The following is a 113,351-nucleotide window of genomic DNA, read 5'->3' as shown; positions in this document are numbered from 1 at the left end:
GCAATGAGCACCAGCAGCGTAACCCTGCCAGTCTGACGAAATTAATGACCGGCTATGTGGTCGATCGTGCCATCGACAGCCACCGTATCACCTTTGACGATATCGTCACCGTCGGCCGCGATGCCTGGGCTAAAGGCAACCCGGTATTTGACGGCTCATCGCTGATGTTCCTGAAGCAAGGTGATCGGGTCAGCGTGCGCGATTTAAGTCGTGGACTTATTGTCGATTCCGGTAACGACGCCTGCGTGGCTCTGGCGGATTATGTGGCCGGCGGCCAGCCACAATTCGTCGCCTTGATGAACAGCTATGTTGAAAAGCTGCATCTGCAGGATACTCATTTTGAAACCGTGCATGGTCTTGATGCGCCGGGTCAGCACAGTTCCGCATACGATCTGGCGGTACTGTCACGGGCGATCATTCACGGCGAACCTGACGTCTACCATATGTACAGTCAAAAAAGCCTGACATGGAATGGCATCACCCAGCAGAACCGTAACGGGCTGCTGTGGGATAAAACGATGAATGTCGATGGCCTGAAAACCGGGCACACCTCTGGCGCCGGCTTTAACCTGATTGCCTCTGCGGTCGACGGTCAGCGTCGTCTTATTGCCGTGGTGATGGGCGCCGACAGCCCGAAAGGGCGCGAGCAGCAGGCGGCAAAACTGCTGCACTGGGGTCAGCAAAATTTCGATACCGTCCAGGTGCTGCAAAAGGGCAAAAAAGTCGGCAGCGAGCAGATCTGGTACGGCGATAAAGATCACATTGAGCTGGGTACCGATCAGGATTTCTGGTTAGCGCTGCCGAAGTCGGAAGTGTCACGCATCAAAGCGAAATATGTGCTGGATAAGAAAGATCTCGAAGCACCGATTGCCGCCAATCAGCGGGTGGGGGAGATTTCACTGTACGATGGTGACAAAGTGGTAGCCCACTGGCCGTTGGTCACCCTGGAAAGCGTCGGCAAGGGCGGATTCTTCTCGCGATTGAGTGATTATCTGCACCACGGCTTGTAATCTTTATGCCCCGTTCGGGGCATTTTTTTTGGATAATATTACGGCAACTCTGCGAATCAACTCACATACTGATCTTCATCGCCTGGTTACAATTCATGTATATTTATACAGTTGTTATCAATAATGGAGGCAGCATGGAATATCACGTTAAGTCCGTCAACAAGCGTAACATCGCCGGTTTTCATCTGGTGGGGCCCTGGGAGCAGACCGTTAAACAGGGTTTCGAACAGCTGATGGCGTGGGTTACAAACCATCAGGTGCCAGCGCAGGAGTGGGTGGCCGTTTATTACGATAACCCAGACCAGGTGCCGCCCGAGAAACTGCGCTGCGATACGGTCGTTACCGTAGCGGAAAATTATATTATCCCGCCCGGCAGCGAAGGGGTAATTCTCACTCAGATAGCCGGCGGAGAGTATGCTTTCGCCCGTGCACGGGTGGAAAATCATGACTTCTCCACGCCGTGGCTGGCCTTCTTCAACAGCCTGATGCAGGACAAGGCGTATCATATTGCGGCAAAGCCGTGCTTCGAGCTTTATCTGAACGATGGCAATCAGGACGGCTACTGGGACATTGAGATGTATGTCGCGGTGACGCCGGTCGGGAAGTAACCTGATAATCCCCCGGTGAAAAGGTTTTTTTGAGCGGCGTGCTGCTTATAGTGAAAAAGCAGTTACAATTGGCCTTTGCTACCTGCTTTCTTGCTGGAGAGCGTTGTGCGCGCTGATAAGTCACTCAAGCCTTTTGAAATTCGTCTGTATCGCCATTATCGCGTGGTGCATGGTATTCGAATTGCCCTGGCCTTTGTCCTCACTTTTTTGCTGGTCCGTCTGCTGAATGTACCGGAAGGTACCTGGCCGCTGATTACCCTGGTGGTAGTGATGGGGCCGATTTCTTTCTGGGGCAACGTGGTACCGCGTGCTTTTGAACGTATCGGCGGCACCATTTTAGGCTCGGCACTGGGGCTGGTGGCGCTCAAGCTTGAACTGATCTCCTTACCTATTATGGTGTTGTGGTGTGGTCTGGCGATGTTCCTTTGCGGCTGGCTGGCGCTGGGCAAAAAGCCCTATCAGGCGCTGCTTATCGGCATTACGCTGTCGGTGGTGGTTGGGGCGCCACCCGGCGATATGCATACCGCGCTCTGGCGAAGCGGCGATGTTATCTTTGGCTCTTTGCTGGCGATGTTGTTCACCGGCATCTGGCCACAGCGGGCGTTTCTGCACTGGCGCATCCAAATGGCCAACTATGTCACCGCCTTCAACCGTCTTTATCAGGCTGGTTTTTCCCCCAACCTGGTGGAACGACCGCGTCTGGAGAAGCACTTGCAGAAGGTGCTGAACGATGTGGTCAAGATGCGCGGCCTGATCACCCCTGCCAGCAAAGAGACCCATATCCAGAAAGCCATTTTCGAGGCGATTCAGACCGTCAGCCGTAATCTGGTTTGCATGCTTGAACTGCAGGTCAACGCCTACTGGATTTCCCGTCCCGGCCACTTTGTGATGCTCAACGCCCATACGCTGCGCGAAACCCAACAGATGACCCAGCAAACCCTGCTGACCATTGCGCATGCCTTGTATGAGGGTAATCCGCAGCCCATTCGCGCCAACACTGAAAAACTCAACGAGGTTGTGGCTGAACTGCGCCAGCTGATGAACGAGCATCAGGGGGAAAACCTGTCGGAAACCCCCATCCATGGCTACGTCTGGCTGAGCATCGAACTGGCGCGTCAGCTTGAGCTGCTGTCGAATTTAATCTGTCGGGCGCTGCGTAAATAAAAGCCAGATGCACGCAATTTGCCCACAGGTTGCTTCGATTCAGCTGCATTTAGGGTTATGATAAACGTAAAGGAAAAAACATTGTCATCAGCGTCTGCTAACAGTTATGTTAGCCCTATATAGCAGTCGCTTTACGAATCCGAATCTCAAATATTAGGGGTGTAAAAATGGAAACAACTAAGCCTTCTTTCCAGGACGTACTGGAGTTTGTTCGCCTGTATCGTCGTAAGAACAAATTGCAGCGTGAAATTCAGGACGTTGAGAAAAAGATCCGTGACAACCAGAAGCGCGTACTGCTGCTGGACAACCTCAGTGACTACATCAAGCCAGGCATGAGCGTTGAAGCCATTCAGGGCATCATTGCCAGCATGAAAAGCGATTACGAAGATCGTGTTGATGACTACATCATCAAAAATGCCGAGCTGTCCAAAGAACGCCGCGACATTTCCAAAAAGCTGAAAGTGATTGGCGAAGCGAAAGTCGAAGAGTAAGCACGCTGTACCTGCCCGGTGGCGGCCCTCGTCGCCGGGAATTTCCCCCTCTGATTTATCTCCTTTCCCCTATGGTGAACGGTCTTGTCACGTGTATTTCTGCGCGCCACGGTGTTCACAATGGGCTTTGACACAGCATTTGACAGTGCGACGAGGAACATAATGGACAATCTTTCGGCTTTCATTGCCGCCATTGCACCGCCGGATCGGGCGGCAATGGCGCAGGCGCAACAGCATCTGGACGGGCTATTAAAACCGCCGGGTAGCCTGGGGCGGCTGGAGTCGCTGGCCGTACAGCTAGCCGGCATGCCGGGGTTGCGCGGCGAGCTACAGTTGATGGAGAAAGCCATTGTCGTGATGTGCGCCGATCATGGCGTCTGGCATGAAGGGGTTGCGATTTCACCTCAGGTGGTGACGGCGATTCAGGCAACAAACATGACCCGGAAAAATACCGGCGTCTGCGTGCTGGCGGCGCAGGCCGGAGCCCAGGTACATGTGATTGATGCCGGTATCGACGCGGAGCCGATTCCCGGCCTGGTGAATATGAAAGTCGCGCGCGGCAGCGCTAACATTGCCCACACGGCAGCCATGAGCCGCGAACAGGCGACAGCGCTGCTGGAGGCCAGTATTCGCTATACCCGCGAGCTGGCGGCCCAAGGGGTGAAGGTATTTGGCGTTGGTGAACTGGGTATGGCCAACACCACCCCCGCGGCGGCAGTCGTCAGCGTACTGACCGGCAATGATGCTCATGAGGTGGTCGGCATTGGCGCTAACCTGCCGGTGTCTCAACTGGCGCACAAAGCCGATGTCGTGCGTCAGGCAATTACGGTCAATCAACCGCAGGCGGACGATGGCCTGGACGTACTGGCGAAAGTCGGCGGATTTGATCTGGTCGGTATGGCCGGTGTGATGCTGGGGGCTGCATCTTGTGGGTTGCCGGTGGTGCTGGACGGTTTTCTGTCTTATGCCTCGGCGCTGGCGGCCTGTCGTCTGGCACCTGGGGTTCACCCGTATCTGATCCCGTCACATTTGTCGGCGGAAAAAGGGGCGCGTATCGCACTGGAACATCTACAGCTGGAACCCTATCTGAACATGGGGATGCGTCTGGGTGAAGGGAGCGGGGCGGCGCTGGCGATGCATCTGGTGCAGGCGGCCTGCACGGTTTACAACGAAATGGGGACGCTGGCTGAAAGTAATATTGTACTGCCGGAAAGCCACTAACCAGCAATCAGGGCGACAGCCGTCGCCCTGATATCCACACGGATTTAGAGCGTCTGTTGCCATACGCTTTGCGGCAGCAGATAGACCTCCGCCGACGCCTGCATTCCGTCGGTTACGATATGCTTGATACCGCTGGCCATCACGGCCAGAGTGACGTCAAAGGCGTTCAGGCTGTCGCCAAATCCTGCGGTCAGGTTCAGCATCGAACCGTTGGCCATCAGATACACGGTTTTATTCTCCATCCGGTAGGCGTTGATGAACGGCATGACCTCCTCATGGCTAAACTGACGCAGGTAACCACAGTCGATCTCTTCGGCAACGTGACCCACGTTGAGGATAAATACCCCATCTTTCGCCTTGTCCAGGGCCTGGCTGTTGACCACTTTTTTGCCGCCGGTTGCCGTGGCGACAACATCCGCAGAGGTGATGGCATCCTGTAAGTCGACAACATGCCAGCCATCATAGGCCGCTTGCAGGCGACGAGCGGGATCGATTTCGGCCACCATGACCTGTCCGCCAAAGGCTTTCGCCGAGGCGGCAACGCCTTGCCCCACCAGGCCATAGCCGATCACCAGCACTTTTTTCTCATGTAGGGTCAGGTGTGTGGTCTGGAAAAAGGTGTGCCACGCGGTGAGGCCAACCATGTGGCGGTTATGCAAACCCTCTTTCACCGGCAGGTCGTCCCAGTTAAAAATAGGGTAGCCGGGACGGATATCGCCCAGGCGGCTGACGCCGGAGCCGGTGGCTTCCAGCCCTGCGACGATGTTACCAAACTCACCGCGCTGGTGGAGCAGAGTGGTAATATCCGCCCCCATTTCGCACAAATGCGTCGGTTCCCAGGCAATGGCCTGTTCCCAGGATTGCTGCCAATCGGCATCGCTCATGTCGCGCCATGCGCAGGCCTCAGCGCCGCGTTCCACCAGCCAGGCAACCACATCATCCTGAACGGTGGTCGGGTTGCAGGTGGTCAGAAAGACTTTTGCCCCTTTCTCGAGGATCCCTTGCACCAGTGGGATCATTTTCATATCCAGATGCATGCAGCAGGCCAGTCGCACCTGGCTCAGGTCTGGAAGCGCGGCAACCTGGCGCAGCGTCCGCGGCATATTCTGGCGGGCCCATGCCACGTCTTTCGTAAAGTTTGTCTTATTATTCACGGTATTGTGACCTTCAGTGCGTAGAGCGGGTTAATCCCCGATGGAAAAATGGATTCTAGCGTAAGGCGCAGGAATCCGGTAACGATGGCAAATCACGATTGTCTGTCGTCGCTATCTGAGTGTGTCTAAGCTGGCGAGTGCAGTTGTTCCGCCAGCGCCTGGCGAAAACGATCCAGCAGATTGGCTTCACCGGGCAGCAGCTGTGACAGCGAGACGGTTTTATCGGCCCGATAGACCCGCCCGCTGTTGAGCCGGGCTTCAAACGCATTCGCCGCCTGGTGTGCGGCGGAGAGATCGGCTGCCACTAAGATCACCGCATGGGCGAGGACGATATGCCCTTCTCCTTGCGCCAGTGGCCGCCAGTACTGGGCGGTTCCGGCAATTTTACGTACATCATCCCCCGCGCCGCAGGCCAGGTTGTAGCGCCCGTCACAGAACGAACCGGTAACGGACTGAAAATGGCTGGTGACGCCGAACGTCGCCAGCGTGCGCTGCAGTAGCCCGCAGAGCAGGAGGTAGATCGGCTCTGCTGCTTCTCCCAGCGGTTGCGATACCGGCCAGGCGAGACTGAGATTAACGATCCCCGGGCCTTGCGGCACCAGCCCGCCGCCGGAGCGGCGTATCCATACCGGCCAGCCGCGGTGGCTGAAAAGCGTATTCACGTGGTCGAGTTCACTAAATTTGCGATAACTTCCCGGCACGACAAACCCCTGTGGCGCCTGCCAGAGCTGGGCCACCGCCAGGCCATTACGCGCCTGCTCAATCAGTGGTTGCTCGGCAAGGGTCGGGTCGGGACAGAACCGCAGCGGGAGTTCCTGATGATGAAACTGCGCGGGCCAGCAGGCGGGGCGGTTCTCCTGGATCATGATATCTCCTTATGGACGGCGGTTTCTCCACCGTCCGCATGCTATCAGGGGTGAGGTTTCTGTTTCATCAGCATCGCCGTGAGGGCAGAAAGCAGGCAGCCGACGGTTAAGTAAATCGCCACGCTGTGCCATGATCCCCCGGAGAAGGTGACTAATGCAGCGGCGATAAACGGCGTAAAGCCGCCGCCAACCACGCTGGCCACCTGATAGCCGACACCGGCACCGCTGTAGCGGTAGCTGGCACCGAACATCTCAGTGAACATCGGTTGCTGAACGCAGACCACCATATCATGGGCGATATTGGCCAGCATCAGGGCGAAAAACAGGATCCAGAAGTAGGACTGACTCTCCAGGGCCATAAAGAACGGGAAGGCGCTCAGGGTGCCGATCAATGCACCGGTTATATAGATGCGTCGCCGGCCAAAGCGGTCAGCCAGCCAGGCGAAGCAGGGAATCGTCAGACAGCTGATGGCGCCGACCAGCAGGCCAATATTCAGGAACAGTTCACGCGGTAGCCCGAGATTCTGGGTGGAGTAATTCAGAGCGAAGGCGGTCACGATATACATCGTTAACAGTTCACACAGGCGCAGGGCGATGATCAGCAGAAACGCGCCGGGATGGCGGAGCAGGGCTTCGATAACCGGCAGACGTTGTTTCTCGGACGGTTGCGGTTTCTGTTGCTGCTGATTCTCAAATTCTGCTGATTCGGCCATGCCGTTGCGGATCCACAAAGCTATCAATACCAGCACGACGCTGAACAAGAAGGGCAGTCGCCAGCCCCAGCTCAGGAACTGCTCGTCGGTGGTATTGGCGCTAATCAGCGAGACCAGGCCGGTGGAGAGCAGCAGGCCGACGCCATAACCTACCTGCACTCCGCTGCTGTAAAAGGCTTTTTTGTGTTTGGGAGCGCTTTCCACGGCTAACAGCGCCGCGCCACCCCATTCTCCGCCAACGGCGAAGCCCTGAATGGCTCGCAGGGTAACCAGCATAACCGGTGCCCACCAACCGATTTGGTTAAAGGAGGGAAGCAGGCCGATGCAGGCAGTGGCAATGCCCATCATCCAGACAGTCATCATCAGCATACGTTTACGCCCGAGACGATCGCCGAAATGACCAAAAATAATGCCGCCTAACGGGCGAAACAGGAAACCGACGCCGAAAGTGGCGAAGGCCGCCAGGGTCCCCATGGCGGGGCTAACCTGAGGGAAAAACTCCCGGTTAAACACCAGCGCGGCGGTGATGCCGTACAACAAAAAGTCATACCAGTCGACCACCGCACCGGCAAAGCTGCCCCAGGCCGCTCTTCTGGCGCGATTCAGTGAACAAACCTCCTTGCCGGGGGGATGAGAAATAAGCGTTGAGTCCATACTAGTCCTGTCTGTTGTCATATTTGTCATTATTGGAATGAGACGCAGTCTTAGCTGCGTCTTTACAGAGACTACCTCGCAGTCCGGGCAGAGAAAAGATTTTTACCGGAGACGTTGCATAAATGGCAAAAAACGTTCTTTTTATCACCAGGTGTAAACATAAGTTCGGAGGGCTCTGAAATGCGGAAATATTTTTAATCCAGAACCTCACAACCCGGGGCTGACATCTTTTAAGAATTGACCCTAATGGTTTACAATTAACAAAACTCCAATTACGGAATGGTGAGCAAAATGCGTCTACTTTTCGCAGTGTTATTTTGTGTTATGGCTATGCCAAATGCGTTTGCAGAAAAACTGCCTGCCCCCACTGGCAAGCCCGTTTTAACCATTTCCGGCCTGATTGGGAATACGAATGCTGGCGATACTGCGGTGTTTGACCGGGATATGCTGGAAAAACTAGGGATGGAGACGATTGTTACCACTACGCCATGGTACTCGGGTAAGGTGCGTTTCGACGGTATTTCCCTTAAGAAATTGATGGATTTAGTGGGCGCCAAAGGTGATACCGCAAAGGTCATTGCCCTCAATGACTATACCACCACCGTTCCGCTTGAAGACTTCCGCAAGTTCCCGACGATACTGGCGCTGAAAATGAACGGCGAATATATGCAGATCCGTGATAAAGGCCCGTTATTTATTGTTTACCCTTACGATAGCCAGCCTGAGCTACAGAATCAGATTTATTATTCTCGTTCGGCATGGCAAGTTTCAAAAATTATCATTGAGTAAGGGTTTGATCTTGAATCGAATACTTACCGCCATTATTTTGTCGCTTTTCATCATCACCGGGTACATCACCTACCTGGTGCATGAGCGGCAAGGTGAGTTACAGAAATTAACCCGCTATACGGACTCCTGGTCAGTATCCCAGATGGTTTCCGAATATATGCGGCTGGAGGCGAGTTTGGGCGCGTATGCGCTCGGTGTTGATAGCGTAGACCACGATAAGGTCCGCCTGCGTCTGGATATCATGCTGAGCCAGATTGAACTGCTGGAGCAGGGCGATTTGGGCAACTTTATTCGTAAGGACGCCGGGCGTAAGGCCACCGTGGCGAGTTTGATTCATATTTTACGTCAGCTTGATGGGGAACTCGATACGATGACCCCGGCACAGATCAAGCTCGTATTACACGACATGACCGAGCTTGACGGGCCGATGACGTCGATTGCCTCTACCTCGCTGGTGCAGGGGATCGACGTGGTTAATGAGACCCATGACAAGATACAGAATCTGTATTTTATCTACTCTATTATCTCCGTTCTGTTGATTACCACCTGTATTACCCTGGGCTTGTTGATGCTGCGTCAGAATAACAATCTGCGCCGTGCCCATGTCAGAATGAAACTGTTGGCCGACGATCTGCAGTCATCGAAAGAGAAGTTGCAGGTGCAGAACCGTCGGCTGCAGTACGATGCCTATCATGACTCATTAACCGGAATGCCGAACCGGCTTTCTTTCTGGCAAAAATTGCAGGAAGTCGTTAACCAGGTCAGGCCTTACAACGGCTCGGCGGTGATCATGTTATTCGACCTCGATAATTTTAAAGATGTGAACGATACGCTGGGGCACGATTCCGGTGATAAGCTGCTGCAGGAACTGGCCAGTCGGCTCTCTTTTTTCCGTAAAACTTCTGAAACACTCTATCGCCTGGGAGGGGATGAGTTTGCGCTGGTCTCCAGCGATCTCAGTGAAGAAATGGCACTGGATCGCGCGCAGGTCATTCGTGAAAAAATTACCCAGCCTTATCAAATCTATGATTCGCTGATAAATATTGATGCCTGTATCGGCGTCGTACTTTCTGACCGGGAAACCCGTACCGATTATCTGTATAAGTGTGCCGATCTTGCGTTGTATGAAGCAAAGAAAGAGGGGGCCGGTACGATAAAAATCTTCCGCCCTGACATGCTGCAACGTCTCCAGGAGAATAAGTCCTTTGAGGATGATCTGCTGCAGGCTCTTGATAATGGTGAATTCCGGGTCTATTACCAGCCGATAGCCGATACGGTGAATGGCGATATTTATGGTTACGAGGCGTTGGTGCGCTGGTTCCATCCTGTGCGTGGCGTGGTGCCGCCCACGACCTTTATCCCGATCGCCGAGAAGACCGGCATGATCAATGCGCTTGGTGAGTGGGTGTTGAGCACCGCCTGTGAGGAAGCCGCGAAATGGTCATCTCCGATGAAGGTCTCCGTTAACGTGTCGCCCATTCAGTTAATTAACAGCTCGTTGACCGAGGTCGTTATCTCCGTCCTCAAGCGGACAGGGCTGGACCCGCATCGCCTGGATCTGGAAATTACCGAGTCGGATATTTTCAATGAAAATACCCGTTCTTTAGAGATCCTCAGCCAGCTGCGCGAGTTGGGCATTCAGATTTCTATTGATGATTTTGGTACCGGTTACTCGTCATTATCGCGGTTGAGCTATTTCCCGTTTGATAAGATTAAAATTGACCGCTCATTTGTGGTGAATATTCCGATGCAGAAAGATGACCTGGATATTGTCCGGTTAATTATCAGCATGGGGAAAAGCCTACACATGCGCATCGTCGCCGAAGGTGTCGAAACGGAAGAGCAGTTACGTTCATTGCAGCAACTTGGTTGCGACCTGGTTCAGGGTTATCTGATTGGTAAGCCTGGCCCACTGAATACCCCAGCAAAATAAATTCTCCTTTCTCCTTTCTTATTACGGATCTGACAAACCAGATCCGGACATTCTTATTTTTAAATAAAACTAACTCTTATTGGGTATATAAAGGGGTAGGGCTTAGCCGGTTAAAAAAATAATCCCCTTAGTGATTAAAAGGGGTATATCATATGCAACAAATTTCACCGTTCCCAACCGCACTTAACGGTCTGGAAAGCGAGGCAGAATCATGCAGCGAATTATTATTCCCACCCATTATGTACATACCCGGACCACACCGCTGTGGACCCGCGAGACGGCGCCGGCATCTATCTGGCAGCGGCATCTTGATGCCGGAACGCGGCAGGGCGTATATCCACGTCTGGCGGTGATGCAGGGGGCAATACGCTATTACGGCTATACCGATGAGACGAGCCCGGAACCCGTAGAAACGCTGACGATTGAAGCCGGGCAGTTTGGGGTTTTTCCGCCGGAGAAATGGCATCGAATTGAAGCATTGACCGAGGATACCGTCTTCAATGTGGATTTCTATGTCGATCCCCGCATTCTGATAGAGGGATAAGGACGAACGTATGAACAGTGATAACAGAGGTTATTCATTGGCCGTTGTTAACGGCAACAACAATGACAGGCAAGAGAAAGTCTATCTGAAGCCGATGGCGCTCTACATTCCTGCCATGGCCGAGCAGGCGCTGGCGGAGCTTGTGGCGCCGCTCTCTTCTGACAATGTGCAGAGGAAGGGCTTTATTGTGTCGGTGACCAATAATAATAATGGCGTATCGGTGGATAAAGAGTTTGCCTCTTTGGACGAGCTGCAGGTGCCGGGAGCGGCTGCGGATGCGGTAAAAGATCTGATTAATATCGTGCGTGGCTATGAATCGGATGAAGAGACGAACGTGTGCGGCTGGTAGGCCAGAAGAGATAAATAGTCGGTGCTAGCAGAGCCGCTTTATCGGGGCTTTCGTCGCATACACAAACAAAAAGCCCGCTCGGTTTCCCTGAGCGGGCTTCTCTAAATATGGCTCCTCTGACTGGACTCGAACCAGTGACATACGGATTAACAGTCCGCCGTTCTACCGACTGAACTACAGAGGAATCGGTGTGGAGTCGTATCTTAGCGGCGAAAAAAATTTTGTCAAACATCTAATTGCCCCCTAAGAACTAACTGGCGGTTCCATCAACAATTTGTTGCTATTACAGACGATTAATAAGGAAAAATGTTTTGCAGGATCGGCCATTCTCCATCATCATTTGAAATGTAGTTTCAACTTTTCTCACTAAGGTCTCCCTTGAACGCCACCTCCGTAGTGCGCCAGGTCTTTGAACGAACAACCTGGTTCAAAAAACGTAAGAGTTACCGTGTGCTGTACTGGCGCGAAATCAGCCCCCTCGCGGTGCCTATTTTCCTCGAAAACACCTGTGTTTTACTGATGGGCGTGCTGAGCACATTCCTGGTTAGCTGGCTGGGAAAAGAGGCGATGGCTGGCGTCGGTCTGGCTGATAGCTTCAATATGGTGATCATGTCTTTCTTTGCCGCCATTGACCTTGGGACCACGGTGGTGGTTGCCTTTAGCCTGGGTAAACGTGACCGTCGACGGGCCAGAGCCGCAGCCCGGCAGTCACTGGCGATCATGACGCTGTTCTCGATCCTGCTGGCGATAGTGATCCATGCCTTTGGTAAAGAGATCATCGATGTGGTTGCCGGAGAGGCCTCGGAAGAGGTGAAGGCGATGGCGTTGACCTACCTTGAGTTGACGGTGCTGAGCTACCCGGCAGCGGCCATCGCACTGATCGGCAGCGGGGCGCTGCGAGGGGCGGGCAACACGAAAATTCCGCTTCTGATTAATGGTGGGATGAACATTCTCAACATCATTATCAGCAGTATCCTGATTTACGGTATTTTTTCCTGGCCGGGTTTGGGGTTTGTTGGCGCAGGCCTGGGGCTGACGATTGCCCGCTATATTGGTGCGGTGGCGATTATCTGGGTGCTGGCGATTGGTTTTAACCCGGCATTGCGCATTTCGATAAAAAGTTATTTTCAGCCTTTCAACTTTGCGATTATCTGGGAAGTGATGGGGATTGGTATTCCGGCCAGCATCGAGTCCGTACTCTTCAACAGCGGCAAATTGCTGACACAAATGTTTGTGGCCGGAATGGGCACCAACGTGATCGCCGGTAACTTTATTGCCTTTTCCGTTGCCGCGCTGATTAACCTGCCGGGTAACGCGCTGGGGTCCGCCTCGACCATCATTACCGGTAAGCGCCTGGGTAAAGGACAAATAGGGCAGGCGGAGCGCCAGGCGTGGCACGTATTCTGGCTATCGACGGTGGTGCTCACGGTTATTGCGTGGGGCACGGCGCCGTTTGCTAATCTGATCGCCTCGTTCTATACCAGCGAAGAAGATGTCAAAGTCGTGGTTAAAGAACTGCTATGGCTGAACGCCTTCTTTATGCCTATCTGGGCGACATCGTGGATTTTACCTTGTGCATTTAAAGGTGCGCGCGATGTGCGCTACACCATGTGGGTATCGATGCTGGGGATGTGGGGCTGTCGTGTGGTGGCTGGCTATACCCTGGGGATTGTATTGGGTATGGGGGTCATCGGGGTCTGGCTGGGCATGGTGCTCGACTGGGCAGTGCGCGGCGTGCTGTTCTATGGCCGCATGGTGAGCGGGCGTTGGCTGTGGAAATATCCACGCGTCAAAACTCAAGTGGACGAAACATAACCACTTTTCAGTGAATGCGGTAAATTTTGCACAAAGTGGAGAATAAATCGGCAAACGGTGTGAATTATGAAAACAGCCTTTGACAAGGGCATCCACCGCCGTTAATATTCGCCCCGTTCACACGATTCCTCTGTAGTTCAGTCGGTAGAACGGCGGACTGTTAATCCGTATGTCACTGGTTCGAGTCCAGTCAGAGGAGCCATATTTAAGAAACCCGCTTAAGGAAACTTAAGTGGGTTTTTTGCTTTCTTGCTTCCAGAGTTTTCCCGTTCCCTGCACGAGCTTTGCGCAGGGAACGGGATATGACGTTAGCGGAAAGGGGGTTCGTTGAAGGTGCGCAGCTTACGGGAGTGCATGTGGTCGCCCTCCGCGCGCAGTAAATCAATGGCCTTGATACCGATTTGCAAATGTTCGGAAATTGCCCCTTCATAGAAACGGTTAGCCTGGCCTGGCAGCTTAATCTCACCGTGCAGCGGTTTGTCTGACACGCACAATAATGTGCCGTACGGCACGCGGAAGCGGTAGCCCTGGGCGGCAATGGTGGCGCTTTCCATATCGATGGCGACGGCACGGCTGAGGTTAAAGCGCAGCGCTGAGGCGGAATAGCGCAGCTCCCAGTTCCGGTCATCCGTGGTCACGACCGTCCCGGTACGCAGTCGCTGTTTGACCTCTTCTCCCGGCATGCCGCTAATCTGCTTGGTGGCGTCGTAAAGAGCGCGCTGCACTTCGGCAATGCTGGGGATCGGGATGTCGGGCGGCAGCACCGCATCCAGCACGTGGTCATCGCGCAGGTAGGCATGCGCCAGCACGTAGTCCCCAATGGTCTGGCTCTCACGCAGCCCGCCGCAGTGACCAATCATTAACCAGACGTCCGGACGCAGAACCGCCAGGTGATCGCAGATGTTTTTGGCGTTTGCCGGCCCGACGCCGATATTAATCAAGGTTATTCCCTGACCATCTTTGGTGATCAGGTGCCAGGCAGGCATCTGATGCTTTTTCCACGCCAGATCGGAAACGGCCTGCTCCGGCGCTTCGGTATCGGCGGTGATCCAGATGCCGCCGGCGCAGGAGAGGGCGATATAGGGGCTGTCGGGGTCAAGAATCTGGCTGCACCCCCAACTGACGAACTCATCGACGTAACGTGTGTAGTTGGTAAACAGGACGTACGGCTGGAAGTGATCGACCGGCGTGCCGGTGTAATGACGCAGGCGCGCGAGTGAGAAATCCACGCGACGGGCATCAAAATGGGAAAGCGGATGGTGCTCGGTAGGGTGGAACAACCCGTCCGCGGTCTCATCGCCGATTTGCGACAGCTCGGTGGTCGGGAAATGGCGGGTCAGGCCAGCACTCATTGAACGATCGAGCGTTAAAGCTGAACCATCGATGACATACGGATACGGGATTTCATGCTGCGACAGCCCGACGCTGATATGCGCGCCATAATCCTGATACAGCGAAGTGAGCTGCTCTAGCAGATAGGCGCGAAAAAGTTTGGGATTGGTAATGGTGGTGGTGTAGCAACCGGCATGAGTGAAGCGGCCCCATGCCCGGGTTTTTAGCGCTTTATGGTCGGCGCCATCCCACGATACGGACAGCTGCGGATAGACAAACAGTCCGTTCGCACGCTCTGCTTCATCAGGAAGTACGCTGTGGTTGATATACTCGCCGATGGCTTTACGTAATGCATTGACCGAACGTTCATACTGCGCTTCAAGCTGGCTCAGCGCTTGCTCCGGGGTCAGACTGGCGGCCTTCTGGTTCATCTTCGCTCCTTATTTCAGGTCTGCTGACATGCCCGATAGTATGTCACAGACGGAAAAGTACGAAGGGGAATTTCAGCGGCTTAGCGGCGAAAGTGATTGAATTCGATATTGTTGATGATGTTTTATGCAGGCGTGACGGCTTCAGCCCAGTATTCGGTACTGTAGGGGCGCGCTTTGATGACTTTAATGGTGGTTGCCAGGTCGCCATTAACGCAATAGCGGGCGTTTGCCAGTGGCGTAAGCTTATCACCGCACTGCAGGAGGCTGTGGCAGGAATCAATCGTGGCGATTATCGCTAACTGGCCACTTTGCAAAACGACACAATACTGACCTGTCTCGTTGGCTGACTGCATTTTTTTGACCCACCATTCCATCCGGCTTTCTCTACGTTATGATTTCCCCAGGCGATAATTGCCCGTTCCCACATTTCTTACAATCATAATAGCCCATTGGTTTAGTCTGTGTTTAACCGGCAATGATTCAGAATATCGCCACATGGATGATCGTCCGCACCAGAATGCCGACAATGGCGCCAGGGGCGGCAAAACGGAACAGGCGAACAAAGCGCGAGCTGATCCCCAGATAGATGCCAATACCCGGTAGGTCAAACGACTGGACCAGTAGCCCGGCGGAGGCATTGAGCTGGCTGACGGTGACTTTCCCTTGCTGAATTAATTCAGAAACGACCCCGAAATAGGCGGTGCCGCCGGCGACGCATTTCACCAGGGTTGGCAGGACGAAATTCACTGGAATGTTTAACCACAGCAGGAGCGGCATCAGCAGCTGCTGCAGCAGTTCGATGAGGCCAGCCGCCTTCATGATGCCGACGATGGTTAGCGACAGGATCAGCATGGGGACGGCGCCAAGCGCAAGGCGAATAGCGTCGGAACCGGCGTTGTTAATCACCGCGAGCATCCCCTGGCTGTTCTGCTCGCTATTCGGCAGCGCTTCAGCACGTGGATTCTCGGCGATAGACAGCCGACGACCGGTGATATACCAGGTGGCCGCTGCCGCGCACAGGCCGCCGACCATCGAGATGGCAATCGAGGCGGTCCAGTGCAGGCCAAAAGGGGTCAAAGGATAAAAGACGTTACCCTGTCCCATGGCAAACACCATCGCGAGAGTCGCGGCCATTTGCCGGTCTGAGACGCCGCGTTTATCCATGATCGACAACGTGGCCAGCGGGGCGGCAAAGCTCACGAAATTCATCTGAATCAGTGCGAAAGCGCTCATACCGCTGAGGCCGAAAGGCTTGAGTAACGGCGCGACCCAGCGGACGATAACATCGAGCACGCCGCGCACTTCGAGGTATTTCATGATCATCAGCATCACGACCATGATGGGTAAGAGCGTATAAAGTGCGACATCAACGGAAGATTTACCCGCCGACATAATGATGCTTATTACATCCATTTATTCTCAATCACCGCATTGCGCAAAGATAATGCGGTTCATCATAATCCGCACAGCAAGGAAATGATAGGTGCTTAACGGTATGCCACATTCCCTACTGGGGTATTATTGCCGTTAAATAAGAAAATCATATTTTAATCATTTTTATTAAATTAAAACTTATCGCTGCTGAGCGTATTATTCGACGGTTACCGTCAGGATAATTCCCATATTATCTTCAGATATCAGCATGCAAGGTGTTTAATTGCTGAATGATGGCGGTGGCAAGACGTTCCGCCGCGCCGGGGGCAAACGGGGAGCTTCTGGCTTCATAAGTGAAACGCTCATAGCTTTTCGCATCCGGCATATATTTAGCCGCGCCATCGACCATGGTGGAGATAAGCGTGTGGCGAAAAGGCGAATGTTTGCGGATGTAGGCTGCAGTGATGGCTGAAAGTTCCGGTTGCAATCCTATCCAGATACTCTCTCCCATCTGCACCAGCGTGACCGGAACCTGGGTATTTCCCGCTGGTTGGTAATGAAACGTTGTTACCGGTCCCTTCGGTGCGTTCTCAGGGGTGAAATGAAGAGCCGGAACCGTTATATGCTGGCGCATTATTTGTAATCTGGCTGGTGTTGATGGGACGATCGTTGCCATAACTTTCACGACTTCTTCCCCAAGACGGGCACCGAGCTGATGCAACATTTTATAGGCATCAATATGTTGAGCGTTATGCGACACGCTGCCGTTGTCATTCACGACGGTTTGAATAGCCTGAAAGATCGGCGCCTGATCGCCTGCGGCGCCCACCAGGAAGAGCGCTACCGGGTTAGCGGGAGTATGCTCCTCGATATAACGCGCGGCCGAGCCTGCCAGGTCGGCAGAAATAAGTTTACCCTGTGACGATGGTTGAAAACCCTCTGTGACAGAGGACTGTACGGCATAATTAAACAGCACAGCCAGCGGTTGGCCATGTCGGTCATCAATTCTGATGACGCCCACAAAGGGATCGGTGAAGCCATCACTATTCCTGCCAGTCCACCAACCGTTTTTACCGGGCTGGTCGCGGTTGATATTGACCTTACAGACTCCGGAACCACAGCCGAGACGAGCCGGCTGCATACGTGTCATCGCCTGCTCAGTAGCCGTTAATAGCGCCGTTTTAAAGCGGTTAACCATTTCCTGATTCTGCGCGATGCTGGTACCCGGTGGGATATGCGCTTGTGGGAAAATGTGCGGAACAGAAAAGGTATGGCTGGCACAAATGACAATGTTGTCCGCCGGGACGTGGGTTGTCTCCTGAATAACAGCCTTCATCTTGGCGATCATCTCTTCCGATAGGGAAGTCAGTTCGACGACGACGATGCATAATCGGCTTGGGGCTCGTTCCAACAACAGCACACGTACTCCAGGCAGGTCATGCTGGCCGGAAAAACCGTCGACCGGCCAGTTCATACCGTCAAAGGTGACCCACGCTTTGCCTGATCCGGCATGGAATTCAGGCATAATGCGACTGCCTGGGCTCGTCTGAGCCAAGAAAACTGCCGCCGTTGCGCCCAGCGCAGAGAATAAAAATGCCCGTCGAGTCTGCATACGAATTACCTGATTTTTACTGCCAGCTCAGTTCCGCGCTTAATTGGCAGCGTGATTGAAATAAAGCCGTTCTGCGGGTCACGGATCCAGGCGAGGAAATCGGGTTCGGCGTTGTCATTCAGGACGTAGCCGCCGATGCGTAACTGCGGGGCAACGACCTCTATCACCTGGCGCGCCAGCGTTGGTCCATCTGCCAGCGGCCATCCATCAATCAGTACGAAATCAACCGGCCCGCCAACATCCTTCAGCGTCTCCCGTGCATCACCGATGCGGATATCGACATAGTCGGCTAGCCCGGCATCGGTCAGATTGCGGCGTGCGGTTTGTGCCTTGGCGGCAACCAGCTCAGCGCCAATCACCTGGCCGCCGCCGTTGTCCCGCATGGCGGCGGCAAAATAGATGGCTGACATCCCAATTGACGTGGCAAAATCGACGACTCGCGTGGCGTTCATTGCACGGCACAGCAGATAAATCAGGTCGCCCTGTTCTGGATGAATGGAAAAACCGTAATCGGCAAATTTTTCAGGATCATGAGAAAAGGGGCCGCTAAACGCTTCGGCTGAAGGGCGTTTACGTTCCGCATTCATCCGCTCAAGTACCTTGAGTATCTGCGGGTCGCGAACAGGAGAGGGCGCGGTAGTTGGTTGGGTCATGATTATCCTTGCGGCGGTCCGCATTGAGTGGAATCGGCATCACGCGGTTACCGGCGTGGTACTCGGAATACGCGAATCATCTTTATCTATAATATGGTACCAGTCAAGTACCTTAAAGTTATCCATTGTGACGCTTAAAAAGGAGGCCTGATGAGCAAAGCAGACAATACCCTGACCGCCAGGCGGGGGAGGCCACGGGTCGTCGAGTATGAAGACCGGCGAAAGGCAATTGTTCAGGGAGCTTATAGCGCCTTTCTTGAGCTGGGATTCTCGAAGACCACCACGGCCGAAGTGGCCTCTCGTGCCAGAGTATCCAAGCGTGCGATCTATGAAGTTTTCACAAACAAGATGGCGCTTTTTGCCACGGTTATCAAAGAACATCGCTACCTTTTCATGGATCTCCCTCGTCCGGAAGATGAAGATGTGTCGCTTGAGGAAACGTTGTTTCGCATTTTCCGCCTTGATATCAGCGAGGATGAAGCGCTGGAAAGAGAGGCTATTCTTAAACTGATGACGCGGGAATCGGTTTTTTTTCCTGAACTGTCTGATTATCTCTATGAAAGCAAAGCAATACACTCACGTGAATTGTTGATGGAATGGCTGGAGTTGCAGCATGAAAAAGGCCGACTCACTGTGGAAGATAGCGGTGTTTGTGCGGGTATGCTGATGGATATCGTGTTTGGCGCCATGATTCCACGCCGGTGGGTATCAGAAACGGAAGGTCAGTCGACACTGGATAGCCAAGGGCGGAAGTATCAGTTGGAGATGATTAAAAAAAGGATTGGCTTGGTTTTGCGTGGTATCAATCCGGCCGCCTAATCAGCAGGCTCAGACAGAAAGCCTGAGCCTGTAACCTCACGACATACCGTGAGCACCGAGTGATACTTTGCACTATCGATGTTGCTGGAATAGCCATTCTCGTATCGGTTCAATGGTGTACGCGATACGCCAGGTATTGCGGTGGCCGCTGGCACCTTGCGTTGATTGACCGGGTGGGATCACGGTGCCTTTGCGGAAAGTGACGTAGTTGATTGGATTGCCTTCGGCCACAATCCGGTCAAAGGCAGCACGGAATGCTTGAGCAGACCAGGTGCCGTCCCAGGTTGCCCGGCTGATTTTAGCCCCCTCTTTTTCCAGCGTGGCGGTGATGGCATTTTGCCCGGGCCACGCTTTGTCATCATCCTGTGACACCAGAATCCACAGTTTTTGCTGGGCCAGTGGTTTCACCAGCGTTGGATCCCACTGTCCGGCAACCAAAAAAGAGGCGGCGAAAAGGTCAGGATATTTGATATTCATAGCGATCGACATCATGCAACCGCCGGACTGTCCGGTAGCATACAAACGTTTCTGATCAATATTATACTGCGCCGAAATCGCGTGGATAAGATCGATCGTGGTGTCCAGCATACTGGAAGTACGGGAATGGTCATCAGCAATAATTTCGTCATATTGCGGTGCCAGAACCAAGCAGGGACGGCTGGCTTGATCTTGCGGGCTGGCCCAAACCACCGCCCCTAATCCTTGATACAGCGTGGTGTGCGTGACATCACTGGTCGCGCCAGCATCATGCATAAACAGCACCAGCGGCCAGGATTGGTTTTTGTCATAACCTTTCGGTACGAACAGGTTATAGCGCAATGTTTTCCCTGTTTTAGGGTCATGAAACACCAGCGGCGTAAAATCATCAACAATGGGGTTCAGGACCGCGGTGGTCTTCAGCGCTGACTGGCTGGCTGGAAGGGTATGCCCATCGCTTGTCAGCAAGGCACCAGATTGCACTATGCTGGCATCCGGGCGGCGGTATCGCGTGTCATAGGGCGGGACATCACCGGCATTACCTGGGCCACCGCCTGTAGAAGGTTGTGTTTGTTTCGCGTTTGCCGGCTGCACTTTTTCAGCCAGTAAGGCGTCAGGGTCCGTTGGTGAGAGTGTGACAATAACAAAACGGCCCATTGCTGACTTATCTGTGGGGTTCGCCGATGTGCTGGTAAAAGCGCCAATCACGGTCCGGCCGCTAACGCGAAAGCTGCTGGCATTAAGTCGATCGCTCTGTAGTTGCGTATCGTATTCCACGGCAACGGCGGCCAGGCGGATGCCCTCCCCGGAAACCTCGGTGACGGCGATGGCGTTTTTGGCGTGGGGGATCGCGGCTTTTGCGAAACCGGGGACGCTGATAGCCAAAAGCGACCCTGCGCTGATGATCAAAAACTCCCGACGTGACGGCATATTATTTTCCTCGCTATTTCGAATAGTTTTCTGCTCTGTAAGTGTCATGTGCCTCAGACGGGTGCTTTCGACACCGTTATGTCAGGCATCAACGCGATGCGCTCTACATCAGGTGATTTTTACATATGGTACTATTAAAGTACCGTATTTTGCCTGAGAGAGGATGTCAATCGCAAGAGGCTTTTATGCCGAGAAAACCAGCCGGCAAGTGCTCAAATTCAGTTCAGGGTTTCAGCGGGGGCAGAAGGAATTTTAAGACGTAGAAAAGCAAAAAGCCTGCTTAAGTTTCCTTAAGCAGGCTTCTCAAATATGGCTCCTCTGACTGGACTCGAACCAGTGACATACGGATTAACAGTCCGCCGTTCTACCGACTGAACTACAGAGGAATCGTGTGAACGGGGCGCATATTAACGGCGACGGATGGCCTTGTCAAAGTCTGATTCATCAAAATGTGTTTGATTGCTGACAATTTCAGCGACTGGTCGCTTTTACGCTTTTTATCGACATTGTGCACCATGGTAGTGCACATATACCCCCAATGGGGCATAGCCTAAACTGCTTACCGGGCAAAAAATTCGTCCGTTGCTATCAGAATCGCTTATTACGCCGCGAATAGCGGCCTTTGCATCGATTTGTAAAAACTGGCAAGCAAATTGCAAAACCTTCTGTATCTCAATAGCCAGCGTTGGTACTGGCTTTCCTTACAGGAGGCAAAATGAACTTAAGACGACTGAAGTATTTTGTGAAAATCGTCGATATCGGTAGCCTGACCCAGGCCGCTGAAGTCTTGCATATCGCACAACCGGCGTTGAGCCAGCAAGTGGCGACCCTGGAAGGCGAACTGGACCAGCAACTGCTGATTCGCACAAAACGCGGCGTGACGCCGACCGAAGCCGGGAAGATTCTTTATACCCATGCCCGGACTATCTTGCGCCAGTGCGAGCAGGCCCAACTGGCGGTCAACAATGTTGGCCATACGTTGAGCGGGCAGGTTTCTATTGGCCTGGCGCCGGGCACTGCGGCTTCCGCCATTACGATGCCTCTGCTGCAGACGGTGCGTAACGAGCTCCCTGAAGTGATGGTCTATCTGCAGGAGAGCAGTGGCACCATCCTCAACGATAAATTGCTCGGCGGGCAGCTGGATATGGCGGTGCTGTATGAGCGTTCACCGGTGGCCGGGATCGTCAGCCAGCCTTTGCTGAAAGAAGACTTGTACCTGGTTGGAACCCGTGATTGCCCTGGGCAAAGCGTCGACCTGACCGCAGTAGCAGAGATGAATCTGTTCCTGCCGCGTGATTACAGCGCGGTGCGCGCACGGGTTGCTGAAGCGTTTACCCTGCGCCGACTGTCGGCGAAGATCATTGGTGAAATTGAATCCATCACTACCTTAACGGCGGCGATCGCCAGCGGGATGGGCGTCACCGTTCTGCCGGAATCCGCCGCTCGCTCATTGTGCCAGGCAGCAAATGGTTGGATGGCGCGGATCAGTACACCATCGATGAGCCTGTCGCTGTCCCTGAACATGTCTGCTAAGGGAAGCTTGTCGCCGCAGGCGCAGGCGGTAAAAGAAATCTTACTCTCTCTGGTCAGCCGACCTTCGCTGGAGAACCGTGAATTACTGCTGGTGAGTTAATCTATATTCCGTAATGGAATAAGTTGCTGGTTTTTATTATTTGTTAGCAAGGACAACAGACTTTAACAATAGCGTATACGTTATGTCTGATAGCCCGGAGGAAAGGGTGAATTTCCAGCAGCTTAAAATCATTCGTGAGGCGGCCCGTCAGGATTACAACCTGACGGAAGTCGCAAATATGTTATATACCTCGCAATCGGGCGTCAGTCGCCATATTCGTGAACTGGAAGAAGAGCTCGGAATTGAGATTTTCATCCGGCGCGGTAAGCGTTTACTGGGAATGACCGAGCCGGGTAAAGCCTTATTAACCATTGCGGAGCGTATCCTCAATGAAGCCGGTAACGTCCGTCGGCTCGCCGACCTGTTTACCAATGATGCTTCCGGTGTCTTAACCATTGCCACCACCCACACTCAGGCACGCTACAGCCTGCCTCCGGTCATTAAAGCTTTCCGCGAACTGTTTTCCGATGTCCGACTGGAGCTTATCCAGGGGACGCCTCAGGAAATCGAAGCGTTGTTGCATAACGGCGGCGCTGATATTGGCATTGCCAGTGAGCGTTTGAGTAACGATCCTACGCTGGTGGCTTTTCCGTGGTTCCGCTGGCACCACAGCCTGCTGGTCCCTAAAGAGCATCCACTGATTCAGGTCTCGCCCTTAACGCTGGAGGCCATTTCCCGCTGGCCGCTGATTACCTACCGGCAGGGCATCACCGGGCGTTCACGTATTGATGAAGCCTTCAACCGTAAAGGGTTGATGCCGGATATCGTCCTGAGCGCCCAGGATTCTGATGTGATTAAAACCTATGTCGAGCTGGGGCTGGGGGTCGGGCTGGTGGCGGAGCAATCCGGAGATGCTCGGGAATCGGACACCTTGACCCGCCTCGAAACCCGGCACCTGTTCGATGCCAATACCGTCTGGTTAGGCTTAAAACGCGGGCAGTTACAGCGCAATTATGTCTGGCGCTTTATCGAACTGTGCAACGCCGGCTTGTCGCTGGATGAAATCAAGCGACAGGCGATGGAGCCGGAAGAGGCGGCAATTGATTACCAGATATGATTAATTCATCACCGGGGTAGATAATAGGGGGCGCATCTATCCACGCGGAGAGGATATAAAAGCTATAATTCACGCACAGTTGTCGCTATTGAGGAAAGGGAAATGATGCGGCGTGTGAATTGGTTTTGCTCTCTTTTAGTGTTCCTCTCAAGCCAGAGTGTGCTGGCCGTGAGTTATCCGTTACCGCCGGAAGGAAGCCGTCTGGTCGGTATGCCGCTGACGATTACCGTTCCGGACCATAATACCCAGCCGTTGGAAGCCTTTGCCGCGCAATATGGGCAAGGGCTCAGCAATATGCTGGAAGCCAACCCCGGCGTTGATGTCTATTTACCGAAATCAGGTACGACCCTGGTGGTGCCGCAGCAGCTGATCTTACCAGACACGGTGCGCGAGGGTATTGTGGTAAACGTTGCCGAAATGCGCCTCTATTACTACCCGCCTGAGGGTACCACGGTTGAGGTGTTGCCGATTGGCATCGGCCAGGCGGGGCGTGAAACGCCGCGTAACTGGGTCACTACGGTAGAACGTAAGCAGGAAGCGCCTACCTGGACACCAACCGCGAATACCCGCCGTGAATACGCCAGCCGGGGTGAAACCCTGCCGGCGTTTGTCCCTGCCGGACCGGATAACCCGATGGGGCTGTATGCTATTTATATCGGAAGGCTATATGCCATTCATGGCACCAATGCCAACTTCGGGATCGGCTTGCGCGTCAGTCAGGGATGCATTCGTCTGCGCAACGACGATATCAAATATCTGTTCGACAACGTACCGGTGGGGACCCGCGTCCAGATTATCGATCGGCCTGTGAAATATACCCTCGAACCGGACGGCAGTCGCTGGGTTGAAGTCCATGAACCGCTCTCGCGCAACCGTGCTGAATATGAATCTGACCGCAAAGTTCCTTTGCCGATGACCACGGGGATCCAGTCATTTGTCAAAGGAGAGGGGGTGAATGCCAGCCTGGCCACCCAGGCGCTTGAGCGACGTTCCGGCATGCCTGTTAATATCAGTGGGGCGGGAACGGTTAATCAGTTCGGCAGTTGACCGTCGGTAGTGAGACTTGCCAGCACCGCGTCATGCCGGAAGCCGGGGCATGACGTGGCCTGCTATATTTTGTCTGACCAGATGACTAAGCCAATCCCCGATAAAATAATCAATGTTGAAATGACTATCTGGCGATCCAGCGCCTCATTCATAAACAGAACCCCGCCAAGCGCGGCCAGGCAGGGAACGCTTAACTGAATAGTGCTGGCGGTGGATGACGATAGTTTCGGCAGTAAGGTATACCAGAGCAGATAGGCGCCTGCAGAGGTGATGGCACCGGCGACGATCCCCAGCAGCAGTCCCATCGCATTCAGTTGCAGCGCATGAAAATGCACGGCGACGGCCACTACAGCAATAGGGACGGAGAGGATAAAGTTGCCTGCGGTGGCCGAGGCGGCGCTGGTTGCCGCTCTTCCGGTAATGCAGTATGCCGCCCAGGCAACACCGGACAGGATCATCATGACGGCCGCAAATGCGGGCGGAGGTGTGGCGCCAGGCAGGAGTAAAATGCCTATGCCTGACAGTGCTGCCAGGATACCGATGACTTTCCAGCGGGTGATTTTCTCGCCATGCAACATTCCCCAACCGGTCATAACCAACTGGACCGTACCAAATAAAAGCAGCGCGCCGGTCGCCGCGTTTAACGACACATAGGCGAGAGAAAAGGCGAACACGTAGCCAGACAATAACAGCGCGTTGAGCGGGTTGTATTCAATTTTGTGGTGACCGCGACGAAGGCCAATAAACAGGTACAGAGCCAATGCGCCACCGATCAAGCGGATGCTGCCAAATGAGATCTCGTCGATATAGCCGCCGGTTATTGCCACTCTGCAGATCACCGAATTTGCGGCAAAGGCGATCATCGTCAGCAGGATTTTTAATAACATAGCTCGGTCTCCGGGGCCTGGTATCTGACGACGCGCAATGTGGTGGGGATGATCATTCAACCATTGTGACGGATTGTTATCGCCGACAAAACAGAAAAGGGGAGCCATCGCTCCCCTTATCCGTCAGTCAGGCCTGACGACCGGCCATAACGCCGCCGTCAATATCCCAGATGGCGCCCGTGACCCAGCCGGTATTGTCGGACAGCAGGAACGCCACGGTTTCGGCAATGTCGACCGGCGAGCCAACGCGGCCGATCGGATGGAAACTGTCAAAGCTGTTCATGACCTCTTTAACCTCATCTTTCGGGATAAAACCTTCGTAAATCGGCGTATGAACAACCGCAGGGGCGACGGCATTAACGCGGATGCCTTTCGCACCCAGCTCGATAGCCAGATTTTTGGTCAGCGCATGCAGACCGGCTTTTGCCATCGAATAAGCAGAGGACGGAGTGGCGCCGATCGCCTGATGTGCCCACATTGAGCCGATATTAACAATCGATCCTTTGATCCCTGCCGCGACCATATTACGCACCACGTCACGGGTGATGAAGAACGTTGCACGGTTAATATTCATATACATATCATAGTCAGCCGTCTCGTGTTCGGTAAAGGCTTTCGGGAAGAAGACTCCTGCGGCATTCACCAGCAGGCTGATATCCTGGTGCTCAGCATTGATGATATCGGTAGCATGCTGCATCCCTTGTGCGGTCATCAGGTCGGCAATAATGATGGACACCTGGCCATGGGCAGATAAAACCTGGCACGCTTCTTCTGCTTTATCCTGACGGTTGCCTACCAGCACCGCACTGCCGCCGTTTTTCAGAACGTATTTTGCTGTTTCAAAGCCCATGCCGCTGGTGCCGCCGACCACTAACAATTTTTTACCTGCAAATGATGTTGTCATCATAACCTCTGTACTGGTTTCTCTGTGATGTGAAGGCGGCCGATGGCTCTCCTTTCTGTGGCGGCATATTCACACTTTCATATTCGGCTGGCGAATCAGAAGATATTTAATGGCGAGATAGAAAATCTATTTCATGCTGCTGGTTCTGTGCCAGAATAGAGGAAACCCTTATCGTGGATAACCATCATGCGTTCGCTCAACCGGCTTAAATGGTTACATGCCTTCGAGGCAACGGCACGTCACGGTAGTTTTACCGGGGCAGCTGAAGAGCTGGGCGTCACGCCTGCCGCGGTCGGGCAGCTCGTCAGATCGCTGGAGGAGTGGGTAGGTTATCCGCTGCTTCATCGGCTGCGTAGCGGCAAGGAGAGGCTGACATTGGTCAGTGAGGCGCAGGAAGCCTTAAAGGATATCAGTGAGGGACTGGATAGTCTGGAGCGCGGTCTGAATAAACTGAGAGGAAGAAAATCTCGTTCAGTTATCGTGCTTACTGCTTCCCAGGTACTGATGATGAACTGGTTGATGGAGCGCCTGAATCGCTTTTCAGAACAGCATGAGAACATTGATATCCGGCTTGATGTCACCGAGAAACTCATGGATGTGGTGCATGGCGAAGCCGATATGGGTATTCGTTGTGGCCCGGGAGACTGGGCCGGGTTAAGCAAAACGTGGCTCATGGATGAAGATGTGGTGATGGTCTGCAGCCCGGTGCTGCTGCCTGATATCAAAGACGGCACGCCGGCATGGTTGTCAGAGCAAAAGCTGATCCATGATGATACGCCACATCCGGGCGCCCATTTTCCCGCCTGGGACACCGTGCTGGCAAAGGTCGGTGCGCCGCCAGCCAGTATCAGCGGTCTGCATATTAACTCGACTTCCGCCGTTATACTGTCTGCCCTGAGTGGACGAGGGGTGGCGCTGGTCCGCCGGGCTCTGGTACAGCAGGCGATCGATAACCATCAGTTGCGCGTGCTGTTTAGCGATGTTAGCTGGCCGCTCACCTGGTCCTATTATCTGGTGATGTCTGAACATTCGCAGATGCGACCTGAAGTGAAAATCCTCCACGACTGGTTAATCCACGATGTGAAAGCAGAGCAGTGACCGATGCGCTTTTCACCATGGCTTCCCATCCCTTCGATTGATATGAAGTACTGTTGCAGCCTGCCAGACGCCAAGGCAGCAAACTCAAAACAACAAAAAGCCCGCTTAAGTTTCCTTAAGCGGGCTTCTCTAAATATGGCTCCTCTGACTGGGAGCGCCTTTGCCAGTAACTGGCTGATAATTAAGCTAAGCCTGAATCCACTTTCTGTCAAGACCACCAGAATGACACCAATAAGTTTTGCTAGGAAAATTATATTTTATATTAATGGATTCTTCCCTGTAGAGAATTTAAAGGGTTTTATTCTGTTTTTTTTGTTTAACTTGGAGTTAATTTCTTTTGTCTGGGAGGTTAGTGTTTTTCTGTCAATAATAAAGCTATCTTAACAGTAAGGGGCGCTCCATAGGAAACAGATCAAAGCCTGTAACTCATTCATCAGAATGGAAGCTACTGTGGATACTACTCCATCTACCTTAATTCCAAAAATATCGATTAGAATTGTCCTGAAAAAATGGCTAAGATGGTAGAATTCTGACGTTGAATACCTTCGTTACACTATAGATTGGGTATGCAATGATGATGTTATGGAACCTACGGAATCCTAGCCATGAATGATAACGAAGATTCACTGTTTAAGAATAATAGTCTTTCTCTTCAGCAAAAACTAGAGCGAGCTCGTACAGAGCTTCTTGACTTATCTGCGCGCAATAAACTCCTCAATATTCCTCGCTCTAAAACAACCAAACTCTTAGAAATTATCGATGAGAGGTCTACTGAGATTTATCGTTTACTGGTTAAAGAAGGAAAAGTATTTACTTTTCTACCGGGACGGATGGGCAAGAAGGGGGAGCTAATTGATGATGAGGGTATTGTATCGGAATCGGATGATGCTCTTGTTGATGATCGGCTGCTTGTTTTTGATGATGATGTTGATCCAAAAGCAATCAGTGCTGAGCATCAGGATACAAAACTACAAACAAGGCTAACTCCGCAAGGTTTGCAAAAGAGACTGTTGGATCTTTACCACGATTCTAAAACGTTAGAAGAAGAACAGGGTGTAAACATACTTTATCTGACGCTCGGAACCTTAAAATGGATTGATCCCAATAATAAAGAAAATGTTAGATATGCTCCTTTAATCTTGATCCCCGTGTCTCTTGAACGTGGAACTGCTGGTGAGAGGTTTAAACTACGGGCAAGGCAGGATGAGATTATTGAAAACCTTTCTCTGGAGGCATATCTACAGCGAACACATGAGATTTTATTGCCTAAGATCAACACCGATGAGGAGCTAGATCTTTCTGGGTATATCGATGAAGTTGCTCAGGCTGTGCAGACAAAGCCTGACTGGAGCGCTCAAGAAAACGATATTACTTTGGGGTTCTTTTCCTTCGCTAAGTTCCTCATGTACCGGGATTTAGATCCAGAAAACTGGCCAGAGAATGACAATATCACAGAACAACCTCTTATCCAGTCGCTTATGGTTGATGGGTTTAATGAGAGGGATGAAAGGATTTCAGATGATGCACCTATAGATCCTTTTATTTCGCCGAGGGATATGCTCCATATCATGGATAGCGATACTTCTCAAACACTTGCTATCCATGATGTACGGAAAGGAAAAAACCTTATTATTCAAGGTCCTCCTGGGACAGGGAAATCTCAGACGATTGCAAATGTCATTGCTTCTGCAGTGGCGGATGGCAAAACGGTCTTATTTGTCGCAGAAAAAATGGCTGCTCTTGAAGTGGTGAAACGTCGCCTTGACCATGCGGGTGTGGGCGACGCCTGTTTAGAGTTGCATAGTAATAAGACGAATAAAAGGGTCTTCCTGGAGGAATTGAAAAGGGTCTGGGAGCTGGGATCTCCTAGAGGGGAGTTTCCAGACACACTGGTAGGAGACCTAACGGAGGCGAGGGATAAACTTAACGAGCATCCGGCAAGGCTGCACAAGATATATCATCCTTCAACTTTCTCTCCCTATCAGGTCATGGGGCATCTTGTTCGATTACGTCAGTTAGGCCAGGCTCCGACCGATTTTCATCTCGGAGAATTTGAACATTGGAATGCCAGCGATCTTGAGAAACGTCTTGAGCTTGTGAAAGAGATTGTTGATCGCATCCGAGATATTGGTTTGCCCGCTCAGCATCCGTGGAGTGGTGTTGGTCTTGAGCAGATATTACCTATAGATGTAGAAAAATTACTTCCACGTCTGCAAGAACTTGAAAGAGATGTTGTACGTCTTAAAAAAGTTATTGCAAATCTGTCTGCTGAGCTTTCTGTTACACCCGTACCGGAAACATTCTCTTCAATTTATAAATTAGTTGAGGTTGCAGAATGTATCAATAAAGCACCAGACCTGTCAGCAGAAGCCTTTATTTCTGCAGTTTGGCATGATAATGCGCCTGCAATCAAACGACTTATTGTGGTGGGTAAGCAGTATCAGCAAGCTCGCTTAGATCTTGAGATAGATGTAGTAGCTGAAGAAATTGAAACTCCAGTTACCGAACTAGAAGATGCGCTGGCAAGGCTTCCTCGTGATTTTCAGGTTAATGGTTTTTCCGCAGCTTGTTCTCTGGTGAAACCTTTATCTAAGTTGCGTCTTGATGCTGCTCGTTTACATGAAGAACTCGGTACTCAGGAAGGGTATTACACCGTTCAGGAAATAGAACGTCTCATTACTTTGGGGGAAAGAATTGCTGCTGCCCCTAATGCTAGTCCCGACGCCTTTATTGCATCAGTTTGGGATCATGGTATTGAGAAAGCTGCTGAACTGGTTGAGTCAATTGCCTCCTTCAGAACCGTTAGTGAAGCTCTTGATTCCCAAATTAATGAGATAGCCTGGAATACGGATGTTCAGGAGGCCAGGAATCTTCTGGCTAGCCATACTGGTATTTTCCGATACCTCGATGGAAACTGGCGAAAAGCGAGGGGACTTGTTGGTTCTTTACTGCGAGATCGTTCGTTGCCCGTTGAGCAGCAGATCTTATTGTTGGACAAGTTGATTAAGGCGCAGGCAGAGAGGAAAATAATTCAGGAAGGCAATGATTTTGGTCATTCTGCCTTCGGTAGCGATTGGCGTGGGGAAAGAAGTGACAGCTCTTCTTTAATGGCATTAGTTGAATGGATGAGAACGCTCCGTGGTGTAGGCGCTGAGGCTCGGCTGTTGGCCAGCCGACTTATCGACCGCGAGGGTGTGAAGCTTCGTGCGCAACAACTAAGCCAGTTACTGCAGCAGGTTCGGACCCAGTTAGACATCTTATGGAGCGCGTTCGGTTTTTCACCTGAGGAATATTTTTCCAATCAGGTATCTATCACCCGCGTCTCATTAGTTTTCATTGAAGAGAAAATCCAAAATCTCATAGCGATTGATGAACAATGCTTTCGTGTAATGGTTAACCCTCCTGTTCGTATTGATGAGCGTAGCCAGCTAATCACCCGAATGGTTGAGTTGCAGAAATTGATTGTAGAAATACGTGCAGAAGTCCCGCTTGCAAAAAGCGCTTTTGACGAACAGTGGAAAGAGTTGTCATCTGATTGGGATTATCTGAGTCAGGCTTGTTCTTGGTTAGAGGAAAACAGTGCGTTACGTTTCGTAGCGGCAAAACTGACAGACAGAGCTGAAACTGCCCATATTGCACGAGAAACTCACCTGTTCAGTCAACAGATAGTCAATGAACTGGAAAAAATCGCGACGGAATTAAAAGGAACTATCGGAACCCTTTTGGGTTCATCATCTGATAAATTAATGATAGTGCTTGTGTGCGAGAAACTTCAAACATGGGCTGAGAATTCAGAACAACTCTCTAAATGGGTTGCGTATCAGCATCGTATTACGCAGGCTCGAAAATATGGATTAACTGAGGTAGTAGAAAAACTCGCTAGTGGAGATCTTTCTCTAGATTCTGCTATTTCTGCCGTAGAGCGGACCTATTTTGAGTCGCTACTCAAAATCATGGCTCTCGAAGAACCCGATTTAGTGCGTTTTGATGGTGAGCTTCATTCTCGTCAGGTTGCAGGATTTGCAGAGCTTGACCTTAAACGTATCAAGGCCGCCAGTCTTGAGGTTGTGCGTGCCCATCATAGACAAATCCCTTCCAGGAGCGGCGGTATTGGTCCAGTGGGAGTTCTGCGTTCGGAAATGGTGAAAAAGAGGGGGCATTTACCAATTCGTCAGTTAATGCTAAAGGCTGGAGTGGCGATTCAAGCGCTCAAGCCGGTCATGATGATGAGCCCGTTATCTGTTGCTCAATTCCTCATCCCGGGAAAACAAAAGTTCGATCTTCTGGTCATGGACGAAGCGAGTCAGATACAACCGGTTGATGCGATTGGTGCAATTGCTCGCTGTAAGCAGGTTGTGGTCGTCGGGGATGAACGCCAACTTCCACCTACGCGATTCTTCGCTAAGATGACAGAATCTGCTGCTAATGATGATGGTGATGAAGTATCTCAGGTTGCTGATATAGAGAGTGTATTGGGCCTGTTTGTTGCTAGGGGATTACCTCAACGTATGTTGCGTTGGCACTATCGCAGCCGTCATCAATCTTTGATTGCTGTATCCAATAGTCAGTTCTATGAGAATAAACTCTTCATCGTGCCGAGTCCGTACACTCAGGAAGCAGGCATGGGTCTGCAATTCCACCACATCCCGGATGGTGTGTTCGAATCAGGCGGTAAGGGAACCAATACGATAGAAGCTAAAGCTGTCGCTAAAGCAATCATGGAGCATGCCCGTAAATATCCGGAACAGTCGCTTGGTGTTGCAACATTTTCTGTTTCCCAGCGTAAGGCTATTCAGGACGAGCTCGAGTTACTACGCCGTCTGAATCCCGATTTAGAAGAGTTCTTTAATGCGCATCCGAGCGAGCCTTTCTTCGTTAAAAACCTTGAGAACGTACAAGGTGATGAGCGTGATATAATTATGATCTCCGTCGGCTATGCCAGAAATACGCAAGGATACATGGCGATGCGTTTTGGTCCCCTGGGGTCAGAGGGAGGGGAAAGAAGGTTGAATGTATTAATCAGCCGAGCCAAACGTCGATGTGAAGTTTTCGCTTCGATCACAGACGAAGATATTGATTTGGAAAGAGCAAAAGGAAAAGGTGTATTTGCCTTTAAACTCTTCCTGCAATATGCCCGTACCGGTCGGATATCGTTAGCTCAACGGACTGAAAGAGAAATGGATAGTGTATTTGAAGAGCAGGTTGCTGATGCGCTTCAGAAAGCTGGTTATCAAGTCCATCCTCAGGTAGGTATTGCTGGATTCTTTATAGATTTAGCTATTGCTGATCCTGATATGCCAGGGCGATACTTGATTGGTATTGAGTGCGATGGCTGTGCTTATCATTCATCACGTTCTGCGCGAGAACGCGATCGCTTGCGTCAGGCTGTACTTGAAGATCATGGGTGGATTATCCATCGTATCTGGAGTACGGATTGGTTCCACCGGCCTGAAGAACAGCTGGAACGAACACTTCATGCTATAGAGTCTGCCAAAAAAGAGCTCTCAGAACGGACTGAACAATTGAAGCAAAGGACTCGTGCGGTACCTATTGAAATCGTGACTGTCGATAGAGGACCTGTAGTCGAGATTGGTCTTGTCGATTCGGATATTGCAAAAGAATCTGAGATTGCCTATCTGGAGGCTACTCCATCCGCTAATATGGGATATGAACTGTATGAAACCCCGTTGGGTATTCTCAGCGAAATTATTGAGCAGATAGTTGAGGTTGAATCTCCTGTTCATGTAAGCGAGGTTATCACCAGGTTACGAACTGCCTGGGGATTACAACGTGCAGGGGCCAGAATTGAGGCCGTTGTGAACAGGGCTGTTAATCTGGTCTGCAACAAAGGTGATATCCTTCAGGATGGACAATTTTTAATACATCAGAAATCAAAGATTGTCTTACGAAACCGACAGAATGTTCAGTCGTTGGGACTACGTAAATCCGAAATGTTGCCACCTCAAGAGATTGCTGTCGGAGTTTCTCAGGTAGTAAAAAATAACCTTGGTGCGACAGAAGAAGAGATAGTTATGTCTATCTCTAGATCTCTTGGGTTTAAAGCAACAAGTGGGACCTTACGTAAAGTTATTTCAGAGGTAATTGAACAACTTCTCTTTAAAGGCATTCTTCTAAAAGAAGACTCTCTGATTATTGAGAGTAAAGAAACAGCTACAGAGTGATTTTCAATATTAGAATAAACTCAAAGTATATTCTTTGAGTTTATCTTTTTATTCTTAATAATAATTCATGGCGGATTTGTAAGTATACTGTAATTGTAAGTATCCCAGCAAAACGAACCATTCATTTTTAGAGATCTTCCGACATACTGATTATATCCTCTGAGGAGATCGCCATGCGTAAAGCCCGATTCACCGAACACCAGATCATTGCCATTCTGAAGCCCGTCGAAGCCGGATGTACCGTTAAGGATGTCTGCCGTGAAGCCAACTATTACGACTGGAAAGCAAAGTTTGGCGGTATGGAAGCGTCTGATATCAAGAGATGAAAGACCTGGAGGATGAAAACCGGCGATTAAAACAGATGTTTGCTGATCTCAGCCTTGAATGCCGGGCACTGAAAGACATTATCGAAAAAAAGCTTTAAAACCAGCGATAAAGCGGGAGCTCGTCAGCTATCTGACGGCACAATTTGCTATGAGCATCCGCCAGGCCTGCAGGACATTATCGCTGAGCTGGACGGTCTATGTTTACCAGCCCGATACCCGGCGCGATGAACCGGTGATCCTGCTGCTGACTGAGCTGGCAGAGCGCTACCCGCGATACGGTTTTAAGAAGTTGTTCCAGTTGCTGCGCAGGCAGGGTAACACCTGGAATCATAAACGCGTTCATCGGATTTATTGCCTGCTGAAACTGAATTTTCGCCGCAAGGGAAAGCAGCGTCTGCCGGTACGTAACCCGGCGCCACTGGTGACGCCTGAGGCACTTAATCAGAGCTGGCCCATAGACTTTATGCATGATGCGCTGGTCTGCGGCAGGCGTTTCCGAACCTTCAATGTGGTGGATGACTTTAACCGCGAAGCCCTCGCAATAGAAATTGATCTGAATATCCCGGCGCAGCGGGTGGTCAGAGTGCTGGACAGGATAGTGGCGAACCGGGGGTATCCGCTGAAACTGAGGATGGACAACGGCCCGGAACTGGTCTCGCTGACACTTGCGCAATGGGCTGAAGAGCATGGTGTGATGCTGGAATTTATCAAGCCGGGTAAGCCGACACAGAACGCGTTTATCGAACGTTTTAACAGGACGTACCGAACAGAAATACTGGATTTTTACCTGTTCAGAACGCTGAATGAAGCACGGGAAATCACGGAACGCTGGCTGAATGAATACAACAGCCAGCGTCCCCATGAATCCCTGAATAACCTGACGCCGGAGGAATACCGGCTGATGGCTGAAAAACCGGAACTCTCAAAAAGTGCGTGGAACTAAAGCTGGGATACTTACAGTGAACCGCTTGGATTAACTAAAAGGTGTAGACCGTGAGAGTCGGAGACTTTGAAGGGTTTTACGGATGGTTTTAAGTTGCGGATTTTTGAGTCGTTAAGAGACATTTGGGGGTCACTCCGTCATCGAACCAACATGACCCCAAATCTGACCACCAAATTCTCCCGATGCGGAGGGTAAACTGAAAATGCATCGGGAGGATTTTTCACGCTAACCTATTGAATCTGAATCATATAGGGATTCACAAGGCAGCATGAAAACAAGAATTTGGCTCCTCTGACTGGACTCGAACCAGTGACATACGGATTAACAGTCCGCCGTTCTACCGACTGAACTACAGAGGAATCGTGTGAACGAGGCGCATACTACTGGCCCGCCAATTTTGTGTCAACACTAAAATTAAGCCACTGATTCAAATGGCTAAATTTAAGTCAAACCGTTGTTTTAGTGCACAACCTGGCTATCATCGCCATCCAGCAGGCCATTTTCACGTAATCGCTGTAACGGATCCTGACGATAGAAATGGCAAAAACGCTGCCACAGCGCCGGGAAGCGCGGAGCAAACAGCTCTGGCGCGCTAAAGAAATATTCTGACAGTACCGCAAAGCATTCGGCAGGGTCGGTTGCCGCATAGGCGTCAATACTGGCGGCGCTTTCACCCACCAGGTCGATCTCATCCTGAATATTATTCATCGCAGCGTGGAGGTCATGCTCCCACCCGGCAACTTCGCGTAGAGGGATCAACGGCACCCCGCTGGCGCGATCGCCATTGCGTGTATCCAGCTTATGCGCGACTTCATGCACGATCAGATTAAAGCCGGAGGCGTCGAAGGAGTCCTGAATATCGAGCCAGTTGAGAACAATCGGCCCCTGTTGCCAGCTCTGCCCGGACTGAACTACCCGTTGGTTATGGACGAGGCCAATGTCATCTTCCCATTCATCATCAACAACAAATGGGGCAGGGTAGATCAGCACCTCGTGGAAACCATCAAGCCATTCAATACCTAACTGAAGTACCGGCAGGCAGAACAGCATCGCAATACGGGCGGTGTGGACCGACTCAAGCTCAAGACCTTGCAGGGGGACCAGGCGTTTTTGTTGTAGAAAACGTGCTGCCAGCTGCACCAGTTCCCGCTGCTCTTGCGCGGAAAGATTGGCTAAAACAGGAATGGCAAGCGCTTGTTCCCATGGTATTTTCGCGTTGCCGGACTCTTCATCTACTTTCCAGGGCCATTTAAACATCATATTGCTCGCAAAGTCGTCACTTGAACGGATTTAAAGAGACAGGAACTATTAAAATGCCAAAGAACCTGGCATTATAGCCACCTCAGCGGAGAGATGCCGGAGCGGCTGAACGGACTAGTCTCGAAAACTAGAGTAGGGGCAACTCTACCGGGGGTTCAAATCCCCCTCTCTCCGCCACTTCTTCCCTTACCTTCCTGATTTAAAAAACATTTAACTCTACGCTTTTGTCCTGCATACCATTCTGTATATCAATAAGTAGCGGCGTTTGCCGGACAGGATCGGGCATTTCCCTCATCTGTATAAGTTATCACTTCGCTATCACCCAAGGTAGCGGTTTGCCAGTATCTCCTTCATTCTGTGAACTTAGTCGTGTGAATCCATCCGTGAAGCATTCATTTAAAAATGTGCCATCGACAGCGAATTTGCCGTAGGTGTTCTCTGAATCACCTCGTGCTTGAACGGGGCTTAAGTCTTTCTTGCCCTTCAACGACCACCGGCAGGCACAGTCATACTCGCGGCATACATATCTATATGATGTTGCCGCGATAACACACTGAAAAGACGCCCAATCGATACTATTTAATCGTGCGTAATGTCTCTGCTGGCAAATACTTCACTAAATGTGAAGCTAGTCATGATATTCAACAGATGACCTACCCAAAAAATGGTTTTTCTGAACAAAGTGTCAACCTCTCTGACGTATAAAACCGTGAGAAATATGATAACTAATTGATTTTTATTTCTTTATATTATTGTGAATTATCAGGATATAAGAAATAATTAGTTATTGATTTAGTGAAGTAACCTTTTGCTACACGCTATTTTACCCAGATGTCTTCTGTTGCACTCTTTTTCTCTCAGGGTAATCCGCTCCCGTCGGGGAGCAACAGACAGAGGACACTATGGCGCATCAAATTGATTCGTTTCCGGAAAGGGTAATGGCGGAAGGTGATGATGGGGTTGAGGTAGCTGTCGCTGCGTATCACCTCAGCGATGCGAATACGCTCAGGAATGACGTGGCTGAAGTACAGTTGGCTGCCCAGCAACTGGTGGCGGCTTTTGCACGTAACGATACGCAGGCGTACTTTGCGTCATTTACCGAAGATGCCACCTTTGTTCTTCATAACCTTGAACTGCCATTACGCTCCCGCCATGCCTGGTACACGCAGTGGACTAGCTGGCAGGCGGAAGGGTTCTCCATCCTCGACTGCGTGTCCAGCAACACACACGTGCAGGTTTGTGGCGAGGTAGCGATCTTCTTTCATGATGTCGACACGCGCATACAGGTCGATGGTCAGCAAAGCCTGCTGACGGAACGAGAAACCATTATTTTCCGCCGCACCTCACAAGGCTGGTTAGCCTGCCACGAACATTTGTCACCCCGTCTCTGAAATCACAAGGATGCATCTATGACATCCTCCGAGGTCATCATGTCAGAATCTACAAGCAAGATTGAAATGTTTGGCATTGAGCAAATTCCAGATGCGCGACGTGATGCGACGCCACTGGACCTTTTCCGCCTGACGTTTGGTGGGGCGAATACCTTTGCTACTGCTGTACTGGGGAGTTTCCCGGTCCTCTTTGGTCTCTCTTTCCAGGCGGGTTTGTTGGCGATCGCCGCGGGTGTCGTCATTGGCGGGATCATCCTGGCGCCGATGGGGGTGTTTGGCACCATCAATGGCACCAATAATTCGGTCTCATCCGGTGCGCATTTTGGCGTCCACGGGCGGATTATCGGCTCATTTTTATCTCTCCTGACAGCCGTTGCCTTTTTCTCTCTCTCGGTATGGAGCTCAGGCGACGCTTTGATTGGCGGGACCCATCATCTGCTCGGTATGGCGGAAAATGATGTCACTTTAGGTATGGCTTACGGGCTGTTCGCCGTACTGGTGCTGATTGTTTGTATCTACGGTTTCCGTTTTATGCTGTGGATAAACAAAATCGCCGTTTTTGCGTCCAGCCTCATGTTCCTGCTCGGAGTTTTCGCCTTTTACGGCGTCTTTGACTCGGGTTACAGCGGAAGTCTGCAACTGGGTCAGGCTGGCTTCTGGGGGGCCTTTATTGGGTCAACACTGTTAACCATGAGCAACCCGATCTCTTTTGGTGCTTTCCTCGGTGACTGGTCGCGGTACATTCCGAAAGAGACCTCCCGGCTGCGCATTATGCTGTCGGTATTTGCAGCGCAAATCGCGACCTTGATCCCGTTCATCTTTGGCCTGTGTACCGCGACGATTGTTGCCATTCATGCGCCACAGTACATCGCCAACAATAATTATGTGGGTGGACTGCTGGCGGTAACGCCGGGCTGGTTTTTCCTGCCGGTTTGCGTGATTGCCATCATCGGCGGATTGTCTACCGGTACCACGGCGCTTTATGGCACTGGTCTGGATATGTCGAGCATTTTCCCACGCTTGCTCAGCCGCGCGCAGGCAACGCTACTGATCGGGCTTATCGCCATTGCCTTTATTTTTATTGGCCGGTTCGCTTTCAATCTGGTGCAAAGCGTATCGACTTTTGCGGTGCTGATTGTGACATGCACGTCGCCGTGGATGATCATTATGATTCTCGGCATGATCAAGTGCCGTGGGATCTACCATAGTGACGATCTGCACGTGTTTTCTCGCGGCCAGAAAGGTGGACGGTATTGGTTCCATCATGGCTGGAACTGGCGGGGGCTGGGTGCCTGGATCCCCAGTGCGATCGTCGGATTATGCCTGGTGAATATGCCGGGACAGTTTGTCGGCCCGCTTGGCAACCTTGTCGGCGGCATTGACGTCAGCCTGCCGGTGACACTGGGTATGGCGGCATTACTCTACCTCATGTTGTTACGTGCTTTTCCTGAGCCAACCGTTCAGATCGGCGTATCGGCCTCCACGCACAGGGTGCAGGCTCAAGGCGGTGTTCAGTGAGCGAAGCAATAGTAATGCCGATTCGGCCGGTTTATATCAACGGTCAGTGGGTTCAGGGTAAAGGCAACCCCAGGAAGGTTTTCGAACCAGCGACGGCTCAGCATTTTGCCACCGTATCCATGGCCGCAGCGGCAGATATTGATGCCGCAGTCTCTGCTGCACGGGCGGCCTTTCCCGGTTGGCGCGATACACCACCGGCGGAGCGAGCCAGCATGTTACGGGGTTTTGCTCAGCAGCTGGAATTGCGGCGCGATGCGCTACTGGCGATACAGATCCGCAATAATGGAAAACCGCGCCATGAGGTGGAAGTCGACCTTAATGATGCGATCGCGACATTTTCATATTACGCGGATCTCGCCGATAGTCTGGATGAGCGACAGGGAATGGAGGTCGCTTTACCGGCACCTGGTTTTACAGCACAGATAAGACATGAGGCCATCGGGGTGGTTGCACTGATTGTGCCGTGGAATTTCCCGCTGGTGACCAGCGCCTGGAAAATCGCACCGGCGCTGGCTGCCGGTTGTACCGTGGTCCTCAAAACCTCGGAAATTACGCCGCTTGCCGAACTGGAATACGGCACGATCGCCGAGAGCCTCGGCTTGCCGCCAGGGGTACTTAATATTCTCAGTGGAGAGGCGGAGTGCGGGAGTTTGTTGAGCCAACACCCCGGTATCGACAAGCTCTCCTTTACCGGGAGTACCGCGACCGGCAGCCACGTGATGACCGCGGCGGCGGCAAGGTGCCTGCCGGTGACACTGGAACTCGGCGGCAAATCGCCCGTCATTGTCTTCGATGACAGCGATGTGGCGCGGGCCGTCGAGTGGATTATGGCCGGTATCACATGGAATGCCGGGCAAATGTGCTCCGCGACCTCGCGTTTGCTGGTGCAGGACGGGATTGCTGAGGTCCTGTATGCGCGGTTAGCTTCTGCCATGCAGGCTTTAGTCGTTGGCGACCCCGGGTACGAAACGGTGGAGATGGGGCCGCTGACCAGCGAAGCACAATGGCTCAAAGTTCAGTCGTATTTCGCTGCGGCCCGCGATGAGCAACTCACCTGTCTGGCCGGAGGAGAGCCGTTATCCCGTGAAGGATGGTTTGTCGCACCGACGCTGTATGCCGACGTTCCCTTAACCAGCAGGCTCTGGCGGGAAGAGATATTTGGCCCGGTGCTCTGCGCTCACCGCTTCAGCGATGAGGCCGAAGCTATCCGACTGGCTAACGATTCTGACTATGGATTAGTGGCCACTGTCGTCAGTGGCGACACCGTTCGCGCCCGACGTGTCGCCAGGGCTCTGGATGTTGGCCATGTCTGGATTAATTCCGTGCAGGCTGTTTTTGTCGAAACGTCGTGGGGAGGCACCAAAGGCAGCGGTATTGGCCGGGAGCTGGGGCCGTGGGGATTATCGTCATACCAGTCCGTAAAGCATATCGTCGAGGACGTGAGTACGGTGCATGAGCCCTGAACTGAACAACTGGCTGGTGTCAGAAGGGAAGATAGCCCACAACGAAAAAGCCCGCATATTTGCGGGCTTCAAATAAAACAAACAGTGACATCAGAACTGATAGACGATCCCTACAGCAAACTGATCGTCAGTCGCGGCACCAGTGTAGATGCTGTCTTTGTCGTCAAGCAGGTTAAATTTGTAAGCGGTGTAGACGTTGAAGTTTTTGTTGAAGTAGTACCAGGTACCGAGTTCAACATAGTTCTTCATATCGGCATTTTTACCATGGTAATTCCCGAGGTCTTTACCTTTAGCGTAAACATAACCAAGGGAAGGGCGCAGACCGAAATCGAACTGATACTGAATAACAGCTTCAATATCCTGCGCTTCGTTAGCGAACACGCCATTATCCATTGGCGTCATGTTATGGGATTCAGCATACATCACCGCGGTATAGAGGTTGTTGGCGTCATATTTCGCCGCGATGCTCCAGATTTCTGCCGATTCGCCTTTACGATCCGCAGACTGTTCGTGGGTGCGGTCTGAATTGCCATAAGCGGCGGCAAAGCCAAATCCGTCGATGCTGTAGTCCACAGACAGGCTATAGCCGTCACCGTTAGACTTTAAACGGTCGCGGTTATTGTTTTTACCTTGATACTGCAAGCCGACGTTCAGGCCGTCAACCAGGCCGAAAAAGTCGCTGTTACGGTAGGTTGCGACACCGACAGTACGGCCAGTCATAAAGTTGTCGGTATTAGCCAGACCATCGCCACCCCATTCAACGAACATGTCGGTATAGCCTAAGGCATCGTAAATCAGGCCATAGTTGCGGCCATAATCAAATGAACCATATTCGACGTATTTGAGACCCGCGAAGGCCAGACGGGTTGCAGTTCCCTGGTCGCCTTCTTGTTTATTGGCTTTGAGGTTGTACTCAAACTGACCATAGCCGGTCAGTTCGCTGTTGATCTGGGTTTCACCTTTTACGCCAAAACGCGCGTAAGACGTGTCCTCAGAATTATGATTACCATCATCATTATCGGTATTGGTGATAATATGTTCACCCACCATTTTTCCGTAAAAATCCAGTTTGTTTCCGTTTTTATTATAAATTTCCGCTGCATTAACGGTGCCAGCGATGAATAAAGCGGGTACCAGAATTGCCAGTGCTTTTCTTTTCATTATAAATTCCCTTTGTATTATCATTAACGTGAATAACTAAATGTCATGCAGAAAACAATTTAATACTATCGATAAGGTTCAATTTTATTTAAATCTTAAATGTAAGTAATCTATATCAAATATTGCAAAATGTTTCATTTTGAGTGTTTATATTTTTATTCTATAAATCCTGGTTTAACTATTTTTAATACTTATTGGTTTTATAACAATGCATTATGGTTGTATGGGGTGGTGGGGCGGCAAAGTAATTAAATGCGTTTTGTTTATTGTTTTGGTGTGAATTATTGTTGTTATTTATTTGATGTGCGAAATGTGAATTCATATATGAAATATTTTCTGTATCAGCGATAAACGTGGAGCGGAAATAATACTTTCACTTCTTGCTGCCTGTTTTTCATTGCCCATAATATTGCGATAGAGTCTGTATCCCTTCATAACAAGGTGTCATGTTGTCGCTCATCCCTTGAGAAAAGGCGCGTTCTGGCCGCAGAAGATGCTGTTTCATCAGCTTTTTCACAGTATAATGTGACGCGCGTCACCTTTTTGGCGTGCGCTGATGTTTCGTCTTCACATTCAGTAAAAGGAGAACGGGTAATGGAAGGGAAAGCGAAACGGGGCCCTGGTGGGAAGCTTGCACTGTGGGTTTTTTATGCCTTTTGCGGTTATTTCATCTGGGCAATGCTGCGTTACTGGTGGGTTGTCGGCAGGATCCAAAGTTCGCCCGGCACGGTGATTGATGGTGATCTGGGATCAACCACCGGTAAATGGATCGGGGCTTTGCTTGGATTCCTCGTTCTCGGTCTCGTAGGGGCCGTCCTGGGAGCTATCGCCTGGTATACCCGACCTGGCGCCAGGACCTATGAATATCGTGAATAAAGTTGCTATGCTCAGCGCAGACCTTTTCTCTGAGGAATACGCATGGCATTGCTTGACTGGCAGCAACGATTTGAAAACTGGCTAACCGGACACCATTCGCAGGGCGACTCCGCCCACGATATTTCGCACTTCCGGCGTGCCTGGGGAACCGCGCAACGACTGGCCGAAGCACGCCAGGTTGACCATCTTGTTATTCTGACCGCCTGTTATTTCCATGACATCATCAGTCTGGCGAAAAACCACCCCGAGCGTAGCCGTTCGTCGGTGATGGCGGCAGAAAAAACGCTGGAGATTCTCCAGTCGTCGTTTCCTGACTTTCCGAAGGAACGCTATGCTGCCGTGTACCATGCCATTGAAGCGCACAGTTTCAGCGCCGCGATCCCCACGCGCAGTGAAGAGGCCAAAATTGTCCAGGATGCTGACCGCCTGGAGGCCTTAGGCGCCATTGGGCTGGCCCGTGTCTTCGCCGTCTCTGGGGCATTAAATAACATCTTGTTTGATGCCGATGATCCCTTCGCGGACAGACGTGAACTGAATGACAAAAAATATGCCCTGGACCACTTTCAGTGCAAGCTGCTGCGTCTGCCTGAAACCATGCAAACAGAGAAAGGCAAAGAGATGGCGCGGCACAACGCGCGTTTTCTCGTGCAATTTATGGCTAAACTCAGCGCCGAGCTTCAGGGGGACCCGTTGTCGATGGATGAGGCGGTTTTAAGGCGCTTTGACCCACTGGCCTGAAACTGGCCACGCTATTTGTGGTAATCTCTGCAAAAATGTCCGGGTTGGTTGAGGTTATGCCGCAAAATTTATCTAAGGAAGAGAGCCTCGCTGTGCCTCTCGAACATTCCGCGGAGGCCGCGCAGGCGCTGTTACGCCGGCTGATGGCTGTCTATGATGTCAAAACGCTGGTGGCGCAGCTGCTGGCCGTCGGCGACAGGAACTGGAGCCCGGCAATATTAAAACGCGTTGCGACGGTTGAGCGAGCGGCCAGTCGGATAACCGTGAAAGAGTACGCGCATCTGTCGACGCTGCTGCCGTCGCCGCCGGCTCACCATCCTGACTATGCCTTTCGTTTCGTCGATCTCTTTGCCGGGATTGGCGGCATCCGTAGCGGCTTTGAGTCGATCCGCGGGCAGTGTGTTTTCACCAGTGAGTGGAACAAACATGCGGTACGGACCTACAAAGCCAACTGGTATTGCGATCCGCAGCAGCATCGTTTCAATGACGATATTCGCGATATCACATTGAGCAACCGGCTGGATGTCAGTGATGATGACGCCGCGCAGCACATTCGCGATGTTATTCCGCAACACGATGTCTTACTGGCAGGTTTTCCCTGCCAGCCCTTTTCTCTGGCCGGAGTCTCAAAAAAAAATGCGCTTGGTCGGGCCCACGGATTTGCCTGTGAAACGCAGGGGACGCTGTTTTTTGATGTTGTCAGGATCATTGCTGCCCGCAAACCGCCGATTTTTGTCCTCGAGAACGTCAAAAACCTGAAAAGCCATGATCAAGGGCGGACTTTCCGCATTATCATGCAGACTCTTGATGAGTTGGGCTATGTTGTCTCCGATGCCGGACACAGCGGCCCGGACGATCCGAAAGTGATTGATGGCCGCCATTTCTTACCTCAGCATCGCGAGCGTATTGTGCTGGTCGGTTTTCGCCGTGACCTGCAGCTGCATGAGGGGTTCACCCTTCGCGATATCGCCTCGCTGTATCCTTCCGCACGCCCGACCTTTGGCGAGCTGCTGGAGCCGACGGTCGATGCTAAATTTATCCTGACGCCGGTGCTCTGGAAGTACCTCTATAACTATGCACGCAAGCATCAGGCGCTGGGGAATGGGTTTGGTTACGGGTTAGTTGATCCGCAGAATCCACACAGCGTGGCGCGGACGCTGTCTGCCCGTTACTACAAGGATGGCGCCGAGATCCTGATCGATCGTGGCTGGGACCGTCCGCTGGGTGAAAAGCACTTCGATGATCCGCAAAACCAGCAGCGTCGCCCCCGGCGTTTAACCCCGCGGGAGTGTGCGCGCTTAATGGGGTTTGAAACACCTCAAGGGTATCGCTTCCGTATTCCTGTTTCCGATACCCAGGCCTATCGCCAGTTTGGTAACTCGGTGGTGGTGCCGGTGTTCGCCGCCGTGGCGAAACTGCTGGCGCCGCGCATTGCCCAGGCCGTCGCGCTGCGCAAAGCTGAGGAAGATGACGCTGGACGTTCACGATAAAGCCACACGCAGCAAAAATATGCGTGCCATCGGTCAGCGCGATACGGCGATTGAAAAGCGGCTTGCGGCGCTACTCGCGCAGGCCGGTTTTGCCTTTACCGTGCAGGATGCCGCTTTGCCAGGTCGGCCGGATTTTGTTGTCGAAGCGTATCGTTGCGTGATTTTTACCCACGGCTGTTTCTGGCACCATCATAACTGCTATCTGTTTAAAGTACCGGCAACGCGTACTAAGTTCTGGCTGGATAAAATTGGCAAGAACGTCACACGGGATCAGCGCGACATGGCTCTTTTACAGGCGCAAGGGTGGCGGGTGCTGATCGTGTGGGAGTGCGCATTGCGCGGGCGCGGTAAGCTGAGCAATGAAGCGTTGATTGAACGCCTTGAAGAGTGGATCTGCGGTGGCGGTTGCCACGCGCAGATCGATACTCACGGCATTACCGGACAGGGGCCTACTTTGGCACCTCACAAGGCGTGACTTCACGTCTGGCGGGTAACAGATATTTCCCCAACGTTACCAGCACTACGGCAAAAATAATGATCCCCAGCGCCAGCCACTCGACAGGCGACAGGTTTTCCCCCGCAAAACCGGTTCCCAGCAGGACCGCCACCACCGGATTCACGTAGGCGTAACTGGTAGCCACGGCGGGGGTGACATTGCGAATTAAATACATGTAGGCATTGATGGCGATAAGCGAGCCAAAAATTGCCAGATAGGCCACGGCTAAGATACCGGACCATGATGGCATTTGAGTCAGGGTTTCACCTGACAGCCATGAGGCGACCGCCAGCACCAGCCCGGCGGCAAGCATTTCAATGGCACCAGCCATCATACCCGTCGGCAGCTCAATGCGTGATCCGTAAACGGAACCGAACGCCCAGCTCATTGAGCCAATCAGTATCAGCAGGGCGCCCCAAGGGTTGCCGCTCAGATTGCCGCCGCTATTAAGCAGAATAATCCCTGCCAGACCGATCGCGATCCCCAGCCATTCAATCTTGCGGGTAGCGATACCAAAAAAATGGCTAAAGCAGAGGGTGAAAAGCGGCACGGTCGCGACCATCACCGCGGCGATACCTGAAGGTACGTGCTGATGTTCGGCCAGGGTCACAAAACCATTGCCAACAGCCAGCAGCAGAATGCCGATCGCGGCGGCATTGAGCAACGGTTTGAGCCGGGGGAGCTTATGTCCCGTGACCAGCAGGTAGGCGAGCAGCACCGCACCGGCAGAGAGGAAACGAATGCTGGCCATCATCAGCGGAGGCCAACTGGCGACACCGATAGCAATGGCAAAGTAGGTGGATCCCCAAATAATATAAAGCGCGAACAGCGCCCCGATGAGCGGCAGAAGCTGGCGGGTAGACATACGTCCTCACGGCGGTACTGAGAAAGAAAGGAGGCATATAGTAAACGTGAAAACTATCGTGCTGGCGAGAAGTTTAATTGTAGGTAAGTTGTTAAATTTATATTGACTATTTTGCCCTCTGGGCGAAAAAGCACTTTTCACTCATACTCTATGCTGACAGGGCATCTCATCGTGGCGGCTGTAGATTGAGTGATGGCCAAAGGGATGAAGTTGTTTACCATCAATAAATGAAGGAATGTAATTTTGGCAGGAAGTAGTCTTTTAACGCTGTTGGATGATATTGCCACCTTGCTTGACGATATCTCGGTGATGGGAAAACTCGCGGCGAAGAAAACCGCCGGGGTGCTGGGCGACGATCTTTCCCTCAACGCTCAGCAGGTGAGTGGGGTTCGCGCCAACCGCGAATTACCCGTTGTCTGGGGAGTGGCAAAAGGTTCGTTCCTTAACAAAGTCATTCTGGTGCCGCTGGCATTATTGATCAGCGCTTTTATTCCGTGGGCGATCACGCCGTTGCTGATGTTGGGCGGCGCATTCCTGTGCTACGAAGGGGTCGAAAAAGTGCTGCATAGCCTGCAGTCACGTAAACACAAAGAAGACCCGCAGGCCCGCCAGCAACGTCTGGAGGCTCTGGCTGATCAGGATCCGCAGGCATTTGAACGCGATAAAGTAAAAGGGGCGATACGCACCGACTTTATTCTGTCCGCGGAAATTGTGGCGATTACGCTTGGGATTGTGGCTGATGCACCGTTGTTAAACCAGATTTTGATTCTGTCAGGGATTGCCATTCTGGTGACCGTAGGCGTGTATGGCCTGGTGGGCGTTATCGTGAAGCTGGACGATATGGGTTACTGGCTGGTGGAAAAAAGCAGCACGGCGGCACAGTGGGTCGGCAAAGGCCTGCTGGCGGTTGCTCCGCGACTGATGAAGTTGCTCTCCGTCGTCGGCACGCTGGCGATGTTTCTGGTCGGCGGCGGGATTATTGTGCATGGCATTGCGCCGTTGCATCAGGCCATTGAGCAGTTGGTGCATGGCCAGTCCGGAATCATCGCTTCGCTGTTGCCAACGGGGATCAACCTGGTACTCGGCTTTATCGTCGGCGGGGTGGTGCTGGCTGGCGTGAAGATGTTCGCCGGGCTGCGTAGCGCATCGCAATAACAGCAGGACACCGTTACAAAACAGATCGCGGTAATATCCGCTGGCGATTATGCAAAAACGTCCAGCATCGTCTATGGTGAAACTGTTTCTCCCAGATGACGGACTAAAAAATGGTATTATTGGTCAGTGATGAAGTGCGGCGAAAGAACGGAGGGCCACGGATGGTGGTGACGGGCTTCGCCAATGGAATGGTCGAGTGTCGTTGGTATGACGGCTATGGCGTAAAGCGCGAGGCATTCCGTGAAGATGAGTTAGTGCGCGGGGAAGGCAGGCAGCATCACGTGACCTGAACCGCACATAGCGCCCGGCATACGTCGGGCGTTTTACTGTTTTATTCCTGAAGCAACTGACAAGGAGCGTTGATGACGTTGCTGTCCCTGATTGTACTGCGAGAGAACGATGGATAAACCGCTGTGGGTAAGCAAACTTCTCCGCGTTTCGAACCCGGGACAGGTAGTCAACTATTGTTTTGTCGTCGTGTTGTTCTTCTCTACGCTGTTGATCTGGCGTGAAGTGATGGTGCTGGAAGGGGCCTACGTCACTAATCAGCGCAATAACCTCGAAAATGTCAGCCACGAAATGGACAGCCTGCTGCAGTTCAACATCGATCGGATCGTTTTCTTTCGCAACGGTATGCAATCGGCACTGGAAACGCCGCTAGATTTTGAAATTTTGCGCAACGCTGAGCAAGAGTATATGACTAAACGGCATCTGCCTATCTGGTCTGTGGCGTTGCATAACCGCCGTACGTTGCCAATCTATGGTGTTTCAGACGCCTTTGTCGAAAGTGAAAGTACTTTATCTCGTGATGATACTCAAACCGGCAATGAGATGATGGCTGCCCTGGAACTGGGTTATCTACTGCGGCTGGCCAACACCAACCGCGGCTTTAAAGATCGCATGCTCTATATCTCTCGCAGCGGTTTTTTCACCACCACCGAAGTCCCTAAAAGCCTGGCGCAGGCGCAGGCATGGTACAGTAAGGCGATCGTCGCCCCGTGGTTCACTCGGCAATCGCTGCGCAATAATCCAGGCCGCGGTGTTGTCTGGCAAACCGTACTGGATGAGGATACGAAAACCGACGATCCGGTAGTGACCGCCTCCATTCCCCTTGATTTCGAGCACGACTGGCTCGGCGTGCTGTCGATGGACTTCTCCGTACGCGAAATGAAAGCATTTCTCGTCAGAGCGATCCAAGGCGGTCAGGAAGGGGAATACCAGCTGTATGATGGCAGGATGAACCTGATTGCGTCCTCGGATGAAGGAAATGTACTGGCGCAGCTCTCACCGCGTGAGCAGGCGATGCTGAGCTACGCTTTTTTGCATGATAACCGGGGCGGCATCCGTTTATTAACACGCTATATCAGTTGGCAGAAGCTCAACAATTTTGATGGCGTGCTGCTGCGTATCCACACCCTGCGGGAAGGGGTACGCGGCGATTTCGGCACCATTACCATTGCTCTGACCCTGATGTGGCTGCTTTTCACGTTGATGCTCATCATCTCCTGGCTGGTGATCCTGCGGATGGTGCGCAATATGAGCGTGCTGCAGAAATCACTGGAGTGGCAGGCCTGGCATGACGCCTTAACCCGGTTGTTAAACCGTGGCGCCCTGTTCGACCGGGCAATCGCTGCGGCAAAAACGTGCGAACAGTCGAAACAGGCCATCTCGGTCATCCAACTCGATCTCGATTTCTTCAAGAAGGTGAACGATCTGCACGGGCATCAGGCTGGTGACCGCGTATTGTCGCTGGTGGCCAGCACCATTGCAGGCAACATCCGTGAAGGCGATCTGGCCGGTCGTGTCGGTGGCGAGGAGTTTTGTATCGTTATGCCGGGGACCACGTCGCAGGTCGCGAGGGCCGTCGCTGAGCGCATTCGTCTGCGCATATACAGCCGCGAAATTCTGTTGTGCAACGATACCAGCCTGAGGATCAGCGCGTCGCTGGGAGTCAGCAGCAGTGAAGAAACGGGGGTGTACAATTTTGAAACCCTGCAGTCAGTGGCTGACAATCGATTGTATCTGGCGAAGCAAAATGGGCGTAATCAGGTCTGTTTTGCCGACGGTGGTGGTGAAGACGGTGGGGCAAGCGGATCAAAATAAGGTTATTCTTAAAAAGATTTCGCCGGGCGGTTGGAGGTGAAGACAGCATCACGCTGACAAAGCCTTACGCCATCAGGTCTTGCACCAAAAGATGACAAGGTGATGTCAGTCCTCAATAATTTTCCTCATGAATAGGACTTGTCATGCAAAATAATTGAGGATAATGTTTCCCACGCAACGGATATCCCGGTGTAACGAATTTCAAGTGCTTCTTGCATTAGCAAGTTTCATCCCGACTCCTGCGAGTCGGGATTTTTTTCACCTGTGCCTAGCGGTTGACTTCAGTGATGCTAAAGTCATGAATATCGAGTTCAAATGCTTCCGCTAGTTCGCGCCAGGTGTGATCGCTACGACCGTTAATGCTGACATGATAGGGGTCGTCCCGCGCACGCTGTACTTCACTCTCGCTGATCTCATTAATCGCCGCCAGCAGGGCATCAATATTTACCCCACTACTCCCTGCATACTCGTTATCTTTGGCGGTTTTCATCATGGTTACCTCGCATGGCTGTGATCTTGCCTGTTTAAGTATAGGCATAAAATCCTGTTGTGCTGGATGAGGCGTGAAAGCCTGAAGGGGTTGAGTAGCGGATAAAAACGCCAGTCACCGTGTGAGGCGCTGCGTAGTGGGCCTTTTTGTTCTACACTGGCTCAAAAATAGAGGAGATATGCTATGCAGGTGAACGATCGTGTCACGGTGAAGACCGACGGTGGCCCACGTCGATCGGGCGTTGTTCTGGCAATAGAGTCGTTTAACGAAGGGACCATGTATCTGGTATCGCTGGAAGATTATCCGTTAGGGATCTGGTTTTTCAACGAGATAGGGCATGCAGACGGCATCTTTGTCGAGATGGATGACTAGCCCGGCAAACCATAAGCTGGCGGTAATTGCCGCCAGTTATTGCACTATTCTGGTCTGGCCTTAACATCGGTCCCCACGAGAGGGGGTATAGAGTCCTGTGGTAATGTTTTCTGCCAACCGGACGATGTGATAAATCACTTGTTTATTATGGGTCTGGATTTTCCTCTTAATATTTCCCTTATGTGAGGAGACCGTCTTGGCCTTAATGTTCATCTGCGTCGAAATTTGCTCGGTGCCATAACCGGCCATCCACATTTGCAGCATATTCGATTCAGTAGGACTTAACGATAGTGTGGGTATATTTATCCGCGCAGCGTTGTAATTATCGTATTTCAAACGATTACCCAGAATTTCATCAAGGTCTTTTGGGGTGATTGATTTAGAGCAAACCAGTAAATTTTTGCGCACCAGCAGATAGCGATCAAAGTGAATATTCGCCAGCGACATGAAGATAACAAATAGTGTCCCGGGATGCTCGGTAATGACCTGACGGATAAGCTGGTTGCTCTCCGCTTTATGAATAAAGCAATCCTCATTGAGGAACGCCACCGCTGGCGACGTTTGATCACAGAGTGTTGCCAGTCCAGCTACGCTATGTACTTCAGCAATCTCACGTCGTTTTATTCCCCTGCTTGTCAGATACCCGAATAATCCCAGTCGGGTAAAGCTACACAAATCCATGATAATCGTTGACATGACCCATCCTCATTCAACACGTAACGATAATTTATCCCTCGCCGACAAGCGCGATGAAATCCATTTACCTGGTAATAAATCCGGTTCAGCGTTGGAACCATCAGATAGTCTAAACTATTTCTCAATATCTCTCATAATTTGCCTGGAATATTCTCAAAGTAAAGCCGGCCTGCGGTTATGTGAGGGAATTAACAACAATACTCTCAATTCCAGGTATATCTGTCACACGACGAGTGTTGTATTTTGAGAATTTCCTTATGTTAATTGCGCAAATAATGATCATTATATTGCCGCTATTTCGGCGCTTTGACGTTCTCTGCCTGGTCGATGCAGACCTGCCACAGGGGTGGCGGGCTTAACGCTTTAATGCCACAATACTTTTTTATCGGTTTTTGGGATGAATGATGAAAAAGTTAGTGATTGCTGGTGCGTTGTTGACTCTGGCGGGATGTGTTCAGGTTGATAATTACAGTGACGTGGTCAAAGCGCCAGCGCCTGCCGGGTTGGAAGGTTACTGGCAATCAAAAGGCCCACAGAGTGAAATGATGAGCCCGGATGCCATTGCCAGCCTGATTGTAACTAAAAATGGCGATACCCTTGATTGCCGCCAATGGCAACGTGTGATTGCGACGCCGGGTAAATTAATGCAACGTGACGCTCAGACCTACAACGTTACCTCTGCGCTGGATATCTACCCGATCGAACGTTCGGGGAATACGCTGCAGTACGACCGGATGACCCTGGTTCGCGTCGATCGCCTAACGACCGAGTGCGAACAGGCGTGGAAAAAAGCCACGGCGGCACACACTGCGACTCCGAGTGGGCACTGAGAAACTGGCGGGCTGCGACGCTCCTCAGCCCGCACGCTTATCAGTGCCTATAACACCTCTTCCATCACCCAAACGCTGACGCTGCCGCCGTTACAAATAAACGTGCCGCAGCCGTTTTCGTCGGTTTCAATCACCTCCTGACGGTTACCAAGGAAGTCTTTCCAGCGTTTGTTGCCATAATTTACGCCTAGCTCCAGCGACTTTTCCCCGTCATCACCATTCGATAGCACCACGACGCAACCCGGATCTTCTTCGGTACCGCTGCGGCTAAACGCAATGCAATTCGGGTGATCGAACCACAGTGTCTGTACCCCGTGGGCAAAGCGTTGGCGAGCATCAATCAGCTCATGCAACTGTTCGATAACCGGCATCTCAATGCGATACGTTTGCCCGTCTCCGCCGGTATCTTCATAAATAGCGCCGAACAGATCGGCATAAAAGACCGAGGGCACGCCGTTCTCACGCAGCAGGATCAACGCATAGGCCAGCGGCTTAAACCACGGTTCCACTGGTGCCTCCAGCGCCTGCAGCGGCTGGGTGTCATGATTGGTCACCAGAGTGATGGCATGAAACGGGTCTGCTTCGACCAACGTACCGCTGAAAATCTGGCTCATATCGTAGTCGCGCCCCTGGCGGGAGGCTTCGTGAAACTTCATCTGTAGCGGGGCGTCAAACAGCATCGTTTTGCCGTCGACCATCGTGATGTACTGCTGGAGCTTATCGACTTCGTGCGACCAGTATTCGGCCACGATAAACAGCGGGGTGGTCGCCACTTCCTGGATGTGTTCGATCCACGCTTTGTAAAACCACGCGGGGATATGTTTCACTGCATCAAGGCGGAAACCGTCGCAGCCGGTTTCTGCCATCACCCAGCGGGCCCAGTACTTCAGCTCTTCGGCGACAGCATGGTTACGAAAGTCGATATTCTCGCCCATCAGGTAGTCAAAATTACCCATTTCGTCATCGACCTGGTCGCTCCAGCCGTCGCCGGTATAGTCGTTAACGATTTTAAAAACGCCGTCCTCATCGGGATTTTCAATGTGGTCGACACCACTAAAACAGGTGTAATCCCAAATGAATTGCGAATACTTCCCGGCCCGGACAGGGAAGGTGTAGCGCGTCCAGGCCTCGCATTCGATAACGTCGTCAGCAATCTGCGTGCGATCTTGTTGGTCCACGCGCTGCACGCGAATGTGCTGTTTCTCATCGGCCCCCATTTTGTGGTTGAGCACCACATCCAGCAGTACAGCGATATCATGCTGTCGCAGCGCCGCGATGGCGGCCAGCAACTGCGCTTTATCGCCATATTTGGTCGCCACAGATCCTTTTTGGTCGAATTCGCCCAGATCAAACAGATCGTAACTGTCATAGCCGACGGAGTAGCCGCCGGAGGCGCCTTTGTAGGCCGGCGGCAGCCAAATCATGTTAATACCAATCTCGTTGAGGTTCGGTGCCAGGGCTTCGACCTCGCGCCACAGCTCACCGCCGGTGGGGTAATACCAGTGAAAGCACTGCAATAACGTGGGGTTTTTCATCTTCCGTGCTCCAGACGTCATCAAGCTGACCATTGCAGTATGAGATATCTCCAGCAAATCCGATGAATTTTCGCGAGTTTTCGCTATGTCCTAAATGGTAACGTTTATAATAATTCGGAATAAGATGTAGCGTATAGGTGTTGGTGCGTGCTGCTAAACGCCTTACACTACAGGAAAATATCACTGTTAGGGGTATCTATGAAATTAGCACTTCTGGGTCGTCAGGCGCTGATGGGCGCCATGGCCGTAGTCTTGATGGCAGGCGTCAGTGCCAAAACGTTCGCAGCAGAAAATCTGCTGGGTCAGATTAAAGAGCGCGGTACGCTGCGTGTTGGCCTGGAAGGGACCTATCCGCCGTTCAGCTATCAGGGCGACGACGGTAAACTGACCGGGTTCGAAGTCGAATTTGCCAATGAACTGGCAAAACATCTCGGCGTGAAGGCCGACCTGAAACCGACCAAATGGGACGGTATGCTGGCTTCTCTCGATTCCAAACGTATCGATGTCGTCATCAACCAGGTGACGATTTCTGACCAGCGTAAGAAAAAATATGACTTCTCTACCCCGTATACCGTCTCCGGTATTCAGGCACTGGTGAAAAAAGGCAACGAAGGCATTATCAAAACCGCGGCTGACCTGAAAGGCAAAAAAGTCGGCGTGGGTCTGGGCACGAACTATGAAGAGTGGCTGCGCCAGAACGTACAGGGTGTAGATATTCGTACTTATGATGATGACCCGACAAAATACCAGGATCTGCGCGTAGGACGTATCGATGCGATTCTGGTTGACCGTCTGGCGGCGCTGGATCTGGTTAAGAAAACCGGCAACACGCTCGCGGTTACCGGCGAGGCGTTCTCCCGCCAGGAATCTGGTGTGGCGCTGCGTAAAGGCAATGAAGATCTGCTGAACGCGGTTGATGGTGCGATTGCAGAGATGCAGAAAGATGGCAGCCTGAAAGCGCTGTCGGAAAAATGGTTTGGCGCTGACGTGACACAATAACGGTCGGTGGTGAAAAAAGGCGCTTCTGATAGCGCCTTTTTTTATTTCGTCCGCCAGTACGTGCATAATAAAGATAACTGAGTCTGGAGGTACCATGTCACTGCAAAATTTAACGCGCTTCCCGCGCCTGGAACTGATCGGCGCACCGACGCCACTGGAATATCTGCCGCGCTTGTCAGACCATCTGGGGCGCGAAATTTTTATCAAACGTGACGACGTAACCCCGCTCGCCATGGGGGGCAACAAACTGCGGAAGCTGGAATTTCTGGCGGCTGATGCGCTGCGTGAAGGCGCTGATACATTAATTACCGCCGGTGCGATTCAGTCGAACCACGTTCGACAAACCGCCGCGGTGGCAGCAAAACTGGGCCTACACTGTGTGGTGTTGCTGGAAAACCCGATCGGCACCCGTGCGGAGAACTATCTGACCAACGGTAACCGTCTGCTGCTGGATCTGTTCAACACCCAGGTCGAGATGTGTGATGCGCTAACCGATCCGAATGCGCAACTGGAAGAGTTAGCGACCCGCATCGAAGCACAGGGTTATCGCCCGTATGTGATCCCGGTGGGGGGCTCTAATGCGCTTGGGGCATTGGGGTATGTGGAAAGCGCGCTGGAAATTGCTCAGCAGTGCGAAGGGGCCGTTGAGATCTCGTCCGTGGTCGTTGCCTCCGGTAGCGCGGGGACTCATGCCGGTCTGGCGGTAGGCCTCGAACAACTGATGCCCGACGCCGAGCTGATCGGGGTGACGGTTTCCCGCAAGGTTGCGGACCAGTTGCCGAAAGTGGTCGCGCTGCAGCAAGCGGTTGCTAATAGCCTTGAGCTGCAGGCCAAAGCGGACATTCAGCTGTGGGACGACTATTTTGCCCCTGGTTACGGCACGCCAAATGACGAAGGTATGGAAGCCGTGCGGCTGCTGGCGCAGCTGGAAGGTATTCTGTTGGACCCTGTTTATACCGGTAAAGCGATGGCAGGTCTGATTGATGGTATTAATCAGAAGCGCTTTAAGGATGAAGGGCCCATTTTATTTATTCACACTGGCGGAGCGCCGGCGTTGTTCGCCTATCATCCTCATATCTAAGCAGAACATACAGAATGCAAGAGAGTATCCAACTGGTTATCGATTCCGCGCCATTTCTGTTGAAGGGCGCGGTATTTACTTTACAGCTCAGTATCGGCGGCATGATTTTTGGCTTGATACTCGGCTTTGTCCTCGCGTTAATGCGCATGTCGACGCTGTGGCCGGTGAAATGGCTGGCGAGAATGTACATCTCTATTTTCCGCGGCACACCGTTGATCGCCCAGCTGTTTATGATCTACTACGGTCTGCCGCAGTTTGGTATTGAGCTGGATCCTATCCCGGCCGCCATGATTGGCCTGTCGCTGAATACCGCGGCCTACGCGGCGGAAACGCTGCGTGCGGCAATCGCCTCCATCGACAAAGGACAGTGGGAAGCGGCGGCCAGTATCGGGATGACACCATGGCAAACGTTGCGTCGAGCCATCTTGCCACAGGCCGCGCGCGTTGCGCTGCCGCCGCTCTCCAACAGTTTTATCAGCCTGGTGAAGGATACTTCGCTGGCAGCGACAATTCAGGTGCCTGAGCTATTCCGTCAGGCACAGCTGATTACCTCGCGTACGCTGGAAGTGTTCACCATGTATCTTGCCGCCTCGTTGATTTACTGGGTGATGGCAACGGTATTGTCTTCGCTGCAAAACTATTTTGAAAACCAGCTGAACCGCCAGGAGCGTGATCCAAAATGAGTGCCATTGACGTCAAAAACCTGGTGAAAAAATTCCACGGCCAGACGGTGCTGCACGGTATTAACCTCAATGTGCAGGAAGGGGAAGTGGTAGCCATTATTGGTCCCAGCGGTTCCGGTAAAACGACGCTGCTGCGCAGTATTAACCTGCTGGAACAGCCGGAAAGCGGAACCATTCGCGTGGGGGATGTCACCATTGATACCGCGCGCAGTCTTAGCCAGCAGAAAGGGTTGATTCGCCGCTTGCGCCAGCATGTGGGTTTTGTGTTCCAGAACTTCAATCTGTTTCCTCACCGCACGGTGCTGGAGAACATCATCGAAGGGCCGGTTATCGTCAAGGGTGAGGATAAAAACGAATCGATTGAACGCGCCCGGGGCCTGCTGGCAAAAGTCGGGCTGACGGGGAAAGAAAACAGCTACCCGCGTCGCCTCTCTGGTGGGCAGCAGCAGCGCGTAGCAATCGCCCGTGCGCTGGCGATGCGCCCGGACGTGATCCTCTTTGATGAACCGACTTCCGCGCTGGATCCTGAGCTGGTGGGCGAGGTGTTGAATACTATCCGCCAGCTGGCACAGGAGAAGCGCACGATGGTCATCGTGACCCATGAAATGAGCTTCGCCCGTGATGTGGCCGATCGCGCCATCTTTATGGATCAGGGCCGTATCATCGAGCAGGGCCCGGCAAAAACGCTGTTTGCTGACCCCCAGCAGCCACGCACCCGTCAGTTCCTTGAAAAATTCTTGATGCAGTAATTAGATCCAGCCTGGCGTGGCCGTCCCCAGCGGCGCGGGTGGTCGCGACCATACCACCGGTGTTCCCGGCAGATGCAACGGAAAGCGCAGACGTTGGCCCAGCCCGAAGGCTGACCACTCAAGCGCTGGCTGAAAATCAGGCTGCCGTGGGGCGCAAAAAGCCTCATCCTGTTGCGGTGTTGGCCACTGCATCAAGTCTGCCGCTACCCGGGCTAACGACAGGCGGGCGCGATAACCTTCTCCCAGAACGGCGCGCCGGTGAACACCTTTGAGCACTGCCGCCGCCATCAAGTAGCCAGTGGCGTGATCTAACGCCTGCACGGGCAGAGGCACCGGTTTATCTGCCTGGAGCCAGTCCTGACCGGCCGCAGCAATGCCGCAGGCCATCTGTACCAGGCTGTCGAATCCACGACGGTTGCGCCACGGTCCACTCCATCCCCAGGCATTCAGTGAGACATCGATCAGCCCCGGGCGAATTTTTGCCCGCATCTGGCTATCTAACCCCAGGGCATCCAGCGCGTCGGCACGGTAGCCGTGCACGATGATATCGGCCTGATGCAGCAAATCAATTAAGCATTGCTTACCAATTGGCGATTTTGCATCCACTCTGGCGCAACGTTTTCCAAGGGTAATTTCTTCTTCGAGCGTCGCTTCTTGCCACGCTGGCGGATCGATCCGCAAGACGTCAGCACCGAGCCCGGCCAGCAGACGAGTGGCGACCGGACCAGCAATAATGCGGGTTAAATCGAGAACCCGAAGACCGAGCAGAGGTCTGCCAGGCGGCAGGGCCCAGTCGACGGGAGAAATGGGCGGTAAGTGCTCCTCAAGCAGCAACGGTTCCCTGCAGACTGCTTGTCCTTGCGGGTGTGCCAGCCACTGCCGGGCGCTACGCATTGCGGCGGCACACCCCCCCGCATCGACAACCGCCTGTTCCAGGGTTTCTGCCCGCCACTGACGCACCCGGTATGCCAGCGAATCACGGGTATCATGCTCACCTAAAACAGCCGCCATCGCCCGCCGGTGGTGGGCTGCGTTAGTGTGCAGCCGGATCCAGCCATCCTGAATGGCGTAGTCGCCCGCCAGTGGATCCCAGAGCGATTGAGGCGTCCGGTTGACAGGATAGAGACTACGGTTGAACCAGAACGCCGAGAGACGGCGATCGACACTCGGCGTCTGTGCGGTGTTGATTAGCTGGGTGAGTTGACCGCCAACGACGGCCAGCGAGGCCGAAGCAAAATCGGTAACGGCAAAGCAGGAGGGCAATGCGCCGGAGGCGGTAAATTCGATTTCGGGGGCTGGCTGGTGACTAAAGGCGCGCCAGAGTCGCGAATATATCGTCGGTAGCGAGGGTGGGGGCGACATACTCTTCTCCTGGAATCGCTGGATGATATCACTAACGATCTAATAAGTGCGATGTATACGATATTTTATACATAGAAATAAGATTTATGTGTTAGTTTTCTGTATTTCTAATAATGATTATTACTTAGGGGTTATTTGCTCGGTTATGAGGGACAATGATTTTTTCAGCTGGCGGCGGGAAATGCTGCAACAATTCCAGTCATTCTCGCGCGGAGAAGAGGTTTATAATCTCCTGCAGCAACAAACTCAGGGCCTGGAATATGACTATTTTGCGCTATGCGTACGTCATCCCGTGCCTTTTACACGGCCCAGAATTACGCTGCAATCGACCTACCCGCAGGCGTGGATGTCGCACTACCAGGCTGAGAATTTCTTCGCGATTGATCCGGTCCTGCGAGCTGAGAATTTTCTGCGCGGTCACCTGCCATGGAATGATAGCCTCTTTCGGGATACGCCGGAGTTGTGGAACGGCGCGCGCGATCACGGGCTGTTGAAAGGGGTCACGCAGTGTCTGACCTTGCCGAATCACGCCCAGGGTTTCCTGTCCGTTTCAGGTCAGCAGCGGGGAGCTGGGCCCTATCCTGACGATGAGCAAGAGATGCGCCTGAGGACGCTGATCGAACTCAGTCTGTTGACGCTATTACGTCTGGAAGATGCGATGGTGATGCCGCCGGAAATGAAATTTAGTCGGCGTGAACTGGAAATATTGAAATGGACCGCGGAAGGGAAAACATCCGCAGAAGTGGCGATTATTCTCTCGATCTCGGAAAACACCGTTAATTTTCATCAAAAGAATATGCAGCGCAAATTCAACGCACCAAATAAAACCCAAATCGCCTGCTATGCGGTGGCGACTGGTTTAATTTGAGCCCGTAGGTTGTTCTGCGTGTCAGACGTGGGGGACCGGCTGTCAGAGATACTCACAGCCGGTTTGTTGTTACTGGCGGTAAGCTTGTTTAATTTGCTTAACGGTGCTGGAGAATACGGCAGCCTGAGCCTCGTCTTCCATCTGCGTGATCTGTTTTTCCATTTTAATAATCACACGACCAGCATCGGCCTGGCCCATTGCCTGGAGCATCAGCGTCAGCAGCGTTTTCAGGCAGGTCACTTCCTGTGCCAGTTCTTGATTATTTTCTGCAGTGGAAAAATCTGGAGTGCTCATCGATATCCTCGTTTGCTATCGGCGCTTTTGCGCATTACTAACTGTTAAGGCGGCGCAGTATACCACAAGCGGCGGAAAAAAAATGAGTGAGTAATATCTGTTCTCTCATCAGAGCTGTTGGCTCATTTAATTGACTGAATAATACGTATTCTTTCGCAAAAAAAGCGTTAATTACGACATAAAGCATTTTCAACGATAATTATTGTTACATATTTTACATCCTATTTTTCAGTGGCGTCAGGCGTGACGCAGTCGCCGTTTTGTAGGGCAAATGTTAAAATTGAAGCGTAATACAACTTACTGTTATGTATAAGTTTCCAGACACTGTGCAAACAAATTGACAGAGCGGGTTAAGAAACTTTCTGCCGGGCATTCTTTTGGCTTTTAAAGTGACGATAAAACCCGGTAATATGTATGCGATAAGTTTTCTGTCGCGTTGTCCCTAATTCTGGAGATTATTCCTTTGATCAACGTCCTTCTTGTTGATGACCACGAGCTAGTGCGCGCAGGGATACGACGCATTCTGGAAGATATAAAAGGGATTAAGGTTGTCGGTGAAGCGAGTTGCGGCGAGGATGCCGTAAAATGGTGCCGTGCCAACTCCGTTGATGTTGTCCTGATGGACATGAACATGCCGGGGATCGGTGGTCTCGAAGCCACGCGTAAAATTGCGCGCGCCATCGTGGATACCAAAGTCATTATGCTCACCGTCCATACTGAAAATCCGCTGCCAGCGAAAGTGATGCAGGCTGGTGCTGCAGGCTATCTCAGCAAAGGTGCGGCGCCACAGGAAGTGGTGAATGCCATTCGTTGTGTCGCCTCCGGTCAGCGCTATATCGCTTCTGATATCGCACAGCAAATGGCACTCAGTCAGATTGAGCCGGAAAAAACGGAATCGCCGTTTGCCAGTTTGTCTGAACGTGAATTGCAGATTATGCTGATGATCACTAAAGGTCAGAAGGTGAATGAGATTTCGGAGCAGTTAAATCTGAGTCCTAAAACCGTCAACAGCTACCGTTATCGGATGTTCAGTAAATTAAACATCCATGGTGACGTCGAGCTGACCCACCTGGCAATTCGCCATGGCCTGTGCAATGCGGAGTCGTTAGCAAGCCAGTGAGTGATGTTTTTGACGCAAAAGCTTTCCTGAAGACGGTCACCAGCCAGCCGGGTGTCTACCGCATGTATGATGCTGGCGGCACCGTCATTTATGTTGGCAAAGCAAAAGATCTGAAAAAACGGCTGAGCAGCTATTTTCGGAGCAACCTGGCTTCGCGTAAAACCGAGGCGTTGGTCGCGCTGATCGCGCAAATCGATGTAACCGTAACCCATACGGAAACGGAAGCCCTGCTGCTAGAGCACAACTACATCAAGCTCTATCAGCCGCGCTATAACGTGCTGCTGCGTGATGATAAATCCTATCCTTTTATATTCCTCAGTGGTGATTCTCATCCACGTCTGGCGATGCACCGAGGCGCTAAACACGCCCGGGGTGAATATTTTGGTCCTTTCCCAAATGGCTATGCGGTGCGTGAAACCCTTGCGCTGCTGCAAAAAATTTTCCCCGTCCGCCAGTGTGAGAACAGCGTCTACCGCAACCGGTCGCGTCCCTGTCTGCAGTATCAGATTGGCCGTTGCCTTGGCCCCTGCGTCGCCGGACTGGTTAGTGAAGAAGAGTACGCGCAGCAGGTAGACTATGTGCGGCTGTTCCTCGCAGGTAAAGATGATCAGGTGTTGACGCAGCTGATTGCCCGGATGGAAAAAGCCAGCCAGTCGCTGGCGTTTGAAGAAGCCGCGCGCATTCGCGATCAGATTCAGGCCGTGCGGCGAGTCACCGAGAAACAGTTTGTCTCTAACACCGGTGATGATCTCGACGTTATCGGCGTAGCCTTTGAAGCCGGCATGGCCTGTGTCCACGTGCTGTTTATTCGTCAGGGCAAGGTGCTGGGCAGCCGGAGCTATTTTCCTAAGGTGCCCGGTGGGACCGAGCTTGGTGAAGTCGTTGAGACCTTCGTCGGGCAGTTCTATCTGCAAGGCAGCCAGATGCGAACCTTGCCTGGGGAGATTCTGCTCGACTTTGCGCTTGGCGATAAAACGCTGCTGGCGGATTCCCTCTCTGAACTGGCGGGGCGCCGGGTCAACGTCCAGACCAAACCGCGAGGCGACCGCGCCCGCTATCTGAAGCTGGCACGAACTAACGCCGCCACGGCATTGACCACCAAATTGTCACAGCAGTCGACAATTCATCAACGTCTGCAGGCGCTCGCCAGCGTGCTCAAACTTCCGGCGGTAAAGCGCATGGAGTGTTTCGATATCAGCCACACCATGGGCGAGCAGACGGTGGCCTCTTGTGTGGTGTTCGATAGCAACGGGCCGCTGCGTGCGGAATATCGGCGCTACAATATCACCGGGATCACACCGGGCGATGATTATGCGGCGATGAACCAGGTGCTACGCCGTCGCTATGGTAAGGCGATAGAAGAGGGCAAGATCCCGGATGTTATCCTGATCGATGGCGGCAAAGGTCAGCTCGGACAGGCGAAGAGCGTTTTTGCTGAACTGGAGGTGCCGTGGGATAAGCATCATCCTCTATTGTTAGGTGTGGCAAAAGGTAGCGATCGTAAGGCCGGGCTGGAAACGCTATTCTTCGAACCAGAGGGTGAGGGATTTAGCCTGCCACCTGATTCGCCGGCGTTGCACGTCATTCAACATATTCGTGATGAATCGCACGACCACGCCATTGCGGGACACCGCAAAAAACGGGCAAAAGTGAAAAGCACCAGTTCGCTGGAGACCATCGAAGGTGTGGGGCCAAAACGCCGCCAGATGCTACTGAAGTACATGGGGGGTCTGCAGGGGTTGCAGCAAGCAAGCGTCGAGGAGATTGCTAAAGTACCGGGTATATCTCACGGTCTGGCAGAAAAAATCTTCTACTCGTTGAAACATTAGGGGCTCTGTAGCAACATAGGGCTAATTTTTACTTCTAACAAATAGTTACCCGTTACTATGCAATTTAATATCCCTACATTGCTGACTCTGTTTCGCGTCGTCCTGATTCCGTTCTTCGTGCTGGCGTTTTATCTCCCCTTTGCCTGGGCGCCGTTTGCCTGCGCACTGATCTTTTTCGTTGCGGCGGTGACCGACTGGTTTGACGGTTTTCTGGCGCGTCGTTGGAATCAGAGCACGCGTTTCGGCGCTTTCCTCGACCCGGTTGCCGATAAAGTCATGGTGGCGATTGCGATGGTGCTGGTGGTTGAGCATTACCACACCTGGTGGGTGACCTTGCCGGCGGCTACGATGATCGCGCGAGAGATTATTATTTCTGCACTGCGTGAGTGGATGGCGGAGTTGGGTAAACGCAGCAGCGTGGCCGTGTCCTGGATCGGCAAAGTGAAAACTACCGCGCAGATGACGGCGCTGGTGTGGATGCTGTGGCGGCCGAATATGTGGGTTGAGTGGGCCGGTATTGGGCTGTTTCTCGTGGCGGCGGTGCTAACGCTGTGGTCTATGCTGCAGTATTTGAACGCTGCGCGCGGAGATTTGCTTGATCAGTGATCGTTTCGGCGTAATTTTCAGCAAACGACACAATGATTTAAAAAATATCGTTGACTCATTTCGCCAGGTAAGTAGAATGCATCGCATCGAACGGCAGCACAGCTTGCCAGACGGTAACAAAATCAAGTGATTAGCAAATTAGCTTGATATTGCGGGAATAGCTCAGTTGGTAGAGCACGACCTTGCCAAGGTCGGGGTCGCGAGTTCGAGTCTCGTTTCCCGCTCCAGTTTAAAACATCGGCAATTGCGGGTGTTCAGATTTAAAGGCGCGTTAGCAAAGCGGTTATGTAGCGGATTGCAAATCCGTCTAGTCCGGTTCGACTCCGGAACGCGCCTCCAATTTACATCCCGAGCCCGGATGGTGGAATCGGTAGACACAAGGGATTTAAAATCCCTCGGCCATAGGCTGTACGAGTTCAAGTCTCGTTCCGGGTACCATTGGGATTATAGAATAAAATCAATGATAAGCAGTGTCGTGAAACCACCTACGGGTGGTTTTTTTGTTTTTGTCCCTTTCACGCGCAGCCTCATGATGCTTCGCTCACCCTGTTATAACTGCCAGTAGATACCGCCAGGCACCGCTTGTCGACTCGTCATGCTTGTCAGGATTGTTCCATTTTCTGCAGCTCACATTATTAGCAAACTACGCTAAAATAACGCGCCGGCATGCCGGGCATTATCCTTTGGGAACAGAATGTCAGTACGACAATAAAAACAATTTAAATGAGGGATCTTATGGCTACATTGTTCGAAAGCTACGGTAATTGTTTCCGTAAATATGCCACTTTTCGCGGCCGGTCAGCGCGCCAGGAATATGTGGTTTTCACCGTCGCCAACTTTGTGCTGTCTATCGTTCTGGGGCTGATCCCAATCATTGGTGGGTTATTTGGTCTGCTCATTATTATCCCCGGTATCTCGGTGGCGGTCCGTCGCCTGCATGATCTGAACAAATCCGGATGGTGGCTGCTTTCTCCCTATCTCATCCTGCTGATTGGCTTTATCGGTATCGTGGCTACCGTTGAGGACGGTGAAGCGACTGGCTGGCTTTGGTTCACCGGGCTGGGCGGTATTGCGGTACTGGTAATGTCCATTTGGCTGCTGTTTGCTCGTGGCACCGCTGGCACCAACCGCTATGGCGATGAACAGCAGGACGATGATAACAGTCCGCCTGTTGGCCCGCTGGGTGCCGTACACTCTTCTGCGGAAGGGGTCAGAGAGCGTCTCGCGCAGGCGAAGAAAATGTTTGAAGACGGCACGATTAATGAGAGCGAATACGAAACAATGCGTGCCAGCATCATTAAAGATATCTAATCACCCAGACTGAGCTACCTGCCGGGTAGTTTTCTCCCGGCATTTCCGCTACTGTATGCGCCATTTTCTACCATGACGAGCCTGTTGATGAAAACCGGACCCCTGAACGAAAACGAACTTGAATGGCTGGACGATATCCTGTCGAAATACGCCACCGATGGCGCCATCCTTGATGTCTCAGAGCTTGACGGTCTGTTGACGGCCATTCTCTCCGGCCCGAAAGAGATTGAGCCTGCGCAGTGGCTGCTGGCTATCTGGGGCGGCGCAGATAACGTGCCGCGCTGGGCAAACGACCGCGAGCGCGACCATTTTGTAAACCTCACTCTGCAGCATATGAGCGATATTGCCGAGCGCCTGGAGGAGTATCCTGACCAGTTCGAACCGCTGTTCGGCACCCGTGAAGAAGAAGGGCAGGAGCTGACTATCGTTGAAGAGTGGTGCTTCGGTTATATGCGCGGCGTGGGGCTTAGCGATTGGTCTGCATTGCCGGAAGAGCAGCAGGCGGCGCTGGACAGCATTGCCCTGCACGGCACAGAAGCGCAGTTTACGGCGGTTGAAGGGCTCTCGGTCGATGAGTTTATCGCCAGCGTAGACAACATTACCCCGGCAGCGCTCTCTCTGTATCACTACTGGACAGAACATGCCGAGCCAGAAGCAGTGGCGCAGCCCATCAGAAATGAGGCAAAAATCGGGCGTAACGACCCGTGCCCGTGCGGCAGTGGTAAAAAATATAAGCAGTGTTGCTTAGCCAAATAAAAAAGGGGCCATCTGGCCCCTTTTTTTTATCCCACTGCCGGGAGCAACCCGGCGACGATGCTGAACTGAATCGCAATCACCGCGACACCACACAGCAGCACTAACCACAGCGCCAGCCCGCCTCCGGCGACCCGCCACGCGGCCTGTGGATGCTGCTGACGGCTCTTCATCACCAGCAGCGACGGCAGTATCAGCGCCAGTACCGCCAGCGCGACGCCGGCATAACCTAACGCCATGACAAATCCACGCGGATAGAACAGGGCAAAGGCCAGCGGCGGCAGAAAGGTCAGCGCCCCGCTTTGCAGACGGCCGGCGGGGGTATTTTTGCGCTGGAACAGGTCCGCCAGATAATCAAACAGACCGAGCGCCACGCCGAGGAATGACGTCGCCAGGGCCAGGTCAGCAAACAAATGTACCGCCAGTTCGACGTGTGGTGAAGCGACCACTTCACGCACCGCCTCTAACAGCCCGTTCAGGCCGGCATTCTTCGCCAGTAGCGCTGTAAAGGCGGGGGAATCAATGCTGCCGAGCGTCGCCAGCTGCCAGAAAATATAGGCCACCAGCGGGATAAAACTACCGATGATAAATACCCGGCGCAGCTTACGAATATCACCGTTGAGATAACTGACAATGCTCGGCACGCTACCGTGAAAACCGAAAGAGGTAAAAATCACCGGTATCGCTGACAGCGCAAGGCCTTGCTGGAGCGGCAAGGTCAGCAAATTGATCTGGTGAATATGCGGTAACAGCAGTGCCAGCATAATGGCGAGGAAAATAATTTTGGCGCTGAACAGAAAGCGGTTAAACAGGTCGACCAACGAGGTGCCCAGGCAGACAATCGTGCCGCCCACGGCGGTAAACAGCAATACGCCACCCGCCGGAGGAAGCGTCCAGCCCAGCCATTGGTTAAGGCTGGATGCCAGCAGTTCGCCCGCACCGCTGATATAGGCGGCGGTGAGCGCGTACATCAGGAACAACATGCAAAGACCGGTCATCCACTGTCCGTAACGACCGAGGTAACGTGCGGCCAGCGAACCGAGCCCCATATCTGCCGGCACGTGCTGATAGACTTCCAGCAGCAGCAACGCGGTGTAACACATCAATGCCCACAGTGAGATCAGCAGGCAGAACGTGACCCCAAAACCCACGCCTGCTGAAGCCAGCGGCATCGCCAACATCCCTGCGCCGATGGTGGTGCCGGCGACGATTAAAATACTACCAAGAGTGCGGTTCTTCACGTTTTTCTCTATCCATGAAGGAATAAGCAATAAAATATGCCGCGCAGAGTATGTGAAATCGGCACGTTCGTCAAATGAGGGTTACAGTGCCTGTAATCATAGGTTTACATGATCAAGTGATTGCCTGAAGACTGCGCTGGCGCAACATGTCCAGCGGTTGCTCCGGCTATGCTGTGCGTTTTACAGGAGGGGTTATGTCATCGATTCATGGTCATGAAGTGCTGCAGATGATGCTTGCTTCAGGGGAGCATTACACTACCGACACTCTTGAAGCGGCAATTTGCGCGCGTTTTGGCGCCGATGCTCGTTTTCATACCTGTTCGGCACAAAATTTAAGCGCGGCGGAGCTGGTAGCTTTTCTGCAGAAAAAAGGGAAATTTATTGTTGAAGAGTCGGGCTTTAATACCCGGGAAAGTAAAATTTGCCGTCATTAACAGGGCGGCGAAGCGCTGCCTCGCCGCCGTGATAATTAATTCTGGGTGTCGAGCGTAGCCAGCTCTTTATCAATAAAGTACAGACCTTCGCCGCTTTTACCGGCGAGGGTAAGTTTATCAATAACAGATTTAAATAATTTCTCTTCTTCGTGCTGCTCAGCAACATACCACTGCAGGAAATTAAAGGTCGGATAATCCTGATTGGTCATTGCTGCATGGGCCAGCTCATTAATTTTCTGCGTGATCAGCTGCTCGTGTTCGTAGGTGACACGGAACAGATCGTCCAGCGATGTGTACTCGGCAAACGGTGATGCAATGGTGTTGATGCAAGGCAGGCTGCCGGTGTCGGTCAGGTAATCAAACAGGCGCTGCATGTGGGTCATCTCTTCCTGCGCATGACGGCGGAGGAATGCGGCTGCACCTTCAAAGCTGTGGTAGCTGCACCATGCGCTCATTTGCTGATACAGCAGAGAAGAATAAAGCTCGAGGTTCATCTGCTCATTCAGTTTATCGATCATTTCTGTTTTCAGCATAGCGTGTGCTCCGAATATAAAGGCTAAAGATTATTGTGTGGTTACTATAATTTGTTATTAATTTATTTGCAAAAAGTAAATTAAAAAATGTATTTATTAAAAATGATAATGGGAATAAAACGCATTGGCAATTTAATAATAAATGAGAATGGTTTTGGTTTAATATTTTAATTATCTGCTATTGGCGGTAATACTGTGCAAGTGATAGGCCATTCACGGTCACAGTGTGTGGGTATTCGCTTGTGGATCCTGCAAGCGCTCTCGGGGAAGGGCAGGGCATTAGCGGCAACAGGAAGGCAAAAATGTGAACCACTACGTAATTTATAAAACAACTTTTCATAAAATTTGAAAGTACGTTTGTTAAGTAGTAGAGTCTTTCACAACGCTAACGAACTACTGCGGGAGTACCCGCGCAGCATTCAGGAGAGTAAAGCATGAAAATCGCATTGATGATGGAAAACAGCCAGGCCAGCAAAAACGCCACCATCCTCAACGAGTTAAACGCCGTTGCTGATGAAAAAGGTTTCCCGGTATACAACGTCGGGATGAGCGATGAGCAAGACCATCATCTGACCTATATCCACCTGGGCATCATGGCCAGCATTCTGTTGAACTCTAAAGCGGTGGACTTCGTTGTCACCGGTTGTGGTACCGGACAGGGCGCGCTGATGTCTCTGAACATCCACCCGGGTGTTGTGTGCGGCTACTGTATTGATCCTGCTGATGCCTTCCTGTTTGCTCAGATCAATAACGGTAACGCGCTGTCTCTGCCTTTCGCCAAAGGTTTTGGCTGGGGTGCCGAACTGAACGTACGCTTTATCTTTGAAAAAGCCTTCACCGGCCGTAAAGGTGAAGGCTACCCGCCGGAGCGTAAAGAGCCGCAGGTTCGCAACGCCGGCATTCTGAACACCGTTAAAGCTGCCGTGGTGAAAGAGAACTATCTGGACACCCTGCGCGCTATCGACCCGGAACTGGTCAAAACGGCGGTCTCCGGCCCACGCTTCCAGCAGTGCTTCTTTGAAAACTGTCAGGACAAAGAGATCGAAGCCTTCGTACGTCAGATCGTCGGCTAATCGCGTCTACTTGAGTATAAAGAGGGCCAGCAAATGCTGGCCCTTTCTGTTTTATCTCTTCTGCTTCTTCGAGACACTGCTGCCGGCATCTTTGGTCAGGCGCAGACTATCAACCATTCCCACCAGACAAATCAGCGCGATAAACACGAAAGAGAGGCGGAAGCTCACTCCCGGCACGCTGGTCAGGTTCAACCACTCGCTGGCTTTTTCCCCGATGCGTATCCCGATGGCGCCGAGGGTGATCCCTAAACCGACGGCCAGCTGCGAAGCGGTACTGAACAGGGTGTTGGCGTAGCTCATCTGTGGCGACGGTACATCGGCGAAGGCCAGCGTGCTGACGCCGGTGAACTGGATCGAACGAAATACGCCGCCGAGGTACAGGATCAGGCAAATCAACCATACCGGCGTTTCTGGGGTTAAGAACGCACAGGCCAGCAACGACAGCACGTTTAACGCGCCGTTGATCAACAGCAGACGACGAAAGCCCAGCCAGCGAATCAGCGGCGTAGTGGCCGGTTTGATCGTGAAGTTGCCGACAAACACCGCCAGCACCAGCAGCCCGGAGTGGAAGGGATCCATGCCAAAACCGACCTGAAACAGCAGCGGCAGCAGGAAGGGGACGGCGCTGATTGAGGCGCGGAACAGCGACCCGCCATACATCGTAACCCGGAAGGTCGGGATCTGCAGCGCGTCCAGGCGCACCATCGGCCAGGCCGCGCGGCGGAAATGGCGTAGTGAAAACAGCATGCAGGCGATCCCCAATCCCAGCAGGGCGAGAGTGGCCCAGCCCTGAGGCTGAGTATCGCCGAGCAGCTCCATCGCGCTCACCAGACTGACCATCGCTACCGAGGTCGCCAGGAAACCGGGAAGGTCGAAAGGACGCCGTTCCTCTTCCCGGATGTTCGGGATAATGCGCAGCGACAGCGCGATAGCGATCAATCCGAGGGGGACATTAATAAAGAATATCCAGTGCCAGCTGGCATAGCTGGTGATAAAGCCGCCAAGCGGCGGGCCGATGATCGGGGCAACTAGCGCGGGCCAGGTCAGGGTGGCAATCGCTTTGATCAGCTGATCCTTGGGCGTGGTGCGCAGCACCGCCAGTCGGCCAACCGGAACCATCAGCGCGCCGCCCATGCCCTGAAGAACGCGCATGGCGACAAAGCTGTCAACGTTGGTGGATAAGCCGCAAAAAACCGAGGCCAGGGTAAATATCGCCAGCGCGAGGGTGAAGATTTTTCGGGCGCCAAAGCGATCGGCAATCCAGCCGCTGGCCGGGATCAATACCGCCAGCGTAATCAGGTAGGCGCTGATACCGATATTGAGGTCAACCGCCGCGACGCCAAAATCCTTCGCCATATCCGGTAACGCGGTGGCGATCACCGTACCGTCGAGAAACTCCATGAAAAAGGCCCCGGCGACTAGCAACGCCGGAGCGGAGAAGGCACGGTCTTCCCGGGAAGAGATATCTGTACTCATTGTGTCTGCCATAGCAAGGTGAGGTTAGCCGCGAAGTACGCCCCAGACGCGTTACGCGTACCTTCCTCATTTTGTTTATTTTTTAAATTATACTTGTAATAAAAATGTGATTTGTAGCAAATTTCTATTGATTTATGTGACGCAAGTCATATTATAGCCCTATCGACAGTAACACCTGCATAACAAAATAACGGAGTCACTCCATGAAGTTGCGCAAAATTCTGAAGAGCATGTTCGAACAATATTGCAAAACCTTCAAAGATGTACCGCCTGCCGGTATGTTCTGATAAAAAAACCTGCTGCGGCAGGTTTTTTTATCTCTCGGAATTTAGGTTACTATTACGCTCCTCGAAATAGGAGTAATAAATGTCTCAACACCTCACTGAACAAGACGAACTGGTCTCTGACGTTGTCGCCTGCCAGCTAGTTATCAAACAGATCCTCGACGTCATTGATGTTATCGCCCCTGTTGAAGTGCGCGAGAAGATGACCACGCAACTGAAAGCCATTGATTTCGCCAGCCATCCAGCCTCCGCTGACCCGGTAACGCTGCGCGCGGTGCAAAAAGCCATTGCCCTGATAGAACTGAAGTTTACGCCGCAGGGCGAAGCGCACTAAACGCTGACGCCCCGCCAGAATCCTGGCGGGGCGTGAACTCCGATTAATGAGAAGCAACGGGACTGATCTGGGTAGCTTGCTCATCTCTGAACAGCTTACTGTTACCCCAGCACTCTTCATAACGATGGCCGACTAACCCTTCCACCACGATGCGCACATCGGACGGGATATCGCTAATCTTGCCGCCAGCCTTAATTCGCGCCACTTCCTGCAGCACTATCAGGTGCGCTTTGCGATCCAGCTTCATCTGCTTGCTGAAGACAATCGCCGCCAGCGCCAGCAGAATCACACCGCTACAGAACACTACGGCAATCGCAGTCACCGCGCTTTCAGGCTGCGTATGCGCTTTTGACTGGAACCCGTAGTAACTGAGGATGGCACCCATGGTGAAGACGATAATCGAACGCAAAATTTTACCGGAGAAGGTCATCGCACCGGCATAAATCCCTTCGCGACGACGGCCGGTATAGATCTCATCGACATCGGCTAGGAAGGTATAGACGGTCCACGGAATGTAGTACACGCCGCCGGTACCGAGACCAAACAGCACGGTGATCCCGAACATCAGAATCGTTGCCAGATGAGACGGCAGATGGAAGAACCACAGCGAGGTGTAGAGCAACACGGAGAAAATCACGATGCTCAACGCCAGGATGTAGGGCTTGCTGAACCCTTTTTTCACGCACAGGCCGATGAACAACGCGGTAGAGACCAGCTGCAGGATGGAATTCAGGCTGTTCAGCCCGGCAACCATCGCCGGATCGTGTTGCAGCACAAAGATCACGAAGTAGGTAAAGATTGAGGCAAACAGCCATTCTGCGCCGAAACCACAGAGATACATGCCGAGGTGTTTACGGAATACCCGCAGATAAAAGGTCGAGATCATATCTTTCGCCAGCGTCGACAGCGTCGCCAGCAGGCTTTTTTTCTTGTTAACCGCATGGTCTTCTTCACGCGGACGCTCCCAGCTGCAGAACCACAGGCAGGAGATGGCGATAATCAGAATCAGGCCATAGGTCACCCCGGTAAGGAAGAATGGAGTGGCTGAATCTTTGCCGTACAGAAGGATAAACTGGCCCGGAATAAAGGCCGCCAGGAAGTTGGCCAGTTTACCGAAAATCGCTTTATAACCGGTAAGTTTTGAGCGCAATGCGAAATCATCAGTCATTTCTGTGGCTAATGTTTCGTAAGGCACCATAACTGATGTATAAATGATTTCGAAGATGACGTAAGTACACAGGTAGTACCAGAAGCTGAGGCCTTCAACCCACAGCAGCGGGTAGAACATCATCAGTGGAATACCAATCAACAAGAAGAAACGCCGCCGTCCGAAGCGTTTGCCAAGCCGTGTTTTACCGAAATTATCGGTAAGATAACCCATCAGCGGGTTACTAATCGCGTCAATAATGCTGGCGACGGAAAAGATAAATGCTGCCTCGATCAGCGTCAGGCCGCAGAACGTCGTATAGAAATACAATAGCCAGGCGCCGCTGATTGCCAGTGCGCCACTCCCCAGTAAGTTACCGCCGCCGTAGGCTAGCTGATGGCGTAACAAAATCGGTCTTCCCTGCAACGCTTGTGAGGTTGAAACCGTATCTCTTGCCATTAATATAAACTCCGTGTTTTAAATTTTTGAAACGCTGTTTTTATATTCTTATGGAGAATGTTAAAAAGTGATCGCCGTCACTAATTACCGCCTGCGATATTCGGCCAGGCCGTAATGAGATCTACTTAAAAGTTTTTAATGCTTTTCTGGAATAAAAACGGCGCCGAAGCGCCGAAAATGATGTTTCAGAGAAACAGAGACAGGAAGCGTGAGTGCATGGCGGTTAGCTGCAGCGCTGTGGTGTGACCAGCGAAACCGTTCCCTCAGGAATCCCTTTCGCTGAGGGAACGGTTAATGTGGTGCCCGCCACTACGGACTTAGTTCGGGCGAGGCGTGACCAGGCTTAGCATCTGGCGATCGGTCTGTTGCATACACAGGCCGGCTTTATCAGCATGACGGACTTTTTCCAGCACGCTTTGCAGCAGGATGCCATCCTGGCGCTGTTCTTTCTCTAACTGAGTCAGGAAACGCCAGGTGGTGTCATCGCTGTGGGCTTTGGCCTCTTCGGCTAGCCCGGAGAGCATGTTGCTACGCTGTTGGTGATCGGCAAGCGTAGCGGTAAAAAGCTCTTCGAGAGAATCGCAGTCATGACGATAGCAGCTTTTGCTTTTGACAATCGGCCAGCTGCCGCCAGTTTTCATAAAATCGAATACGCGCATCATCTGCGTTACTCGGGACTGCGCCCGGGAGCGTAAAAAGGTGGCGGTGCCGCTCAGACGCTGCTGTTCACACCATTCACTGAGATGCAGGTATAAATTTGACGCGTGGAACTCAAGGTTCATCTGATGATTGAGTTTTTGAGCCATTCCAGGAACAACCATAAAAATATCCTTATTTAAGCTGGAGGTATCATTCGCACGTCGAGAGCCCTCATCCGTAAGCATCCGCATGCAAGACTCATTGCGTGCCACATTATTAGCAAAAAAATCAATTTGCATTTCCCTGTGCTGTCGATAATTTATTTCCGACTACCGACAAATATAGAATACGCGTAAGAATGCGTTAAGAAAACTCTCAAGCATCGGTATTTACGTTTCGTTACAACATCCCTGCTAAGTGTATTGTTATATGATTTAATCTCATTTTTTATGTTTTCATTTTATTGATTTTATTGCTGTTTTAATTTTTAGGAAAAAGGATGAGTGCTACGATATTTATATTAAATAAGAGTTTAACCTGACGTTAATAATTCGGTCATAACGAATAAATATTGCGAAAAAAATGTCAAAATAAATGGCGCGGATGCGTTGCTGCGCCCCAGGACACCTGGCTGGCAACTTTTTCACGGCTGAAGGCGGCTTCTGGCCCCGCGAGGCCTGTCCGCAATGGCCTGGCAACGGTATGTGGGTCACAAGGATAACTCTGCTGTCAGCATGGACAAATTTGCTATTCATAACGTCAATTGTCTGACAATTGACGTTTTTTTTATGTCTTTTTTCGCTGAATCTATGCACGCAATTACTGTAATTCCGTGATGTGATAATGCTCTCGTATGGAGAATTGATTTCCGGTTATTACTTAATGAACAACGGCAGTATGGGTTGCGGTTTCGTCTAATGCCTTGTTTTACGTCCGATAAAATAATTAAGTCCGATACTTCCCTACAGAAAAGCGAAATAAAGCTGGAGTTTACCATGCACAAATTTACTAAAGCGCTGGCGGCGATCGGTCTCGCTGCGGTTATGTCACAATCAGCTATGGCTGAATCCCTTAAACTCGGTTTTCTGGTGAAACAACCGGAAGAACCCTGGTTTCAAACCGAATGGAAATTTGCCGATAAGGCCGGCAAAGATTTAGGGTTTGAAGTCATTAAAATTGCGGTGCCGGATGGCGAGAAAACCCTCAACGCTATCGATAGCCTGGCGGCCAGCGGCGCCAAAGGCTTTGTTATCTGTACGCCAGACCCAAAACTGGGGGCCGCTATTGTGGCGAAAGCGCGCGGTTACGATATGAAAGTCATCACCGTCGATGACCAGTTTGTCAATGCCAAAGGCAAGCCGATGGACAGCGTACCGCTGGTGATGATGGCCGCCAGTGAAATCGGCGCGCGTCAGGGCCAGGAACTGTACAAAGAGATGCAAAAACGCGGCTGGGACGTCAAGGAAACCGGCGTGATGGCCATTACCGCCGATGAGCTCGATACCGCCCGCCGTCGTACTACCGGCTCGATGGATGCTCTGAAAGCAGCCGGCTTCCCGGAAAAACAGATCTACCGCGTGCCGACCAAATCTAACGATATCCCAGGCGCTTTCGATGCCGGCAACTCAATGCTGGTTCAGCATCCGCAGGTGAAACACTGGCTGATCGTGGGTATGAATGACAACACCGTGCTTGGCGGCGTGCGCGCAACTGAAGGGCAGGGCTTTAAAGCTGCAGACGTGATTGGCATCGGTATTAATGGTGTCGATGCGGTGAACGAATTGTCGAAAGCCCAGGCGACCGGATTCTACGGCTCTCTGCTGCCGAGCCCGGATATCCACGGCTATAAAACCAGTGAGATGCTCTATAACTGGGTGACCAAAGGTGCAGAACCGCCAAAATTCACCGCGGTTACCGATGTGGTGCTGATCACTCGCGACAATTTCAAAGAAGAGCTGGCGAAGAAAGGGCTGTAAGGCCTGGCTTACCACGCCTCCTGCTCCTGCGGGAGGCTGAGTCCAGAAGAGCGGAGTCGTTATGCAACAGTCTACCCCTTATCTCTCATTTCGCGGTATCACCATGACTTTCCCCGGCGTTAAAGCGCTGTCTGATATTAGCTTTGACTGCTATAGCGGACAGATACACGCATTGATGGGAGAAAACGGCGCCGGGAAATCCACGCTGCTGAAAATCCTCAGCGGCAACTATATTCCGACCTCAGGCGATCTGCAGATTAGTGGACAGCCCCGGGTCTTTACCAACACCACCGAAGCGCTCAATGCCGGCGTGGCGATTATTTATCAGGAGCTGCACCTGATCCCGGAAATGACCGTCGCGGAGAATATCTACCTCGGCCAGATCCCGCATAAATACGGGCTGGTGAACCGTTCGCTGCTGAACTACGAAGCTCGTCTGCAGCTTGAACATCTGGGCTTAGATATCGACCCGGAAACGCCGTTGAAATACCTCTCGATTGGCCAGTGGCAGATGGTGGAAATAGCCAAAGCGCTCACCCGTAACGCCAAAGTGATCGCCTTTGATGAACCGACCAGTTCGCTTTCGGCCCGTGAGATTGACAATCTGTTCCGCGTCATCCGCGAACTGCGGCAGGAAGGGCGCGTCATTATTTATGTGTCGCACCGCATGGAGGAGATTTTCGCCCTGAGCGATGCGATCACCGTCTTCAAAGATGGCCGCTATGTCTGCACCTTTGATGATATGGCCACCGTTAACCATGATGCGCTGGTCCAGGCGATGGTGGGGCGCGAGCTGGGTGATGTTTACGGCTGGAAACCGCGTGAATATGGCGAGGAGCGCCTGCGTCTTGAGCAGGTGAAAGCCCCTGGCGTACGTGAACCGGTGAGTTTGTCGGTGCGCAGCGGCGAGATCGTCGGCCTGTTCGGGCTGGTGGGCGCCGGGCGCAGTGAATTAATGAAAGGGCTGTTTGGCGGTACCCGCATTACCGGCGGTCAGGTCTATATCGACGGGCAGGCAATTGATATTCGCAAACCGGCCCACGCAATTGAGGCCGGGATGATGCTGTGCCCGGAGGATCGTAAAGCCGAAGGTATTATTCCGGTTCATTCGGTACGCGACAATATCAATATCAGCGCCCGGCGTCGGCATATCCATGCCGGTTGCATTATCAATAACGGCTGGGAAGCGCAGAACGCCGAGCACCATATCAACGCGCTCAACATTAAAACCCCCGGTGCCGAACAGCTCATTATGAATCTGTCCGGCGGTAATCAACAGAAGGCGATTCTTGGGCGCTGGCTGTCGGAAGAGATGAAAGTGATCCTGCTGGATGAACCTACCCGTGGGATTGACGTGGGGGCGAAACACGAAATTTATAACGTCATCTATGCCCTGGCGGCCTCTGGTGTGGCGGTGGTGTTCGCGTCCAGCGACTTACCGGAAGTGCTCGGTGTGGCCGATCGCATTGTGGTCATGCGCGAAGGCGAAGTGGCGGGTGAACTGCTGCATGAAGATGCCAATGAACAGCAGGCGTTAAGCCTTGCGATGCCAAAAGTGAGCCAGGCGGTCGCCTGAGTAAGGAGTCAAAGATGTCCTCTGTTACTACCCCAAACGCCAGCCGTTCCGCATTCAGCTTTGCCCGAATCTGGGATCAGTTTGGCATGCTCGTGGTCTTTGCCGTGCTGTTTATCGGCTGCGTGATTTTTGTGCCTAACTTTGCCTCGTTCATCAATATGAAAGGGCTGGGGCTGGCGATTTCCATGTCCGGCATGGTGGCCTGTGGGATGTTGTTTTGCCTGGCGTCCGGCGATTTTGACCTGTCGGTTGCGTCGGTTATCGCCTGCGCGGGGGTGACTACCGCGGTGGTGATCAACTTGACGGAAAGTATGTGGATCGGTATTGCCGCCGGTTTGCTGCTGGGAGCGCTGAGCGGGTTGGTTAACGGCTTCGTGATTGCCCGGCTGAAGATCAACGCCCTGATCACCACCCTGGCCACGATGCAGATTGTTCGTGGACTCGCCTATATCATCTCCGATGGTAAAGCGGTCGGTATCGAAGATGAACGCTTCTTTACCTTAGGCTATGCCAACTGGTTTGGTCTGCCGGCGCCGATCTGGCTGACCGTCGCCTGCCTGATTGTTTTCGGCCTGCTGCTGAACAAAACCACCTTTGGTCGCAATACTCTGGCGATTGGCGGCAATGAAGAGGCGGCCCGTCTGGCTGGTGTTCCGGTGGTTCGTACCAAAATCATCATTTTCGTGATTTCCGGTCTGGTGTCAGCCGCGGCGGGGATCATCCTGGCATCGCGCATGACCAGCGGCCAGCCGATGACTTCTATTGGCTATGAGCTGATTGTGATTTCGGCCTGCGTGTTGGGCGGCGTGTCGTTGAAAGGCGGGATCGGCAAGATCTCTTATGTGGTTGCCGGGATCCTGATCCTCGGTACCGTCGAGAACGCCATGAACCTGCTGAATATTTCACCGTTCTCGCAGTATGTGGTGCGTGGCGTGATTCTGTTGGCGGCGGTTATCTTCGATCGCTACAAACAAAAAGCGAAACGTGCAGCGTAACGAGTCCCAACCTTCAAGTTTACTCCTCGATTGACGTCAGCGCCCGCAGCGCTGGCGTCAACAATCAAAAATGGCGATCCCGGTCACACTGTCTATACTTACATGGCTAACAATTCGTTAACAACCAGCATTTCGCTGGCCATGAAAGGAGGAAAACAGGGTGGCTGACCAGATATCTGTACCGCCTGTGCCAACCGGAAATTACGCCTTTTTCTTTGACCTCGACGGTACCCTTGCCGATATCAAACCTCATCCCGATCAGGTTGTTATCCCCGCTAATGCACTGCTGGCGCTGCGACAACTGGTGTTGCAGCATAATGGTGCCGTGGCATTGATTTCAGGGCGCTCAATGGCTGAGCTTGATGAACTTACCCGTCCTTATCGGCTGCCGTTAGCCGGTGTTCACGGGGCTGAGCGCCGCGATATCAATGGTAAAACCCATATCGTCTCCTTGCCTGATGCGCTGCTGAAAGAGCTGGATGAACAGCTGCAGAGCGCACTGGAGAAGATGCCGGGCTGCGAGCTGGAACGTAAAGGGATGGCGTTTGCCCTGCATTATCGCCAGGCACCGGAGTACCACCACGAGGCGCTGTTGCTGGCGCAGCAGCTGGTGAAGCACTATCCGATCCTGGCGCTACAGCCAGGGAAGTGCGTGGTGGAGATCAAGCCGCGCGGCGTCAACAAAGGCGAAGCGATCGCCACTTTTATGCAAGAAGCACCGTTTCAGGGACGCGAGCCGGTGTTTGTGGGGGATGATTTGACGGACGAAGCCGGTTTTAACGTGGTGAACCGGCTGGGCGGGATGTCGGTGAAAGTCGGGAGTGGCGACACCCAGGCACACTGGCATCTGCCGGATGTGGCTGCCGTTCAACATTGGCTACTCAGCATCACCAATAACAGACAACAACCCGATGCGCGAAACGACAGGAGGGATGGCCATGGGACGCTTAATCGTCATATCTAATCGTATTGCGCCGCCGGATGATAAAAAAGCCAGCGCCGGTGGCCTGGCGGTGGGGATCCTCGGGGCGCTGAAGGCCGCAGGGGGATTGTGGTTTGGCTGGAGCGGGGAAATCGGCGACGACCAGAAGCCGCTCACCAGGGTCACGCGTGGCAATATTACCTGGGTGTCGTTTACCCTCAACGAGCAGGACCACGACGAATACTACAACCAGTTTTCCAACGCGGTGCTGTGGCCAGCGTTCCACTATCGCCTGGATTTAGTGGATTATCAGCGCGCTTCCTGGGACGGCTATCTGCGGGTCAATGCGAATCTTGCTGAAAAACTCCTGCCGCTGATTGAGCCCGACGATATTGTGTGGATCCACGATTATCATCTGCTGCCGCTGGCCAGTGAACTGCGCCGGCGCGGGATGACCAACCGCACGGGCTTCTTCCTGCACATTCCTTTCCCGACGCCGGAAATCTTCAACGCGCTGCCGCCGCACGCCGAACTTCTGGAACAACTGTGCGACTACGACCTGCTGGGATTCCAGACCGAAAGCGATCGGCTGGCGTTTCTGGATAGCGTCGCGTTACAGACCCGTCTGGTGACGCGAGGCGGCCGGAATCACGATGCCTGGGGGAAACATTTTCGCACCGAGGTCTACCCAATCGGCATCGACCCCGCCGAGATTGCCCAAAGCGCCAAAGGCCCGCTGCCGCCAAAGCTGGCGCAGCTGAAAAGCGAGCTCAAGAGCGTGCAAAACATTTTTTCCGTCGAGCGACTGGACTACTCCAAAGGGCTGCCGGAGCGCTTTCTCGCCTATGAGGCTTTGCTGGAGAACTATCCTCAACACCACGGGAAGATTCGTTACACCCAGATTGCGCCGACCTCGCGCGGTGAAGTGCAGGCCTATCAGGATATTCGTCATCAGCTGGAGACCGCGAGCGGCAGAATTAACGGCCAGTATGGTCAGTTGGGCTGGACGCCGCTGTACTACCTGAATCAGCATTTTGAGCGCAAGTTGTTGATGAAGATTTACCGCTATTCCGACGTCGGCCTCGTGACGCCGCTGCGTGACGGCATGAACCTCGTCGCGAAGGAGTTTGTTGCCGCCCAGGACCCGCAGAATCCGGGGGTGCTGGTACTGTCGCAGTTTGCCGGTGCGGCAAATGAGCTAACCAGCGCGTTAATCGTCAATCCCTACGATCGCGATGAAGTGGCGGCGGCGCTGGACCGCGGTCTGACCATGCCGCTGGAAGAGCGGATTGCACGCCACTCGCAGATGATGGCGGTGATCAAGGACAACGATATCCACCACTGGCAAGCGCGGTTTATTAGCGATCTCCAGCAGATTAAACCACGGGGTGAGAATAGCCCCTTAGCGCAGAAGGTCTCCGCGTTACCTAAACCTGCCTGATCACCCTGCAGGCTGACGCCGTCGGCGTTAGCCTTTTTCCAGCGACACTAACAACACGTCGACGCCGCTGCTGCCGATGATGCTTTTTGCCGAGCAGGTCGCACGGGAAAACAGGCTGTGGTTGTGATTGCCGCAAATCACCAGGTCCACCTGATACTGCTGGCAAAAATCGTTGATGTGATGGCACAGCTCGCCGCTGGCGATCGTCACTTTTTCGATAGGGTAGTCGGCCTCTTTTGCCAGTTCAGAGAGGAAATCCCGGGTCTCTTCCTGCATTAAATCTCGCAGGTTTTCCAGCATCGGGGCGGCGAACTGATTATAGAGTTCCGGGTCGGTGGCGAGGGTAATCAGGCTGACTTTGGCGTCAAGCGGGCGGGCAATCGACACCGCTTTGTTGATCAACACGCGGCTTTCCGGTGTGGGGGCGACGGCAACTAACAGGTGTGAGTACGGCATCAGGCCTCCTTGAGATACGCGAAACAACCATTAACACTTTCTTTACTCCCATTTTCACCCTCCCGCAAGGGCTACTCGTCACAGCCCGGTCACACAATTTCTTGTCGTGGGAAATCACGTTTCTGCGCTTCAGCTTTTCTTAATGGTCTTTGATTTTGCTATAAAAGAAATGGTGTTTTATAAATCGGTGATGCGTGTTCGCTGACTCTTTGTGTTTTTGCCATGGATGGGAGTGGGCTGGCAATAAGGGAAAGGTAACCCTTTGTCGCTGCTTTTACTGTAGCCATGTATCCACTCCTTTATTGGCAGCGCCAAAAAGAGGATCGAAGTTCTCTAATAAAAAGACACAGGATTTGCGGCGATGAAAACACGTAAAATCGGTTTGGCTAACTATCTTGCCTATGGCTCGGGTGATTTCCTTGGGGCTGGGACCACCGCCCTGACGGCGGCCTGGCTACTCTACTTTTATACGACGTTCTGCGGTCTCTCACCCATTGAAGCGACATTGATCTTCGCGACGGCGAGGGTGCTGGATGCGGTTATCAGTCCGCTGATGGGCTTTTTGACCGATAACTTTGGCACCACGTGGCTCGGTAAACGCTTTGGGCGACGCAAGTTCTTTATTTTACTCGGCATTCCCTGTGTGTTCAGCTACTCCATCATGTGGGTGGGTGACATGGGCTTCTGGTACTACCTGCTCACCTATCTGCTGTTTGATATTGTCTACACCATGATTCTGGTGCCGTACGAAACGCTGGTACCGGAAATGACGGATGACTTTAAACAAAAGACCAAATTCTCCGGCGCGCGCATTTCGATGGCGCAGATGTCCGCCATTCTGGCGTCGTTCCTGCCCGGTATTCTGCTGACCCATTTTGGTAAGGACAACGCGGTCTCCTTTTTCTATGCCAGCCTGGTGTTCTCGGTGCTTTGCGCGCTGATGCTCACCTTCGTCTGGTTCTTTACCTGGGAACGACCGCGGGAAGAGTGGTCTGAAGCGGCGCTAAGAGCGGAAGAAGAAAAGCGCAATTTGTCGCTGGCCCAGAGCCTTAATCGCCTGTTTATTGAGCTCAGCTCGACGCTGCGGATCAAGATTTTCCGTCAGCATTTAGGCATGTACCTCGGCGGCTATATCGCCCAGGACGTCTTCAACGCCGTGTTTACCTACTATGTGGTCTTTGTGCTGATGCAGGAGGCCGCAATGGCATCCAACCTGCTGGGCACGATGGCTATCTTCCAGTTTATCGCGGTGATTGCCATGATCCCGCTGTGCATCCGCTTTGGCCCGGCACCGTCCTATCGGATGGTGGTGGTGCTGTTCGGCCTGAGCTCGCTGTCATATGCGCTGCTCTACTACGCCGGTCTGAGCGATGTTTACTCTCTGCTGCTGTTAGTGTCTGCCGTCGCTGGACTGGGTCGTGGTGGGATCAACTATGTACCGTGGAATACCTATACCTATATCGCAGATGTCGATGAGGTGATCACCGGGCAGCGCCGCGAAGGGATCTTCGCCGGCATTATGACCCTGACCCGCAAAGCCTCTCAGGCAGGGGCGGTAATGCTGGTGGGTATCATCATGCAGCTTTCCGGCTTTGTCTCCGGGCAGAAAGTTCAGCCTGAAGAAGTCAGCCATACCATTTTATTGATTCTGAGCGTGGGGACGTTGCTGGTGCTGGCCTGCGGTTTCCTTGTCTCATTGCGCTTTAAGCTCAATCTGGCGACACACAGCGTGCTGCGGGCGGAAACGCTCAAAATGCGCCAGTCAGGACGCGCCCAGCCGGAGTTGGCGACGGCGGAAGACCGGGCGGTGGTGGAGATGCTCGCCGGGATGCCGTACGACTCGCTGTGGGGAAATAACAATATTGGTTATCTGAATCGCAATAACCCTGCTGCGCCATCACTTAAGCAGGGTACAGAAATGAATTCGACATATAACAGAGGTTAACGATATGAAGGTTTGGCCTGTCAAACATAGCCCGTTACTGCGTCAGCCGGAGCATTTTATCGCCCGGAATGAACTGCAGGCGCTGATCCAGAAAGTGACGCACAATCTGGTCAATATTCGCGACGACGCCGGGACCTTTCTGCTGCGCCTGGATGACGGTCGGGTGATTGACACCAAAGGGTGGGCCGGTTGGGAATGGACGCACGGGGTCGGACTGTACGGGATCCATCAGTACTATCAGCAGACCGGGGACAGCGCGATGTGCGAGATTATCGACAGCTGGTTTGCCGAGCGCTTTGCCGAAGGGGCAACCACCAAAAACGTCAATACTATGGCGCCGTTTCTGACGCTGGCCTATCGCTACGAGGAGACTGGTAAACCGGAGTATCTGCCGTGGCTCGACAGCTGGGCGGAGTGGGCGATGCATGAGATGCCGCGCACCGAACACGGCGGGATGCAGCACATTACCCTGGCGGAGGAGAACCATCAGCAGATGTGGGACGACACGCTGATGATGACCGTCCTGCCGCTGGCGAAAATTGGCAAACTGCTCGATCGCCCGCAGTACGTGGAAGAGGCGGTGTATCAGTTTTTACTGCATGTGCAAAATCTGATGGACCGCGACACCGGGCTGTGGTTCCACGGCTGGAACTACGACGGTCAGCATAACTTTGCCCGGGCCCGCTGGGCACGGGGCAACAGCTGGCTGACGATGGTGATCCCGGATTTCCTGGAGCTGGTGGATTTACCTGAACACAGCGCGGTCAGACGTTACCTCGTGCAGGTCCTGAACGCACAAATAGCCGCGCTGGCTACGTGTCAGCACGAGAGTGGCCTGTGGCATACCCTGCTGGACGACCCGGATTCTTATCTGGAATCTTCGGCCACCGCCGGGTTTGCCTACGGCATTCTCAAAGCGGTGCGCAAACGCTACGTCAGTCAGGAGTACGCCGCCGTGGCGGAGCGGGCCATTCGCGGAGTCGTCAAACATATCTCCCCGGAAGGCGAGCTGCTGCAAACGTCGTTTGGTACCGGAATGGGGTCGAATCTCGATTTTTACCGCGAGATCCCGCTGACTTCAATGCCCTATGGCCAGGCGATGGCGATCCTGTGCCTGACGGAGTATCTGCGCAAATATTTCTGATGCATGGCGGAAGGGACGGCCTGGGGGCAACGCCTGTCGGGCCGACAAAAAGAAAACCCGGCATTGGCCGGGTTTTTTTGCTTTTTACCGCGTTTACATCCGCTCGACGGTTTCGATACCCAGCGTATCCAGACCCTGCTTCAGGGTTCTGGCGGTCAGCTGCGCCAGTTTCAGGCGGCTGTTACGCGTGGTTTCGTTTTCGGCGGCGAGGATCGGGCAGTGCTCGTAGAAGCCGGAGAACAGACCAGCCAGATCGTAGAGATACGCGCACATCACGTGCGGGGTGCCTTCACGAGCCACGACGGTCAGGGTTTCTTCGAACTGCAGCAGGCGGGCTGCCAGCTGTGCTTCACGATCTTCAGTCAGGATCACCGGTGCCGCGGCCAGGGCCTGCTCGTCAATGTCCGCTTTACGGAACACGGAGAGCACGCGAGTGTAGGCATACTGCATATAAGGCGCGGTATTGCCTTCAAAGGCCAGCATATTGTCCCAGTCGAACACGTAGTCGGTGGTACGGTTTTTTGACAGGTCGGCGTATTTCACCGCGCCGATACCCACCGCATTGGCCAGTTTTTCCAGCTCATCGGCCGGCATATCCGGGTTCTTCTCTGCCACCAGGCGGCGGGCACGTTCCAGTGCTTCGTCCAGCAGGTCGGCAAGTTTGACGGTACCGCCCGCACGGGTTTTGAAGGGCTTGCCATCTTTACCCAGCATCATGCCAAACATGTGGTGTTCCAGCGGAACGGAATCCGGCACGTAACCGGCTTTACGCACGATGGTCCAGGCCTGCATCAGGTGCTGATGCTGACGGGAGTCGATGTAGTAGAGCACGCGGTCGGCGTGCAGGGTTTCGTAACGGTATTTCGCACAGGCGATATCGGTGGTGGTGTAGAGGTAGCCGCCATCCTTTTTCTGGATGATGACGCCCATCGGTTCGCCTTCCTTGTTTTTGTACTCATCAAGGAACACCACGGTCGCGCCTTCGCTTTCGCAGGCGAGGCCTTTGGCTTTCAGATCGGCCACGATACCCGGCAGCATTGGGTTGTACAGGCTTTCACCCATAACGTCATCGCGGGTAAGGGTGACGTTCAGGCGATCGTAGGTAATCTGGTTTTGCGACATGGTGATGTCGACCAGCTGGCGCCACATCTGACGGAAATACTCGTCGCCGCCCTGTAGTTTCACCACGTAGCTACGGGCGCGCTCGGCGAAGACCTCATCTTCGTCATAATGTTTTTTAGCGTCACGATAGAAGCCTTCGAGGTCGGACAGTGCCATCTCCCCGGCGTTTTCCTGCTGCTGTTTTTCCAGCCAGGCGATCAGCATACCGAACTGCGTACCCCAGTCGCCGACGTGGTTCGCGCGGATCACTTTGTGACCCAGGAATTCGAGGGTACGAACCGCCGCGTCACCGATAATTGTTGAGCGCAGGTGGCCGACGTGCATCTCTTTGGCCACGTTTGGCGCTGAGTAATCGACGACGATCGTCTGCGCCTGCGGCTGGGCAACGCCCAGGCGATCTGAAGCCAGCGCGTTGTTGACGTTTTCCGCTAAAAAGGCCGGGTCGAGGAAAATATTGATAAAGCCAGGTCCGGCGATTTCAACCTTGTTCGCAATGCCGTTGAGGTCGAGATGAGTCAGGACCTGCTCAGCGAGTTGTCGCGGCGCCATTCCCAGTTTTTTCGCGACTGCCATCACGCCGTTGGCCTGATAATCACCGAACTGGATTTTTGCTGACTGGCGGACCTGAGGTTCGCAATCGGCAGGGGCACCTGCTGCGACCAGGGCCTGGCTGACTTTTTCTGAGAGAAGAGCCTGAATATTCACCGGAATACCTTACTTTTAAGGCGCGATAACCCTTACGGGGCGGCGCCGGAATGTGGACAAATTAGGGCAGGAGTATACTGCATTTGCGCCCATGCGTCAGCACCGGGCGCGCGTGGCCGGGCGGCGTGCTTATTCCATAACCACTCGGTGACGGCCCGGCCGTATTCCCGGTTGGTCGCCGCCGGGAAACGCGATAAATTACCCTCTCTTTAGCGTGGATTGAGGTTAAAAATGGCGAACTGGCAGCAAATTGATGAACTCGACGATATTTCCGCGGATCTGCCGCGCTTTAGCGATGCGTTAAGCGCCCTGGCTGAGCGACTGGGGCTGGATATCACGCCGCTGGATGCCGACCACATTTCGTTGCGTTGTCATCAAAACGCCACCGCAGAACGCTGGCGTCGTGGTTTTGAACAGTGCGGCACGCTGCTGTCAGAAAACATCATCAACGGTCGCCCGATCTGCCTGTTCAAACTTGATGAGCCGGTCAGCGTCGCCCACTGGCGTTTCCACGTTGTCGAACTGCCGTGGCCGGGCGAAAAGCGTTATCCCCATGAAGGCTGGGAGCACATTGAGATCGTGCTGCCAGGGGAGCCGCAAACTCTGAATGCCCGGGCGCTGGCGCTGCTCAGCGACGAAGGGCTGGCGCAGCCGGGGATTTTTGTCAAAACCAGCTCACCGAAAGGAGAGCGCGAACGACTGCCGAACCCGACGCTGGCGGTGACCGACGGTACGGTGACCATCAAATTTCACCCGTGGTCGATTGAGCAAATTGTAGCCAGTGAACAATCTGATGCGTGACAGTGTGAAGCGACGCGGTTTTTGAACCGATAAATCATGACATGCTGTGTTGCCTGCAGCGTGCAAGGAGAGGGGAATGACGTTACTGGAAGTCTGCTGCTACAGCATGGAGTGCGCGCAAGAGGCGCAGCGCCAGGGAGCCGATCGCATTGAGCTGTGCGCGGCGCCGCAGGAAGGGGGCTTAACGCCTTCACTGGGCGTGTTGAAAACGGTTCGTCAGACGGTGACGATCCCGGTGCATCCGATTATTCGCCCGCGAGGCGGCGATTTTTGTTACACCGACGGCGAATTTGCCGCGATGCTTGATGACGTCGCCACGGTCAGGGAAATCGGTTTTCCCGGCCTGGTGATCGGCGTGTTAGATCCTGATGGGCGGGTTGATATCCCGCGGATGAAAAAAATAATGGCGGCGGCGGGACCGCTGGCCGTGACCTTTCATCGGGCCTTCGATATGTGCGTCAACCCGCATGAAGCCTGGCATGCACTGGCCGATCTCGGCGTCGCTCGCATCCTGACATCGGGACAACAATCCAGCGCTGAAAAAGGTCTTTCATTAATTACGGAACTTATTGCCCTGGGCGATACTCCAACCATTATGGCTGGTGCAGGTGTTCGAGCGGCCAACCTGGAAAAGTTCCTCCAGGCGGGGGTCAAAGAGGTGCACAGTTCGGCCGGGCAGTGGGTGCCTTCGCCAATGCGCTTTCGTAATCCCGGGTTGTCGATGTCGACCGATGCCGACGCAGATGAATATTCGCGCTATGCCGTTAATGGCATAGCGGTGGCAGAAATGAAGCACATCATTTCTGCCCAGAGAGGTTAAACCGTTTTTTGCTGCACATCATGTCGCCCAATATGATGATTGCCCGTACCAGGCCCCTGCAATTTCAACAGGGGTCTTTTTTTGGCCTTTATTTACGCCCGGACGATTTTTTCGCCAACGATTGCTGGGTTTCTGGTTTGGTCGCGACGATCACCGCGCGCAGCGGAGCCGGGTAGCCCTCAAGGGTTTTGCTGCTGTCGTTGGGGTCAAGGAAGTCGGCCAACGATTCGGTGGTCATCCACTCGGTGCGGCGCTGCTCGTCGGTGGTGGTGACGCAGGCATCGACGATGCGAACATCGACAAAACCGCATTTCTCCAGCCACATTTTCAACGCCGCAGCAGACGGGATAAAATAGACATTACGCATCTGCGCGTAGCGGTCTCCCGGCACCAGAACGGTGTTTTCATCACCCTCAATCACCAGCGTTTCCAGCACCAGCTCGCCCCCTTCGACCAGCTGATCTTTGAGCTGCCACAAATGGTCAAGCGGTGAACGGCGGTGGTACAGCACGCCCATGGAAAAGACGGTATCGAAGGCGTTTAGCGCCGGCAGCTGCTCAATGCCCAGCGGCAGCAGGTGAGCGCGCTGATCGTTGCCCAGCAGCTTACGCACCGCTTCAAACTGACATAAAAACAGCTGCGTCGGATCAATACCAACTGCCAGATGCGCGCCGGCACCGATCATCCGCCACATGTGATAGCCGCTGCCGCAGCCGACGTCGAGAATGGTGCGTCCGGTCAGGTCGGAGAGATGCGGTAACACTCGCTCCCATTTCCAGTCGGAGCGCCACTCGGTGTCAATATTGACGCCGTACAGCGAGTAGGGGCCTTTGCGCCACGGCATCAGGTTCTTGAGCAGATTTTCAATGCGCAGACGGTGACCTTCGCCTAGCGGCGTTTCGCTTTCGGCGGTCACGCTGTGCAGCAAGTCCAGACGATAGGGGGCAAACTCAGGCAAAAACTCGACGGCCCGCTCCCACTCCCGGAACTTGCCATGCAGCGCTTCGCGTTGCCAGGCGGCGACCTGCGCGGGCAACGTCTCCAGCCAGTGAGATAACGGGCTTTTCGCGATTTGCTGATAGAAATTACTGAAATCGATCATGCTTTTTCCCCGGACTTCACCGCAACCAGTGAACCAAAGTTAAAGCACTGGAACCACAATTCGGCATGTTCAAAACCAGCTTTACGCAGGCGTGCTTTGTGCGTCTCTACAGAGTCGGTCAGCATGACGTTCTCCAGCATGCTGCGCTTCTGGCTGATTTCCAGCTCGCTATAGCCATTGGCGCGTTTGAAGTCGTGGTGCATATTGAACAGCAGCTCACCGACATGGCTATCTTCAAAACTGAATTTTTCTGACAGCACCAGCGCACCACCAGGGTTCAGCCCACGGTAGACTTTGTCCAGAATCGCCTGGCGTTCATCGGGCGCAAGAAACTGAATGGTGAAGTTCAGTACCACCATTGAGGCGTTCTCAATCGTTATATCGCGAATATCGCCTTCTACCACCTCGACGGGCGTTGGCGCTTTATAGGCGTCAATATGACGGCGGCAGCGTTCTACCATGGCCGAGGAGTTATCCACCGCCACAATCTTGCAGCCCGCATGAGCGATGTTACGCCGGATCGAAAGTGTCGCCGCGCCAAGCGAACAGCCGAGGTCGTAAACCTGAGTATCGGGCTGGACGAAGCGTTCAGCAAGCATGCCGATCATCGAAATAATGTTGGAATAGCCGGGGACCGAGCGCTGGATCATATCCGGGAAGACTTCAGCAACCCGTTCATCAAAGGTCCAGTCGCCGAGACTGGCAATCGGCGCGGAAAAAAGCGTATCGCGGTGAGACATAACGTTAAACCCGAAAAATCGAAAACGGCGTATTGTGCGCTAATGTAAGGAGAAAACCAACTCCCAGGGCATATACCACAAATTCGCCAGCACCATCAGCACCAGCGAGCACCAGGTCGCGCTCATTCCTGAACGGCGCCAGCTGTACAAGCGGTGGTGAAAACCATAAGAATGCATCAGCCGTCCGGCAATCAACAAAATGCCGCACACGTGAACCATCCAGTTCTGCGCACCGTTCATCTCCATAAACAGCAACATGATGAGGCCAATGGGAACATACTCAACGGCGTTACCGTGCACGCGGATAGCGACCTGCAGCTCGCTAAATCCCCCGTCACCATACCCGACGTGATATTGCGTGCGCAGACGAACCACATCAAAAGAAAATTTAATGAGCAATAACGCACCCAAAACCGCGTAAAGCGCGCTGACCATACCAAAAACTCCCTTTTATTCTTTTATACCCTTGATCCTTCAAGTTGCCTGGGTGTTGGCGGCAAAGCAACTCGAATCATTTTGGGCATCGATGTTTCCGATTAGCATAGCAGGATATCAGAAAAGAGAGGTTTGCTGCGGAATTGACGGTGCATCGCCTACCTCGGGCAACGTCCGGCGTAAATCTCCCCACAGCGTATTAACCAACTCCGGCGCCTGGGCGATGTCTGGCGTATGGAGAAACAAGAAGGGCGTTGTCGTCTGGCTCCATTTGGCCAGCGTTGGTAGCCAGGATTCAAACAAGCGCTGACTTTGCGTCATGTCGTCGCTGGCAATAAAGCGCACCAGCGGATTGCCGCCGGTCACCACGGCATGAACCGGTAATTTGGGCTTTTTACGTTGCGCATCGACCATTGCCGGGTTACGCGCGATGGCGCTATGAACCGGACGACTGTCGAGGATCGCGCGATTGACATTGCGCTGATGCAGGCCGCGATTGAGCGCCTGCTCGGCCTCGCCTTTGGCGAAGAATTGCGGATGTCGGACCTCGACGCCGTAGGTAAATTGTTCCGGTAAGGTATCGAGGAACTGCCACAGCGCAGGCAGGTCTGTGGGACCAAAGCTGGCGGGCAGCTGTAGCCAGAACTGGCCAATGCGCGACGCCAGCGGCGCCAGGCGTGAAAAAAACTCGAGGGTTAAATCATCACAATGCCGCAGGGCCGCCTGATGTGAAATCGTCGCGGGGAACTTGAAGCAGAAGCGAAAATTATCGCTGGTTTGATCGTACCAGCGGCTGACAATGTCGGCTTTGGGCAGAGCATACAGCGTAGTATTGCCTTCGACGCAGTTGAAATGGCGAGCGTAGTCTTCAAGACTGGTGATGCCCAGCCGCACCCATTTCGGGTGCGACCATTGCGGGAGCCCAATATAGATCATAAGGCGGCGAGGACATCCTCAGTGCTGCGCACCCGGGCAATACGCGGGAAGATATTCGTCATGCTGCCCTGATGTTGCTCCGTAGACGGTGCGCTACAGGCATTTTCAACGATAACCAGGTTGAAGCCCAGCTCCCAGGCATTACGGGCGGTGGATTCCACGCCAATATTGGTGGCGATACCGCAGAGAATAATGGTGTCGATGCCGCGACGGCGCAGCTGCAGCTCCAGATCGGTGCCATAAAAGGCGCCCCACTGGCGTTTGGTGACCTCAATATCGCTTTCCTGTTTACCTAAGGCTGCCGGCCAGCTCCACCAGTTCTCCGGCAGCGCGTGCGCGCCTGTCTGAGCGTCAACCGGCTGCTTCAGCGCTTCGGCGAAATCATTGGACCAGCCAACGCGCACCAGAATTACCGGCGATCCCAGCTCACGACATTTTTGCGCCAGGCTGGCTGAACGCGTCACGACGTCCTCAGCGCGGTGTGGCCCACCGGCAAAAGGCAGAATGCCTTCCTGCAGGTCGATGGCAACGAGAGCGGTTTTTTTCGCATTGAGTTCTAACATGGTAACCCCGTATCTTGTTATGTCGTTTGCCCGTTACAATACCGTTGCCGAACGCGCTTTTGGCTAACAATTATTGTTAATTTTTGTGAGCACGGACAATAAGCGTACAGCAAAGCAGCGTACAAACTGCGTCGGGCTTATCGTGCGGCGGAAATTCCATTATAATGACCGCCTTTTTTCATTCAGTTGTGACATTCAGCTAAAGCTGCGACTCCGTCGCCTGCGAGGCAGGCAACAATCCGCCTGCGGCTAAGTTAAGGGATATCTCATGCGTACAGAATATTGCGGGCAGCTGCGTCAGTCCCACGTTGGGCAGCAGGTGACTCTGTGTGGTTGGGTCAACCGCCGTCGTGACCTCGGCAGCCTTATCTTCATCGATATGCGTGACCGCGAAGGCATCGTGCAGGTGTTCTTCGATCCGGACACGGCCGAAGCCTTGAAGCTGGCTTCCGAACTGCGTAATGAGTTTTGCATTAAAGTCACCGGCACCGTGCGTGCGCGTGATGCGAAAAACGTCAACGCCGATATGGCGACCGGCGAAATCGAAGTGCTGGCATCTGACCTGGTTATCATCAACCGTTCAGAATCACTGCCGCTGGATTCCAACCACGTAAACACCGAAGAAGCGCGTCTGAAGTACCGCTATCTCGACCTGCGTCGTCCGGAAATGGCTAATCGCCTGAAGACGCGCGCCAAAATCACCAGCTTCGTTCGTCGCTTTATGGACGATCACGGCTTCCTCGACATCGAAACCCCGATGCTGACCAAAGCCACGCCGGAAGGTGCGCGTGATTACCTGGTGCCGTCCCGCGTCCACAAAGGCAAATTCTACGCGCTACCGCAGTCTCCGCAGCTGTTCAAACAGCTGCTGATGATGTCCGGTTTTGACCGCTACTATCAGATCGTAAAATGCTTCCGTGACGAAGACCTGCGTGCTGACCGCCAGCCGGAATTTACCCAGATCGACGTCGAGACTTCCTTTATGACCGCGCCGCAGGTGCGTGAAGTAATGGAAGCGCTGGTGCACCAGCTGTGGCTGGATGTCAAAGGTGTCGATCTGGGCGCGTTCCCGATCATGACCTTTGCCGAAGCCGAGCGCCGTTACGGTTCTGATAAACCGGATCTGCGTAACCCGATGGAGCTGGTCGATATTGCCGATCTGGTGAAAGCGGTTGAGTTTGCGGTCTTCTCCGGCCCGGCGAACGACGCCAAAGGCCGCGTTGCCGCGCTGCGCGTTCCGGGTGGGGCTGCACTGACTCGTAAGCAGATTGATGAATACGGCAAGTTCGTGCAGATCTACGGCGCCAAAGGCCTGGCCTACATGAAAGTCAACGAGCGCGCGAAAGGCCTCGAAGGCATCAACAGCCCGGTGGCGAAATTCCTCAACGCTGAGATCGTTGAAGCAATCCTTGAGCGTACCGCGGCTCAGGATGGCGACATGATTTTCTTCGGCGCCGACAACAAGAAAGTCGTGGCCGATGCGCTGGGTGCGCTGCGTCTGAAGCTGGGTAAAGACCTGAGCATCACCGACGAAGCCAAATGGGCACCGCTGTGGGTTATCGACTTCCCGATGTTCGAAGACGATGGTGAAGGCGGCCTGACCGCGATGCATCACCCGTTCACCTCGCCGAAAGACATGACCGCGGACGAACTGAAAGCCGCACCGGAAACCGCAATCGCGAACGCTTACGATATGGTTATCAACGGCTATGAAGTCGGCGGTGGTTCTGTGCGTATTCACAGCGGCGACATGCAGCAGACCGTGTTCGGCATTCTTGGCATCAATGAACAAGAACAGCGTGAAAAATTCGGCTTCCTGCTGGATGCGCTGAAATACGGCACACCGCCGCACGCCGGCCTGGCCTTCGGTCTGGACCGTCTGACCATGCTGCTGACCGGTACCGATAACATCCGTGACGTTATCGCCTTCCCGAAAACCACGGCAGCGGCCTGTCTGATGACGGAAGCCCCGAGCTTTGCGAATCCTGCGTCTCTGGGTGAGTTAGGTATCCAGGTTGTGGCGAAAGAGACAAAAGAGTCTCCGGAGAATAAGTAAGATGTCATTCAAGCTTCCCGTTTCTGTTCTGGTGGTGATTTATGCCGAAGATACAAAGCGGGTGCTGATGTTGCAGCGACGCGACGATCCTGCTTTCTGGCAGTCGGTTACCGGCAGCCTGGAAGCGGGGGAGAGCGCAGCGCAAGCCGCCGTGCGTGAAGTAAAGGAAGAGGTCGCCATTGACGTTGCTCACGAGCAACTGGCCTTAATTGACTGTCAGCGCACGGTGGATTTCGAAATATTTTCGCATTTACGTCATCGCTACGCGCCGGGTGTTGAGCGCAATACCGAATTTTGGTTCTGTCTTGCGCTCCCGCATGAACGCCAGATTGTCTTTACTGAGCACCTGGATTACCGCTGGGTTAATGCGACGGAGGCCGCCGCATTAACCAAGTCGTGGAGCAACCGGCAGGCGATTGAAGAATTTGTAATTAACGCCAACTAATTTTCCCCGGGCTTTTAGCGATCGGGAAAAGGCTTTTTTGGAGATATTATTTATGGCAGGTCACAGTAAATGGGCCAACACCAAGCACCGCAAAGCAGCACAGGATGCGAAGCGCGGTAAGATCTTTACTAAAATCATTCGTGAGCTGGTTACCGCGGCACGTCTGGGCGGCGGCGATATCGGCTCCAACCCACGTCTGCGCGCGGCTGTCGATAAAGCGCTGTCTAACAACATGACGCGTGACACCCTGAACCGTGCGATCGCGCGCGGTGTCGGCGGCGATGACGATGCGAACATGGAAACCATCATCTATGAAGGTTACGGCCCTGGCGGCACCGCGGTCATGGTTGAATGTCTGAGTGATAACCGCAACCGTACCGTTGCCGAAGTGCGTCACGCATTCACCAAAACCGGTGGCAATCTCGGTACCGATGGTTCCGTGGCCTATCTGTTTAGCAAAAAAGGGGTTATCTCTTTTGAAGCTGGCGATGAAGACGTGATCATGGAAGCGGCGCTGGAAGCCGGTGCTGAAGACGTGGTGACCTATGACGACGGCGCGATTGACGTCTATACCGCATGGGAAGAAATGGGTGCCGTACGTGACGCGCTGGAAGCCGCTGGGTTGAAAGCGGATGCCGCTGAAGTCTCCATGATCCCATCGACGAAAGCCGATATGGATGCGGAAACCGCACCGAAACTGCTGCGTCTGATCGATATGCTGGAAGACTGTGACGACGTGCAGGAAGTGTACCACAACGGCGAGATCTCTGATGAGGTGGCGGCTACGCTGTAATGGCGGGCTGTAAATCCTCTTCGACCGGAGACGCGTGATGGCGATTATTCTCGGTATTGACCCGGGCTCACGCGTGACCGGTTACGGCGTGATTCGCCAGGTTGGACGGCAGTTAAGTTACCTTGGCAGCGGCTGTATTCGTACCAAAGTTGACGATCTGCCGTCGCGACTGAAGCTGATTTATGCAGGCGTGACGGAAATCATCACCCAGTTCCAGCCGGATTATTTTGCCATTGAACAGGTGTTTATGGCGAAAAATGCCGACTCAGCGTTGAAGCTGGGGCAGGCACGCGGTGTGGCGATTGTCGCGGCGACGAATCAGGACCTGCCGGTCTTTGAGTATGCTGCGCGACAGGTGAAGCAAACCGTGGTAGGTATCGGTAGTGCGGAAAAGAGTCAGGTGCAGCACATGGTGCGCACGCTGCTTAAGCTTCCCGCCAATCCCCAGGCGGATGCGGCGGACGCCCTGGCGATTGCTATTACCCACTGCCACGTCAGCCAGAACGCGGCTCAAATCAGCCAGACGCGGCTCAATCTGGCGCGTGGACGCCTACGATAACCTCAAATCAGGCTGGATATTTATCCAGCCTTTTTTTATGATACCGCAGATACTTTAGCCCTTAACGCAGGAGCATTATGTGATAGGCAGACTCAGAGGCATCGTTCTCGAAAAACAACCCCCGCTGGTCTTACTGGAAACGGGAGGCGTGGGCTATGAAGTTCATATGCCGATGACCTGTTTTTATGAACTGCCGGAAGTGGGCAACGAGGCTATCGTCTTTACCCACTTTGTCGTTCGCGAAGATGCGCAGCTTCTGTATGGCTTTAATAACAAACAGGAGCGCACCCTGTTTAAAGAGCTGATTAAAACCAACGGCGTCGGGCCAAAACTGGCGCTGGCTATCCTCTCCGGCATGTCGGCGCAGCAGTTTGTCAACGCCGTTGAACGTGAAGAGCTGGCGGCGCTGGTGAAACTGCCGGGCATCGGTAAGAAAACCGCAGAGCGCCTGATCGTCGAAATGAAAGATCGCTTTAAAGGCCTGCATGGCGACATGTTTACCCCTGCCGCGGATCTGGTTCTGACTTCACCGGCCGGCCCGTCTGATGATGACGCCGAGCAGGAAGCGGTTGCTGCGCTGGTGGCGCTGGGCTATAAACCTCAAGAGGCCAGCCGGATGGTGAGCAAAATCGCCCGTCCGGATGCCAACAGTGAAACGCTAATTCGCGAAGCGCTCCGCGCCGCGTTGTGAGGTAAGGGATGATTGAAGCAGACAGGCTGGTATCGGCAGACAGCACCGGGTTTGAAGAGTCGGCCGATCGCGCAATCCGCCCTAAATTGCTGGCAGAGTATGTCGGGCAACCGCAGGTGCGTTCGCAAATGGAGATCTTTATCCAGGCGGCAAAACTGCGCGGCGATGCACTCGATCACCTGCTGATCTTTGGCCCGCCGGGGCTGGGGAAAACCACTTTGGCCAACATCGTTGCCAACGAGATGGGCGTTAATCTGCGCACAACGTCTGGCCCGGTGCTGGAGAAAGCGGGTGACCTGGCCGCTATGCTGACCAATCTCGAACCCCATGACGTGCTGTTTATTGATGAAATACACCGTCTTTCTCCGGTGGTGGAAGAGGTGTTATATCCAGCGATGGAAGACTACCAGCTGGATATCATGATCGGTGAAGGGCCGGCGGCGCGATCGATCAAAATCGATCTGCCACCGTTTACCTTGATTGGCGCCACCACGCGTGCGGGGTCATTGACGTCGCCGCTGCGTGACCGTTTCGGGATCGTCCAGCGCCTGGAGTTCTATCAGGTGGCTGACCTGCAGCATATTGTGAGCCGCAGCGCCCGTCATATGGGGCTGGAAATGAGCGATGAAGGGGCGCTGGAAGTGGCGCGTCGCGCGCGCGGTACGCCGCGAATTGCCAACCGTCTGCTACGCCGGGTTCGTGATTTTTCCGAAGTACGCCATGATGGCAGCATCTCAATGGACATTGCCGCTCAGGCGCTGGATATGCTGAATGTCGATGCCGAAGGGTTCGATTACATGGACCGTAAGCTGTTGCTGGCGGTTATCGATAAGTTCTTTGGCGGTCCCGTCGGTCTGGATAACCTGGCGGCGGCGATTGGTGAAGAGCGGGAAACGATCGAGGACGTTCTTGAGCCGTATCTGATTCAGCAAGGCTTTTTACAGCGTACACCGCGTGGCCGAATGGCGACGGTGCGCGCATGGAACCACTTTGGCATTACGCCACCCGAGATGCCATAACGTCGGTAAACTCAGCGTTAATTCCCCGGTAAGCACCAGTGCTACCGGGGAAAGCTGCGTATTCAGGCGCTGTTTTTCTTCATCATGCTGAAGACAAACAGCAGGGCAGCGCACAGCACCACCGACGGGCCGGCTGGGGTGTCATAAAAGGCCGAGAAGGTCAGCCCTCCGGTGACCGCCACCATCCCGACCCCAACCGCGACGCCGGCCATCTGTTCCGGCGTCCGGGCAAAGCGACGTGCCGTTGCTGCCGGAATAATCAGCAGCGAGGTAATAATCAATGCGCCGACGAATTTCATCGCCACACCAATAGTCAACGCGGTCACCAGCATCAGCAGCAATTTTACCCGCTGTAGCTTCACGCCATCGACAAACGCCAGGTCAGGACTGATGGTCATTGACAGTAGATTGCGCCATTGCCACAGCAGAATCGCCAGCACGATCACCACGCCGATAGCGATAGCGATCAAATCATCTGGCGTCACCGCCAGCAAATCACCAAACAGATATGCCATCAGGTCGACGCGGATATTCGACATCAGACTGACCACCACCAGGCCCAGCGACAGCGCGCTGTGCGCCATAATCCCCAGCAACGTATCGAGCGCCAGATGCGGGCGCTTTTCCAGCCACACCAGGCCTGCCGCCAGCATTAAGGTGACAGCGATCACCGCATAAAACGGGTTAACGTTCAGCAGCAAGCCGAAGGCCACGCCCAGCAAAGAGGCATGGGCCAGGGTATCGCCGAAATAAGACATGCGGCGCCAGACCACAAATGATCCCAGCGGGCCAGCCGCACAGGCGAGCATCATCCCGGCCAGCCAGCCGGGTAACAGTAATTCAATCATCAGCGCTCATTTCCCCGACGCAGTACAATCCGCCCCTGCAGGTCGTGGCGGTGATTATGGTGATGGCGGTAAATACCCAGCTGTTCCGCACCGCGCTGACCAAACATCGAGATAAATTGCGGATGCATGGAGACCACTTCCGGCGTACCGGAGCAGCAAATGTGCTGATTCAGGCACAGCACCTCATCGGTTTTCGCCATCACCAGATGCAGGTCGTGAGAGACCATCAGCACCGAGCAATCAAGCTCCTGGCGCAGCTGGTTAATCAGATCGTAGAGGGCGACCTGACCGTTAACATCAACCCCCTGGGTTGGCTCATCGAGCACCAGCAGCTGCGGCTGATTCAGCAGCGCACGGGCTAACAGCACGCGTTGGGTTTCGCCACCGGAGAGCTTTTGCATCGGGGCTTCAATCAGATGCCCGGCCTGGACTCGTTTCAGCGCCGGCAGGATATCCTGCTTATGCGTACCAGGGCGCAAACGCAAAAACCGGCTGACGGTCAGCGGCATCGTGGCATCAAGATGTAATTTCTGCGGGACGTAGCCAATGCGCAGATGACTCTCGCGCTTGATAACACCGTCGGTCGGTGCTACCAGTCCAAGAACCACCCGCACGAGGGTCGATTTTCCGGCACCATTGGGGCCGAGTAAGGTCAAAATTTTGCCGGGTTTTAACGTCAGCGAAATGTCAGACAGTACGCGCCGTTGGCCGAAGGCGACCGAGACGTTTTCCAGCGTTACAAGATTAGTCATGTCAAATTAGGAGTTGCACAAGTCAGTGAATGTTATAATATCACATCTTTCTTGTTCATTACGATGATTAGACGCATTATGTTACATAAAAATACGCTTCTTTGCGCTGGACTTAGCGCCGTTTTTTTGTTCGCCCATACCTCCGTCGCCAACGCGGCTGTGGTTACCTCGATGAAACCTTTAGGCTTTATCGCTTCCGCTATCGCTGATGGGGTCACGGATACCCAGGTTCTGCTCCCAGACGGCGCATCAGAGCATGATTATTCCCTACGACCTTCCGATGCAAAACGCTTACAGAACGCAGACTTAGTGGTCTGGATTGGTCCAGAAATGGAGGCGTTTATGGATAAGTCGACGCAAAGCATTGCGCCGAATAAAAAGGTGACCATTGCGCAACTGGATGGGGTGAAACCGCTGCTCATGAAAGGGGCAGATGACGACGACGACGATCACGGCCATGACCACGGCGCAGGGGAAAAAAGTGACGGCGATCACCATCACGGTATTTACAATATGCATTTGTGGTTATCCCCAGAGATAGCGCGGCTTTCGGCGGTTGCAATCCACGATAAATTATTGGAACTTATGCCCCAGAGTCGAGCCAGGCTTGACGCAAACCTGAGCGCGTTTGAGGCACAATTAGCCGCGACCGATAAACAGGTAAGTAACGAGCTCGCACCGCTGAAAGGGAAAGGGTATTTCGTTTTTCATGATGCCTATGGCTACTTTGAAAAACACTACGGTCTGACTTCACTTGGTCATTTCACCGTGAACCCTGAAATACAGCCTGGTGCGCAGCGTTTACACGAAATCAGAACACAGTTGGTTGAGCAAAAAGCGACTTGCGTTTTTGCTGAGCCACAGTTCAGGCCAGCCGTTATAGAAGCTGTTGCCAGGGGCACCTCTGTGCGTATGGGGACTCTGGATCCGTTAGGGACAGGAATTAAGCTGGGTAAAGAGAGCTACCCGCAGTTTCTGGAACAACTGGCGAAACAGTATTCGAGCTGCCTGAAAGGAGATTAACGAGGAAGTGAATACGTGCAACAGATAGCCCGTGCTGTCACTCAGGCATTCAACAATTTGCCACGACCTCACCGCGTCATGCTGGGGTCGTTGAGCGTACTGACATTAGCGGTCGCCGTCTGGCGACCCTACATCTACCATCCGGAATCAGCCCCTATTGTCAGGACAATTGAGCTGGAAAAGAGCGAAATACGCTCGCTGCTGCCGGAAGCTTCTGAACCTATCGATCAGGCGCCGCAGGAAGAAGAGGCGATTCCTCAGGATGAGCTGGACGACAAAGCCGATAGCGACGCCAACGGCCATGAATACGTGGTTTCCACCGGCGATACCCTGAGCAGCATCCTCAACCAGTACGGCATTGATATGGGCGATATTGCCCAGCTCTCTTCTGCTGACAAAGCGTTGCGTAACCTGAAAATCGGTCAACAACTGTCGTGGACACTCACCGCCGACGGCGATCTGCAGAGCCTGACCTGGGAGATGTCGCGCCGCGAAACGCGCACCTATAACCGGGTAGCAAACGGCTTCAAAATGAGCAGTGAGCTGCAAAATGGCGATTGGGTCAACAGCGTGGTGAAAGGCACCGTCGGTGGTAGCTTTGTCGCCAGTGCCCGTTCGGCGGGGCTGACCAGTACCGAAGTCAGTGCGGTGATTAAAGCGATGCAGTGGCAGATGGACTTCCGCAAGCTGAAAAAAGGTGATGAGTTCTCAGTGCTGATGTCGCGCGAGATGCTTGACGGCAAGCGTGAGCAGAGCCAGCTGCTGGGCGTGCGTTTGCGCTCTGATGGCAAGGATTACTTCGCGATCCGCGCCGAAGACGGTAAGTTCTACGACCGTAACGGTACCGGCCTGGCGAAGGGCTTTATGCGCTTCCCGACGGCCCGTCAGTTCCGCGTTTCTTCGAACTTTAACCCGCGTCGTCTGAACCCGGTGACCGGGCGCGTCGCGCCGCACCGTGGCGTTGACTTTGCGATGCCGCAGGGGACGCCAGTTCTCGCGGTGGGTGATGGCGAAGTGGTTGTCGCTAAGCGCAGCGGCGCCGCGGGGTACTATGTTGCTCTGCGCCATGGCCGCACCTACACCACCCGCTATATGCACCTGCGTAAGCTGCTGGTGAAACCGGGGCAGAAAGTGAAACGCGGTGACCGAATTGCGCTGTCCGGCAACACCGGACGCTCTACCGGCCCGCATCTGCACTATGAAGTGTGGATTAACCAGCAGGCGGTGAACCCGCTGACGGCGAAACTGCCGCGTACCGAAGGTCTGAGCGGTTCCGATCGCACGGATTATCTGGCGCAGGTGAAAGAGGTCATACCGCAGCTGCGATTTGACTAAGCCATCGTCACTCGAAGCCGGTGCCTGTTGCGCGCCGGCTTTTTCTTTTGTAGGTTCCCCAGCGTATCGCTAAACTATATCCAGAATACGTCGGGTTACGGCCTGGTGGCTGCGATATGCCGTTTTACGGGATTCCCCCCTTATTAGTACAGCTGTGGACTGGGCATGGAAACGAAAAAAAATAACAGTGAATTTATTCCAACATTTGAGAAATCCTTTTTACTTCCGCGCTACTGGGGTGCCTGGTTAGGGGTTTTTGCATTTGCCGGCATCGCGTTGACGCCGCCCGTGTTTCGCGATCCGATCCTCGGTAAGCTGGGGCGTGTGGTGGGCCGACTGGCGAAGAGTTCGCGCCGTCGGGCGCAGATCAACTTGCTGTACTGCTTCCCGGAAAAAAGCGAAGAAGAACGCGAAGCCATCATTGATGACATGTATATGGCTGCGCCGCAGGCGATGGTGATGATGGCCGAGCTGGGTCTGCGCGATCCAAAACGGGTTCTCTCCCGCGTTGACTGGCAGGGCAAAGAGATCATCGACGAGCTGCAGCGCAATAACGAGAAAGTGATCTTCCTGGTGCCGCACGCCTGGGGCGTGGATATTCCGGCGATGTTAATGGCGTCTGGCGGCCAGAAAATGGCGGCGATGTTCCATAACCAGGGAAATCCGGTGTTCGACTATGTCTGGAATACCGTTCGCCGCCGCTTCGGTGGGCGCATGCATGCCCGTAACGACGGCATCAAGCCCTTTATTCAGTCGGTGCGCCAGGGCTACTGGGGATACTATCTGCCCGATCAGGATCACGGCGCAGAACACAGCGAGTTCGTCGACTTCTTCGCAACCTATAAAGCGACCTTGCCGGCGATTGGCCGGCTGATGAAAGTCTGCCGCGCCCGCGTGGTGCCGCTGTTCCCGGTCTATGATGGTAAAACCCACCGCCTGACGGTGCTGGTACGCCCGCCGATGGACGATCTGCTGGAGGCTGACGATCGGACGATTGCGCGGCGGATGAACGAAGAGGTGGAAATTTTCGTCAAACCGAACACCGAGCAATATACCTGGATCCTCAAACTGCTGAAGACTCGTAAGCCGGGTGAAACCGAGCCGTATAAGCGCAAAGAGCTGTATCCGAAAAACAAATAGCACCTGCATGCCACTTCGTTGGCATCATCGACAACAGCCAATGGGCCTGCGCGGTTCATTGGCTGTATTGTCTGAGCAGGGCAACATGCTCGCCGATCAGCTGGTAACGATACTCCGGGCGACCGGTCATGCCATAGTGGTTGGTGGTATAGAGAATGCCCGTCTGTTCAAGCCAGATCAGATATTTGCGGCAAGAAACCCGCGAGATAAGCAGGGCCGCAGCCAGTTCATTGGTTGAAAAGTCGCGTGCCTGATGCGTATCAATCCAGCGGCACACCAGACGCAGCGTTTGCGGCGTTAACCCCTTTGGCAGCCGACGGTTGCCTTCCTGGCGCGGCAGGCTGCTGCGCAGTAAATCGTCAACCTCCGATTGTACATAGCAGCTCTTTGCCTGGCGAAGCACATGGCGCTTGCGCCATGTCAGCAATGCCTCCTCAAAGCGTGGAAACTGAAACGGCTTAATCAAATAATCGACCACGCCGTAGCGCATTGCCGTCTGGACGGTCGAGGCATCGGCAGCGGACGTTATCATGATCGTATCGATATGACGGCCGCTGGCGCGCAGGACAGGCAGCAGGCTGAGTCCATTTTCGTGCTGCATATAGACATCCAGTAGCACCAGGTCAACCTGTGGTAACTGGCTCAGCATTTGCTCCGCTTCAACAATCGATGTGGCGATACCACAACAGTAAAAGTCGGCGACCCGGCTGATAAACAGCTGATTCAACCCGGCGACCATGGCATCATCATCGACAATAAGCACATTGAACATGCGCGGTTCCTTGAACGAGCGGGAAGCACGGGCGTCGGTGGCGCGATGCTTCCCGCAGGGTTAACGTAGGGCGTTACAGCGCCGAGCGTTTATACGAGGTATAGCGCGCTTTCCAGAAGGTTTTATCGATACTGGCGGCCAGTTGTTCTTCGCTGATGTCGGGTGCAACACCTTCTTGCTGGGCTACGCGAGCCACGTCCATGGCAATGGCTCTGGAAATCATCTCAATCTGCTCCACCGGCGGAAGTAATCCGCCTTTCCCTGTGGTGACTAACGGGGAGTGGGCAGCAAGGGTCTTACTGCAGGTGATGAGCATGGCTTCCGTGACGCGCTGTGCCTTCGCCGCCAGGATGCCTAACCCCAGTCCAGGGAAAATATAGGCGTTGTTGCACTGGGCAATCTCGTAGGTTTCCCCTTGATACACCACCGCGTCAAACGGGCTGCCGGTGGCAATTAAGGCGTTTCCCTCGGTCCATTCAAGGAGGTCGTGCGGTTGCGCTTCCGCGCGCGAGGTGGGGTTGGAGAGCGGCATCACGATCGGGCGAGCGCAGTGACGGTACATCTCTTTGATGATCGCTTCACTGAACAGGCCCGGCTGGCCGGAGACGCCAATGAGCACGGTTGGCTGGACGTTGCGTACAACATCCATCAATGACAAAGCAGTGCCATCGGTGTCCCAGTGGACGAGGTTTTCCTGTGGCGTGACGAGGGCTTGTTGGAAATCGAGCAGGTTGGGCGTCTCCTCCGTCAGCAGTCCCGCACGGTCGACCATGAAGATCCTGTTGCGTGCTTCACGTTCCGTCAGGCCGTCATCCACCATCAGGGCAATGATTTTTTCGGCAATCCCGCACCCGGCGGAACCACCGCCGAGGAACACTACCCGCTGGTCACGCATGCGGGTACCCGCAGCGGTGGCGGCGGCGATCAGCGTGCCGGAGGTGACCGCAGCGGTTCCCTGGATATCGTCATTGAAGCAGCACAGCTGGTGGCGATAGCGGTTAAGCAACCGGCTGGCGTTCTTCTGGGCGAAATCTTCGAACTGCAGCAGGACGTGCGGCCAGCGCTGTTTCACCGCATCGACAAACATATCCATAAACTCAATATACTGGTCGTCGTTGATTCGTGGATGACGCCAGCCCATATACAGCGGGTCTTCCAGCAACTTCTCGTTATTGGTGCCAACGTCCAGCATGATGGGCAGCGTTGATGCAGGGTGAATGCCGCCGCAGGCGGTATACAAGGAGAGCTTGCCGATGGGGATCCCCATACCGCCAATACCCTGATCGCCGAGGCCAAGAATGCGTTCGCCGTCGGTGACCACAATCACCTGGATGTCGTTGCGGGAAAAACTTTGCAGCATCTCGTCAATATGATGGCGGTTCGGCCAGGAAATGAACAGGCCGCGCCCCCGGCGATATATTTCCGAGAAGTGTTCGCACGCCTCGCCCACCGTAGGGGTGTAAATCACCGGCAGCATTTCTTTCATATGATCGCGCAGCAAATGATAAAACAGCGTCTCGTTGGTATCCTGTATATTCCGCAAATAAATATGCCGGGAAATATCACGTTTGAACTGGCAAAACTGCATCCACGCGCGTTCCGTCTGTTCTTCAATGGTTTCGATATTATGCGGCAGTAATCCCTGTAAATTAAATGCCGTACGTTCACCTTCAGTAAATGCCAGCCCTTTATTTAACAGCGGGTTTTCCAGCAGGACTGCACCATTATAGGGAGTGTATACGGTTTCGCTGACTAACATGTTATGACTCCTGAGTCTTATTTAAAAATAATATCATGGGTATTTGATGATGCTGGTGTAGCGCAATGATTAAGATATAAAGTAAATCATGATGCCTTCGGTGACGACGCCAATAGCGGTGCCAAGTAAAATAGAGGATGAAGCAGATTCAATGTAAGTATCGCTGCGCAAGGCAAACATTCCGGCGGCAATCGCTGAAGGTGTCGCACCGATAATAATTACCTGCTGCATCAGCGTGTGGCTGAGGCCAAAAGCCAGGCCGGCGGCAGCCATCATGGCGGGCTGAATCAGGTTTTTAATACTGATGTTGGTGCAGGTCTGGATATTCAACGTTGGACGTTCGCCGTAAAACAGCAGGCCCAGGGCAAATAAAGACAGACCGCCGGCAATCTTACCGACCATTTCAATCGGCATGCTGAGCATATGCGGCAACTGCACCCCGGCGAGACTCAGCAGGACACCAGAAATAGGGATCCAGACGATAGGGTTTTTGACGGCGTTGAGTAAATTCTGCAGGATGAGCGTGCCGGCGTGAATGCGCTGGGTCGTGTCTGAATCTTTGTCCCCCATACGAATCAGAATTATCGTCAGCGGGATCATAAAGACGCTGGTGATTAAGTTGCCGATAAGCACGCCGAGAAATCCTTCTGGCCCGATCAGTACCGCCAGCACCGGCGCGCCGAAATAGGCCATATCAGGAAATGCGCACACCAGGGATTGAATGGCGCTGGTTTTGATATCGTGGCGAAAGACGTAGCGGGAGATCAGTAGGGTGAGGAAATATGACCCCATCAGGCCAATCACTAATACCGCCATAAAGGTGAAGTTTTTAATTTTATCGGGGTTGGTATGTAAGGCTCCGATAAAAAGATGGAACGGCAGGGCAAAGCGAATCACGACGGTGGCTAAAACTGAAGCATCTTCGCGCCGGGTATAACCTAACTTACCACTGAGCCAGCCGAGCAGCATGATAAAAACTAACGGAAACAATGATTGTAGTAGCAGTGTCGGCATAGGTGATCCTGAAATTATAATGTAGGGTTAGTTGTGTTTTTTAATTTAACGATCCCATAAGAATTGAAAGGTGATTGACATCACAGTGGCCCGTGTTTAAATAATTTCGCTTCAGGAACTTTACTTACAAATAACGCAGGTGAGAATAACACCTTGTTTTATATGGCTGGCGTTATGGACTATGCCCTGCTGATAACTTTAGCTTCACAGCAATAAATTAAATTACTTAAAAGCGAGTTATTGTATCAGTCACAAAATCGACAGGTAACCGGCTTATTGGCTTTTTAATAGCAAAACCCTGTGTTACCGTTTTGATGGTTTCAATTATAAAAGCACTTCATTTTTAATTTTATTTCCATTTTTAATTAATGGCGCGATGTTTATATTGCGCCCCGATCCTACGCAAGCTATTACAACGCAGGTGAGATATGAAAAATAATTCACTGAACCACCCGATTGAAAAAACTCACTCGAGTGGGCAAACCGCGCGCTTTTTTTCGAACGTTGACGTCGGCGCCGTGCCGTTAACCCTGTTTGTCGGTATCGCCACGATTGTGGTGGTGGCGTCCATGGCGGGAGTGTTGCCAAAGAATATGATCGGCGGGCTAGCGGTCATCATGACCTTGGGGTTTGCACTGGCCAAAATAGGGCGGATGGTGCCGGTGCTGAAAGATATCGGCGGTCCGGCGATCCTGTGCCTGATGATGCCGTCGGTGCTGGTCTATTTTGGCGTGTTTGATCCACATACCCTGGGCACCGTGCATCTGTTGATGAAAGAGGCCAATCTGCTCTATTTCGTCATCGCCTGCCTGGTAGTCGGCAGTATTTTGGGCATGAACAGAACCATTCTGATCCAGGGGATGGTGCGGATGTTCGTGCCGCTGGTGGTCGGTACCGGTGCAGCGATACTCACCGGGCTGCTGGTGGGCAGCCTGTTTGGCTACAGCCTGTACCACACCTTTTTCTTTATTATCGTGCCGATTATTGGCGGCGGTATCGGGGAAGGGATCCTGCCGCTGTCGCTGGCCTACTCGGCGATCCTCGGACAGACTCCGGATGTCTATGTCGCGCAGCTGGCACCAGCCGCGGTGGTGGGGAATATTTTTGCCATCATCTGCGCCGGCTTCCTGGCGCGTCTCGGCGCGCGCCGTCCGCAGCTTTCCGGCGATGGCATGCTGATTCGCAGCCATGATGATAACCAGGTCTTCTCGCAAGCACAGATCGGCCAACCGACCGACTTCCAACTGATGGGCGCCGGACTGCTGATGATCTGTGCCTTTTTCATCGTTGGCGGCTTGCTGGAGAAGGTGCTGCATATTCCTGGCCCGGTGTTGATGATTCTGGCGGCGGTGCTATGTAAATACACTAAAGTCATCCCCGCAGCGATGGAGCTGGGGGCACACAGCTGCTACAAATTTGTCTCTGCTGCACTGGTCTGGCCGTTGATGATTGGGCTGGGCATGCTGTATGTGCCGCTGGAGAGCGTGGTTTCGGTCTTCTCCGTCGGCTACGTCGTGGTGTGCGGGTCGGTGGTGATGTCGATGGCGCTAAGCGGCTTTTTTATCGCCTCTCGTCTGAATATGTATCCGGTGGAAGCGGCCATTGTTACCAGCTGCCACAGCGGTCTTGGGGGAACCGGGGATGTTGCGATACTCTCGGCATCCAATCGCATGTCGCTGATGCCCTTTGCGCAGATTGCCACCCGTATCGGCGGGGCCTCAACGGTGATTGCCGCCACGCTTTTGATGAGCTGGATTGTGTGATCCACCGGGCTTCTGGAATAAAAAAAAACCTGCCAGCGTGATGCTGGCAGGTTTCAGGCGTTTCGCGAGCGGAAAATTATTCGACGGTGAGGATACGCGTGGTGTTGGTACTGCCGATGGTGCTCATCACGTCACCCTGGGTGACGATAACGAGGTCGCCGGAGACCAGGTAGCCTTTATCGCGCAGCAGAATCACCGCATCGTGGGCCGCAGCAACGCCGTCATTGGTGCTGTCGAAATATACCGGCGTCACGCCACGGTACAGGGCGGTCAGGTTCAGGGTACGCTCGTGGCGGGAGAGGGCAAAAATCGGCAGCCCGGAGCTGATGCGAGAGGTCATCAGAGCAGTGCGGCCAGATTCGGTCATGGTGATGATAGCGGTCACGCCTTTCAGGTGGTTAGCCGCATACATCGCAGACATAGCGATCGCTTCTTCAACGTTGTCGAACTGAATATCCAGACGGTGTTTGGACACATTGAGGCTTGGGATCTTTTCTGCACCGAGGCAGACGCGCGCCATCGCGGCGACGGTTTCTGACGGGTACTGACCGGCGGCCGTTTCCGCAGACAGCATTACCGCATCGGTACCATCGAGGACGGCGTTTGCGACGTCCATGACTTCCGCACGGGTTGGCATCGGGTTGGTGATCATCGACTCCATCATCTGGGTCGCGGTGATCACCGAACGGTTCAGCTGACGGGCGCGGCGGATCAGGGCTTTCTGAATCCCAACCAGTTCCGGATCGCCGATTTCAACGCCGAGGTCACCACGTGCCACCATGACCACGTCAGAGGCCAGAATCACATCGTCCATCGCGTCCTGATCGCACACGGCTTCTGCACGTTCCACTTTGGCGACGATCTTCGCGTCACAGCCGGCTTCACGTGCCAGACGGCGGGCATAGTTCAGGTCTTCACCGCAGCGCGGGAAGGAGACGGCGAGGTAATCGACGCCAATTTTAGCCGCCGTGACGATATCGGCTTTGTCTTTGTCGGTCAGCGCTTCTGCAGAGAGGCCACCGCCCAGTTTGTTGATGCCTTTGTTGTTCGACAGCGGGCCGCCGACGGTGACTTCGGTGAACACTTTCAGGCCCTGAACTTCGATCACTTTCAGCTGTACGCGTCCATCGTCCAGCAGCAGGATATCACCCGGCACGACGTCCGCTGGCAGGCCTTTATAATCAATGCCGACGCGCTCTTTATCGCCTTCACCTTTACCCAGCTCTGCGTCCAGCAGGAATTTGTCGCCGATATTGAGGAAAATTTTGCCTTCTTTGAAGGTGGATACGCGAATTTTCGGCCCCTGGAGGTCACCAAGGATCGCAACATGGCGGCCCAGTTTTGCCGCAATCTGGCGGACTTTATCCGCGCGAATCTGGTGATCTTCCGGGGTACCGTGAGAGAAGTTCATGCGTACTACGTTAGCGCCCGCGGCGATAACCTTTTCGAGGTTGTTATCACGATCGGTGGCTGGGCCTAAGGTCGTTACGATTTTGGTTCTGCGAAGCCTTCTGGACATGTAATACTCCGTTGACTAAAACAACTTTGGTGTTGCGTGAACATGGAATCGGTGGTGCCAGCCAGCAAAGCTGCTGTGCCGGGACAAAACCGAAGGTCTAATAGGTCACTACTTCATTATCAGGTTTTATGGGTTATCGCTGCGTACAGGTAGTTCTTTATCAAAACGCGATTCCTTTAATGCTTCCTTGACCCGCTTCAAGTTATCTCTGAATTTAGCGCCACGACGGAGGGTAAAACCGGTCGCCAGTACGTCAATGACCGTCAGCTGGGCAAGACGTGAAACCATTGGCATGTAGATATCCGTATCTTCAGGGACATCAAGCGTGATCGACAACGTGGCTTCACGGGCCAACGGTGTGCCTGGCGAGGTAATGGCAATGACCATGGCATCGTTTTCACGCGCCAGCTGCGCCAGTTCGACCTGACTTTTCGTCCGACCAGTATGGGAGATAATCACCACCACGTCATCGTCATCGCAATTCATACAGCTCATGCGTTGCAGGACAATGTCATCGGAATAGATGACCGGGACATTAAAACGGAAAAATTTATTCATGGCGTCATGGGCGACTGCCGCTGACGAACCGAGGCCAAAGAAGGCTATTTTCTTGGCCTGGGTTAACAGATCGACGGCCCGATTTACCGCTGACATGTCGAGCGAATGGTGGACCTGATCTAAACTGGCCATGGCCGACTCAAATATTTTACCGGTGTAGGACTCTACGCTGTCGTCTTCATCGACATTGCGGTTAACATAGAGGGTCCCATGCGCCAGGCTTTGTGCCAGATGGAGCTTAAAATCGGGAAAGCCGCGGGTTTCAAGGCTCCGGCAAAAACGGTTAACGGTAGGCTCGCTGACGCCAGCCTCCAGCGCCAGGGCCGCAATGCTTGAATGAATGGCCTGAGCAGGCGTAGCAAGAATGACTTCCGCCACTTTGCGTTCGGATTTGCTAAGGTGTTCCAGTCGGGACTGGATTTTTTCCAGCATATTCATGGGTAACAGGGCGCTCATCAGTGGAAACGATTTCATTAATGGATGAAATCATCAGGCGTTTTAGCAAGAATATACCCCTCTGCTGTCGCCAGCGGGGAGGAATGACGTTAAAAAATGTTGTTTTTTTTCATTACATGATCAGAGTCGTATTTTATTAACTTAAAACCGGTCGAAACAACGAACTCACCAGGCCGTTTGCCCAAATTGTCGGCGGAACTTTTCTCCGTGTGCGGTTTAGCTGCGGGAATAGGGGCCAGAGGGTTTCGGGAAGTTCGTAAACACAGTACAGTGCAGTGTAATAAAATTACAAATATAGCCTGGCATAAGCACCAGACTATCAACTGAGGAGAATGACATGGCGGTAACGCAAACGGCCCAGGCATGCGATCTGGTCATTTTCGGCGCAAAGGGTGACCTGGCGCGTCGTAAATTGTTGCCTTCCCTGTATCAGCTTGAAAAGGCTGGCCAGATCAACCCTGACACCCGCATTATCGGGGTCGGACGTGCTGACTGGGATAAAGATGCTTACACCAAAGTAGTTCGTGAAGCGCTGGAAACTTTCATGAAGGAAAAAATCGATGAAAGTTTGTGGGATACCCTGAGCGGACGTCTGGATTTTTGTAACCTCGATGTGAATGATACCAAAGCGTTTTCTCGCCTCGGCAAAATGCTGGATCAGGAAAATCGCGTCACCATTAACTATTTCGCCATGCCGCCAAGCACCTTTGGCGCGATTTGCAAAGGCCTCGGTGAAGCAAAACTGAACGCTAAACCGGCGCGCGTCGTCATGGAAAAACCGCTGGGGACCTCTCTGGATACCTCACGCGAAATCAACGACCAGGTCGGCGAATTCTTCGAAGAGTGCCAGGTCTACCGCATTGACCACTATCTCGGCAAAGAGACGGTGCTCAACCTGCTGGCGCTGCGTTTTGCGAACTCCCTGTTTGTGAATAACTGGGACTGCCGCACCATCGACCACGTTGAAATCACCGTGGCGGAAGAAGTAGGCATTGAAGGCCGCTGGGGTTACTTCGATCAGGCCGGGCAGATGCGCGACATGATCCAGAACCACCTGCTGCAGATCCTGTGCATGATTGCCATGTCGCCGCCGTCAGATCTCAGCGCCGACAGCATCCGTGATGAAAAAGTCAAAGTGCTGAAATCACTGCGCCGTATCGATCGCTCCAACGTGCGTGAAAAAACCGTCCGTGGTCAGTACACCGCCGGTTTTGCCCAGGGTAAGAAAGTACCGGGCTACCTCGAAGAAGAGGGCGCGAACAAATCCAGCAATACCGAAACCTTCGTGGCGATCCGCGTGGATATCGATAACTGGCGCTGGGCCGGCGTGCCGTTCTACCTGCGTACCGGTAAACGTCTGCCGACCAAATGTTCTGAAGTCGTGGTTTACTTCAAAACGCCGGAGCTGAACCTGTTCAAAGAGAACTGGCAGGAGCTGCCGCAGAACAAATTAACCATTCGTCTACAGCCGGACGAAGGCGTTGATATTCAGGTGCTCAACAAAGTGCCTGGTCTGGATCACAAACACAATCTGCAGATCACCAAGCTGGATCTGAGCTATTCGGAAACCTTCAATCAGACTCACCTGGCAGATGCCTACGAGCGTCTGCTGCTGGAAACCATGCGTGGGATTCAGGCGCTGTTCGTGCGTCGTGATGAAGTGGAAGAGGCGTGGAAGTGGGTAGACTCCATTACCGAAGCCTGGGCGGCGGATCGCGATGCGCCTAAGCCTTATCAGGCAGGGACCTGGGGACCGGTTGCCTCCGTGGCGATGATTACCCGCGATGGTCGTTCCTGGAATGAATTCGAATAGTCAGTGGGTTATCCGGATGGGTTATTTTACCGGTAACATGATCTGACGCAGTATGTCGCATAATTTTTAGCCTTTTAAGCTCCGGGAGGATTCACCCCCGGGGCTTTTTTTATTACACTGCCTGCAGATATTTTGCCGCTGAGCTGCAGTGCTGGTGCCTTTCACAGAATAAGTCATCGTTAAATCGCTGTAGCCGGACAGATAAAAATTCAGGAGCCTTTATGAATTCGACAATGTTACGGGTAACAAATCGCATTATCGAGCGGTCGCGTGAAACCCGCACCGCCTACCTCGCACGGATTAACCAGGCGAAGACGGATACCGTCCATCGCGCCCAGCTGGCCTGCGGTAACCTGGCCCACGGCTTTGCTGCCTGTCAGTCGGATGATAAAGCCTCGCTGAAAAGCATGTTGCGTAACAACATTGCTATCATTACCTCCTACAACGATATGCTCTCCGCCCATCAGCCTTACGAGTACTACCCAGATATCATCCGCAAGGCGCTGCATTCAGTGAATGCGGTTGGCCAGGTTGCGGGCGGGGTGCCGGCAATGTGTGATGGCGTCACCCAGGGGCAGGATGGCATGGAGCTCTCTCTCCTGAGCCGTGAAGTGATTGCGATGTCGGCTGCGGTTGGCTTGTCGCATAACATGTTCGATGGCGCGCTGTACCTTGGCGTGTGCGACAAAATCGTCCCGGGGCTGACCATGGCGGCGCTCTCTTTTGGTCACCTGCCGTCCATTTTCGTGCCGTCAGGCCCGATGGCCAGCGGCCTGGCTAATAAAGAAAAAGTACGGATTCGCCAGTTGTATGCTGAAGGTAAAGTCGATCGTATGGCGCTGCTGGAATCCGAAGCGGCCTCTTATCATGCGCCGGGCACCTGTACCTTCTATGGCACCGCGAACACCAACCAGATGGTGGTCGAGTTTATGGGGATGCAGCTTCCTGGCTCCTCTTTTGTTCACCCGGATGCCGAATTGCGTACGGCGCTGACTACTGCTGCGGCCCGTCAGGTGACGCGCCTGACCGGTAACGGCAACGAATGGATGCCGCTGGGCAAAATGTTCGATGAAAAAGTCGTGGTGAACGGTATTGTGGCGCTGCTGGCGACCGGCGGTTCTACCAACCATACGATGCACCTGGTGGCGATGGCTCGCGCTGCCGGCATTATCATCAACTGGGATGATTTCTCCGATCTGTCCGACGTCGTTCCGTTGCTGGCGCGTCTCTACCCGAACGGCCCGGCCGACATCAACCATTTCCAGGCCGCTGGTGGCGTGCCGGTGCTGGTGCGTGAATTACTCAAGGGCGGTCTGCTGCACGAAGATGTGAACACCGTGGCCGGTTACGGGCTCTCCCGTTACACCATGGAACCGTGGCTGAATAACGGCGAGCTGGACTGGCGTGAAGGGGCAAGCGCGCCTCTGGACGATCAGGTTATCGCCACTTTCGACAAGCCATTCTCTCGCCATGGCGGGACCAAAGTGCTCAGCGGTAACCTTGGTCGTGCGGTCATGAAAACCTCCGCCGTGCCGGTTGAAAACCAGGTTATCGAAGCTCCAGCGGTGATATTTGAAAGCCAGCACGACGTACTGCCGGCATTTGAAGCCGGGATGCTGGACAAAGATTGCGTGGTGGTGGTCCGTCATCAGGGGCCAAAAGCGAACGGCATGCCAGAATTACATAAACTTATGCCGCCACTTGGTGTATTATTGGACCGCCGTTTCAAAATTGCGCTGGTTACCGATGGTCGACTCTCTGGCGCATCCGGCAAAGTACCGTCAGCAATCCATGTCACGCCTGAAGCCTACGATGGCGGCCTGCTGGCAAAAGTACGTGATGGCGATATCATCCGCGTCAACGGGCAGACCGGTGAACTGACGCTGCTGGTGGATGATGCTGAACTGGCTGCGCGTCAGCCGCATATTCCTGACCTGAGCGGTTCGCGAGTGGGAACCGGCCGGGAAATGTTCTCTGCGCTGCGTGAGAACCTCTCCGGAGCGGAACAGGGCGCAACCTGCATCACTTTTTAAGACGATTCGAATTGTAGATCTGGCGAGAGAAAATCTGATGAAAAACTGGAAAACAACTGCTGAAGCAATCCTCACCACCGGCCCGGTTGTACCGGTAATCGTGGTGAAAAAGCTGGAACACGCTGTGCCGATGGCAAAAGCGCTGGTTGCAGGCGGCGTACGTGTACTGGAAGTGACGCTGCGTACCGAATGTGCGCTTGAGGCTATCCGTGCGATTGCCAAAGAAGTGCCGGACGCGATTGTTGGCGCAGGTACCGTTACCAACGTCGAGCAGCTGAAAGCGGTTACCGACGCGGGCGCGCAGTTTGCTATCAGCCCGGGCCTGACCGAGTCCCTGCTGAAAGCGGCAACGGAAGAAGGCACCATCCCACTGATCCCGGGCATCAGCACCGTTTCTGAGCTGATGCTGGGGATGCAGTATGGCCTGAAAGAGTTCAAATTCTTCCCGGCGGAAGCCAACGGTGGCGTGAAAGCGCTGCAGGCTATCGGCGGTCCATTCGCTCATATCCGTTTCTGCCCGACTGGCGGGATCTCTCCGGCGAACTACCGTGACTACCTGGCGCTGAACAGCGTGCTGTGCATCGGTGGTTCCTG

The 113,351-nt window shown here is 53.3% G+C and carries 103 protein-coding genes, 8 tRNA genes and 3 pseudogenes (2 of these 114 cut by a window edge); 70 read left to right on the top strand and 44 right to left on the bottom strand.

Annotation, left to right across the window (positions count from 1 at the left end; all coding sequences use genetic code 11):
* The 5 genes from dacD to cobT form a co-directional block, all read left to right on the top strand.
* Positions 1–1,010, top strand: the 3' portion of a protein-coding gene (gene dacD / locus ACMYSO_RS05665; protein WP_434669683.1) for a serine-type D-Ala-D-Ala carboxypeptidase DacD. The gene continues 157 nt to the left of window position 1, outside the view; the window shows 1,010 of its 1,167 coding nt (coding positions 158–1,167); the start codon falls outside the window, past its left edge; its stop codon occupies positions 1,008–1,010.
* Between the two features lie 134 nt (positions 1,011–1,144).
* Positions 1,145–1,618, top strand: coding sequence for a DNA gyrase inhibitor SbmC (gene sbmC / locus ACMYSO_RS05660; protein WP_434669682.1), 474 nt, complete (start codon positions 1,145–1,147; stop codon positions 1,616–1,618).
* A gap of 105 nt (positions 1,619–1,723) precedes the next feature.
* Positions 1,724–2,782 carry an FUSC family protein gene (locus tag ACMYSO_RS05655; protein ID WP_434669680.1) on the top strand — a complete coding sequence of 353 codons (1,059 nt, stop codon included), beginning with the start codon at positions 1,724–1,726 and terminating at the stop codon, positions 2,780–2,782.
* Between the two features lie 167 nt (positions 2,783–2,949).
* Positions 2,950–3,273 carry a DUF496 family protein gene (locus ACMYSO_RS05650; protein ID WP_041146350.1) on the top strand — a complete coding sequence of 108 codons (324 nt, stop codon included), beginning with the start codon at positions 2,950–2,952 and terminating at the stop codon, positions 3,271–3,273.
* Between the two features lie 162 nt (positions 3,274–3,435).
* Positions 3,436–4,494 (top strand): nicotinate-nucleotide--dimethylbenzimidazole phosphoribosyltransferase, encoded by a 1,059-nt coding sequence (gene cobT, locus ACMYSO_RS05645; protein ID WP_434669678.1) that lies wholly within the window; start codon positions 3,436–3,438, stop codon positions 4,492–4,494.
* A 44-nt stretch (positions 4,495–4,538) separates the two neighbouring features.
* Here cobT and ACMYSO_RS05640 read toward each other — a convergent pair whose 3' ends face one another.
* From ACMYSO_RS05640 to shiA, 3 genes are all read right to left on the bottom strand, one after another.
* Complete coding sequence (locus ACMYSO_RS05640; RefSeq protein ID WP_434670747.1) at positions 4,539–5,597, bottom strand: adenosylhomocysteinase; 1,059 nt, start codon at positions 5,595–5,597, stop codon at positions 4,539–4,541.
* A gap of 176 nt (positions 5,598–5,773) precedes the next feature.
* Entirely contained in the window at positions 5,774–6,514 is a 741-nt protein-coding gene (locus tag ACMYSO_RS05635) for a lipoyl protein ligase domain-containing protein (protein WP_434669676.1), read from the bottom strand.
* A gap of 44 nt (positions 6,515–6,558) precedes the next feature.
* Positions 6,559–7,881, bottom strand: coding sequence for a shikimate transporter (gene shiA / locus ACMYSO_RS05630; RefSeq protein WP_434584028.1), 1,323 nt, complete (start codon positions 7,879–7,881; stop codon positions 6,559–6,561).
* Positions 7,882–8,172: 291 nt separating this feature from the next.
* On the opposite strand from shiA, the gene ACMYSO_RS05625 reads away from it, so the two are divergent.
* From ACMYSO_RS05625 to ACMYSO_RS05610, 4 genes are all read left to right on the top strand, one after another.
* Positions 8,173–8,670, top strand: a complete 498-nt coding sequence (locus ACMYSO_RS05625; protein WP_434669674.1) for a molybdopterin-dependent oxidoreductase — start codon at positions 8,173–8,175, stop codon at positions 8,668–8,670.
* 10 nt (positions 8,671–8,680) lie between these two features.
* Positions 8,681–10,603 (top strand): putative bifunctional diguanylate cyclase/phosphodiesterase, encoded by a 1,923-nt coding sequence (locus ACMYSO_RS05620; protein ID WP_434669672.1) that lies wholly within the window; start codon positions 8,681–8,683, stop codon positions 10,601–10,603.
* A gap of 211 nt (positions 10,604–10,814) precedes the next feature.
* Positions 10,815–11,147: a DUF1971 domain-containing protein gene (locus ACMYSO_RS05615; RefSeq protein WP_434669670.1), complete on the top strand. Its 333-nt coding sequence runs from the start codon at positions 10,815–10,817 to the stop codon at positions 11,145–11,147.
* A 10-nt stretch (positions 11,148–11,157) separates the two neighbouring features.
* Entirely contained in the window at positions 11,158–11,496 is a 339-nt protein-coding gene (locus tag ACMYSO_RS05610; protein WP_434669669.1) for a DUF1869 domain-containing protein, read from the top strand.
* A gap of 108 nt (positions 11,497–11,604) precedes the next feature.
* On the opposite strand, the gene ACMYSO_RS05605 is transcribed toward ACMYSO_RS05610, so the two are convergent.
* Positions 11,605–11,680, bottom strand: a tRNA-Asn gene (locus ACMYSO_RS05605).
* A gap of 194 nt (positions 11,681–11,874) precedes the next feature.
* Between ACMYSO_RS05605 and ACMYSO_RS05600 the strand changes: the two genes are divergently transcribed.
* Positions 11,875–13,311 (top strand): EmmdR/YeeO family multidrug/toxin efflux MATE transporter, encoded by a 1,437-nt coding sequence (locus tag ACMYSO_RS05600; RefSeq protein ID WP_434669667.1) that lies wholly within the window; start codon positions 11,875–11,877, stop codon positions 13,309–13,311.
* Between the two features lie 126 nt (positions 13,312–13,437).
* Positions 13,438–13,513 (top strand) — tRNA-Asn (locus tag ACMYSO_RS05595).
* Positions 13,514–13,619: 106 nt separating this feature from the next.
* Here ACMYSO_RS05595 and ACMYSO_RS05590 read toward each other — a convergent pair.
* The 5 genes from ACMYSO_RS05590 to ACMYSO_RS05570 all read right to left on the bottom strand — a co-directional run bounded on the left by ACMYSO_RS05590 (position 13,620) and on the right by ACMYSO_RS05570 (position 18,713).
* Complete coding sequence (locus ACMYSO_RS05590; protein ID WP_434669666.1) at positions 13,620–15,074, bottom strand: AMP nucleosidase; 1,455 nt, start codon at positions 15,072–15,074, stop codon at positions 13,620–13,622.
* A 122-nt stretch (positions 15,075–15,196) separates the two neighbouring features.
* Positions 15,197–15,448, bottom strand: coding sequence for a histidine kinase (locus ACMYSO_RS05585; protein WP_434669664.1), 252 nt, complete (start codon positions 15,446–15,448; stop codon positions 15,197–15,199).
* Positions 15,449–15,554: 106 nt separating this feature from the next.
* Positions 15,555–16,487, bottom strand: a complete 933-nt coding sequence (locus ACMYSO_RS05580; protein ID WP_434669663.1) for a nucleoside recognition domain-containing protein — start codon at positions 16,485–16,487, stop codon at positions 15,555–15,557.
* 217 nt (positions 16,488–16,704) lie between these two features.
* Complete coding sequence (locus ACMYSO_RS05575; protein ID WP_434669661.1) at positions 16,705–18,060, bottom strand: hypothetical protein; 1,356 nt, start codon at positions 18,058–18,060, stop codon at positions 16,705–16,707.
* Positions 18,061–18,065: 5 nt separating this feature from the next.
* Positions 18,066–18,713: an O-methyltransferase gene (locus ACMYSO_RS05570; RefSeq protein ID WP_434669659.1), complete on the bottom strand. Its 648-nt coding sequence runs from the start codon at positions 18,711–18,713 to the stop codon at positions 18,066–18,068.
* Positions 18,714–18,863: 150 nt separating this feature from the next.
* On the opposite strand from ACMYSO_RS05570, the gene ACMYSO_RS05565 reads away from it, so the two are divergent.
* Positions 18,864–19,532, top strand: coding sequence for a TetR/AcrR family transcriptional regulator (locus ACMYSO_RS05565; RefSeq protein WP_434669657.1), 669 nt, complete (start codon positions 18,864–18,866; stop codon positions 19,530–19,532).
* A gap of 72 nt (positions 19,533–19,604) precedes the next feature.
* On the opposite strand, the gene ACMYSO_RS05560 is transcribed toward ACMYSO_RS05565, so the two are convergent.
* Both ACMYSO_RS05560 and ACMYSO_RS05555 read right to left on the bottom strand, forming a co-directional pair.
* On the bottom strand, positions 19,605–20,939 hold the full coding sequence (locus ACMYSO_RS05560) for a PHB depolymerase family esterase (RefSeq protein ID WP_434669655.1): 1,335 nt from the start codon (positions 20,937–20,939) through the stop codon (positions 19,605–19,607).
* Between the two features lie 310 nt (positions 20,940–21,249).
* Positions 21,250–21,325: transfer RNA gene (locus ACMYSO_RS05555), tRNA-Asn, on the bottom strand.
* 329 nt (positions 21,326–21,654) lie between these two features.
* Between ACMYSO_RS05555 and nac the strand changes: the two genes are divergently transcribed.
* The 3 genes from nac to ldtA all read left to right on the top strand — a co-directional run bounded on the left by nac (position 21,655) and on the right by ldtA (position 24,676).
* On the top strand, positions 21,655–22,572 hold the full coding sequence (gene nac / locus ACMYSO_RS05550) for a nitrogen assimilation transcriptional regulator NAC (RefSeq protein ID WP_434669654.1): 918 nt from the start codon (positions 21,655–21,657) through the stop codon (positions 22,570–22,572).
* A gap of 106 nt (positions 22,573–22,678) precedes the next feature.
* Positions 22,679–23,629, top strand: coding sequence for an HTH-type transcriptional regulator Cbl (cbl, locus tag ACMYSO_RS05545; protein WP_123754969.1), 951 nt, complete (start codon positions 22,679–22,681; stop codon positions 23,627–23,629).
* A 105-nt stretch (positions 23,630–23,734) separates the two neighbouring features.
* Positions 23,735–24,676, top strand: a complete 942-nt coding sequence (gene ldtA / locus ACMYSO_RS05540; RefSeq protein ID WP_434670746.1) for a L,D-transpeptidase — start codon at positions 23,735–23,737, stop codon at positions 24,674–24,676.
* A 62-nt stretch (positions 24,677–24,738) separates the two neighbouring features.
* On the opposite strand, the gene ACMYSO_RS05535 is transcribed toward ldtA, so the two are convergent.
* Both ACMYSO_RS05535 and ACMYSO_RS05530 read right to left on the bottom strand, forming a co-directional pair.
* Positions 24,739–25,563, bottom strand: coding sequence for a DMT family transporter (locus ACMYSO_RS05535; RefSeq protein ID WP_434669652.1), 825 nt, complete (start codon positions 25,561–25,563; stop codon positions 24,739–24,741).
* 127 nt (positions 25,564–25,690) lie between these two features.
* Positions 25,691–26,467, bottom strand: coding sequence for an SDR family NAD(P)-dependent oxidoreductase (locus ACMYSO_RS05530; RefSeq protein ID WP_434670745.1), 777 nt, complete (start codon positions 26,465–26,467; stop codon positions 25,691–25,693).
* Positions 26,468–26,653: 186 nt separating this feature from the next.
* On the opposite strand from ACMYSO_RS05530, the gene ACMYSO_RS05525 reads away from it, so the two are divergent.
* The 3 genes and pseudogenes from ACMYSO_RS05525 (at position 26,654) to ACMYSO_RS05515 (ending at position 35,016) form a co-directional block, all read left to right on the top strand.
* Complete coding sequence (locus ACMYSO_RS05525; RefSeq protein ID WP_434669651.1) at positions 26,654–27,565, top strand: LysR substrate-binding domain-containing protein; 912 nt, start codon at positions 26,654–26,656, stop codon at positions 27,563–27,565.
* A gap of 605 nt (positions 27,566–28,170) precedes the next feature.
* Entirely contained in the window at positions 28,171–33,747 is a 5,577-nt protein-coding gene (locus tag ACMYSO_RS05520; protein ID WP_434669649.1) for a DUF3320 domain-containing protein, read from the top strand.
* Positions 33,748–33,920: 173 nt separating this feature from the next.
* Positions 33,921–35,016, top strand: a pseudogene (locus tag ACMYSO_RS05515) (IS3 family transposase).
* Positions 35,017–35,033: 17 nt separating this feature from the next.
* On the opposite strand, the pseudogene ACMYSO_RS05510 reads toward ACMYSO_RS05515, so the two are convergent.
* The 3 genes and pseudogenes from ACMYSO_RS05510 to mtfA all read right to left on the bottom strand — a co-directional run.
* Positions 35,034–35,138, bottom strand: a pseudogene (locus ACMYSO_RS05510) (Arm DNA-binding domain-containing protein); the annotation flags it as partial.
* A gap of 161 nt (positions 35,139–35,299) precedes the next feature.
* Positions 35,300–35,375: transfer RNA gene (locus ACMYSO_RS05505), tRNA-Asn, on the bottom strand.
* Between the two features lie 100 nt (positions 35,376–35,475).
* Complete coding sequence (mtfA, locus tag ACMYSO_RS05500; RefSeq protein WP_434669648.1) at positions 35,476–36,276, bottom strand: DgsA anti-repressor MtfA; 801 nt, start codon at positions 36,274–36,276, stop codon at positions 35,476–35,478.
* 87 nt (positions 36,277–36,363) lie between these two features.
* On the opposite strand from mtfA, the gene ACMYSO_RS05495 reads away from it, so the two are divergent.
* The 4 genes from ACMYSO_RS05495 (at position 36,364) to ACMYSO_RS05480 (ending at position 40,648) form a co-directional block, all read left to right on the top strand.
* A tRNA-Ser gene (locus tag ACMYSO_RS05495) sits at positions 36,364–36,453 on the top strand.
* 725 nt (positions 36,454–37,178) lie between these two features.
* Positions 37,179–37,667 carry a nuclear transport factor 2 family protein gene (locus ACMYSO_RS05490; RefSeq protein WP_434669646.1) on the top strand — a complete coding sequence of 163 codons (489 nt, stop codon included), beginning with the start codon at positions 37,179–37,181 and terminating at the stop codon, positions 37,665–37,667.
* 18 nt (positions 37,668–37,685) lie between these two features.
* Positions 37,686–39,185 carry a purine-cytosine permease family protein gene (locus tag ACMYSO_RS05485; protein WP_434669645.1) on the top strand — a complete coding sequence of 500 codons (1,500 nt, stop codon included), beginning with the start codon at positions 37,686–37,688 and terminating at the stop codon, positions 39,183–39,185.
* Complete coding sequence (locus ACMYSO_RS05480) at positions 39,182–40,648, top strand: aldehyde dehydrogenase family protein (RefSeq protein WP_434669644.1); 1,467 nt, start codon at positions 39,182–39,184, stop codon at positions 40,646–40,648. The genes ACMYSO_RS05485 and ACMYSO_RS05480 overlap by 4 nt, the downstream gene beginning before the upstream one ends.
* Before the next feature lie 90 nt (positions 40,649–40,738).
* Here ACMYSO_RS05480 and ACMYSO_RS05475 read toward each other — a convergent pair whose 3' ends face one another.
* The gene (locus tag ACMYSO_RS05475; protein ID WP_434669643.1) at positions 40,739–41,809 is read right to left on the bottom strand and encodes a porin; all 1,071 of its coding nucleotides are present in this window, start codon (positions 41,807–41,809) and stop codon (positions 40,739–40,741) included.
* A gap of 594 nt (positions 41,810–42,403) precedes the next feature.
* On the opposite strand from ACMYSO_RS05475, the gene drpB reads away from it, so the two are divergent.
* Genes drpB through ACMYSO_RS05455 form a run of 4 tightly spaced genes read left to right on the top strand, consistent with a single transcriptional unit; the run spans position 42,404 to position 45,388 of the window.
* Positions 42,404–42,685 carry a cell division protein DrpB gene (gene drpB, locus ACMYSO_RS05470; RefSeq protein ID WP_434587231.1) on the top strand — a complete coding sequence of 94 codons (282 nt, stop codon included), beginning with the start codon at positions 42,404–42,406 and terminating at the stop codon, positions 42,683–42,685.
* Positions 42,686–42,727: 42 nt separating this feature from the next.
* The gene (locus ACMYSO_RS05465; RefSeq protein ID WP_434669642.1) at positions 42,728–43,423 is read left to right on the top strand and encodes a phosphohydrolase; all 696 of its coding nucleotides are present in this window, start codon (positions 42,728–42,730) and stop codon (positions 43,421–43,423) included.
* 56 nt (positions 43,424–43,479) lie between these two features.
* Positions 43,480–44,913, top strand: a complete 1,434-nt coding sequence (locus ACMYSO_RS05460) for a DNA cytosine methyltransferase (RefSeq protein WP_434669640.1) — start codon at positions 43,480–43,482, stop codon at positions 44,911–44,913.
* Complete coding sequence (locus ACMYSO_RS05455) at positions 44,891–45,388, top strand: very short patch repair endonuclease (protein WP_434669639.1); 498 nt, start codon at positions 44,891–44,893, stop codon at positions 45,386–45,388. Before ACMYSO_RS05460 ends, ACMYSO_RS05455 begins: the two co-directional genes overlap by 23 nt.
* On the opposite strand, the gene yedA is transcribed toward ACMYSO_RS05455, so the two are convergent.
* Positions 45,363–46,274, bottom strand: a complete 912-nt coding sequence (yedA, locus tag ACMYSO_RS05450) for a drug/metabolite exporter YedA (RefSeq protein ID WP_434669638.1) — start codon at positions 46,272–46,274, stop codon at positions 45,363–45,365. The two genes, ACMYSO_RS05455 and yedA, sit on opposite strands and share 26 nt — an antisense overlap.
* 243 nt (positions 46,275–46,517) lie before the next feature.
* Between yedA and ACMYSO_RS05445 the strand changes: the two genes are divergently transcribed.
* From ACMYSO_RS05445 to dgcQ, 3 genes are all read left to right on the top strand, one after another.
* The gene (locus ACMYSO_RS05445; protein ID WP_434669637.1) at positions 46,518–47,429 is read left to right on the top strand and encodes a DUF808 domain-containing protein; all 912 of its coding nucleotides are present in this window, start codon (positions 46,518–46,520) and stop codon (positions 47,427–47,429) included.
* Between the two features lie 110 nt (positions 47,430–47,539).
* Positions 47,540–47,719: a YodC family protein gene (locus ACMYSO_RS05440; RefSeq protein ID WP_123754954.1), complete on the top strand. Its 180-nt coding sequence runs from the start codon at positions 47,540–47,542 to the stop codon at positions 47,717–47,719.
* Positions 47,720–47,828: 109 nt separating this feature from the next.
* Positions 47,829–49,532 carry a cellulose biosynthesis regulator diguanylate cyclase DgcQ gene (dgcQ, locus tag ACMYSO_RS05435; protein WP_434669635.1) on the top strand — a complete coding sequence of 568 codons (1,704 nt, stop codon included), beginning with the start codon at positions 47,829–47,831 and terminating at the stop codon, positions 49,530–49,532.
* A 268-nt stretch (positions 49,533–49,800) separates the two neighbouring features.
* On the opposite strand, the gene yodD is transcribed toward dgcQ, so the two are convergent.
* The gene (gene yodD, locus ACMYSO_RS05430; protein ID WP_434670744.1) at positions 49,801–50,022 is read right to left on the bottom strand and encodes a YodD family peroxide/acid resistance protein; all 222 of its coding nucleotides are present in this window, start codon (positions 50,020–50,022) and stop codon (positions 49,801–49,803) included.
* A gap of 183 nt (positions 50,023–50,205) precedes the next feature.
* Between yodD and dsrB the strand changes: the two genes are divergently transcribed.
* On the top strand, positions 50,206–50,394 hold the full coding sequence (dsrB, locus tag ACMYSO_RS05425; protein WP_123754951.1) for a protein DsrB: 189 nt from the start codon (positions 50,206–50,208) through the stop codon (positions 50,392–50,394).
* 60 nt (positions 50,395–50,454) lie between these two features.
* Here dsrB and rcsA read toward each other — a convergent pair whose 3' ends face one another.
* Positions 50,455–51,090 (bottom strand): transcriptional regulator RcsA, encoded by a 636-nt coding sequence (gene rcsA / locus ACMYSO_RS05420; RefSeq protein ID WP_434669634.1) that lies wholly within the window; start codon positions 51,088–51,090, stop codon positions 50,455–50,457.
* A gap of 401 nt (positions 51,091–51,491) precedes the next feature.
* Here rcsA and yedD point away from each other — a divergent pair, with 401 nt between their 5' ends.
* The gene (yedD, locus tag ACMYSO_RS05415) at positions 51,492–51,920 is read left to right on the top strand and encodes a lipoprotein YedD (RefSeq protein ID WP_434669632.1); all 429 of its coding nucleotides are present in this window, start codon (positions 51,492–51,494) and stop codon (positions 51,918–51,920) included.
* A gap of 47 nt (positions 51,921–51,967) precedes the next feature.
* Here the strand turns inward: yedD and amyA are convergent, their stop codons facing one another.
* Positions 51,968–53,455, bottom strand: a complete 1,488-nt coding sequence (amyA, locus tag ACMYSO_RS05410; RefSeq protein ID WP_434669631.1) for an alpha-amylase — start codon at positions 53,453–53,455, stop codon at positions 51,968–51,970.
* Positions 53,456–53,653: 198 nt separating this feature from the next.
* Between amyA and tcyJ the strand changes: the two genes are divergently transcribed.
* The 4 genes from tcyJ to tcyN all read left to right on the top strand — a co-directional run bounded on the left by tcyJ (position 53,654) and on the right by tcyN (position 56,967).
* On the top strand, positions 53,654–54,454 hold the full coding sequence (tcyJ, locus tag ACMYSO_RS05405) for a cystine ABC transporter substrate-binding protein (protein ID WP_434669630.1): 801 nt from the start codon (positions 53,654–53,656) through the stop codon (positions 54,452–54,454).
* 94 nt (positions 54,455–54,548) lie between these two features.
* Complete coding sequence (dcyD, locus tag ACMYSO_RS05400) at positions 54,549–55,535, top strand: D-cysteine desulfhydrase (RefSeq protein ID WP_434669629.1); 987 nt, start codon at positions 54,549–54,551, stop codon at positions 55,533–55,535.
* Positions 55,536–55,549: 14 nt separating this feature from the next.
* Complete coding sequence (gene tcyL, locus ACMYSO_RS05395) at positions 55,550–56,218, top strand: cystine ABC transporter permease (protein WP_434584079.1); 669 nt, start codon at positions 55,550–55,552, stop codon at positions 56,216–56,218.
* The gene (tcyN, locus tag ACMYSO_RS05390; RefSeq protein ID WP_434669628.1) at positions 56,215–56,967 is read left to right on the top strand and encodes an L-cystine ABC transporter ATP-binding protein TcyN; all 753 of its coding nucleotides are present in this window, start codon (positions 56,215–56,217) and stop codon (positions 56,965–56,967) included. Before tcyL ends, tcyN begins: the two co-directional genes overlap by 4 nt.
* On the opposite strand, the gene ACMYSO_RS05385 is transcribed toward tcyN, so the two are convergent.
* Entirely contained in the window at positions 56,968–58,329 is a 1,362-nt protein-coding gene (locus ACMYSO_RS05385; protein ID WP_434669627.1) for a CoA transferase, read from the bottom strand. It abuts the gene before it with no gap.
* Between the two features lie 145 nt (positions 58,330–58,474).
* Between ACMYSO_RS05385 and sdiA the strand changes: the two genes are divergently transcribed.
* Positions 58,475–59,197 carry a transcriptional regulator SdiA gene (gene sdiA, locus ACMYSO_RS05380; RefSeq protein WP_434670743.1) on the top strand — a complete coding sequence of 241 codons (723 nt, stop codon included), beginning with the start codon at positions 58,475–58,477 and terminating at the stop codon, positions 59,195–59,197.
* 69 nt (positions 59,198–59,266) lie between these two features.
* Here sdiA and ACMYSO_RS05375 read toward each other — a convergent pair whose 3' ends face one another.
* Positions 59,267–59,491, bottom strand: coding sequence for a DUF2594 family protein (locus tag ACMYSO_RS05375; RefSeq protein ID WP_004864152.1), 225 nt, complete (start codon positions 59,489–59,491; stop codon positions 59,267–59,269).
* Between the two features lie 463 nt (positions 59,492–59,954).
* On the opposite strand from ACMYSO_RS05375, the gene uvrY reads away from it, so the two are divergent.
* The 8 genes from uvrY (at position 59,955) to ACMYSO_RS05335 (ending at position 65,113) form a co-directional block, all read left to right on the top strand.
* Complete coding sequence (uvrY, locus tag ACMYSO_RS05370; RefSeq protein WP_434584082.1) at positions 59,955–60,611, top strand: UvrY/SirA/GacA family response regulator transcription factor; 657 nt, start codon at positions 59,955–59,957, stop codon at positions 60,609–60,611.
* Positions 60,608–62,440, top strand: coding sequence for an excinuclease ABC subunit UvrC (gene uvrC / locus ACMYSO_RS05365; RefSeq protein WP_434669625.1), 1,833 nt, complete (start codon positions 60,608–60,610; stop codon positions 62,438–62,440). Before uvrY ends, uvrC begins: the two co-directional genes overlap by 4 nt.
* A gap of 57 nt (positions 62,441–62,497) precedes the next feature.
* Positions 62,498–63,046 (top strand): CDP-diacylglycerol--glycerol-3-phosphate 3-phosphatidyltransferase, encoded by a 549-nt coding sequence (gene pgsA / locus ACMYSO_RS05360; RefSeq protein WP_123754940.1) that lies wholly within the window; start codon positions 62,498–62,500, stop codon positions 63,044–63,046.
* 151 nt (positions 63,047–63,197) lie between these two features.
* A tRNA-Gly gene (locus ACMYSO_RS05355) sits at positions 63,198–63,273 on the top strand.
* 38 nt (positions 63,274–63,311) lie between these two features.
* Positions 63,312–63,385, top strand: a tRNA-Cys gene (locus ACMYSO_RS05350).
* 13 nt (positions 63,386–63,398) lie between these two features.
* Positions 63,399–63,484 (top strand) — tRNA-Leu (locus ACMYSO_RS05345).
* Between the two features lie 297 nt (positions 63,485–63,781).
* On the top strand, positions 63,782–64,357 hold the full coding sequence (locus ACMYSO_RS05340; protein WP_434669623.1) for a DUF805 domain-containing protein: 576 nt from the start codon (positions 63,782–63,784) through the stop codon (positions 64,355–64,357).
* 87 nt (positions 64,358–64,444) lie between these two features.
* Positions 64,445–65,113: a YecA family protein gene (locus ACMYSO_RS05335; RefSeq protein ID WP_434669622.1), complete on the top strand. Its 669-nt coding sequence runs from the start codon at positions 64,445–64,447 to the stop codon at positions 65,111–65,113.
* Between the two features lie 26 nt (positions 65,114–65,139).
* Here ACMYSO_RS05335 and tyrP read toward each other — a convergent pair whose 3' ends face one another.
* Entirely contained in the window at positions 65,140–66,351 is a 1,212-nt protein-coding gene (gene tyrP / locus ACMYSO_RS05330; RefSeq protein ID WP_434669620.1) for a tyrosine transporter TyrP, read from the bottom strand.
* A gap of 194 nt (positions 66,352–66,545) precedes the next feature.
* Here tyrP and ACMYSO_RS05325 point away from each other — a divergent pair, with 194 nt between their 5' ends.
* Positions 66,546–66,785 carry a YecH family metal-binding protein gene (locus ACMYSO_RS05325; RefSeq protein WP_434669619.1) on the top strand — a complete coding sequence of 80 codons (240 nt, stop codon included), beginning with the start codon at positions 66,546–66,548 and terminating at the stop codon, positions 66,783–66,785.
* Positions 66,786–66,820: 35 nt separating this feature from the next.
* On the opposite strand, the gene ftnA is transcribed toward ACMYSO_RS05325, so the two are convergent.
* Positions 66,821–67,318: a non-heme ferritin gene (ftnA, locus tag ACMYSO_RS05320; protein ID WP_434669617.1), complete on the bottom strand. Its 498-nt coding sequence runs from the start codon at positions 67,316–67,318 to the stop codon at positions 66,821–66,823.
* Positions 67,319–67,382: 64 nt separating this feature from the next.
* Positions 67,383–67,485, bottom strand: a pseudogene (locus ACMYSO_RS05315) (hypothetical protein); the annotation flags it as partial.
* Positions 67,486–67,752: 267 nt separating this feature from the next.
* Here ACMYSO_RS05315 and ACMYSO_RS05310 point away from each other — a divergent pair.
* Positions 67,753–68,391, top strand: a complete 639-nt coding sequence (locus ACMYSO_RS05310; protein ID WP_123754936.1) for an RpiB/LacA/LacB family sugar-phosphate isomerase — start codon at positions 67,753–67,755, stop codon at positions 68,389–68,391.
* 51 nt (positions 68,392–68,442) lie between these two features.
* On the opposite strand, the gene ACMYSO_RS05305 is transcribed toward ACMYSO_RS05310, so the two are convergent.
* Positions 68,443–69,867 (bottom strand): MFS transporter, encoded by a 1,425-nt coding sequence (locus tag ACMYSO_RS05305; protein ID WP_434669616.1) that lies wholly within the window; start codon positions 69,865–69,867, stop codon positions 68,443–68,445.
* 203 nt (positions 69,868–70,070) lie between these two features.
* Between ACMYSO_RS05305 and azuC the strand changes: the two genes are divergently transcribed.
* On the top strand, positions 70,071–70,154 hold the full coding sequence (azuC, locus tag ACMYSO_RS05300) for a stress response protein AzuC (RefSeq protein ID WP_015583995.1): 84 nt from the start codon (positions 70,071–70,073) through the stop codon (positions 70,152–70,154).
* A 79-nt stretch (positions 70,155–70,233) separates the two neighbouring features.
* Complete coding sequence (locus tag ACMYSO_RS05295) at positions 70,234–70,485, top strand: DUF2766 family protein (RefSeq protein WP_004864113.1); 252 nt, start codon at positions 70,234–70,236, stop codon at positions 70,483–70,485.
* Between the two features lie 43 nt (positions 70,486–70,528).
* Here ACMYSO_RS05295 and ACMYSO_RS05290 read toward each other — a convergent pair whose 3' ends face one another.
* Positions 70,529–72,040, bottom strand: a complete 1,512-nt coding sequence (locus ACMYSO_RS05290; protein WP_174508142.1) for an MFS transporter — start codon at positions 72,038–72,040, stop codon at positions 70,529–70,531.
* 368 nt (positions 72,041–72,408) lie between these two features.
* The gene (locus ACMYSO_RS05285) at positions 72,409–72,912 is read right to left on the bottom strand and encodes a non-heme ferritin-like protein (protein WP_434669614.1); all 504 of its coding nucleotides are present in this window, start codon (positions 72,910–72,912) and stop codon (positions 72,409–72,411) included.
* Between the two features lie 813 nt (positions 72,913–73,725).
* Between ACMYSO_RS05285 and ACMYSO_RS05280 the strand changes: the two genes are divergently transcribed.
* The 5 genes from ACMYSO_RS05280 (at position 73,726) to otsA (ending at position 79,640) form a co-directional block, all read left to right on the top strand.
* Complete coding sequence (locus tag ACMYSO_RS05280; protein WP_434584091.1) at positions 73,726–74,706, top strand: arabinose ABC transporter substrate-binding protein; 981 nt, start codon at positions 73,726–73,728, stop codon at positions 74,704–74,706.
* 61 nt (positions 74,707–74,767) lie between these two features.
* Positions 74,768–76,282 carry an L-arabinose ABC transporter ATP-binding protein AraG gene (gene araG / locus ACMYSO_RS05275; RefSeq protein ID WP_434669613.1) on the top strand — a complete coding sequence of 505 codons (1,515 nt, stop codon included), beginning with the start codon at positions 74,768–74,770 and terminating at the stop codon, positions 76,280–76,282.
* 14 nt (positions 76,283–76,296) lie between these two features.
* Entirely contained in the window at positions 76,297–77,277 is a 981-nt protein-coding gene (gene araH / locus ACMYSO_RS05270) for an L-arabinose ABC transporter permease AraH (protein WP_434584093.1), read from the top strand.
* Between the two features lie 160 nt (positions 77,278–77,437).
* Positions 77,438–78,241: a trehalose-phosphatase gene (otsB, locus tag ACMYSO_RS05265; protein WP_434669611.1), complete on the top strand. Its 804-nt coding sequence runs from the start codon at positions 77,438–77,440 to the stop codon at positions 78,239–78,241.
* A complete protein-coding gene (otsA, locus tag ACMYSO_RS05260; protein ID WP_434669609.1) occupies positions 78,216–79,640 on the top strand; it encodes an alpha,alpha-trehalose-phosphate synthase in 1,425 nt (474 codons plus the stop codon). Before otsB ends, otsA begins: the two co-directional genes overlap by 26 nt.
* 27 nt (positions 79,641–79,667) lie before the next feature.
* On the opposite strand, the gene uspC is transcribed toward otsA, so the two are convergent.
* Together uspC and ACMYSO_RS05250 are read right to left on the bottom strand one after the other, a co-directional pair.
* Positions 79,668–80,096, bottom strand: coding sequence for a universal stress protein UspC (gene uspC, locus ACMYSO_RS05255; RefSeq protein WP_434669608.1), 429 nt, complete (start codon positions 80,094–80,096; stop codon positions 79,668–79,670).
* A 158-nt stretch (positions 80,097–80,254) separates the two neighbouring features.
* Positions 80,255–80,383: a hypothetical protein gene (locus ACMYSO_RS05250; RefSeq protein WP_326933819.1), complete on the bottom strand. Its 129-nt coding sequence runs from the start codon at positions 80,381–80,383 to the stop codon at positions 80,255–80,257.
* A 74-nt stretch (positions 80,384–80,457) separates the two neighbouring features.
* Here ACMYSO_RS05250 and ACMYSO_RS05245 point away from each other — a divergent pair, with 74 nt between their 5' ends.
* Together ACMYSO_RS05245 and ACMYSO_RS05240 are read left to right on the top strand one after the other, a co-directional pair.
* Positions 80,458–82,041, top strand: coding sequence for an MFS transporter (locus tag ACMYSO_RS05245; protein ID WP_434669607.1), 1,584 nt, complete (start codon positions 80,458–80,460; stop codon positions 82,039–82,041).
* Between the two features lie 4 nt (positions 82,042–82,045).
* Positions 82,046–83,185, top strand: a complete 1,140-nt coding sequence (locus ACMYSO_RS05240; RefSeq protein ID WP_434669605.1) for a glycoside hydrolase family 88/105 protein — start codon at positions 82,046–82,048, stop codon at positions 83,183–83,185.
* A 93-nt stretch (positions 83,186–83,278) separates the two neighbouring features.
* Here ACMYSO_RS05240 and argS read toward each other — a convergent pair whose 3' ends face one another.
* Positions 83,279–85,012 (bottom strand): arginine--tRNA ligase, encoded by a 1,734-nt coding sequence (gene argS, locus ACMYSO_RS05235; protein ID WP_434669604.1) that lies wholly within the window; start codon positions 85,010–85,012, stop codon positions 83,279–83,281.
* A 231-nt stretch (positions 85,013–85,243) separates the two neighbouring features.
* Here argS and ACMYSO_RS05230 point away from each other — a divergent pair, with 231 nt between their 5' ends.
* Both ACMYSO_RS05230 and cutC read left to right on the top strand, forming a co-directional pair.
* On the top strand, positions 85,244–85,813 hold the full coding sequence (locus ACMYSO_RS05230; protein ID WP_434669602.1) for a VOC family protein: 570 nt from the start codon (positions 85,244–85,246) through the stop codon (positions 85,811–85,813).
* 76 nt (positions 85,814–85,889) lie between these two features.
* Complete coding sequence (cutC, locus tag ACMYSO_RS05225) at positions 85,890–86,633, top strand: copper homeostasis protein CutC (RefSeq protein ID WP_434669601.1); 744 nt, start codon at positions 85,890–85,892, stop codon at positions 86,631–86,633.
* Between the two features lie 88 nt (positions 86,634–86,721).
* Here the strand turns inward: cutC and cmoB are convergent, their stop codons facing one another.
* The 5 genes from cmoB to ACMYSO_RS05200 all read right to left on the bottom strand — a co-directional run bounded on the left by cmoB (position 86,722) and on the right by ACMYSO_RS05200 (position 90,409).
* Positions 86,722–87,735, bottom strand: coding sequence for a tRNA 5-methoxyuridine(34)/uridine 5-oxyacetic acid(34) synthase CmoB (cmoB, locus tag ACMYSO_RS05220; protein WP_434669600.1), 1,014 nt, complete (start codon positions 87,733–87,735; stop codon positions 86,722–86,724).
* A complete protein-coding gene (gene cmoA / locus ACMYSO_RS05215) occupies positions 87,732–88,475 on the bottom strand; it encodes a carboxy-S-adenosyl-L-methionine synthase CmoA (RefSeq protein WP_434669599.1) in 744 nt (247 codons plus the stop codon). Before cmoA ends, cmoB begins: the two co-directional genes overlap by 4 nt.
* A gap of 39 nt (positions 88,476–88,514) precedes the next feature.
* A complete protein-coding gene (locus ACMYSO_RS05210) occupies positions 88,515–88,910 on the bottom strand; it encodes an MAPEG family protein (protein WP_123754920.1) in 396 nt (131 codons plus the stop codon).
* A 117-nt stretch (positions 88,911–89,027) separates the two neighbouring features.
* Entirely contained in the window at positions 89,028–89,846 is an 819-nt protein-coding gene (locus ACMYSO_RS05205; protein WP_434669597.1) for a DUF72 domain-containing protein, read from the bottom strand.
* A complete protein-coding gene (locus tag ACMYSO_RS05200) occupies positions 89,843–90,409 on the bottom strand; it encodes a hydrolase (protein WP_434669596.1) in 567 nt (188 codons plus the stop codon). The genes ACMYSO_RS05205 and ACMYSO_RS05200 overlap by 4 nt, the downstream gene beginning before the upstream one ends.
* 268 nt (positions 90,410–90,677) lie before the next feature.
* Here ACMYSO_RS05200 and aspS point away from each other — a divergent pair, with 268 nt between their 5' ends.
* From aspS to ruvB, 6 genes are all read left to right on the top strand, one after another.
* Positions 90,678–92,465, top strand: a complete 1,788-nt coding sequence (aspS, locus tag ACMYSO_RS05195; protein WP_123754917.1) for an aspartate--tRNA ligase — start codon at positions 90,678–90,680, stop codon at positions 92,463–92,465.
* A gap of 1 nt (position 92,466) precedes the next feature.
* Positions 92,467–92,910: a dihydroneopterin triphosphate diphosphatase gene (nudB, locus tag ACMYSO_RS05190; RefSeq protein ID WP_434584108.1), complete on the top strand. Its 444-nt coding sequence runs from the start codon at positions 92,467–92,469 to the stop codon at positions 92,908–92,910.
* A gap of 52 nt (positions 92,911–92,962) precedes the next feature.
* Entirely contained in the window at positions 92,963–93,703 is a 741-nt protein-coding gene (locus tag ACMYSO_RS05185) for a YebC/PmpR family DNA-binding transcriptional regulator (protein WP_434584109.1), read from the top strand.
* A 37-nt stretch (positions 93,704–93,740) separates the two neighbouring features.
* Complete coding sequence (gene ruvC / locus ACMYSO_RS05180; RefSeq protein ID WP_434669593.1) at positions 93,741–94,262, top strand: crossover junction endodeoxyribonuclease RuvC; 522 nt, start codon at positions 93,741–93,743, stop codon at positions 94,260–94,262.
* A gap of 79 nt (positions 94,263–94,341) precedes the next feature.
* Positions 94,342–94,953 (top strand): Holliday junction branch migration protein RuvA, encoded by a 612-nt coding sequence (gene ruvA / locus ACMYSO_RS05175; RefSeq protein ID WP_434669591.1) that lies wholly within the window; start codon positions 94,342–94,344, stop codon positions 94,951–94,953.
* An 8-nt stretch (positions 94,954–94,961) separates the two neighbouring features.
* Entirely contained in the window at positions 94,962–95,972 is a 1,011-nt protein-coding gene (ruvB, locus tag ACMYSO_RS05170) for a Holliday junction branch migration DNA helicase RuvB (protein WP_123754913.1), read from the top strand.
* Positions 95,973–96,034: 62 nt separating this feature from the next.
* Here the strand turns inward: ruvB and znuB are convergent, their stop codons facing one another.
* Both znuB and znuC read right to left on the bottom strand, forming a co-directional pair.
* Positions 96,035–96,820, bottom strand: a complete 786-nt coding sequence (gene znuB / locus ACMYSO_RS05165) for a zinc ABC transporter permease subunit ZnuB (protein ID WP_123754912.1) — start codon at positions 96,818–96,820, stop codon at positions 96,035–96,037.
* A complete protein-coding gene (gene znuC, locus ACMYSO_RS05160; protein ID WP_123754911.1) occupies positions 96,820–97,572 on the bottom strand; it encodes a zinc ABC transporter ATP-binding protein ZnuC in 753 nt (250 codons plus the stop codon). Before znuC ends, znuB begins: the two co-directional genes overlap by 1 nt.
* 78 nt (positions 97,573–97,650) lie before the next feature.
* On the opposite strand from znuC, the gene znuA reads away from it, so the two are divergent.
* The 3 genes from znuA to lpxM all read left to right on the top strand — a co-directional run bounded on the left by znuA (position 97,651) and on the right by lpxM (position 101,070).
* Positions 97,651–98,595: a zinc ABC transporter substrate-binding protein ZnuA gene (gene znuA / locus ACMYSO_RS05155; RefSeq protein ID WP_434669589.1), complete on the top strand. Its 945-nt coding sequence runs from the start codon at positions 97,651–97,653 to the stop codon at positions 98,593–98,595.
* 15 nt (positions 98,596–98,610) lie between these two features.
* The gene (gene mepM / locus ACMYSO_RS05150; protein WP_434584114.1) at positions 98,611–99,930 is read left to right on the top strand and encodes a murein DD-endopeptidase MepM; all 1,320 of its coding nucleotides are present in this window, start codon (positions 98,611–98,613) and stop codon (positions 99,928–99,930) included.
* Between the two features lie 165 nt (positions 99,931–100,095).
* Complete coding sequence (lpxM, locus tag ACMYSO_RS05145) at positions 100,096–101,070, top strand: lauroyl-Kdo(2)-lipid IV(A) myristoyltransferase (RefSeq protein WP_434669587.1); 975 nt, start codon at positions 100,096–100,098, stop codon at positions 101,068–101,070.
* 55 nt (positions 101,071–101,125) lie between these two features.
* On the opposite strand, the gene dcuR is transcribed toward lpxM, so the two are convergent.
* The 3 genes from dcuR to ACMYSO_RS05130 all read right to left on the bottom strand — a co-directional run bounded on the left by dcuR (position 101,126) and on the right by ACMYSO_RS05130 (position 104,615).
* Complete coding sequence (dcuR, locus tag ACMYSO_RS05140) at positions 101,126–101,842, bottom strand: two-component system response regulator DcuR (protein WP_434669585.1); 717 nt, start codon at positions 101,840–101,842, stop codon at positions 101,126–101,128.
* 73 nt (positions 101,843–101,915) lie between these two features.
* Entirely contained in the window at positions 101,916–103,601 is a 1,686-nt protein-coding gene (locus tag ACMYSO_RS05135) for an NAD-dependent malic enzyme (protein WP_434669583.1), read from the bottom strand.
* A gap of 69 nt (positions 103,602–103,670) precedes the next feature.
* Complete coding sequence (locus tag ACMYSO_RS05130) at positions 103,671–104,615, bottom strand: AEC family transporter (RefSeq protein WP_434669581.1); 945 nt, start codon at positions 104,613–104,615, stop codon at positions 103,671–103,673.
* Between the two features lie 428 nt (positions 104,616–105,043).
* On the opposite strand from ACMYSO_RS05130, the gene ACMYSO_RS05125 reads away from it, so the two are divergent.
* Positions 105,044–106,378 carry a 2-hydroxycarboxylate transporter family protein gene (locus ACMYSO_RS05125; protein ID WP_434669579.1) on the top strand — a complete coding sequence of 445 codons (1,335 nt, stop codon included), beginning with the start codon at positions 105,044–105,046 and terminating at the stop codon, positions 106,376–106,378.
* Positions 106,379–106,454: 76 nt separating this feature from the next.
* Here ACMYSO_RS05125 and pyk read toward each other — a convergent pair whose 3' ends face one another.
* Entirely contained in the window at positions 106,455–107,897 is a 1,443-nt protein-coding gene (pyk, locus tag ACMYSO_RS05120) for a pyruvate kinase (protein WP_434584120.1), read from the bottom strand.
* Between the two features lie 126 nt (positions 107,898–108,023).
* On the bottom strand, positions 108,024–108,929 hold the full coding sequence (locus tag ACMYSO_RS05115) for a MurR/RpiR family transcriptional regulator (protein WP_174508033.1): 906 nt from the start codon (positions 108,927–108,929) through the stop codon (positions 108,024–108,026).
* 319 nt (positions 108,930–109,248) lie between these two features.
* Here ACMYSO_RS05115 and zwf point away from each other — a divergent pair, with 319 nt between their 5' ends.
* From zwf to ACMYSO_RS05100, 3 genes are all read left to right on the top strand, one after another.
* Positions 109,249–110,724, top strand: coding sequence for a glucose-6-phosphate dehydrogenase (gene zwf, locus ACMYSO_RS05110; RefSeq protein WP_123754903.1), 1,476 nt, complete (start codon positions 109,249–109,251; stop codon positions 110,722–110,724).
* Between the two features lie 221 nt (positions 110,725–110,945).
* Positions 110,946–112,757, top strand: coding sequence for a phosphogluconate dehydratase (gene edd / locus ACMYSO_RS05105; protein WP_434669578.1), 1,812 nt, complete (start codon positions 110,946–110,948; stop codon positions 112,755–112,757).
* A gap of 37 nt (positions 112,758–112,794) precedes the next feature.
* On the top strand, positions 112,795–113,351 hold the 5' portion of the coding sequence (locus ACMYSO_RS05100) for a bifunctional 4-hydroxy-2-oxoglutarate aldolase/2-dehydro-3-deoxy-phosphogluconate aldolase (RefSeq protein WP_174508035.1). The gene runs 85 nt beyond the window's last position; 557 of the gene's 642 nt are visible here — the first part of the coding sequence; its start codon is at positions 112,795–112,797; its stop codon lies off the right edge, out of view.

The sequence above is a fragment of the Klebsiella sp. B345 genome, assembly GCF_051131735.1.
GTDB lineage: Bacteria > Pseudomonadota > Gammaproteobacteria > Enterobacterales > Enterobacteriaceae > Klebsiella.
Note: the sequence above shows the minus strand (reverse complement) of the source record. Positions and strands in the feature narration are given on the sequence as shown.

What these genes read in the sequence shown, in the direction of transcription:
- sbmC (WP_434669682.1), top strand. Translation starts at nt 1,145, where the DNA reads ATGGAATATCACGTTAAGTCCGTCAACAAGCGTAACATCGCCGGTTTT.
- ACMYSO_RS05650 (WP_041146350.1), top strand. Translation starts at nt 2,950, where the DNA reads ATGGAAACAACTAAGCCTTCTTTCCAGGACGTACTGGAGTTTGTTCGC.
- cobT (WP_434669678.1), top strand. Translation starts at nt 3,436, where the DNA reads ATGGACAATCTTTCGGCTTTCATTGCCGCCATTGCACCGCCGGATCGG.
- ACMYSO_RS05640 (WP_434670747.1), bottom strand. Translation starts at nt 5,597, where the DNA reads ATGCCGCGGACGCTGCGCCAGGTTGCCGCGCTTCCAGACCTGAGCCAG.
- ACMYSO_RS05635 (WP_434669676.1), bottom strand. Translation starts at nt 6,514, where the DNA reads ATGATCCAGGAGAACCGCCCCGCCTGCTGGCCCGCGCAGTTTCATCAT.
- shiA (WP_434584028.1), bottom strand. Translation starts at nt 7,881, where the DNA reads ATGGACTCAACGCTTATTTCTCATCCCCCCGGCAAGGAGGTTTGTTCA.
- ACMYSO_RS05625 (WP_434669674.1), top strand. Translation starts at nt 8,173, where the DNA reads ATGCGTCTACTTTTCGCAGTGTTATTTTGTGTTATGGCTATGCCAAAT.
- ACMYSO_RS05615 (WP_434669670.1), top strand. Translation starts at nt 10,815, where the DNA reads ATGCAGCGAATTATTATTCCCACCCATTATGTACATACCCGGACCACA.
- ACMYSO_RS05610 (WP_434669669.1), top strand. Translation starts at nt 11,158, where the DNA reads ATGAACAGTGATAACAGAGGTTATTCATTGGCCGTTGTTAACGGCAAC.
- ACMYSO_RS05590 (WP_434669666.1), bottom strand. Translation starts at nt 15,074, where the DNA reads ATGAACCAGAAGGCCGCCAGTCTGACCCCGGAGCAAGCGCTGAGCCAG.
- ACMYSO_RS05585 (WP_434669664.1), bottom strand. Translation starts at nt 15,448, where the DNA reads ATGGAATGGTGGGTCAAAAAAATGCAGTCAGCCAACGAGACAGGTCAG.
- ACMYSO_RS05580 (WP_434669663.1), bottom strand. Translation starts at nt 16,487, where the DNA reads ATGGATGTAATAAGCATCATTATGTCGGCGGGTAAATCTTCCGTTGAT.
- ACMYSO_RS05575 (WP_434669661.1), bottom strand. Translation starts at nt 18,060, where the DNA reads ATGCAGACTCGACGGGCATTTTTATTCTCTGCGCTGGGCGCAACGGCG.
- ACMYSO_RS05570 (WP_434669659.1), bottom strand. Translation starts at nt 18,713, where the DNA reads ATGACCCAACCAACTACCGCGCCCTCTCCTGTTCGCGACCCGCAGATA.
- ACMYSO_RS05565 (WP_434669657.1), top strand. Translation starts at nt 18,864, where the DNA reads ATGAGCAAAGCAGACAATACCCTGACCGCCAGGCGGGGGAGGCCACGG.
- ACMYSO_RS05560 (WP_434669655.1), bottom strand. Translation starts at nt 20,939, where the DNA reads ATGCCGTCACGTCGGGAGTTTTTGATCATCAGCGCAGGGTCGCTTTTG.
- nac (WP_434669654.1), top strand. Translation starts at nt 21,655, where the DNA reads ATGAACTTAAGACGACTGAAGTATTTTGTGAAAATCGTCGATATCGGT.
- ldtA (WP_434670746.1), top strand. Translation starts at nt 23,735, where the DNA reads ATGCGGCGTGTGAATTGGTTTTGCTCTCTTTTAGTGTTCCTCTCAAGC.
- ACMYSO_RS05535 (WP_434669652.1), bottom strand. Translation starts at nt 25,563, where the DNA reads ATGTTATTAAAAATCCTGCTGACGATGATCGCCTTTGCCGCAAATTCG.
- ACMYSO_RS05530 (WP_434670745.1), bottom strand. Translation starts at nt 26,467, where the DNA reads ATGACAACATCATTTGCAGGTAAAAAATTGTTAGTGGTCGGCGGCACC.
- ACMYSO_RS05525 (WP_434669651.1), top strand. Translation starts at nt 26,654, where the DNA reads ATGCGTTCGCTCAACCGGCTTAAATGGTTACATGCCTTCGAGGCAACG.
- ACMYSO_RS05520 (WP_434669649.1), top strand. Translation starts at nt 28,171, where the DNA reads ATGAATGATAACGAAGATTCACTGTTTAAGAATAATAGTCTTTCTCTT.
- mtfA (WP_434669648.1), bottom strand. Translation starts at nt 36,276, where the DNA reads ATGATGTTTAAATGGCCCTGGAAAGTAGATGAAGAGTCCGGCAACGCG.
- ACMYSO_RS05490 (WP_434669646.1), top strand. Translation starts at nt 37,179, where the DNA reads ATGGCGCATCAAATTGATTCGTTTCCGGAAAGGGTAATGGCGGAAGGT.
- ACMYSO_RS05485 (WP_434669645.1), top strand. Translation starts at nt 37,686, where the DNA reads ATGACATCCTCCGAGGTCATCATGTCAGAATCTACAAGCAAGATTGAA.
- ACMYSO_RS05475 (WP_434669643.1), bottom strand. Translation starts at nt 41,809, where the DNA reads ATGAAAAGAAAAGCACTGGCAATTCTGGTACCCGCTTTATTCATCGCT.
- drpB (WP_434587231.1), top strand. Translation starts at nt 42,404, where the DNA reads ATGGAAGGGAAAGCGAAACGGGGCCCTGGTGGGAAGCTTGCACTGTGG.
- ACMYSO_RS05465 (WP_434669642.1), top strand. Translation starts at nt 42,728, where the DNA reads ATGGCATTGCTTGACTGGCAGCAACGATTTGAAAACTGGCTAACCGGA.
- ACMYSO_RS05460 (WP_434669640.1), top strand. Translation starts at nt 43,480, where the DNA reads ATGCCGCAAAATTTATCTAAGGAAGAGAGCCTCGCTGTGCCTCTCGAA.
- ACMYSO_RS05455 (WP_434669639.1), top strand. Translation starts at nt 44,891, where the DNA reads ATGACGCTGGACGTTCACGATAAAGCCACACGCAGCAAAAATATGCGT.
- yedA (WP_434669638.1), bottom strand. Translation starts at nt 46,274, where the DNA reads ATGTCTACCCGCCAGCTTCTGCCGCTCATCGGGGCGCTGTTCGCGCTT.
- ACMYSO_RS05440 (WP_123754954.1), top strand. Translation starts at nt 47,540, where the DNA reads ATGGTATTATTGGTCAGTGATGAAGTGCGGCGAAAGAACGGAGGGCCA.
- dgcQ (WP_434669635.1), top strand. Translation starts at nt 47,829, where the DNA reads ATGGATAAACCGCTGTGGGTAAGCAAACTTCTCCGCGTTTCGAACCCG.
- yodD (WP_434670744.1), bottom strand. Translation starts at nt 50,022, where the DNA reads ATGAAAACCGCCAAAGATAACGAGTATGCAGGGAGTAGTGGGGTAAAT.
- dsrB (WP_123754951.1), top strand. Translation starts at nt 50,206, where the DNA reads ATGCAGGTGAACGATCGTGTCACGGTGAAGACCGACGGTGGCCCACGT.
- rcsA (WP_434669634.1), bottom strand. Translation starts at nt 51,090, where the DNA reads ATGTCAACGATTATCATGGATTTGTGTAGCTTTACCCGACTGGGATTA.
- yedD (WP_434669632.1), top strand. Translation starts at nt 51,492, where the DNA reads ATGATGAAAAAGTTAGTGATTGCTGGTGCGTTGTTGACTCTGGCGGGA.
- amyA (WP_434669631.1), bottom strand. Translation starts at nt 53,455, where the DNA reads ATGAAAAACCCCACGTTATTGCAGTGCTTTCACTGGTATTACCCCACC.
- tcyJ (WP_434669630.1), top strand. Translation starts at nt 53,654, where the DNA reads ATGAAATTAGCACTTCTGGGTCGTCAGGCGCTGATGGGCGCCATGGCC.
- dcyD (WP_434669629.1), top strand. Translation starts at nt 54,549, where the DNA reads ATGTCACTGCAAAATTTAACGCGCTTCCCGCGCCTGGAACTGATCGGC.
- tcyL (WP_434584079.1), top strand. Translation starts at nt 55,550, where the DNA reads ATGCAAGAGAGTATCCAACTGGTTATCGATTCCGCGCCATTTCTGTTG.
- tcyN (WP_434669628.1), top strand. Translation starts at nt 56,215, where the DNA reads ATGAGTGCCATTGACGTCAAAAACCTGGTGAAAAAATTCCACGGCCAG.
- ACMYSO_RS05385 (WP_434669627.1), bottom strand. Translation starts at nt 58,329, where the DNA reads ATGTCGCCCCCACCCTCGCTACCGACGATATATTCGCGACTCTGGCGC.
- sdiA (WP_434670743.1), top strand. Translation starts at nt 58,475, where the DNA reads ATGAGGGACAATGATTTTTTCAGCTGGCGGCGGGAAATGCTGCAACAA.
- ACMYSO_RS05375 (WP_004864152.1), bottom strand. Translation starts at nt 59,491, where the DNA reads ATGAGCACTCCAGATTTTTCCACTGCAGAAAATAATCAAGAACTGGCA.
- pgsA (WP_123754940.1), top strand. Translation starts at nt 62,498, where the DNA reads ATGCAATTTAATATCCCTACATTGCTGACTCTGTTTCGCGTCGTCCTG.
- ACMYSO_RS05340 (WP_434669623.1), top strand. Translation starts at nt 63,782, where the DNA reads ATGGCTACATTGTTCGAAAGCTACGGTAATTGTTTCCGTAAATATGCC.
- ACMYSO_RS05335 (WP_434669622.1), top strand. Translation starts at nt 64,445, where the DNA reads ATGAAAACCGGACCCCTGAACGAAAACGAACTTGAATGGCTGGACGAT.
- ACMYSO_RS05325 (WP_434669619.1), top strand. Translation starts at nt 66,546, where the DNA reads ATGTCATCGATTCATGGTCATGAAGTGCTGCAGATGATGCTTGCTTCA.
- ftnA (WP_434669617.1), bottom strand. Translation starts at nt 67,318, where the DNA reads ATGCTGAAAACAGAAATGATCGATAAACTGAATGAGCAGATGAACCTC.
- ACMYSO_RS05310 (WP_123754936.1), top strand. Translation starts at nt 67,753, where the DNA reads ATGAAAATCGCATTGATGATGGAAAACAGCCAGGCCAGCAAAAACGCC.
- ACMYSO_RS05305 (WP_434669616.1), bottom strand. Translation starts at nt 69,867, where the DNA reads ATGAGTACAGATATCTCTTCCCGGGAAGACCGTGCCTTCTCCGCTCCG.
- azuC (WP_015583995.1), top strand. Translation starts at nt 70,071, where the DNA reads ATGAAGTTGCGCAAAATTCTGAAGAGCATGTTCGAACAATATTGCAAA.
- ACMYSO_RS05295 (WP_004864113.1), top strand. Translation starts at nt 70,234, where the DNA reads ATGTCTCAACACCTCACTGAACAAGACGAACTGGTCTCTGACGTTGTC.
- ACMYSO_RS05285 (WP_434669614.1), bottom strand. Translation starts at nt 72,912, where the DNA reads ATGGTTGTTCCTGGAATGGCTCAAAAACTCAATCATCAGATGAACCTT.
- ACMYSO_RS05280 (WP_434584091.1), top strand. Translation starts at nt 73,726, where the DNA reads ATGCACAAATTTACTAAAGCGCTGGCGGCGATCGGTCTCGCTGCGGTT.
- araG (WP_434669613.1), top strand. Translation starts at nt 74,768, where the DNA reads ATGCAACAGTCTACCCCTTATCTCTCATTTCGCGGTATCACCATGACT.
- araH (WP_434584093.1), top strand. Translation starts at nt 76,297, where the DNA reads ATGTCCTCTGTTACTACCCCAAACGCCAGCCGTTCCGCATTCAGCTTT.
- otsA (WP_434669609.1), top strand. Translation starts at nt 78,216, where the DNA reads ATGGGACGCTTAATCGTCATATCTAATCGTATTGCGCCGCCGGATGAT.
- uspC (WP_434669608.1), bottom strand. Translation starts at nt 80,096, where the DNA reads ATGCCGTACTCACACCTGTTAGTTGCCGTCGCCCCCACACCGGAAAGC.
- ACMYSO_RS05250 (WP_326933819.1), bottom strand. Translation starts at nt 80,383, where the DNA reads ATGGCTACAGTAAAAGCAGCGACAAAGGGTTACCTTTCCCTTATTGCC.
- ACMYSO_RS05245 (WP_434669607.1), top strand. Translation starts at nt 80,458, where the DNA reads ATGAAAACACGTAAAATCGGTTTGGCTAACTATCTTGCCTATGGCTCG.
- ACMYSO_RS05240 (WP_434669605.1), top strand. Translation starts at nt 82,046, where the DNA reads ATGAAGGTTTGGCCTGTCAAACATAGCCCGTTACTGCGTCAGCCGGAG.
- ACMYSO_RS05230 (WP_434669602.1), top strand. Translation starts at nt 85,244, where the DNA reads ATGGCGAACTGGCAGCAAATTGATGAACTCGACGATATTTCCGCGGAT.
- cutC (WP_434669601.1), top strand. Translation starts at nt 85,890, where the DNA reads ATGACGTTACTGGAAGTCTGCTGCTACAGCATGGAGTGCGCGCAAGAG.
- cmoB (WP_434669600.1), bottom strand. Translation starts at nt 87,735, where the DNA reads ATGATCGATTTCAGTAATTTCTATCAGCAAATCGCGAAAAGCCCGTTA.
- cmoA (WP_434669599.1), bottom strand. Translation starts at nt 88,475, where the DNA reads ATGTCTCACCGCGATACGCTTTTTTCCGCGCCGATTGCCAGTCTCGGC.
- ACMYSO_RS05210 (WP_123754920.1), bottom strand. Translation starts at nt 88,910, where the DNA reads ATGGTCAGCGCGCTTTACGCGGTTTTGGGTGCGTTATTGCTCATTAAA.
- ACMYSO_RS05205 (WP_434669597.1), bottom strand. Translation starts at nt 89,846, where the DNA reads ATGATCTATATTGGGCTCCCGCAATGGTCGCACCCGAAATGGGTGCGG.
- ACMYSO_RS05200 (WP_434669596.1), bottom strand. Translation starts at nt 90,409, where the DNA reads ATGTTAGAACTCAATGCGAAAAAAACCGCTCTCGTTGCCATCGACCTG.
- aspS (WP_123754917.1), top strand. Translation starts at nt 90,678, where the DNA reads ATGCGTACAGAATATTGCGGGCAGCTGCGTCAGTCCCACGTTGGGCAG.
- nudB (WP_434584108.1), top strand. Translation starts at nt 92,467, where the DNA reads ATGTCATTCAAGCTTCCCGTTTCTGTTCTGGTGGTGATTTATGCCGAA.
- ACMYSO_RS05185 (WP_434584109.1), top strand. Translation starts at nt 92,963, where the DNA reads ATGGCAGGTCACAGTAAATGGGCCAACACCAAGCACCGCAAAGCAGCA.
- ruvC (WP_434669593.1), top strand. Translation starts at nt 93,741, where the DNA reads ATGGCGATTATTCTCGGTATTGACCCGGGCTCACGCGTGACCGGTTAC.
- ruvB (WP_123754913.1), top strand. Translation starts at nt 94,962, where the DNA reads ATGATTGAAGCAGACAGGCTGGTATCGGCAGACAGCACCGGGTTTGAA.
- znuB (WP_123754912.1), bottom strand. Translation starts at nt 96,820, where the DNA reads ATGATTGAATTACTGTTACCCGGCTGGCTGGCCGGGATGATGCTCGCC.
- znuC (WP_123754911.1), bottom strand. Translation starts at nt 97,572, where the DNA reads ATGACTAATCTTGTAACGCTGGAAAACGTCTCGGTCGCCTTCGGCCAA.
- znuA (WP_434669589.1), top strand. Translation starts at nt 97,651, where the DNA reads ATGTTACATAAAAATACGCTTCTTTGCGCTGGACTTAGCGCCGTTTTT.
- lpxM (WP_434669587.1), top strand. Translation starts at nt 100,096, where the DNA reads ATGGAAACGAAAAAAAATAACAGTGAATTTATTCCAACATTTGAGAAA.
- dcuR (WP_434669585.1), bottom strand. Translation starts at nt 101,842, where the DNA reads ATGTTCAATGTGCTTATTGTCGATGATGATGCCATGGTCGCCGGGTTG.
- ACMYSO_RS05135 (WP_434669583.1), bottom strand. Translation starts at nt 103,601, where the DNA reads ATGTTAGTCAGCGAAACCGTATACACTCCCTATAATGGTGCAGTCCTG.
- ACMYSO_RS05130 (WP_434669581.1), bottom strand. Translation starts at nt 104,615, where the DNA reads ATGCCGACACTGCTACTACAATCATTGTTTCCGTTAGTTTTTATCATG.
- ACMYSO_RS05125 (WP_434669579.1), top strand. Translation starts at nt 105,044, where the DNA reads ATGAAAAATAATTCACTGAACCACCCGATTGAAAAAACTCACTCGAGT.
- pyk (WP_434584120.1), bottom strand. Translation starts at nt 107,897, where the DNA reads ATGTCCAGAAGGCTTCGCAGAACCAAAATCGTAACGACCTTAGGCCCA.
- ACMYSO_RS05115 (WP_174508033.1), bottom strand. Translation starts at nt 108,929, where the DNA reads ATGAAATCGTTTCCACTGATGAGCGCCCTGTTACCCATGAATATGCTG.
- zwf (WP_123754903.1), top strand. Translation starts at nt 109,249, where the DNA reads ATGGCGGTAACGCAAACGGCCCAGGCATGCGATCTGGTCATTTTCGGC.
- edd (WP_434669578.1), top strand. Translation starts at nt 110,946, where the DNA reads ATGAATTCGACAATGTTACGGGTAACAAATCGCATTATCGAGCGGTCG.